Annotated in this window: 95 protein-coding genes (1 of these 95 cut by a window edge); 77 read left to right on the top strand and 18 right to left on the bottom strand. The window is 46.3% G+C overall.

Translation table 11 applies throughout. The features are described 5' to 3' along the window. From MHH63_RS22740 to MHH63_RS22705, 8 genes are all read left to right on the top strand, one after another. A protein-coding gene (locus tag MHH63_RS22740) for an ABC transporter permease (protein WP_076127007.1) crosses the window boundary here: on the top strand, positions 1–767 show its 3' portion. Its footprint begins 184 nt before the window's first position; the window shows 767 of its 951 coding nt (coding positions 185–951); its start codon lies off the left edge, out of view; its stop codon occupies positions 765–767. A gap of 4 nt (positions 768–771) precedes the next feature. Next, positions 772–1,617 (top strand): ABC transporter permease, encoded by an 846-nt coding sequence (locus MHH63_RS22735; protein WP_036687295.1) that lies wholly within the window; start codon positions 772–774, stop codon positions 1,615–1,617. 15 nt (positions 1,618–1,632) lie between these two features. Continuing rightward, positions 1,633–2,652: an ABC transporter ATP-binding protein gene (locus MHH63_RS22730; protein WP_076127008.1), complete on the top strand. Its 1,020-nt coding sequence runs from the start codon at positions 1,633–1,635 to the stop codon at positions 2,650–2,652. After that, on the top strand, positions 2,645–3,562 hold the full coding sequence (locus tag MHH63_RS22725) for an ABC transporter ATP-binding protein (protein WP_280753353.1): 918 nt from the start codon (positions 2,645–2,647) through the stop codon (positions 3,560–3,562). The genes MHH63_RS22730 and MHH63_RS22725 overlap by 8 nt, the downstream gene beginning before the upstream one ends. Positions 3,563–3,595: 33 nt before the next feature. Beyond that, a complete protein-coding gene (locus tag MHH63_RS22720; RefSeq protein ID WP_339189166.1) occupies positions 3,596–4,045 on the top strand; it encodes a hypothetical protein in 450 nt (149 codons plus the stop codon). Positions 4,046–4,544: 499 nt separating this feature from the next. Continuing rightward, positions 4,545–5,102 (top strand): GbsR/MarR family transcriptional regulator, encoded by a 558-nt coding sequence (locus tag MHH63_RS22715; protein WP_076101159.1) that lies wholly within the window; start codon positions 4,545–4,547, stop codon positions 5,100–5,102. 210 nt (positions 5,103–5,312) lie between these two features. Further along, the gene (locus MHH63_RS22710; protein ID WP_248549159.1) at positions 5,313–6,497 is read left to right on the top strand and encodes a polysaccharide deacetylase family protein; all 1,185 of its coding nucleotides are present in this window, start codon (positions 5,313–5,315) and stop codon (positions 6,495–6,497) included. Between the two features lie 140 nt (positions 6,498–6,637). After that, complete coding sequence (locus MHH63_RS22705; RefSeq protein ID WP_076101160.1) at positions 6,638–7,654, top strand: AI-2E family transporter; 1,017 nt, start codon at positions 6,638–6,640, stop codon at positions 7,652–7,654. 107 nt (positions 7,655–7,761) lie between these two features. On the opposite strand, the gene MHH63_RS22700 is transcribed toward MHH63_RS22705, so the two are convergent. Beyond that, positions 7,762–8,148, bottom strand: a complete 387-nt coding sequence (locus tag MHH63_RS22700; RefSeq protein WP_038568262.1) for a hypothetical protein — start codon at positions 8,146–8,148, stop codon at positions 7,762–7,764. Positions 8,149–8,404: 256 nt separating this feature from the next. Here MHH63_RS22700 and MHH63_RS22695 point away from each other — a divergent pair, with 256 nt between their 5' ends. The 6 genes from MHH63_RS22695 to MHH63_RS22670 all read left to right on the top strand — a co-directional run bounded on the left by MHH63_RS22695 (position 8,405) and on the right by MHH63_RS22670 (position 19,530). Continuing rightward, entirely contained in the window at positions 8,405–14,284 is a 5,880-nt protein-coding gene (locus MHH63_RS22695; RefSeq protein WP_341172134.1) for an S-layer homology domain-containing protein, read from the top strand. Positions 14,285–14,863: 579 nt separating this feature from the next. Then, positions 14,864–15,403: a MarR family winged helix-turn-helix transcriptional regulator gene (locus MHH63_RS22690; protein ID WP_036687318.1), complete on the top strand. Its 540-nt coding sequence runs from the start codon at positions 14,864–14,866 to the stop codon at positions 15,401–15,403. A gap of 25 nt (positions 15,404–15,428) precedes the next feature. Beyond that, positions 15,429–16,883: an aryl-sulfate sulfotransferase gene (locus tag MHH63_RS22685; RefSeq protein ID WP_076186164.1), complete on the top strand. Its 1,455-nt coding sequence runs from the start codon at positions 15,429–15,431 to the stop codon at positions 16,881–16,883. Positions 16,884–16,905: 22 nt separating this feature from the next. Beyond that, positions 16,906–17,946, top strand: a complete 1,041-nt coding sequence (locus MHH63_RS22680; protein ID WP_076192516.1) for an ABC transporter substrate-binding protein — start codon at positions 16,906–16,908, stop codon at positions 17,944–17,946. 12 nt (positions 17,947–17,958) lie between these two features. Continuing rightward, a complete protein-coding gene (locus MHH63_RS22675) occupies positions 17,959–18,735 on the top strand; it encodes an ABC transporter ATP-binding protein (RefSeq protein WP_076186160.1) in 777 nt (258 codons plus the stop codon). Positions 18,736–18,750: 15 nt separating this feature from the next. After that, complete coding sequence (locus tag MHH63_RS22670) at positions 18,751–19,530, top strand: ABC transporter permease (RefSeq protein ID WP_036687327.1); 780 nt, start codon at positions 18,751–18,753, stop codon at positions 19,528–19,530. A gap of 45 nt (positions 19,531–19,575) precedes the next feature. Here the strand turns inward: MHH63_RS22670 and MHH63_RS22665 are convergent, their stop codons facing one another. Further along, the gene (locus MHH63_RS22665) at positions 19,576–20,343 is read right to left on the bottom strand and encodes a hypothetical protein (RefSeq protein ID WP_076127037.1); all 768 of its coding nucleotides are present in this window, start codon (positions 20,341–20,343) and stop codon (positions 19,576–19,578) included. 279 nt (positions 20,344–20,622) lie between these two features. Here MHH63_RS22665 and MHH63_RS22660 point away from each other — a divergent pair, with 279 nt between their 5' ends. From MHH63_RS22660 to MHH63_RS22630, 7 genes are all read left to right on the top strand, one after another. Next, complete coding sequence (locus MHH63_RS22660) at positions 20,623–21,735, top strand: ABC transporter substrate-binding protein (protein ID WP_339824156.1); 1,113 nt, start codon at positions 20,623–20,625, stop codon at positions 21,733–21,735. Positions 21,736–21,826: 91 nt separating this feature from the next. Continuing rightward, the gene (locus tag MHH63_RS22655; protein ID WP_248549155.1) at positions 21,827–22,747 is read left to right on the top strand and encodes an ABC transporter permease; all 921 of its coding nucleotides are present in this window, start codon (positions 21,827–21,829) and stop codon (positions 22,745–22,747) included. After that, positions 22,744–23,547, top strand: a complete 804-nt coding sequence (locus MHH63_RS22650; RefSeq protein WP_076186152.1) for an ABC transporter permease — start codon at positions 22,744–22,746, stop codon at positions 23,545–23,547. The genes MHH63_RS22655 and MHH63_RS22650 overlap by 4 nt, the downstream gene beginning before the upstream one ends. After that, a complete protein-coding gene (locus MHH63_RS22645; RefSeq protein WP_076307967.1) occupies positions 23,544–24,587 on the top strand; it encodes an ABC transporter ATP-binding protein in 1,044 nt (347 codons plus the stop codon). The genes MHH63_RS22650 and MHH63_RS22645 overlap by 4 nt, the downstream gene beginning before the upstream one ends. Positions 24,588–24,591: 4 nt before the next feature. Then, entirely contained in the window at positions 24,592–25,467 is an 876-nt protein-coding gene (locus MHH63_RS22640; protein ID WP_280753345.1) for an alkaline phosphatase family protein, read from the top strand. A gap of 57 nt (positions 25,468–25,524) precedes the next feature. Continuing rightward, on the top strand, positions 25,525–25,842 hold the full coding sequence (locus MHH63_RS22635) for a hypothetical protein (RefSeq protein WP_036687337.1): 318 nt from the start codon (positions 25,525–25,527) through the stop codon (positions 25,840–25,842). A 110-nt stretch (positions 25,843–25,952) separates the two neighbouring features. Beyond that, positions 25,953–26,189 (top strand): DUF6953 family protein, encoded by a 237-nt coding sequence (locus MHH63_RS22630; protein WP_036687339.1) that lies wholly within the window; start codon positions 25,953–25,955, stop codon positions 26,187–26,189. A gap of 104 nt (positions 26,190–26,293) precedes the next feature. Here MHH63_RS22630 and MHH63_RS22625 read toward each other — a convergent pair whose 3' ends face one another. The 3 genes from MHH63_RS22625 to MHH63_RS22615 are packed head-to-tail and all read right to left on the bottom strand — an operon-like array spanning position 26,294 to position 29,653. After that, positions 26,294–27,373 carry a mannose-1-phosphate guanylyltransferase gene (locus MHH63_RS22625; protein ID WP_036687341.1) on the bottom strand — a complete coding sequence of 360 codons (1,080 nt, stop codon included), beginning with the start codon at positions 27,371–27,373 and terminating at the stop codon, positions 26,294–26,296. Beyond that, a complete protein-coding gene (locus tag MHH63_RS22620; protein WP_341172133.1) occupies positions 27,366–28,472 on the bottom strand; it encodes a glycosyltransferase in 1,107 nt (368 codons plus the stop codon). Before MHH63_RS22620 ends, MHH63_RS22625 begins: the two co-directional genes overlap by 8 nt. Beyond that, positions 28,472–29,653, bottom strand: a complete 1,182-nt coding sequence (locus MHH63_RS22615; RefSeq protein ID WP_036687342.1) for a glycosyltransferase family 4 protein — start codon at positions 29,651–29,653, stop codon at positions 28,472–28,474. The genes MHH63_RS22620 and MHH63_RS22615 overlap by 1 nt, the downstream gene beginning before the upstream one ends. Positions 29,654–29,869: 216 nt before the next feature. On the opposite strand from MHH63_RS22615, the gene MHH63_RS22610 reads away from it, so the two are divergent. From MHH63_RS22610 to MHH63_RS22600, 3 genes are all read left to right on the top strand, one after another. Next, complete coding sequence (locus MHH63_RS22610) at positions 29,870–30,166, top strand: helix-turn-helix domain-containing protein (protein ID WP_051491502.1); 297 nt, start codon at positions 29,870–29,872, stop codon at positions 30,164–30,166. Then, positions 30,132–31,076 carry a DUF1861 family protein gene (locus MHH63_RS22605; RefSeq protein WP_076186146.1) on the top strand — a complete coding sequence of 315 codons (945 nt, stop codon included), beginning with the start codon at positions 30,132–30,134 and terminating at the stop codon, positions 31,074–31,076. The genes MHH63_RS22610 and MHH63_RS22605 overlap by 35 nt, the downstream gene beginning before the upstream one ends. 87 nt (positions 31,077–31,163) lie before the next feature. Next, the gene (locus MHH63_RS22600; protein WP_076101172.1) at positions 31,164–31,748 is read left to right on the top strand and encodes a 50S ribosomal protein L25; all 585 of its coding nucleotides are present in this window, start codon (positions 31,164–31,166) and stop codon (positions 31,746–31,748) included. A gap of 64 nt (positions 31,749–31,812) precedes the next feature. On the opposite strand, the gene MHH63_RS22595 is transcribed toward MHH63_RS22600, so the two are convergent. Next, on the bottom strand, positions 31,813–34,110 hold the full coding sequence (locus tag MHH63_RS22595; protein ID WP_076278950.1) for a UvrD-helicase domain-containing protein: 2,298 nt from the start codon (positions 34,108–34,110) through the stop codon (positions 31,813–31,815). Between the two features lie 343 nt (positions 34,111–34,453). Between MHH63_RS22595 and MHH63_RS22590 the strand changes: the two genes are divergently transcribed. The 4 genes from MHH63_RS22590 to MHH63_RS22575 all read left to right on the top strand — a co-directional run bounded on the left by MHH63_RS22590 (position 34,454) and on the right by MHH63_RS22575 (position 37,890). Next, the gene (locus MHH63_RS22590) at positions 34,454–34,633 is read left to right on the top strand and encodes a hypothetical protein (protein ID WP_341172132.1); all 180 of its coding nucleotides are present in this window, start codon (positions 34,454–34,456) and stop codon (positions 34,631–34,633) included. Positions 34,634–34,912: 279 nt separating this feature from the next. Further along, positions 34,913–35,422: a hypothetical protein gene (locus tag MHH63_RS22585; RefSeq protein WP_341172131.1), complete on the top strand. Its 510-nt coding sequence runs from the start codon at positions 34,913–34,915 to the stop codon at positions 35,420–35,422. A gap of 249 nt (positions 35,423–35,671) precedes the next feature. After that, positions 35,672–36,508, top strand: coding sequence for a DUF6492 family protein (locus MHH63_RS22580; RefSeq protein WP_248549146.1), 837 nt, complete (start codon positions 35,672–35,674; stop codon positions 36,506–36,508). Positions 36,509–36,510: 2 nt separating this feature from the next. Continuing rightward, on the top strand, positions 36,511–37,890 hold the full coding sequence (locus MHH63_RS22575; protein ID WP_341143746.1) for a sugar phosphate nucleotidyltransferase: 1,380 nt from the start codon (positions 36,511–36,513) through the stop codon (positions 37,888–37,890). 513 nt (positions 37,891–38,403) lie between these two features. On the opposite strand, the gene MHH63_RS22570 is transcribed toward MHH63_RS22575, so the two are convergent. Next, complete coding sequence (locus tag MHH63_RS22570; RefSeq protein ID WP_076124725.1) at positions 38,404–39,276, bottom strand: Cof-type HAD-IIB family hydrolase; 873 nt, start codon at positions 39,274–39,276, stop codon at positions 38,404–38,406. A 306-nt stretch (positions 39,277–39,582) separates the two neighbouring features. On the opposite strand from MHH63_RS22570, the gene MHH63_RS22565 reads away from it, so the two are divergent. After that, a complete protein-coding gene (locus tag MHH63_RS22565; RefSeq protein ID WP_341172130.1) occupies positions 39,583–40,824 on the top strand; it encodes a DUF445 domain-containing protein in 1,242 nt (413 codons plus the stop codon). Positions 40,825–41,261: 437 nt separating this feature from the next. Here MHH63_RS22565 and MHH63_RS22560 read toward each other — a convergent pair whose 3' ends face one another. After that, complete coding sequence (locus tag MHH63_RS22560; RefSeq protein WP_341172129.1) at positions 41,262–42,401, bottom strand: glycosyltransferase family 4 protein; 1,140 nt, start codon at positions 42,399–42,401, stop codon at positions 41,262–41,264. 181 nt (positions 42,402–42,582) lie between these two features. On the opposite strand from MHH63_RS22560, the gene MHH63_RS22555 reads away from it, so the two are divergent. Then, on the top strand, positions 42,583–43,359 hold the full coding sequence (locus MHH63_RS22555; RefSeq protein WP_232061115.1) for a YheC/YheD family protein: 777 nt from the start codon (positions 42,583–42,585) through the stop codon (positions 43,357–43,359). Here the strand turns inward: MHH63_RS22555 and MHH63_RS22550 are convergent. After that, positions 43,352–44,167: a hypothetical protein gene (locus MHH63_RS22550; protein WP_076220534.1), complete on the bottom strand. Its 816-nt coding sequence runs from the start codon at positions 44,165–44,167 to the stop codon at positions 43,352–43,354. The two genes, MHH63_RS22555 and MHH63_RS22550, sit on opposite strands and share 8 nt — an antisense overlap. Before the next feature lie 280 nt (positions 44,168–44,447). Between MHH63_RS22550 and MHH63_RS22545 the strand changes: the two genes are divergently transcribed. The 5 genes from MHH63_RS22545 (at position 44,448) to yfcE (ending at position 52,043) form a co-directional block, all read left to right on the top strand. Then, positions 44,448–46,952 carry a PAS domain S-box protein gene (locus tag MHH63_RS22545; RefSeq protein ID WP_341172128.1) on the top strand — a complete coding sequence of 835 codons (2,505 nt, stop codon included), beginning with the start codon at positions 44,448–44,450 and terminating at the stop codon, positions 46,950–46,952. Next, entirely contained in the window at positions 46,949–47,572 is a 624-nt protein-coding gene (locus tag MHH63_RS22540; RefSeq protein ID WP_076185575.1) for a C39 family peptidase, read from the top strand. The genes MHH63_RS22545 and MHH63_RS22540 overlap by 4 nt, the downstream gene beginning before the upstream one ends. Positions 47,573–47,679: 107 nt before the next feature. Then, positions 47,680–49,635 carry a type I pullulanase gene (gene pulA / locus MHH63_RS22535; RefSeq protein WP_341172127.1) on the top strand — a complete coding sequence of 652 codons (1,956 nt, stop codon included), beginning with the start codon at positions 47,680–47,682 and terminating at the stop codon, positions 49,633–49,635. Between the two features lie 249 nt (positions 49,636–49,884). Next, positions 49,885–51,369, top strand: a complete 1,485-nt coding sequence (locus tag MHH63_RS22530) for a glutamate synthase subunit beta (protein WP_340887821.1) — start codon at positions 49,885–49,887, stop codon at positions 51,367–51,369. Positions 51,370–51,494: 125 nt separating this feature from the next. Next, positions 51,495–52,043, top strand: a complete 549-nt coding sequence (yfcE, locus tag MHH63_RS22525; RefSeq protein ID WP_076185584.1) for a phosphodiesterase — start codon at positions 51,495–51,497, stop codon at positions 52,041–52,043. A gap of 13 nt (positions 52,044–52,056) precedes the next feature. Here yfcE and MHH63_RS22520 read toward each other — a convergent pair whose 3' ends face one another. Both MHH63_RS22520 and MHH63_RS22515 read right to left on the bottom strand, forming a co-directional pair. Next, a complete protein-coding gene (locus MHH63_RS22520) occupies positions 52,057–52,695 on the bottom strand; it encodes a LysE family translocator (RefSeq protein WP_076302296.1) in 639 nt (212 codons plus the stop codon). Positions 52,696–52,714: 19 nt separating this feature from the next. Next, positions 52,715–53,146, bottom strand: coding sequence for an Lrp/AsnC family transcriptional regulator (locus MHH63_RS22515; RefSeq protein WP_076124705.1), 432 nt, complete (start codon positions 53,144–53,146; stop codon positions 52,715–52,717). A 300-nt stretch (positions 53,147–53,446) separates the two neighbouring features. On the opposite strand from MHH63_RS22515, the gene MHH63_RS22510 reads away from it, so the two are divergent. From MHH63_RS22510 to MHH63_RS22415, 20 genes are all read left to right on the top strand, one after another. Beyond that, on the top strand, positions 53,447–54,475 hold the full coding sequence (locus MHH63_RS22510) for an agmatine deiminase family protein (RefSeq protein WP_076302297.1): 1,029 nt from the start codon (positions 53,447–53,449) through the stop codon (positions 54,473–54,475). 53 nt (positions 54,476–54,528) lie between these two features. Then, positions 54,529–55,404, top strand: a complete 876-nt coding sequence (aguB, locus tag MHH63_RS22505; RefSeq protein ID WP_076124702.1) for an N-carbamoylputrescine amidase — start codon at positions 54,529–54,531, stop codon at positions 55,402–55,404. A gap of 227 nt (positions 55,405–55,631) precedes the next feature. Next, entirely contained in the window at positions 55,632–56,447 is an 816-nt protein-coding gene (locus MHH63_RS22500) for a transporter substrate-binding domain-containing protein (RefSeq protein WP_076185591.1), read from the top strand. Between the two features lie 93 nt (positions 56,448–56,540). Continuing rightward, on the top strand, positions 56,541–57,191 hold the full coding sequence (locus MHH63_RS22495; RefSeq protein ID WP_076185593.1) for an amino acid ABC transporter permease: 651 nt from the start codon (positions 56,541–56,543) through the stop codon (positions 57,189–57,191). Between the two features lie 10 nt (positions 57,192–57,201). Continuing rightward, on the top strand, positions 57,202–57,924 hold the full coding sequence (locus MHH63_RS22490; RefSeq protein ID WP_076307988.1) for an amino acid ABC transporter ATP-binding protein: 723 nt from the start codon (positions 57,202–57,204) through the stop codon (positions 57,922–57,924). A gap of 155 nt (positions 57,925–58,079) precedes the next feature. Continuing rightward, positions 58,080–58,526, top strand: a complete 447-nt coding sequence (locus MHH63_RS22485) for a tellurite resistance TerB family protein (protein WP_076124697.1) — start codon at positions 58,080–58,082, stop codon at positions 58,524–58,526. 124 nt (positions 58,527–58,650) lie between these two features. Continuing rightward, the gene (locus tag MHH63_RS22480) at positions 58,651–59,247 is read left to right on the top strand and encodes a TerD family protein (RefSeq protein ID WP_076124695.1); all 597 of its coding nucleotides are present in this window, start codon (positions 58,651–58,653) and stop codon (positions 59,245–59,247) included. Between the two features lie 29 nt (positions 59,248–59,276). After that, positions 59,277–59,852: a TerD family protein gene (locus MHH63_RS22475; RefSeq protein WP_036687420.1), complete on the top strand. Its 576-nt coding sequence runs from the start codon at positions 59,277–59,279 to the stop codon at positions 59,850–59,852. Between the two features lie 57 nt (positions 59,853–59,909). Next, entirely contained in the window at positions 59,910–60,491 is a 582-nt protein-coding gene (locus tag MHH63_RS22470; RefSeq protein ID WP_036687422.1) for a TerD family protein, read from the top strand. A gap of 133 nt (positions 60,492–60,624) precedes the next feature. Next, on the top strand, positions 60,625–61,905 hold the full coding sequence (locus tag MHH63_RS22465) for a TerD family protein (RefSeq protein ID WP_248549139.1): 1,281 nt from the start codon (positions 60,625–60,627) through the stop codon (positions 61,903–61,905). 27 nt (positions 61,906–61,932) lie between these two features. Beyond that, entirely contained in the window at positions 61,933–62,673 is a 741-nt protein-coding gene (locus MHH63_RS22460; RefSeq protein ID WP_036687425.1) for a TerC family protein, read from the top strand. Between the two features lie 225 nt (positions 62,674–62,898). Further along, entirely contained in the window at positions 62,899–64,107 is a 1,209-nt protein-coding gene (locus MHH63_RS22455) for an HpcH/HpaI aldolase/citrate lyase family protein (protein ID WP_232061116.1), read from the top strand. Beyond that, entirely contained in the window at positions 64,052–65,494 is a 1,443-nt protein-coding gene (locus MHH63_RS22450; RefSeq protein WP_081386325.1) for a phosphoribosyltransferase family protein, read from the top strand. Before MHH63_RS22455 ends, MHH63_RS22450 begins: the two co-directional genes overlap by 56 nt. Then, positions 65,475–66,626 carry a cysteine protease StiP family protein gene (locus tag MHH63_RS22445; protein WP_076302299.1) on the top strand — a complete coding sequence of 384 codons (1,152 nt, stop codon included), beginning with the start codon at positions 65,475–65,477 and terminating at the stop codon, positions 66,624–66,626. The genes MHH63_RS22450 and MHH63_RS22445 overlap by 20 nt, the downstream gene beginning before the upstream one ends. Then, positions 66,623–67,456 carry an HAD family hydrolase gene (locus tag MHH63_RS22440; RefSeq protein ID WP_036687429.1) on the top strand — a complete coding sequence of 278 codons (834 nt, stop codon included), beginning with the start codon at positions 66,623–66,625 and terminating at the stop codon, positions 67,454–67,456. Before MHH63_RS22445 ends, MHH63_RS22440 begins: the two co-directional genes overlap by 4 nt. Next, positions 67,453–68,508 carry an ATP-grasp domain-containing protein gene (locus MHH63_RS22435; protein ID WP_076185601.1) on the top strand — a complete coding sequence of 352 codons (1,056 nt, stop codon included), beginning with the start codon at positions 67,453–67,455 and terminating at the stop codon, positions 68,506–68,508. The genes MHH63_RS22440 and MHH63_RS22435 overlap by 4 nt, the downstream gene beginning before the upstream one ends. 34 nt (positions 68,509–68,542) lie before the next feature. After that, positions 68,543–69,250 (top strand): hypothetical protein, encoded by a 708-nt coding sequence (locus MHH63_RS22430; RefSeq protein WP_076185690.1) that lies wholly within the window; start codon positions 68,543–68,545, stop codon positions 69,248–69,250. 11 nt (positions 69,251–69,261) lie between these two features. Then, the gene (locus MHH63_RS22425; protein WP_036687432.1) at positions 69,262–70,362 is read left to right on the top strand and encodes a toxic anion resistance protein; all 1,101 of its coding nucleotides are present in this window, start codon (positions 69,262–69,264) and stop codon (positions 70,360–70,362) included. A gap of 462 nt (positions 70,363–70,824) precedes the next feature. Continuing rightward, entirely contained in the window at positions 70,825–71,613 is a 789-nt protein-coding gene (locus MHH63_RS22420; RefSeq protein ID WP_076124688.1) for a formate/nitrite transporter family protein, read from the top strand. A gap of 192 nt (positions 71,614–71,805) precedes the next feature. Further along, positions 71,806–73,422 carry an ATP-binding protein gene (locus tag MHH63_RS22415; RefSeq protein ID WP_076185603.1) on the top strand — a complete coding sequence of 539 codons (1,617 nt, stop codon included), beginning with the start codon at positions 71,806–71,808 and terminating at the stop codon, positions 73,420–73,422. A 93-nt stretch (positions 73,423–73,515) separates the two neighbouring features. Here MHH63_RS22415 and MHH63_RS22410 read toward each other — a convergent pair whose 3' ends face one another. Beyond that, complete coding sequence (locus MHH63_RS22410; protein ID WP_341172126.1) at positions 73,516–75,798, bottom strand: TPM domain-containing protein; 2,283 nt, start codon at positions 75,796–75,798, stop codon at positions 73,516–73,518. Between the two features lie 175 nt (positions 75,799–75,973). Further along, positions 75,974–76,117 carry a hypothetical protein gene (locus tag MHH63_RS22405; RefSeq protein WP_167348483.1) on the bottom strand — a complete coding sequence of 48 codons (144 nt, stop codon included), beginning with the start codon at positions 76,115–76,117 and terminating at the stop codon, positions 75,974–75,976. Positions 76,118–76,422: 305 nt separating this feature from the next. Between MHH63_RS22405 and MHH63_RS22400 the strand changes: the two genes are divergently transcribed. After that, a complete protein-coding gene (locus MHH63_RS22400; protein ID WP_341172125.1) occupies positions 76,423–79,545 on the top strand; it encodes an EAL domain-containing protein in 3,123 nt (1,040 codons plus the stop codon). 119 nt (positions 79,546–79,664) lie between these two features. Here the strand turns inward: MHH63_RS22400 and MHH63_RS22395 are convergent, their stop codons facing one another. Next, positions 79,665–80,759 carry a GGDEF domain-containing protein gene (locus MHH63_RS22395; protein ID WP_076124680.1) on the bottom strand — a complete coding sequence of 365 codons (1,095 nt, stop codon included), beginning with the start codon at positions 80,757–80,759 and terminating at the stop codon, positions 79,665–79,667. 234 nt (positions 80,760–80,993) lie between these two features. Here MHH63_RS22395 and MHH63_RS22390 point away from each other — a divergent pair, with 234 nt between their 5' ends. Beyond that, positions 80,994–82,508, top strand: coding sequence for a methyl-accepting chemotaxis protein (locus tag MHH63_RS22390; protein ID WP_341172124.1), 1,515 nt, complete (start codon positions 80,994–80,996; stop codon positions 82,506–82,508). 74 nt (positions 82,509–82,582) lie between these two features. Here MHH63_RS22390 and MHH63_RS22385 read toward each other — a convergent pair whose 3' ends face one another. Further along, on the bottom strand, positions 82,583–83,098 hold the full coding sequence (locus MHH63_RS22385) for a nucleotidyltransferase family protein (protein WP_280753391.1): 516 nt from the start codon (positions 83,096–83,098) through the stop codon (positions 82,583–82,585). A 261-nt stretch (positions 83,099–83,359) separates the two neighbouring features. On the opposite strand from MHH63_RS22385, the gene MHH63_RS22380 reads away from it, so the two are divergent. From MHH63_RS22380 to MHH63_RS22370, 3 genes are all read left to right on the top strand, one after another. Continuing rightward, positions 83,360–84,964 carry a sensor histidine kinase gene (locus MHH63_RS22380; protein WP_280513476.1) on the top strand — a complete coding sequence of 535 codons (1,605 nt, stop codon included), beginning with the start codon at positions 83,360–83,362 and terminating at the stop codon, positions 84,962–84,964. Next, positions 84,961–85,689, top strand: coding sequence for a LytR/AlgR family response regulator transcription factor (locus MHH63_RS22375; protein ID WP_076101193.1), 729 nt, complete (start codon positions 84,961–84,963; stop codon positions 85,687–85,689). Before MHH63_RS22380 ends, MHH63_RS22375 begins: the two co-directional genes overlap by 4 nt. Positions 85,690–85,827: 138 nt before the next feature. After that, entirely contained in the window at positions 85,828–87,072 is a 1,245-nt protein-coding gene (locus tag MHH63_RS22370; RefSeq protein WP_076185694.1) for an L-lactate MFS transporter, read from the top strand. Positions 87,073–87,684: 612 nt separating this feature from the next. Here MHH63_RS22370 and MHH63_RS22365 read toward each other — a convergent pair. Beyond that, on the bottom strand, positions 87,685–88,596 hold the full coding sequence (locus MHH63_RS22365) for a helix-turn-helix transcriptional regulator (protein ID WP_076124676.1): 912 nt from the start codon (positions 88,594–88,596) through the stop codon (positions 87,685–87,687). 190 nt (positions 88,597–88,786) lie between these two features. On the opposite strand from MHH63_RS22365, the gene MHH63_RS22360 reads away from it, so the two are divergent. The 17 genes from MHH63_RS22360 (at position 88,787) to MHH63_RS22280 (ending at position 110,623) form a co-directional block, all read left to right on the top strand. Beyond that, a complete protein-coding gene (locus MHH63_RS22360) occupies positions 88,787–89,902 on the top strand; it encodes a glycoside hydrolase family 88/105 protein (RefSeq protein ID WP_341172123.1) in 1,116 nt (371 codons plus the stop codon). A gap of 127 nt (positions 89,903–90,029) precedes the next feature. Continuing rightward, the gene (iolG, locus tag MHH63_RS22355) at positions 90,030–91,076 is read left to right on the top strand and encodes an inositol 2-dehydrogenase (RefSeq protein ID WP_076275972.1); all 1,047 of its coding nucleotides are present in this window, start codon (positions 90,030–90,032) and stop codon (positions 91,074–91,076) included. Positions 91,077–91,118: 42 nt separating this feature from the next. Beyond that, positions 91,119–91,949 carry a 5-deoxy-glucuronate isomerase gene (gene iolB / locus MHH63_RS22350; protein ID WP_076185620.1) on the top strand — a complete coding sequence of 277 codons (831 nt, stop codon included), beginning with the start codon at positions 91,119–91,121 and terminating at the stop codon, positions 91,947–91,949. Positions 91,950–92,130: 181 nt separating this feature from the next. After that, positions 92,131–93,141 carry a LacI family DNA-binding transcriptional regulator gene (locus MHH63_RS22345; RefSeq protein WP_076185622.1) on the top strand — a complete coding sequence of 337 codons (1,011 nt, stop codon included), beginning with the start codon at positions 92,131–92,133 and terminating at the stop codon, positions 93,139–93,141. Positions 93,142–93,404: 263 nt separating this feature from the next. Beyond that, a complete protein-coding gene (gene iolC, locus MHH63_RS22340; RefSeq protein WP_076306531.1) occupies positions 93,405–94,415 on the top strand; it encodes a 5-dehydro-2-deoxygluconokinase in 1,011 nt (336 codons plus the stop codon). 120 nt (positions 94,416–94,535) lie between these two features. After that, positions 94,536–95,996: a CoA-acylating methylmalonate-semialdehyde dehydrogenase gene (locus tag MHH63_RS22335; protein ID WP_339189239.1), complete on the top strand. Its 1,461-nt coding sequence runs from the start codon at positions 94,536–94,538 to the stop codon at positions 95,994–95,996. 26 nt (positions 95,997–96,022) lie between these two features. Further along, positions 96,023–97,987 carry a 3D-(3,5/4)-trihydroxycyclohexane-1,2-dione acylhydrolase (decyclizing) gene (gene iolD / locus MHH63_RS22330; protein WP_341172122.1) on the top strand — a complete coding sequence of 655 codons (1,965 nt, stop codon included), beginning with the start codon at positions 96,023–96,025 and terminating at the stop codon, positions 97,985–97,987. A gap of 39 nt (positions 97,988–98,026) precedes the next feature. Continuing rightward, positions 98,027–98,923, top strand: coding sequence for a myo-inosose-2 dehydratase (gene iolE / locus MHH63_RS22325; RefSeq protein ID WP_076185696.1), 897 nt, complete (start codon positions 98,027–98,029; stop codon positions 98,921–98,923). A gap of 281 nt (positions 98,924–99,204) precedes the next feature. Then, positions 99,205–101,454, top strand: a complete 2,250-nt coding sequence (locus tag MHH63_RS22320; RefSeq protein ID WP_248549132.1) for a helix-turn-helix domain-containing protein — start codon at positions 99,205–99,207, stop codon at positions 101,452–101,454. Positions 101,455–101,831: 377 nt separating this feature from the next. Beyond that, positions 101,832–103,442 carry an extracellular solute-binding protein gene (locus MHH63_RS22315; protein ID WP_341172121.1) on the top strand — a complete coding sequence of 537 codons (1,611 nt, stop codon included), beginning with the start codon at positions 101,832–101,834 and terminating at the stop codon, positions 103,440–103,442. 74 nt (positions 103,443–103,516) lie between these two features. Next, the gene (locus tag MHH63_RS22310; RefSeq protein ID WP_038568353.1) at positions 103,517–104,419 is read left to right on the top strand and encodes an ABC transporter permease; all 903 of its coding nucleotides are present in this window, start codon (positions 103,517–103,519) and stop codon (positions 104,417–104,419) included. 25 nt (positions 104,420–104,444) lie between these two features. Continuing rightward, positions 104,445–105,317 carry a carbohydrate ABC transporter permease gene (locus tag MHH63_RS22305; protein ID WP_038568356.1) on the top strand — a complete coding sequence of 291 codons (873 nt, stop codon included), beginning with the start codon at positions 104,445–104,447 and terminating at the stop codon, positions 105,315–105,317. A 34-nt stretch (positions 105,318–105,351) separates the two neighbouring features. Next, a complete protein-coding gene (locus MHH63_RS22300; RefSeq protein WP_076304306.1) occupies positions 105,352–106,302 on the top strand; it encodes a sugar phosphate isomerase/epimerase family protein in 951 nt (316 codons plus the stop codon). Continuing rightward, positions 106,302–106,988: a hypothetical protein gene (locus MHH63_RS22295; protein WP_076304307.1), complete on the top strand. Its 687-nt coding sequence runs from the start codon at positions 106,302–106,304 to the stop codon at positions 106,986–106,988. The genes MHH63_RS22300 and MHH63_RS22295 overlap by 1 nt, the downstream gene beginning before the upstream one ends. A 28-nt stretch (positions 106,989–107,016) precedes the next feature. Then, positions 107,017–108,765 carry a hypothetical protein gene (locus MHH63_RS22290; RefSeq protein WP_076306525.1) on the top strand — a complete coding sequence of 583 codons (1,749 nt, stop codon included), beginning with the start codon at positions 107,017–107,019 and terminating at the stop codon, positions 108,763–108,765. A 326-nt stretch (positions 108,766–109,091) separates the two neighbouring features. Beyond that, positions 109,092–109,700, top strand: a complete 609-nt coding sequence (locus MHH63_RS22285; RefSeq protein ID WP_076282348.1) for an RNA polymerase sigma factor — start codon at positions 109,092–109,094, stop codon at positions 109,698–109,700. Continuing rightward, entirely contained in the window at positions 109,661–110,623 is a 963-nt protein-coding gene (locus MHH63_RS22280) for a hypothetical protein (protein ID WP_341172120.1), read from the top strand. The genes MHH63_RS22285 and MHH63_RS22280 overlap by 40 nt, the downstream gene beginning before the upstream one ends. A gap of 480 nt (positions 110,624–111,103) precedes the next feature. Here the strand turns inward: MHH63_RS22280 and odhB are convergent, their stop codons facing one another. Both odhB and MHH63_RS22270 read right to left on the bottom strand, forming a co-directional pair. Next, positions 111,104–112,390, bottom strand: a complete 1,287-nt coding sequence (gene odhB, locus MHH63_RS22275) for a 2-oxoglutarate dehydrogenase complex dihydrolipoyllysine-residue succinyltransferase (protein WP_076192707.1) — start codon at positions 112,388–112,390, stop codon at positions 111,104–111,106. A 52-nt stretch (positions 112,391–112,442) separates the two neighbouring features. After that, positions 112,443–115,310 (bottom strand): 2-oxoglutarate dehydrogenase E1 component, encoded by a 2,868-nt coding sequence (locus tag MHH63_RS22270; RefSeq protein WP_076185640.1) that lies wholly within the window; start codon positions 115,308–115,310, stop codon positions 112,443–112,445. Positions 115,311–115,343: the final 33 nt, after the last annotated feature.

Raw genomic sequence — 115,343 nt, 5'->3', positions numbered from 1 at the left:
ACATTCAATATTTTATATGGATCAAAGAAGTACTGCAGGGCAACTTCGGTTATTCCCTTGTGAATCATCAGCCTGTATTGGAGCAAATTCTAGAACGTTTACCTGCAACAGCAGGTTTGATGGGCAGTGCAATCGGCTTAGCCGTTCTGTTGGCGATCCCGATGGGTCTGCTTGCTGGAGCTAACCGGAACCGCTGGGTGGATAAAGTAATTAATTTTTTATCCTATATCGGAATTTCAGTGCCTTTATTTTGGCTGGCCATCTTACTTATGTACTTATTCGCAATTAAGCTGCACCTGCTGCCTATAATGGGGATGCGAACCATTGGTGTGGAATCAGCGGTTGATGTATTGAAGCATGGTATTTTGCCTTGCGCCGTATTGGCGTTTGGATTTCTGGCCGGTTACGTACGATACATCCGCTCTAGTACGATTGGACAGCTAAAAGAAGAATATGTGCAGATTCAATATGCTTTTGGATCCAGCAAGACAACGATTCTGTTCCGTCACGTGCTTAAGCATGTACTGTTGCCAGTAATTACATTGCTCGGGATGTCGATGGGTGATCTGGTGGCGGGTGCAATTGTAACGGAGACGGTATTTTCATGGCCGGGTATTGGCTCTTTAGGGATGACTGCGGTTAAAGGGATGGATTATCCCGTAATTATGGGAATAACTTTGTTCTCTTCTTTAATGCTGATCATCGGCAATCTGGTCGCGGATATTCTATATAGCTTCGTGGACCCACGAATTAAATTAACGAGGTGACCTCATGAATCGCAGTAAATGGAAAAGTGTTGGAGATGAGCTATTTACGAATAAATTGGGTGTCGCAGCCCTCATTACTTTAATCGTCTTCACACTAGGCTCTATATTTGCTTTTTTATCCGGACATGATCCGAATGCAATGGATGTTTTGGCACGTTTGAAGGCACCCGGGGCGGATCATTGGTTTGGTACGGATGATTACGGCCGGGATTATTTTGCCCGAGCTTTGTATGGTGGCCGGGTATCTTTGCTAGTTGGTTTTGCTTCAATGATCATTGCCACGGGTATAGGTGTGACGGTGGGCGTAATCAGTGGATATTTTGGCGGATGGATTGATAATCTATTGATGCGGATGCTTGATGTAGTGATGTCCATTCCATCTTTCCTTGTGCTGCTGCTGCTCAGCGTATTTTTGAAGCCGAGTGTAGGAAACATCATTTTAATCATTGCTCTATTAATGTGGATGAACATTGCCCGTGTGATTCGTGCGGAGACGATGACGATTAAAGAACGGGAATATGTACTATATGCAAAAGCTTCCGGCCAGAGCAACTTCGGAATTATTTGGCGTCATATTCTTCCGGGGCTAGTACCTGTTGTGATTGTAGGTGCGACGAATAATATCGCTTCCGCGATTATGATGGAGTCGTCCCTAAGCTTCCTTGGGTTCGGGGTACAACCTCCGAATGCCACTTGGGGCAGTATGCTTAACAATGCGCAGGGATATATCGCTCAGGCACCTTATTTGGCATTGTTCCCGGGGTTATTGATACTATTAACGGTTCTGAGCTTTAATGTTCTGGGCGATATTTTGCGGGTTGGCTTTGAACCGAAGCTGATCCGAAGATAGGAGTGTGAAGACATCATGACGGAACGGCTATTGTCTGTTGAGAATTTGAAGGTTTCCTTCCAAACTCGGGATGGAGAGAATCAGGCAGTTCGTGGCGTTAGCTTTCATATAGATGCTGGAGAAACGGTAGGGATTGTTGGTGAATCCGGAAGCGGGAAAAGTGTAACTGCGAAGGCGATTATGTCGTTGATTACACCTCCGGGTAAAATTATCGCTGGAAATATTAATTTTCGTGGTGACAATTTATCTAACCTTTCGGAAAAAGAGTGGAGAAAACTGCGCGGTAACCGCATAGCGATGGTGTTTCAGGACCCCATGACTTCTCTTAATCCTGTGAAAAAAATCGGCCAGCAGCTTACGGAGGTCATCCGGCGGCATCGCGGCTTAAATAAGGAAGCAGCGTTTAAAGAGGCAGCAAGTATCCTGCGGCAGGTGGGCATTAATAATCCTGAGCAGCGGCTGCAGCAGTATCCGCATGAATTCAGCGGCGGGATGCGGCAGCGGGTCATGATCGCTATGGCTCTTTCCTGCCAGCCAGAGCTATTGATTGCGGATGAGCCGACAACTGCGCTTGATGTAACAATACAGGCCCAAATTCTTGATCTTTTTAAAGAGCTAAAAAATAATACCAGTACAGCTATAGCGCTGATCACTCATGATTTGGGTGTGGTGGCTCAGGTATGTACACGGGTTATCGTAATGTATGGTGGACTAGTGATGGAGGAAGGTACGGTGGAGGATATTTTTTATCGCCCACAGCATCCTTACACGAAAGGTCTGCTTCGCTCCATTCCGAAACGTGACGGCAAATCGCGTGAACGTCTAATTCCAATCGAAGGCACACCTCCGGATTTGTTGAATCCTCCTTCTGGCTGTCCCTTTATGGAACGTTGCCCTAATGCTTTTGCCCGTTGCAGCGAACGTCCTCCGGTAATCGAATTATCGCCCGGTCACCGTTCGATGTGCTGGTTAGCAGATGGTGTGCAGGAGACTCCAGCCGTAGCTGGCGTTGAAGGGAGCGGTTCGGTTGAGTGACAATAAGATTCTAGTGGACGTAAATAATCTCAAAAAACATTTCTCCAAAGGCAAGGATATGTGGGGACGCGATACATCGGTGCTTAAGGCAGTAGATGGCGTAAGCTTTCAGATACGACAGGGAGAGACCTTTGGGCTGGTTGGAGAGTCGGGAAGCGGCAAGTCCACGGTTGGACGCTGCTTGCTGCGCTTATATGACTACACAGACGGTGAAGTGTCTTTTGACGGGCAGCCGCTGAGCAAGCTTGGAGAGAAGCAGCTAAAACCTTTTCGCAGACGCATTCAGTCGATCTTCCAAGATCCCTATTCATCACTTAATCCAAGCTTAAGTGTGCTTGATCTGATCAGTGAGCCGATGAAAATCCACGGTATCCACGAAGGTGAAGAACGCAAAGAAGCTGTTGCGGCATTGCTGGAAAAGGTAGGTTTAAAAAGAGAACATCTCTACCGCTTCCCGCATGAATTCAGCGGTGGCCAACGCCAGCGGATTTCGATTGCCAGAGCATTGTCCGTAAGACCTGAATTTGTTGTGTGTGATGAACCGATCTCAGCGCTGGACGTGTCTGTCCAGGCTCAGGTAGTGAACATGCTGGAGGATTTGCAGTCCGAATTCGGCTTGACCTATCTCTTTGTCGCACATGATCTGTCGATGGTACGGCATATTTCTGACCGGATCGGCGTGATGTATGGCGGTCGTCTAGTGGAGGTAGCCGAAAGTGATGAGCTGTACGAGAATCCTATTCATCCTTATACAAAGGCGCTGCTGTCTTCCATCTTGGAGACGGATCCCCGGCGGGCCAATCAGAGAATTATTTTAGACGGATATTCGCAAGAGTATGGCAGAGCTGAGACTTCCACACTACAGGAAGTAAGTCCGGGCCATTATGTTGCTTATGATTTTACGGTATGATTAGACTCTATATATAGATTGGGAGGGATCAGAATGTCAGAGAACTTAAACCGGGTAAAGTTATCCCAGTGGGATGCGTTATTGGTGGAATCACTCCGCTCCTTGGGGTGGTCTGATGAGGATATTCTTCGTAAAGTGGCAGAGGGCGATTTGCCCGTTGACGAGAGCGAATACCAATTTGATTATAAGCAGCTGACTACGTTGCAGTCAGAGCAGCCGGAGTTGTTCGGGCAAGCGGTGAAGACAGGCTATCAGATTAAATACAACACGATTCGTGGGATTCGCAGCTGGATATGGGTAGCTCTGGGCAAAGAAGCGGCTCTGGAGCTTGAGGAAGGTAAGGAAGCCGCTGAGGTGGCTTTAACCTTGGCCGAGAAGGAACGTTTGGCTTCTGTGTTATCCTTCGGTTGGCAGATCGAGAGCGATACGAAGGCAGCGTTTGGAGATACAGCTGTCTACCGGATTGCACCGATTGGACGTTAAGCTGAATAGCTACAGTAAAAAACGATTGTTGCGGGGAAGGACTCCCTGTGCACAATCGTTTTTTTGTTATATTTCTCGCTTAAATGCTTATCTTTAATATACGCTTACCGCTGGGTAAAATACCTCATAGTGTGCAGCCTCAATCCAGCTTCCTGTCTTAAAATCTCTGCCCCGGACAAGCACTTTATCGCTATACACTTCTACATAGAAGCAATGGAATCATTGCCGGCAAGGTGAAGAGCACCGGTTTCAACTCCCCTATAAATCTCGAACGTTTCATTATTCTGTCGATACCCCATTCCATCTTCTGTTTTTTGCGGTATAATTCTGAGGAAAGCTCTTCCGTTCAAAAAAAATTGTACACTCATCGAGCGGCTGCGTGGTCAAGTGGACGTAAAGATCGATGCGAGATTATGTAAAAAATTAAGAGATTAGCGCAGGTAGTTGCTATTTTGTGTAAAATAGAAGGGTAGATTCTAAGTGGAATGAAGGTGCAGCTATGAAACAGGTAGCCTTTGGTGAAGAGAATAAAGACTTATCTCCACGCGAGCAGCTGCTGCGTCCGATGATCGATGCGATTGCTCAGACGATGGACCTATATGGTGCGAATTATTCATTCGGGCAGCTGTATGGAATTATGTTCTTTGAAGACCGTCCGATGACGCTTGAAGAGATGAAGAATGTGATGAATATGAGCAAGAGTAATATGAGCTATGGAGTCCGTTCTTTGATGGCCTCCAAGATGGTCACTAAGCTGGAGGAGAAGCGGGACCGAAAGGATCTGTATGCAGTGGAAACAGATTTCTTTCAGACCTTTAAGAACTTTTTTGGGATGAAGCTGCAGCGGGAGATTGATGTCATGAAGCACGCTTTAGACGTTGTCATTCCTGAGCTGGAGGGATTGGTTCAAGCCGTGGATACGTCTGAGGAGGAGCGGCAATTCTGCCTGAAGGATCTGGAGAAGCTGGAGCATGCCGTTCAATATTATCATTGGCTGCAGCAGTTCGTGGACGAGCTTGGGGAAGAGAATTACTTCGCAGATAAGAGAAGGTCCTAGACCGTCTACAATCACATATAGATGTACATAATTGTATATAGATCTCCATTTTTGCGGGGTGTTCCTTAAGCCGGTTCAGGCTTGAGGTTCGCCCTCTTTTTTATGATAAAGAAACAAAAATAAGAAGAAAATGTAACCAATAGCAGGTGGAACTTCCATAAAATATATAGTTACATAGGGACAAGAAATGTTGTTAAGGAGATTCTGAGATTGAAAACAAAAAAATATATGCTGCTTGTTGTCATAGTTCTACTGCTGAGCCTTGCTGCTATTTTGAATACACAACGTGAACCTTCAACAATAACTATTAACGTAAATGGTCAAATGATAAAGACGATAGCTGCCAATCCAGCCTCGCCTGATGATCTTATGATCCCGAAGGCGGTAGCTGAACAGGCACTAAATACACAAATCGGCTGGCAGAAATCCGGACCTCTTCCAAAAGGTATTTACTACAGAGATCAGGTGGCTGTGCTGATGTATCATCATCTTTCTGAGAAGCCCATGCCACAGTTTCCTTGGGTGTTATCGGTTGATCGGTTTGATGATCAAATGAATCTGCTGAAGCAGGAAGGTTTTCATGTGATCACCATGGCGGAATACCGTGAATTTATGCTGAATAACGGCGCAGTTCCGGACAATGCAGTGCTGCTGACCTTTGATGATGGATATGAGAGTTTCTATAAATTGGCGTTCCCCGTTTTGCAAAAATACGGATATACAGCCGTCAATTTTGTTATCGTATCTACAATAGATCACCCAGATCCGAATAGCGTACCGAAGCTCACTTGGGAGCAAATGCGGGAAATGAAGCATGCTGGGATGGGATTTTATAGTCATACCTATGATTTGCACCATTATGGGATTGTCGATGCCGAGGGCGGGCAGCGGCCAGCTGCAAGTGCCTTGTTATATGTTGATGATGAGAACAGGAATGAGATGAATGTCGAATACTACAGCAGAGTTACACGTGATCTGGCTAAGGCGGAGCAAAGGCTGAAGGAAGAATTGGGCAATACGGATTCGGCGATTGCTTTTCCTTATGGGTCCTACAATGACAGATTGCTGGCTGTTTGTGATTCGCTGGGGATTTCACTGACCTTCAAAATTGAGGATGGGATTAACACCAGAGCGGATCGGAATGCCGCACGAATTAACGGGGGAAGTGAGACACTTACCGCTGCGTTGACGCTTGATCAGATGAAGCATATCGATTTGCCTATGGAATTGACCTTGAACAACCAAAAGGTGAATATGGTAAGGAATTCTCCTGAAATGAGGAAGGGAACCTTGATGGTTCCATTTCATCAATTATGCAAAGATCTGCATATAGATATGAAATATGATCCGAAACGCCGAATCGTTGAATTGACTCATATGGATGCAGGAGCATAAAAAGTGTCACTTTTATTGATGATGAGATTACAAAAAGTGAGTAAATTCGTCATTTTAGGCGAATCACTAGTTGCTATAAGTGAATTCCTTACTGTAGACTATAAACAGAGTACTAATTGGTAGGCGAATGGAGAGAACTGATGGAATTGTTTAAGCGTTATTACGCAAATTTAACGGTCCGGCGTTTTTTGATTTTAGGATTGGTTGCTCTGCTGCTATTCAGCATTAGAGATATGCTTAATTTGGTACTGTTGACGTTTTTGATTGCGTATGTAATGAATAGCTTTCAAGTGCTGCTCACGAAGCGCATTAACAAATATGTAGCAGTTAACAGCAAAGTGATTATTGTTATTCTATACCTTGCCTTAATCGCTGTAGTTGTCATAACCCTCGTTAATTATCTGCCTAAGGTTTTTATACAGATTAAACAGTTAACGAATTTTTTGACCAATTTGACCCCTGAGAACATCCCGCAGAATGATATAGTGCAGTATATATTCGCCCAGCTTAAGGATTTGAACTATCAGTCGTACATGAAAGACGGTATTGAATATGTCTTGAAAATAAGCAATTGGGGCACCAGCTTTGTTTTATCAACCATTTTGAGCTTTGTATTTATACTTGAGAAGAACAGGATCGTTAGTTTCACTTCCCGCCTTAAAGAGAGCAAAATCTCTTGGTTCTATGTAGAGCTTGAGTATTTTGGCAGAAAATTTATCTCCTCTTTCGGAAAAGTGATCGAAGCACAAATTCTGATCGCGTTGTTTAATACATGCTTTACGGTGATCGGACTCTGGATTTTAGGTTTTCCTTACCTTTTCGCATTATCCATTATGATCTTCTTGCTCAGTTTAATTCCGGTAGTAGGTTTTGTTATCTCGCTAATCCCACTTTGTATTATTGGTTACAATATTGGTGGCCTAGTCATGACGATATACGTACTGGCAATGATTGCCGTACTGCATTTTGTAGAAGGCTACTTCCTAAATCCTAAACTGATGTCATCCAAAATGAATTTGCCTATGTTCTATACGTTTATCGTGTTGTTATTCTCTGAGCATTATCTCGGGGTATGGGGTCTGATTCTGGGGATTCCGATCTTTGTATTCTTCCTTGATATTCTGGAGATTAACAGAGAGAACAAGATAGGAACTTAGGGATTCTGTTATAAAATAAGTGTTAAATATACAAAAACCGGCTAAATGGAAGATCCATTTAGCCGGTTTTTTTGTGTGTATGTTACAGCGTCGCTGTATGTATTCCCTTAACCGAAGGAAGTATGGACACTATCTGAAACGATGTCCCTCAGCTCCGCTTTATATGCCGCATACTGCTCGGTTGTTATGCTTCCAGCGGCTAACCGTGAATCCAATTGATCCGTTAGCTGGGCAACCTGTAGATCGATTACAGCTTCAATATCTTGGCCTTGTTCTGATGCAATATCTTGAAGTGACTTACCGTCATATATGGCCTCGTATAGATCCTCGTCCGTTGGCTGGTTAAGTACCTCCAATAATTCGTCTTGATCCGCGACCTCTGCGGTGGACCATTTAACAGGCGAACTTGCATTAGCGGTAAGACTAGTCCAAGCATTTCCGAAAGACATCACTACAACTACCGTTCCGACTATGATCACTCTTTTTATATCCATTAGAGTCCTCTTTTCTTGTTCTGCAATAACTTATCTTGCTTAAGCATCCGTCTAAAGTATCGTTTAAAATGGGTTCTAACTAGTTATATTGTAACCCGCGAAGCTGAACTGAAGCTTAAGCAATATTAAAAATAACCTAAAGATTTAACACGGCTATGATATAGCGATAATACACCGCAGGTATACTTTCCAGATGAGCTTCATTGCATATTTATGCATTGAATCACAATCAAACAAATGGGGAGTGTTCGGAGTTTTGAGAATAACAGCAAAAGCTAAACGTTTATTTTCCAGCATAATTGCCAGCAGTCTGATGTTGGGAATAATGGCTCCAGCAGGGTATGCCGAAGAGCAGCAGCTGGAGACAGAGCAGACATCTTCCGAATTAGAGGCGCATTTTGATGAACAGGTTGAGCTCAACACGCTTTTAAGTCAACCGACTGTAATGGCAGATGTGTACGCGGTACCTAATAATCCAGGAGCGCTACTGATTACAGAAGTTGTTCCGGATACTAAAAATGTAAAAGGGACAGATGGAACCTCTGTAGATGGTTACGAGTTTGTTGAGGTCTACAATAATACGGACAAGCCGGTTAATTTTAAGGATTATTATTTCTTTTATAATGACAAAGATACATGGGCACCTAATGGTGATGCTGTAATACCGGCGCATGGAAATATTGTTTTCTGGATTATGAACGGCAATAATCTGAATGTTCCTACGGAGGATTTCATCAAAAACTTTAATCCTTCTGCAGCTTTGCAGGAAGGAGTGAATCTGTTCCGGATCAACGGTGGCGGGGGGATGGCTAACACTTCTGCGCGTAATTTACAAATTAAAAGCAAAGCAGGAGATACGCTAATTGTTTCTGCTTCCTATGGAAAAGAACAGGTGAAGGAGAATAACGGGATCTTCTATCAATACTTGCAAGCAGATAGCTCCGTTATGAACCTCATGGTGAATTCGGGAACGGTTGTGGCTACGCCTGGAACCGTAGAGGCAGAACAAGTGCCTGAGCTAGTTCCTGGGAACAAGCAGCCAGTGATTGAACATATTGCACAGAGTAGTGTCGATCCAGCCGATCTCCCTATCAGTGCGAAGATTACTAATCTGGAAAGCGGGGCAGATGGATCACTGCCTGTAGTGAAGCTACAGTATGGCTCTCCTTCTCAGGCGAAAGATACGGTAATCACCATGACTTCAAAAGGTGGGGATGAATATGCGGCAATGATTCCTGCAGCTGCGCTGGAAGAGCCGGAGCTGCATTACAGCATCCGCGTTAATAATGTGACAGAGAGTTATTCTGTTCATGTGAACCTGCCGGCGTTCGATCCGAATAATGTGCCGCCGTTGTTAATCACAGAGCTGCTGCCGAATTCGACGAATGTAAAAGGAACGAGCAGCGACGCTTTTGAATTCATTGAGATCTATAACAATACTGATGCACCTGTTAATTTCAAGGACTACAAGGTTTATTATCGTTATCCTGATAAAGGTAACGCTTCCGATGTGAAGTGGCCTTCGACGCCAGAGAACTTTCTGATTCCTGCACAGCAGTCCGTGGTGTTCTGGGTTATTAATAGTGCCAATAGTACTTACACTGCTAATGATTTCAATACAGAATTCAACACAAACTTAATTGAAGGCACCAATCTCTTTTTGATCAAAAGCGATGGTATGGCGAACTCTGGCCGCCGGGCAGTCGTAATCAAGAGCAATACGGAGAAGGAGATTTCCTCTGCGTATTATGATGCTGACCTCACCTACGATGGTGGAGCTAAAGGTGATGACACCAAAGAGAATAAAGCCCTTCTATATAAGTATCCTGTGAATGGGCTGAGCAAAATGCTCAAGATCAGTACGGGGTCAGCCGTTCCGTCACCAGGCCAGACGGATGTAACACAACTTCCAAACACACCGATCCATGTGGAGCCGGATACAGAGAAACCAACAGTAGAAGATCTGACCGGCGTAACGGAGATTGATCAGTCGCTGGGTCTCGATTTGAAGGCTTTTGCTGATGACAATAAAGCTGTTACTTCTGTGGAAGTTAGAGTGTCTTCGGACAAGCAGCCGGAAGCTGTTAGCCACAATCTATCCCAAGACTTCAACGACAGCTTGTATCACTTTAATTTGACCTCTGCGGATTTGATTGGCAGAAATGAGATCCAGTATTACTTTGTTGTTTCTGATGGAACGAATGAAACACAATCTCCAGTAATGAAAGTAAAAGTTACAGGAGGACAGGATCAATCACCCCTTCGTTTGAATGTGAAGGAAGGGCAGTTGATCAATGGCTCCGTGACCGTAAAGGGAACCTCTGCCACCGCTAAGGCTGATGTCTTAGGCTTGAGCATTGACAGTAAGTTACTGGGCAATAACGAGGCATATAATGCACTGGAGAATGATGCCTACTTTGTATTTGAAGCTAAAAATGTGGACTATTATTTTAAAAATGCGATCACGATGGGACCGGAAGAACTAGGAGATGCCAGTATTCTGTATACCTTTATGGACCCGATTACTACGTATACTGCATTGACTTTTCCTATTTCTTCTGCCGCTTTAAAAAAGGGTACGGATAATGTGATTTACATTCGGGCGGGCTCTAAATCGTCTCCATTTGATCCTCGTCCTGAGGAGAATAAGGATGATTTTGAAGTAAAAAATGTTCGTCTCCTGCTGGCAGATGGTACCGAAATTTGGGACCCGGCTTATGCAGAACGTGATAAGGAAATCAAGATGGGGGACAGCGCAGGTAAGCATGAATCCCTCGGCTTCCAGTTTGATCTAAAAGCGGATTTGTTCCGTTCAAAGGCGTACAACTGGAATACTAAGGAAGCAACTGACGGAGAACATAAAGTAACGCTTACCGAAGGTGGAACGAAAGTATCATCAAACGTAATTGTCGACAACACGCCACCATCCATCAAAGCATCCATAGAAGAAGGACAAACTTACCGTGGCAATTTTGAAATTGCTGCTGAAGTTAAGGATACTTATGCGGGTGTAGATAAGGTCAGCGTGAAGCTGGATGGTAATGTTATTGAACTGCCCTATGCTACTTCATCCGGGAAGTTGTCGGCTGGGGATCATACGCTTTCTATCACAGCCTTAGATAGGATTGGCAATCAGGCAGAAAAGGTCATTACATTCCATGTACCGAATGAGAATCCATTTGCGCCACTGCTTATTTCTCCTACAAACTGGGAGACCGCTGTAGGTACTAATCCGACTTTAAAGGTTAAGGTTGAAGATCCTAATCAGGATAAGATAAACGTTACCTTCTTTAGAGGATTTAAGTACGATGCTAACCATCCGGAGCAAGGCTTTGCTGGGTTTATAAATGCATCCGATACAGAGCCGCCGAAACAATCCGTACCTGCGGGCGAACAAGCGCTTAGCAGTGATGACTACAGTAAAATAAGTGCGGTGGACGGACAATATTTAATTAATGATGCTGTCGATCAATTCCCTTATCAGCGTTATGAAATTAAGCTGGATGAGTCGGTTAAGGCGTCAGATCGTGTAGATATTGAATGGAAAGGGAATTCGTTGCCGGGACGTAAAGTAAGTCTCTACGCATGGAGTCCAACTCAACAAAAATGGGTACAGCTGGATCATTTAATCGCTGGAACAGAGGATTTTGAGCTGAAATCCACGGTTACAGCTGGAGAATATGCTAATGGAAATAGCATTGCAGTAATGGTTCAGGACGAAATTGCTTCGGTGGCTAAGACAGCACCAACAGTAACACAAGATACGTATGACTTTTCTTTTGTATGGATGTCTGATACACAATATTATTCACAGAGCTACCCTTACATTTACCGTAAAAATGTAGAATGGATAGCTGACAACAAAGAGAGCTTGAACCTGAAGTATGTTATTCATACAGGAGATATCGTGGATAAATCCTATCAGGAGTATGAGTGGAAGGAAGCTGACCGGGACATGAAGGTTCTGGAGGAAGCTAACATTCCTTATGGTGTTCTTGCGGGTAATCATGACGTAGGCCATCAAACCGGGGATTACACGAAATTCTGGGAGTATTTTGGAGAGTGGAGATTCAAGAATATGCCGACCTTCGGTGGCTCTTATGACAACAACAGGGGCCATTACGATTTAGTGTCTGCGAACGGAAATGATTTTGTTATTGTATACATGGGCTGGGGATTGGCTGAGGAAGAAATCGAATGGATGAATGAGATCGTTGCCCGTTATCCAGAGCGTAAAGCGATTCTTTGTCTCCATGAATACTTGCTGGTTTCTAATAACCGGGCACCTATTGCGGAAAAGATTTTTGAGATGGTTGTGAAACCTAATAAAAACGTAATCGCAGCACTGTCCGGCCATTATCATGATGCTGAGCTTAAAGTAGACGAGCTGGATGATAACGGTGACGGTATTCCAGACCGCAGTGTCTATCAAATGCTGGCAGATTATCAAGGCGCTGAAGAAGGGGGTCTCGGCTATATCCGACTGCTTCAGTTCGATGTTGCTAATAACAAACTTCGCGTGAAGACTTATTCGCCTTATTTGGATGATTATAACTACTATGATGAAGACGAATATCCAGGCAAAGATGAGTTCGTTCTGGATCTGGATTTACAGCCTGTGACTAAACGTGTGGCTACCGACTATATCGGAGTCAAGGTTTACAGCGATCAGGAAATTGCGGCCAATCCACAAGTAGAGAGTGGCGCGGAGACTCAGGTCACTTGGAGTAAGCTGAATCCGGATAGCTACTACCAATGGTATACAAAGGTTGAGGATGATCACTCCGGTAGTGTGCTTTCAGATATCTGGGGCTTTTACACTGGAAAAGAGGATGTGATGCCGACACCAGAGGTGACACCAACACCAACACCGACACCAGAGGTATCGCCATCGCCAGAAGTGACGCCGACACCAGCACCAGAGGTGACAACGGCACCTCCGGTAGTTTCACCAGTGCCAACAGTGACTCCAACGCCTACAGCCACACCTGGAGCGGGAAAGGGAAACATTGAACTGGCATTAGGAAGTAATGGGACGTATACAGCTGATCCGTCAGCCTTGAAGAAACTGATAGAGGAAGCTGCTACAGGGGGAAGCCTAAAGATTAGCGCAGGCGGAGCAACCCCGGCTCAAGATCAGATTAGAATTGCTCTTGATGCAGCCGCTGTTCAACAGGCTGTCGATAAGAAGTTGAATTTGAATATTGTTTCATCTAACGTTACCTTGAGCGTACCAACAAGCTCCTTACCAGCCATTCCGGCAGGCAGTGATATGCTGCTACTAAGCATTGATACGAGTATGATATCTGTACAGGCCAATGACGCTGGAATGAGTCCATTCAGAGCTAACGTTACGCTGAACCTCAGTACATCTGCAGGAGGCAAAGAAACGGCTATCCACCAGCTTAAAGGTGCTGTTACGATTACCTTGACGCTGACTAAGGAACAGCTTGCTAAGCTTGATACAGATTTTGCGGGTGTCTATTATGTAAATGGCAGCACGTTGGAATATTTGGGTGGAGTGTTTAAGGATAATACCGTTACCTTCACAACAAATCACTTTTCCTCCTTTGCGGTACTGGAATACCATAAGCAATTTAGGGATACTGCTGGTCACTGGGCAGAGTCGTATATTTCCAAGCTGACGGCTAAGCATGTGATTAAAGGGATCGACGATACGCATTATGGACCACAGGCGAATGTAACCCGTGCAGACTTTGTTACACTGGCCGTTCGTTCTCTCGGATTGGATGAAGCAAGTGGGGCAATCGTACAGAGTGCTTTTGCAGATGTATCTAAAGATGCTTATTATGCACAATCGATAGACAAAGCTGTCCAGCTTGGATTGATCCAAGGCAGTGATGACAAGTTCCGACCTAAAGATGCGATTACTCGTGAGGAGGCGGCAGTTGTCCTGCAGAAACTGATGCAGTATAAAGCTGGATTGCAAGCTTCCGTTGCTGCTGCTGCAAGCTTCAAGGATATGAATAGCGTATCTGAGTGGGCGAAGCAAGCAGTCATTGATTTACAGGCTAAGGGAATCCTTGACGGCAAGGGCAACAATAACTTTGACCCTCGTGGTAAAATAACCCGCGCTGAAATCGCAAAACTGTTATATGGAATAATCAAATTATAAGATAGGTTGGCAAAGGCAGGCAGAGGTGACTCTGGCCTGCTTTTTGTCTTTTTTGCGTGTAGTCTCCTTTTTCTTCTATGTAAAAAGGGAATTTCCACTATTCATATGATTTTTCATATATAATATTTTTGAATTAATTTTTAATTTTCAGAATCTTTCAAAATAAAAGGTAGATTGCAAGGAGTGCAAGTGAAATTAAATATCTCCAATCTGCCACTTCAGGAGTCGGGTAAAATATATTTACCAGTTAGAGCGTTATTTACCGGCCGTATCATCTTTTATGCAGGTTTATGATGAAGACAGCCATGCGCTTGTACTGGAAAGTGGTCTATAAGCTTCCAAGTTGGAGGGCACCTTTGAGGGTGTTCTTTTTTTGAATATATAAAATACTTACTTGACAGGTAGGAATAAAGGGGTATATGATATCACCAATACTTAAACAGTAATTAAATGAACAGTGAAATAATTCAACTGAGCTGATTGGACCACCAAAGGCTCCCGTACTTTTCCCTTGTCAGGGGTAGGTGCTGGGAGTCTTTTTTTATGGGCTGATTGGGAGAAAGCAGAGGTAAGTAAGCCATGAGCGAACAATATTGGAGACAGCTGGAGGAGACAGATTGGGCATTTCGCAAGGCGGTTCGCAGATTCGTGAAAGAGCGGGATAAGGTCGCCGTAGCAGGCATCTCCTTACCAGGCATGCTGATTCTGCACAAAATCATTCGTGATGGTGAACAAAGGCTAGGAGACTTAGCGGATGAACTAGACTTCACCTCAGGTGCGATTACCGCATTGAGCGATAAGCTTGAGGCGGGTGGATATACCGTGCGCAGACGTAAAGAAGGCGACCGTAGAACGGTAATGCTGGATATTACGGATAAAGGCCGCAAGCTGGCGGAGCAGAACAGCAACATCGGAGAACGATGTATTTCGCTTTTGTTTGAGGGGTTTACGGAGGAGGAATTGGCGCAGCAAAATGACTTTTATCAGCGGATCATTAGCAATTTGGAAGGATTCTCGGATATCCTGCTGAAGCTCGCCAAGGAGAATGCAGAGACCTCTCCAACCCTTGAACAGAAGCCACGAACAACCACCAAAAAAAGTAATTATCTTAGCTACTAAAAATTGAACGTAGGAGAGATGAACGATGGGACATTCAACCATTTATCCAACTGGAGCAACCGTATATAACCCTAACAAAGCCTGGAGTGGCTATACCGTATTTCAAGCTGGTGAAGAAGGTGTTGTACTGATTGATATGAACGGTAAAGAGGTGCATTTGTGGAAGGGGCTGCTTGGATTTCCGGCTAAAATCTTCCCGGGTGGTTATGTGCTGGGCAGCACAGGAAGAAGAGATCCTAAATTCGGAATACAGGATAATGTAGATCTGGTACAGGTGGACTGGGATGGGAACATCGTGTGGAAATATAACAGCTATGAACATATAGAAGATCCGGGTTATGAACCCCTCTGGTATGCCCGCCAACATCATGACTATCAGCGCGAAGGCAATCCGGTCGGATATTTTGCACCGGGGCTTGAACCCAAGGTAGACAGTGGAAAAACGCTAATTCTTGCTCATAAAAACATCTACAATCCTCAAATCTCCGACAAACAATTGCTTGATGACACGATCCTTGAGGTGGACTGGGAGGGGAATATCGTCTGGGAGTGGGCTCCAAATGAACATTTTGATGAGCTAGGCTTTGATGAAGCGGCCAAAAATGTACTATTTCGTGATCCTAACTCACGCTCTTTCGGAAATCTAGGTGGTGGTGTTGGAGACTGGCTGCATATCAATTCGGCTTCTTATGTAGGACCCAATAAGTTTTACGATGCAGGGGATGAGCGTTTCCATCCGGATAACGTGATCTGGGATGCGCGTGAAGCAAATATTATTGCGATCACGGATAAGCGTACCGGAGCCATCGTTTGGAGAATCGGTCCGGATTACTCGCTGCCAGAAGTGAAGCATATCGACTGGATCATTGGCCAGCATCATGCGCACATCATTCCGAAAGGTTTGCCGGGAGAAGGCAACTTACTTGTATTCGATAACGGGGGCTGGGGCGGTTATGGTCTTCCAAATCCATCTTCTCCTTTTGGGCAAAAAAATGCACTCCGCGACCACTCACGAATTCTGGAGATTAATCCCGTAACCCTTGAGATTGAGTGGCAATATACAGCGGCAGAAGCAGGTTTCTCTGTCCCAACCGATTCTTATAAATTCTACAGTCCATATATCAGCTCAGCTCAACGGCTTCCGAATGGCAACACCTTAATTACAGAAGGTTCTAACGGCAGACTCTTTGAGGTTACGCCAGAACATGAACTGGTATGGGAATATATTTCGCCATTTACGGACTCCAGAAATACCAACATGGTCTATCGTTCCTACCGTGTGCCTTATGCATGGGTACCACAGCTGGAAACGCCAGTTGAACAAGCGATTGAGCCAATAGACGTAACGCAGTTCAGAGTCCCGGGGTCTGCACCTAAAGGATCGGATTCTGTGGTAAGTGTGGCGACAACCCTGCCATTTGTTGAAGGAGCTGCTTGTGTGGCGACGACGGATGAAGGCAGCAGCCGCAAGGTAAATTAACAAATTTGAGGAGATGTGTCGGTTGAAAAAATCATGGATCAGCTCAAGCTTTCTGCTCTTATCTTTATCAGTGGTTATCCTTTTATCGGGCTGCAGCTCCAAGGGCGACGCGGCTGCCTCTAATGCCGCTAAAGAGGGAGCGGCGAACAGCAAAGCAGAGACATTAAAGATAAAAATTGCTGACATCAATACGAATCCCACTTTTCGGGTGGCACTAGATAAAGGCATCTTTGCCAAACACGGGATTGACGCTGAACTGGTCAACTTTGGTTCCCCTGCGGAAGGTGTAAATGCCCTTTTTATTAAACAGGTGGATGTGGCTTTTGGGGCAGACTTCCCCTTGCTGAACGCAGTGGCGAAGGGCGATTATGCTATTATCGCCTCGGCGGGATTAGCGACTGATGAAGCGTCCACTGAATGGAAATTGTTCGTACAGGACGATATTCAGAAGGCTGAAGACTTGAAGGGGAAGAAGCTGAGTTTCATACGCGGTACTTTCATTCCGTACCTTTGGGATGAATATTTGAAAGAGCATAATGCTGCTCTCAGTGATGTGGAGTTGATAGGACAGGGTGCCTTTGATGAAGCTTATATCGCTTTGAAGCAAGGTGCTGTGGATGGAGCATGGTTTTATGGTTCGGTTCTGAATGATAAGCTCTACGCGCTTAAAGGTGTTCATGAACTGACAGATATGTCTAAAACCACGGTTCGATTGGGGATGGGGATTGTAACGGGAAATGATTTTGCGACTAAGAATCCGCAAGGTATAGCGAATTTCCTAGCAGCGGTGAATGAAGCCGGAGCCTATGCTCAGGCTCACCCAGATGAGGTTGCTGATCTGATGTATAAGGAAGTGAAGCAGCCTAAGGAATCAACGATAAAAGATCTGCCGAATAATCCGTGGGCACTAGGATTTACTCAAGCAGCGTATGACAGTTTGACCAAGCAAAAGAAATATATGGTCGACAACGGAATCATTGAGAAGGATTTTGATCTGGATAGCAAACTGAATCTCGAGCCGCTGGCGAAGGCATTGCCAGAAGAGGTTACGTACAAGAAATAGGGGGAGTTCAGCATGTCATTATCTGCTAAGCAGCATACCATTCATATTGAGCAGCTCCGTAAAAGCTACAGTGAACCGACTGCTGGGGACGTTCACTACATTATAAAAGATGTAGATCTCGTAATTAAAGGTGGCGAATTCTTCGTTCTGCTCGGGCCGAGTGGTTGCGGGAAATCAACACTGCTGAATATGATCGCCGGCTTTGTCTCCAAATCCGGTGGGCATCTACGGGTGGATAATGTAGAGGTGAATAAGCCCGGCAGAGATCGGGCGGTTGTGTTCCAGCAGGCTGATTCCTCCTTATTCCCTTGGTTAACCGTTCGTCAGAATGTGGAGTTCGGATTGCGGATGAAGAAAATCGCAAAGGTGGAACGGCATACAATATCGGATAGGTTCATCGGGCTTGTTGGGCTGAACGGGCATGAGGAGAAGTTCCCGAAGGAGCTGTCTGGGGGTATGAAGCAGCGTGTTCAGCTGGCTCGGGTGCTGGCGAATGATCCAGCGATTCTGCTGATGGATGAGCCATTTGGTGCACTGGATGCGATGACGCGCCGAACGATGCAGAAGGAATTGGTCAATATTTGGCGCCAGACACATAAGACGGTGATTTTTGTAACTCATGATATTCAGGAGGCGTTATTGCTGGGAGAACGAATTGGTATTATGTCAGTAGGACCGTCCTCTAATATTACGGATATTTATGACAATACACTTCCGTATCCGCGGGACGTAACCTCACCGGAATTCTACTCGTTATACAATCAAATTCAAGGTCATTTCGAAGAATAGGATAGGGTGAGACAGATGAGGAAATGGGTGGAGAAGAAGTGGGTTTCCGTAACCCTTCTATGGATTACCGCGCTCTGCGTCTGGCAGCTTGGAGCTGTAATCTATGGCCCCGATGTGATCCCCGGACCATGGAGTACACTTAAAGGCGGACGGGAGCTGCTGGAAGACGGAACCTTGCTGCAATATATCGGAATTAGCTTTTACCGGGTGCTCATTGGTTGGGTACTCGGCAGTTTACTGGCGATTCCCGTAGGACTAATCATTGGGAAGGTGAACTTGATCCGTATTTTTGCGGAGCCTTTCCTGAACTTTATCCGTTTTATCCCGCCGATTGCATTCATTACTTTGTTCCTAGTATGGTTTGGTATTGGGGAGCAGTCGAAGATTGCGTTAATTATGTACGCTACCTTTTTTATCGTGGTGCTGAATACTTTAACCGGTGTGATGTCCGTGGAAGAGGACAAAATCCGCTCAGCCCGCAGTATGGGCGCCAGTGAGTGGCAAATTCTGATTCATGTGGTCGTTCCGGCGACGATCCCTTATATTTTTACGGGTATCCGGTTAGCGATGGGCACCTCATATATGGCGATTATCGGCGCGGAAATGATTGCTTCGAACGAAGGTGTAGGTTATCTGATCTGGAATTCCCGGTTGTTTTTCCGTACGGATTGGATCTTTGTCGGGTTATTCTGCCTTGGCTTTATGGGCTTCTTTACGGATCGGCTTTTTGGCTGGTTCGGTAAGAAGGTGCTTTACAGATACGGTGTTGTCAGTGTGGCAGCGCGTAGGCGGTAGTTATATTCATACATGTAAAACTGCCTGGAAATGTCGGGCAGTTTTTTACTTGGACTGAAGTTTATACGAATATTTTTTGTCATTGTAATTAAATTGGATGGAATCCAGTGATGAGGGATTAAGAGAATAATCATTTATTTTTTCTTTGTTGCCAGTCAGAAGATTATAAATATAAACTTCGTAACTATAGCTACCATCTGCATTTCCAGGAAGTATGGAAACCGATAGATAAAGTTTTTCTTTTTCATCAACTGCATAACTATAAAATTTACCTCCAGATGAATGGAATTGAGCAATTTCTTTATTAGATGTTGGATCGTCTACTTTCATCACCCAAGCTTGTTCTCGTATCGGCTGAGCTCCATCAGTGAAAATGGAAAAGGTATGATAGAGGATATAATCATCTAATCCAAAAACGCCGCTAACCACCAGAACAGCATCGCCATCATTTAAAGGTAACGTCAATAGCTTCTTGGACTTTTCTACAGCTAGTGATTTTTCATTAGGAGAACTTAAATAGAAAGTGAATGGCTCTGTTGGAAAATAAAATGGATTTGCTTCTGTTCCAGGGGCAATGTTCATTTTTGGGGCTGGCAACCATACGATACCGGCAGAGGTTTTGACAGCGTAGTTGTATTGTTCTGTATTCTGATCACGTAATGGGAGGGTGTAAAGATCACTGTTTATTTGAATGATTTTATTACTTGTATCTGGCGTGTTATTTTTAGGAGGAGTAGCTGCATTGTTGCAAGCTGAGATAAGCAAAGTACATAGAAATAAACCTGTTACCATCTGAATTTTTGTAAACAGCATTTTTCAAGCTCCTCTGAGGGTCATTTCTTATTATGAATAAATACTACTATACATCAGTAAAGTTCTATTTTAGTGTAATTAATGTAATTATTTTCATAAAAACATTTCTAAGGGAAACGGCGGTCATCTAAAAAAGACGACAGGTCGTTTCTTTTTATTTACAAATATTCCTATTCTCCTTAATGCCGCGAAAATAGTACACGCCTATACTGCAATTGGGTGCCTAACAGTTGGAGCATAAAGAGCCCGCAAATAAGAAATAGGAGTGAAGGGGAAATCATGAAAAAAGGGATCAACAATCAATTATCGATGGGTCTAATGTTATCCTTGCTCGTCCTGTTGCTTGCTGCTTGTGGAAATTCGGCCAAGGCTGAAGAAACAACGAATGGAAAGGCTGGCACCAAAGAATTAAGTCTGACTGAGATCGAGAGTAAAGCTAAAGAAGAGGGCAGTATCATCAGTGTAGGAATGCCGGATTCCTGGGCGAACTGGAAAGATACATGGAGTGATATGAACAGTAAGTATGGTCTTACACATTCGGATACCGATATGTCGAGCGCGGAGGAAATTGCCAAGTTTGATGCGGAAAAAGACAAACCAACGGCCGACATCGGAGATGTGGGGATTGCGTTTGGATCGGTTGCTGTGGATAAAGGGGTAACCCAGCCTTATAAAACATCCTACTGGGATGAAATCCCCGATTGGGCTAAGGATAAGGACGGGAATTGGATCGTCGGCTATCAAGGCACCATTTCTTTTCTGACTAACACTAAGCTCGTGGCGAATCCACCGAAGAGCTGGGAAGATCTGAAGAACGGTAACTACAAAATCATCGTTGGTGATGTAACCAAGGCTGCTCAAGCACAGATGGCTGTATTGGCCGCAGCGATGGCCTTTGGTGGCGACGAGTCGAACATTGAACCGGGGATTGCTTTTTTCGAGGATTTAGCTAAAAAAGGACGTCTCTCCAATGCAGAAGCTTCCCTTGCCAACATCGAAAAAGGGGAAGTAGAAGTTACCCTGCTGTGGGATTTCAACGCTTTGAACTATAGAGACCAGATCAACAAAGATGGCTTCGCGGTAGCCATTCCGAAGGAAGGCAGTGTCGTGAGCGGGTATGCCACGATCATCAACAAATATGCGCCGCATCCTAATGCGGCGAAGCTTACCCGCCAATACATTCTTAGCGATGAAGGACAGATTAATCTTGCCAAAGGTTACGCTCGTCCGATCCGTGACAGTGTAACGTTGCCGGATGATGTTGCAGCTAAGCTGCTGCCAAAAGAAGAATATGTTAACGCTAAGCCTGTTGGTGATTACAAGGTATGGGAAGAGACGGCAAAAACCATTCCTCAATTGTGGCAGGAACGTGTGCTTGTACATTTGAATTAGTATTCATTTCTCCCCAAAAAAGAAGCAGGGCGCCTTCGTCATGATGCCGTAAGGCGCCTTTGTTCTATTCCCGCGACAAGGAGCGAGTAAGATGAAACAAAGAAGCCGCGGTGTGATCCTGGCACTTATTCCATTTGCACTAATGGTGTTAGCCTTTCAACTGGTACCTATACTATCCATGCTGACGGGAAGCTTTCGCACAGCGGACGGAACGGGATTTACGTTAGGCAATTATCTGCATGCGTTGCAAAGTGCCTATTACATGCAGGCGATTAAGAACAGTCTGCTAATCTCCATAATCTCAAGTCTGATAGGGATCATTGTCGGGCTTTTTTGTGCTTATTGCATTACCCGGTTTACCCCGAGAGTACGCGATAGACTTCTGATGCTGTCGAATATGACCTCTAACTTCGCAGGTGTTCCGCTGGCTTTTGCTTATATCATTTTGCTCGGAAATAATGGGGTGTTTACACTCTTATTTAAACAGTGGGGCTGGAGTGTTTTTGCCGATTTTGATCTATATAGCTGGTCAGGTCTAATACTGGTGTATGTATACTTTCAGGTTCCGTTAGCCTTACTGCTTTTGTACCCGTCCTTTTACGGAATTCGTGAGCAGTGGAGAGAGGCAGCGTCCTTACTGGGGGCTGGGCCTTGGCAGTTCTGGAAAACGATAGGCCTGCCTATTCTAACTCCAGCGATCTTCGGCACACTTGGAATTCTTTTTGCTAATGCAATGGGGGCTTATGCCACGGCTTACGCATTGGTTGGCGGAAATTACAATCTGTTGGCGGTACGTATCGGTTCACTGGTTGCCGGAGATGTGGTTACACAGCCACAAATGGGGAGTACGCTTGCTGTTCTGCTTGGTCTGACTACGATTTTGGCGGTTTATCTGAACCATTTAATGGTGCGGCGTGCGGAGAGGTTCGGAACGAAAGCACTCAGTAAACCGGATGTGAAAATCAAAGCTTCCCGGCGTTTATGGACAGCTCGTGAGGAGGCAGGGCAATGAATATACGTAAAGCAGGCTTTGCTCCACGCACCTTCATGCTGCTGCTCATGGTGTATTTGCTGCTTCCTCTTTTGGCAACGGGTATTTATGCTTTTGCACAAGATTGGCAGAATACCTTGCTGCCCCGAGCTTGGACGCTGAATTGGTTTGGGGAAATGTTTGAGGATATTCGCTTTCTGGAGGCGCTTTGGACCTCGCTTTATTTATGCCTGATCAGCGTGGTGCTGAGTCTAGCCGTGATGCTGCCAGCTGTTTTTGTCATCACCCTCTATTTTCCGCGTTGGGAGAGCTTTATGAAAGGTATTGTTGTTTTGCCTTATGCGGTGCCTGGTGTTGTGGCTGCGGTAGGTCTTATTCGTACCTATTCCTCTGGTCCTTTTGATATCGCTGGAACAGCGTATTTATTAGTGGGGGCATATTTTGTGGTCATCCTTCCCTATATGTATCAGGGCATTCGCAATAGTCTGTTAACGGTTAATGCCGTTGAACTGCTGCATGCTGCGGAGCTGCTTGGTGCCCGCCGAAGAACGGCCTTCGTGAATGTGATTTTGCCTAATATATGGCCTGGGGTTATCGTCTCTACACTGTTATCATTTTCAGTTCTATTCGGCGAATTTGTCCTTACGAACATGTTAGTTGGCGGACATATTCAGACGATTCAGGTATATCTATATCAAAGGGTTGGTGAAAGTGGACATTTAGCCAGCGCGATTGCGATCTCTTATTTTCTGTTTATTCTAATTCTTTCGATGGTACTCATGAAGCTCGGTAAAAAGATGGGAGGGGGCGTTAAGGGATGAATGATTATCTAAAGCTGCAGGGTGTATGCAAAATGTTTGGGAATACCTGTGTGTTAGACAATGTTGATTTGGAGATCCGTGAAGGTGAACTTGTAACACTGCTAGGCCCCTCCGGTTGTGGAAAAAGCACATTGCTACGCTGCATAGCCGGTCTTTCAGAGCTGGATGGCGGCAGAATTCTTTTGGAAAATAAAGATCTGGGAAGTTTGCCGCCCCGTAAGCGCGAGGTAGGAATGGTGTTTCAGTCTTATGCCTTGTTCCCCAATCTGACGGTGAGCCAAAATATCGAGTATGGAATGAAAATGCGGGGATTATCGAAATCAGCCCGCCATCATCGCTGCGCGGAATTGCTGGCATTGGTCGATCTGGAAGATAAACGGGATGTATATCCGCAGTCCCTCTCCGGTGGACAGCAGCAGCGGGTAGCGCTGGCTCGTTCTCTAGCGGTGCAGCCCAAAGTATTGCTGCTGGATGAACCCTTAAGCGCACTAGATGCTAAGATACGCAAGAATTTACGTGCAGAAATTCGTGATATCCAAAAAAGGTTTAACATGACGACACTATTCGTGACACATGATCAGGAGGAAGCGCTGATTCTTTCTGACCGCATCTGTATTATGAACGGTGGCCGGATTGTGCAGGATGGCACACCTGAGGGGTTGTACTCCGCACCACGAACAGAGTTCGTTGCCCGGTTTATGGGCAGTTACAATGTATTGACCCGATCAGAAGTGATGACGTTGTTCCGGGGGATAGATAGCACGCAGGACCGCTTTGCTATTCGGCCTGAGGCGGTTACGCTGCTGCATGAGGGTGCGGGACTTCACGAGGTTGCTGCCGGAGTGCAACTGGTGGATGGCATCATTAAATCTGTCTCCGTGTTGGGCAATATTATTAGGTGTACGGTAGAGGTAGAAGACATTTGCTTAACGGTTGATCTTTTAAATGACGGACGCTGGCTGAGGCTGGTGGAAGGGGCTAACGTCACCTTGGCTCTGAACCCTTCTGAGCTGCTGCATCTGGAACGAGAGGGAGCGTAATAAGATGACTGAAATGAACAATAAACTTATTGTGGTAGTGTTGGACGGACTTAGATATGAGGCCGCACGTGAATATATGGGGTATATGGAGCATCTGGTGGAGCAGGGGAAAATATCATGTCACCGAGTGAAGTCGGAATTGCCCAGTCTGTCACGCCCGCTTTATGAAGTACTCTTGACGGGGACACCTGTGACCAAAAATGGAATTACGGCTAACCATATTGTGAGACCAAGCCATGAAGAGAGCGTATTCCATCTGGCAGTGGCCGCTAATTTGCGCACAGCTGCTGTCGCCTATCATTGGGTCAGTGAGCTTTATAATTCGGCCCCTTTTGATCCGCTGGCTGATCGCCATCAGCACAATGTGATGAAGCCCATTCAGCATGGCAGCTTTTATTTCGAGGATCACTATCCCGACAGTCATGTGTTTGCCGACGCGGTGTATTTACGGAGTGCCTATGATCCGCATTTCCTATACATTCACTCCATGAATATAGATGACGCCGGGCATCGTTATGGCGGCGAGAGTAAAGAATATGAGCTTTCAGTGCGTAATGCCGACGGTCTGCTGGCCACTGTTTTGCCTATTTGGATGGAACAGGGCTATAAGATTATGATTACGGCAGATCACGGAATGAACGCAAATGGGTACCACGGCGGGATAACCCCTTCCGAGCGAAATGTGCCATTATATACGTTTGGGGTAGATGTATTATCTTCAGAAAAAGAGGAAGAAATGCTGCCACAGCTGCGAATGGCTCCTTTAATGTGCCGCTGTTTGGGGCTGGCCCCTTCGGCAGCAATGAGTAAGGAGGGCTTGCCTCCACTTGTGCAGAAGCAATCTCATGACAAAGTGGAAGAACCTTTGCCGTTGGTATGAAATAAAATAATTAGCACTAGAAAAATCATATATTTTACCCAATTAGGAGGTTGTCTATTGAGCGCTTCTAAAGCTATGAAATGGATTACGGGTTCCTGTGAAATTATTTTGGCAATTCCAATTCTGGGTGCTGCTATTGTTATTGGCACGGGGTATTCCGTTCTGGGGTTGATGTTTATTCTACATGTGATTACATTGATTTTATCTTCAAGAGACCGTGAGTCTATCTACGGTTCAGTGCTAGGAATTATAACTTCTTTATTGGCATGGATTCCTTTTGTGGGCTGGTTCTTGCACTTAATTACTGGGATTCTGTTGATGGTGAGTGGAGGACAGAAGTCCCGTTATCCGTCGAACCATATCTATCCACAATGATGTAAAATGACTTCAATACAGCCCAATTCGGACGTTTGTCCGGTTGGGCTGTATTCATGTTATAATGAGGGCACATTTTAGCAGTAAGCACAGAGAGGAGGCGCATCCATATGGAAATAACCGCACAAGAAGTAGCAGAATGGATGGTGAAGGAGATTCGTTTTACGGGTACCTTGCATCAGACGGCGGCGATTGAATATGTGAAAGAGAATTTTGGAGAACAATTTGTATTTGTGAATGAGAACGGCAATGCCTCACTCTCCAAAGAAGTGAAGAAAGCTTTCCGGAAACTCCATGGCGGGAGAATTGCTTGGGATCGAGACGGGTTCTTGTGGGCTTGGACCTAGGTTTGGCGTTTAAAAAAATTTATAAACTGTTCAACTTATATAATGAGATAAAAAACGGACCATGCATGTACTGCAATGGCCCGTCTTTTTACATTCTTTGTTAGTTAGATATATTCGGTCATTCCCTGTTCCTTTAGAAGCTCCACGATATCTTTGACTGACTGCGCTTTATCCTTGGGACAGATTAATAGTGCATCCCCAGTATCCGCAATGATGAACCCGTCTACACCAATGGTCGTGATCAGTCTGCCATTTCCATAGATGATTGAATTATGGGTATCTATCCCCACATGATTTGCTTTTATAATGTTGCCTGCATCATCCGGAGGGAAGATTGAACCCAGTGCATCCCAGCTGCCAATATCATTCCAGCCAAACTGCCCGGAAAGCACGACAACTTCATCAGAGCGTTCTAAAATGCCGTAATCAATCGAAATATTCTGAAGCGTTGGATAGATGGCATTAATAACTTCCTCTTCCTGATCTGTACCCAAACAATCACTGATGGGCAGCATGGTTTTGTAGAGTCGAGGTAGATAACGTTTGAAATTATCAATAATGACAGAGGTCTGCCAAATAAAAATCCCACTATTCCATAGATAATTACCGGATGCCAGATAACTCTGTGCATTCTGAAAGTTTGGTTTCTCTACAAATTCATCTACATCATATACAGCCACTGGGCTTGTCGCAATCGGCGTCTTATCAAAGGCAATATAGCCGTAGCCAGTAGATGGGAAAGTAGGCTTGATTCCGATGGTTACTATTTTGTCTGACTCCATGGCAACAGTACAGGCTTCGTCTAGTGTAAGACGGAATTGTTCCTCATCCGTTATATAGTGATCGGAAGGCAGGACGACCATTAAGGAATTGCCATGAGATTTCTCTATAGATAATGCTGCAAAAAGAATGCTAGCGGCTGTATTTCGCGCCACAGGTTCAATTAGAATATTAGCTTTGAGAACGCTGCTGTGCATAATACTCTCCAACAATACTGCTTGGGTACGATTAGTAACGATAACTGTATTCTCCTGAGGAATAATCCCTTTGAAGCGTTCAATCGTATCGTTTAGCATAATGTCGTTGCCACTAATATTCAGCAGCTGCTTTGGGATTTCTTGTCTGGACAGGGGCCAAAACCGTGTTCCGCCCCCGCCGGCTAGGATCGTAGCATATTTATTCATGATGCATCACCAACCGGGCAATTGTGAAGGATATAATGCTCTCCGAGCCTTGGTTCAGGTTGAGCCCCGCGGCATGGATGCCGTCATAACAAGCACCAGTCTGCGGATCGATCAGAGGGATTCCCAAGGAATTATGCCCTAGATACCAGTTGTAGCATAATTCTGCTTGCGTAAGATAGGCGGGGTCCTCAAGAACAACAGCTGCTTCCCGGCAGGCCAGCAGCATCTCGCAGGCTTCAATGGGCTGTTCATCATAGGGTGCAGCCAGCCCATCACGCAGCAGCCAGCCATGGCTGCCGATCGGTTTATAGTAACCTTTGCTGGAGAAGGTGGTGGAAGCTAGGAAATCCAGGCTTTCCTTGGCGGTCTCCCGCAGGTCTTTATTCCCGGAGATCAGGAAGGCCCGAAGCAGAGCCCAGGGCAGCATGGAATTGCCATAAGTGATGCTGTCCTCGAACCAATTCCAGCCGTGCCCCTTATAGCGGGTATATTGATTATGCAGCCGAACCGCAATATTTTCGATCAGACTCTCAATGGTTGCCCTTGGCAGAAAGGCGGCTTCTTCGGTCGTGTTTTCAGTATGCGGGTATGGAAAAGCATAACCTAATGAGCCCGGTGCTTCGGTAAGATAACTTAGGCCGATGATGGCATAGGCTCCGGCCCGAGGTGAGCCCAAGGCTTCCAGATGCGGCAGTGCCTGATTGATCAAATACCGGCAGGTATTCATCAGGTTATCGGGCAGGGAAGCAGCATGCGACAAGGTGAACCCGAGTGCCCACAAGGTACGTCCCTGGCAATCTTCAGAACCTTTATCCTCTATAAAGGAGCGGTTATAATCCATGAAATTGCGAAAATTGCCGTCCGCTGTCTGGGAATGATAGATAAAAGAGATATACGTATGAATGAGATCGAGTGCCACGGCATCCCGGGAATTCTCGTACATTAAGACCGCAGCAATCAGAGCGCGGGCGTTATCATCGGTAGTGTAGCCCTTGGAACGGTCCGGAACCCCAAACTTGGTATGCTGAAAGATTCCTGTATCGTCCGTGATTCTGCGCATATAGCCTGGTTTAGACTGTACTGTGGTGGAGGTTTCCATTAAATCACGCTCCGATCAGCTGACGCCGAGCTCTGGATATGGCTGTGGAACAAGGCGGCATAGATTTTGGCGATTTCGTTCCAGCGCATAGTGAGCCCGAGCTTCAACGTGCGGTCTTCCATCGTTTGCACCAGAGCAGGGCTGTTCAGCAAGCGCAAAATGCAGGCTTCCAAGGAAGCAGAATCATGAAAATCAGCCAGTAGACCGCGGCCTTCTGCCAGCATTTCCTGGGCGTAGCGGTAAGGGGTAGACACGATAACCCGGCCATAACCGACTCCGTAGGCCAGGGTGCCGCTGACGGCCTGATCCTTACCCAGATAAGGAGTCACATAGATATCTGACATGACCAAGGACTCTATTACTTCTTCTTGGGTCAGCAACTTATCGACGAATTGGACATTGTCCTGCAGGTCAAACATTTCTACGAGGTCCGTCAGTTTCTGGCGGTAAACTTCCCCGGATTCCAGCTTGACGACCGGATGGGTCTTGCCCCAAACAATGTAAAGTGCTTCGGGATGGCGCTTGACCACGCCGCGCATGGCTTCGATGCTGTATTCAATCCCTTTGCCGGGACTGAGGAAGCCGAAGGTGGAGAGGATTTTGCGGTCTGGATAACCGTATTGTGCTTTAAGGCTGGTGCGTGAGGCTGTGCTAACTTGAGGGACGCCGTGATGGATGAATGTGATTTTGGAAACTGGGATCTCATAAATAGTAGATAAATCGGTAAGGGTTGATTCCGCCATCGTCACGACCTGCACGCTACGCTCGGCCAGACATCGGATGATCTGATGCTGCTTAGGGGAGGGCTTGGTCAACACTGTGTGAAAAACAACAACATACGGAATGTTCAAACGTTCGACAAAGGGCAGCAGGTATTCACCGCTTTCTCCGCCGTAGATGCCAAATTCATGTTGGATGACCAACAAATCGGTATCGGAATTGTTGAGGAAATCGGCCGTATCTATATAATCTGCGTAATTATGCTGGTCGATCTGCCGTATTACCTGCTGATCGTAAGCGTAGGTTTCATTGTTGTTTATGGCAATAATCCGGGGCGGGTTGAAGCCGGGAAGGTGGATAAGTTCATCTAGCAGATCCTGTGTGAACGTGGCGATACCGCACTCTCGCGGCAGACTGGTTCCCAGGAACACGATGTTGTGATTACGGACTGTATTTTTCATTCAAAGAGCCTCCCTAATGGTCTTGCGATTGGTCTGGATACAAAAAAAGAAAATAAAGAAGACTCTATTTTCTGAATAGGGAAAGGTATTTGGTTTTCTGAAATTAGAAATGTTGCAAATTATTTCCTAATCCCACTGTAACATGACCGTTTTATCTTGTCAATTCGATTGACGCCTTGGGGTTAGTGCGGATATATTATTGGAGGAGGTGTAGGAATGCCAGTCATACGCAGTAAACTGAGTGAGGTCATGGAGAGGCATGATCCGAAATTATCGATCCGCAAGCTTGCTAAAGAGATCAATTACCATTTTGATTCGGTACGCCGAATGTATAAGAATGAGATGGTGCAGTATCCAAGGGATCTGTTGCTAAAATTATGTGTATACTTTAATGTCCAGCCCGGCGAGCTGATTGCCATGGATGCGGAAGACAACGATTGGGTGATCGATCGTTCAAATGATTACGAGGAGGACGGCGATGACAAGGAACCCGGCACGGACAGCCACCTGTAAGCAGCTTCTGGATACATATCATGCCGGACGCGGTACAACCACTGTAAATAAAATGACGTTCACGGGTGTTGGGCACCGGGATGTCTATAATATAACCGCCCCGTTTATGTATAACGGGGAAGAGGTACTAATGGGAAGAGTTGAGGAACGGGACAGTGAGTTCTCTCAAGTCTTCTTTTTTACATGCCATGATGGGGTTTGGAGACCTCGTGCGCATACGCATACGTACAATTTACAGGACCCGTGCTGGACCCGGATCAGGGGGGAACTTATTGTGGGCGGGGTGGAAGTGATTACGGCAGCGGATGATCCGCACCGGATTGTCTCCTGGGTGACCCAGTTCTACCGGGGATATCACATCGATTCTTTGACCCACTTTTCTTCAGGTCCCGGCACGATGAAGGATATCCGGCTTATCGAGCTTGATAATGGCAGTGTAGGCGTATTTACCCGGCCGCAGGGCGAACGGGGTGGGCGGGGGCAGATTGGGTTCACAGTGATTCCTTCGCTGGACGAACTAAATGAGCAGACCTTCATTGATGCCGAGGTTTTACAGGATCAATTCGTGCCCGAAGAGTGGGGGGGAGCCAATGAAGCTCATCTGCTGCGGGGTGGAATGGTGGGCGTATTGGGCCACATTGCTTGCTTCGATAGTGCCGGAAACAAACACTATTATGCCATGGCTTTTTCGCTGAATCCTGAGACTTATAAAGCAACTCCGGTCAAAATAATTGCAGTCCGCAGTGATTTTCCGGCGGGCCCGGGCAAGCGCAAAGAACTGGAGGATGTCATCTTCAGTGGTGGCTTGAAACGTCTTGGAGGAGGCCGGGCGGTATTGTCTGTAGGGGTGAGTGACGCAGAAGCATATCAGATTGAAATCGCAGACCCATTTGACGAATATGAATCCTAGCGTTCTTCCAGTTGGTTTGACTAGATTATATGGTCATGTTACACTTAGCGTGACAAGAATTTATGGTCAAAGAGAGCGGGAAACCCAATGAATAAGTTTATTCAATTCAACACACGTAAGACTGACACCAAGTCCAACATCAATCAGGCGCGTAAGCAAGGACGTATTCCGGCTGTATTATATGGTATTGGTAAAGAGACTCTGACGTTGGAAGTGAATGAAAAAGAACTTCTGGACATTCTCAAAAAGAATCCGCGCGCAATTCTGCAAGGTAAGGTGTCGGAAGAGCTAGAGGTTCCGGTCGTGGTTCAGAACATTCAGAAGGATACCCTGTCCGGCAAAATTCTGCATATTGATTTTCAACATGTAAATATGAAAAAGAGCATGGACAGCAAGGTGACTATTCATTTTGCAGGTGAAGCCGTAGGGATTAAAGCAGGCGGCACACTTCAGGTAGAAATCTATGAAGTGGAAGTTCGTTGTATGCCTGAGGATCTGCCTACCTCCATGGAAGTCGATATCAGCGGACTGGATATTGGCGACCAGTTGCTCGTCTCTGATCTGATCTTCAAGGACGGTATTGAAGTGTTGACCGAACCGTCAACCGTAATGATCCAGATCAAGACCGTGCATGAAGAAGAGGAAGAAGAAGCGGTAGTAACTCCAGCTTAAACATATATTTTTATAAAAAAGGCAAGTTTCCAGGGAAGAGGAAACTTGCTTTTTTTGCGTTGAATCATACAGGAACTTCTCGTTGGTCCTTTGCCATAGGGGAACTACATAACGGGCAGGGCTTTGAGGTTAAATGATCCTCAGCTCCGCCCGCTTTCATGCGTGTCCAGCCAGGACAGGTACTGCTGGTACAATTCCATACCGCAACGACATGGGTTCTTGTCGCAGTTGTCCGGCTGGTAGGTAAGGATCTTGTTGTCACTGTTCTGCTCACCGTAGTCGTTGCTGTGGAAGAAACGGCAGAGCGGAAGGCTGATAACATGAAGCGGGAGACCTCTGCTTTTTTGCCCCGATGCCTCGCAGGTGAACTGATAAATAGCTCTTCCCGGGCTCTAGTAACAGCTACGTAAGCCAGTCTTCGCTCCTCTTCCAGGGCAGCCAAGCTTGAACTCCCACTATTTGCAGCGGCCAGCTTGCGGTCCTTGAGCCGGTCGCCCTCCAGGGCGGAGCTATGCGGGAGAATTCCTTCAGAGGCTCCAATCAAAAAGACCACAGGAAACTCTAATCCTTTGGATTTGTGAATGGTCATAAGCGCGATCCGATTCCCTTGTTCTTTGGTGCTTGGCTGACGATTATGTTCATTACGTTCCGTAACATTATCTATGAAATCCAGAAAGGCAGGAATACTATCAAATCGCTCTGCAGACGATTCTAGTTCATCTAGCATTTCTTTTAACGTTTCGCGATGCAAGGTTGCTTGATGCCGCTCATTCGCTTCGATGAAATAATCATAGAATTGCGTGCGGACCTGGCGAATCGCTTGGACTGGGGTTAACTCGCGCATATTGCGAATTAGATCCAGCCGCTCTCTAAGCTTAGTGCCCTTGAAATCCTCCATGCCGGGCATGGACAACAGATGGATTAGTGGGCCTTGCTTTGGTTGTCTGGCTTCCATCTGCCGGATGTGATTCATACCTTTTTCACGGTTCATATAAAGAGTAGGCAGGATGTTCTCCATAGCCGCAAAATTCCGCCGATTCACGGAGAGACGCATATGATCCACGACCGGGGAAATTAGCCAGTGTTCGTACAGTAATTGCCCTTCTCCATAATCAATATAGGGAATATCGCGTAAAAGAAGTAATTCCAGAACGGCCCGGTTGCTGCTGGACGCTCTATATAACATGGCGAAGTCGCTATATTCTCTTTTGCCGCTCGAAACCTCGTTTAAAATATGCTCAACCATCTGCTCGGCTTCCTCGTCTGCTGTCTGGGGACGCATATACCGGGGCTGACTCCCGCTGCCTTTGGCAGCTTGCAGGGTTTTGGAACGCCGGCGCGTATTGTGCCGGATAATACCGTTGCCGAGTCCGACTATAGCTGGACCAGAACGGTAATTAATATCAAGTGTAATAACCCTTGCTCCCGGGTACAGCTTCTCGAATTCCAGAATGAATTCACTGCGTGCCCCGTTGAAGGAATAAATCGTCTGGTCATCGTCGCCAACCACCATCAGATTATGCTGCGGGTGAGCAATCATTTTGACTAACTCGTACTGCAGGGCATTGGTATCCTGAAACTCATCCACCATCACGTATAGATATCTCATCTGCAATTCCTGTAAAAGCGTAGGACGCTCCTTTAGCATCCGATAGGCGATTAAGAGGACATCGTCGAAGTCGATTTTAAAATTGTCTAGTTTCCATTGTTCGTAGATTTCCAGAATGGATTTCATTTCTTTTTCAGCGGTGGTTCCTTCAGGCAAGCCTTCTACGGTACCCATGTTCATCTTGCAGGAAGAGAGCAGGGAGAGTAGCGTTTCCGGTGGATAGGCATCTTTAGGTAGCCCTAGCTCACGCATGATTTGTTTCAACAGGATGTGCTGGCGCCGCGTCTCACTGAAAATCTCTTGCTGCAATCCTTGTCTGCGCAAGAAAAATAAGAAAAAGGAATGAAACGTGCGGGCCTGCAGCCGCGCGACGTCCGCTGGGCCTACTCCCGGTAAAAGGGCGATCCGTTCGCGCATTTCAGCCGCAGCTTTACTCGAAAAAGTCAGCAATAGCAGCTGACTTGGCGAGACACCGCGCACGGACAACAAATAACCGGTTCGGCAGATCAGAACCGAGGTTTTGCCGGAGCCTGCGCCGGCCAGTGTTAGAAGCGGCCCTTTATGATGCCGTACCGCGGAAATCTGCGGACGGTTGAGCAGGATGCCGCCTTCTTCCAGCCTGCGAAAAAAAGCGGAGTCCTCATCCTCCCGCTTCACCAGCTCTTGGCTTGTCTGCGCTGAGGCCACTGCCGCTTGCGGGATCCGCTCACCAGTAGCTCCCAGTGGGATATTATGAAATAAAAGCTTATTCAATAGATTCACCTTCATTATTTCTGTATAGAGTGGTCTCAACAAATCTAGTTCTATGATGTTTGAGTTCATCTTAAAATGTGCCGAAAATTTAGCCAATCTACAATATACCATCCCAGGCTTTTTACTGCACAGGAAAAGTGTTGGATATTGAGCCAGTAAAAATATGGGGATTGGTGTGGGAGTGGGACACAACGGTGGTATAAATCCCGTAGATAGGCTGGAATGTGACTGCGTGGGCGGAATGTACGGTATAAATCCCACAGATAGGCTGGAATGTGGCTGCGTGGACTGAATGTACGGTATAAATCCCACAGATAGGCTGGAATGTGGCTGCGTGGACTGAATGTACGGTATAAATCCCGTAGATTGGATGGAAAGTGGCTGCGTGGGCGGGATGTACGGTATAAATCCCGTAGATAAGCTGGGATGTGGCTGCGTGGGCGAAATGTACGGTATAAATCCCGTAGATAAGCTGGGATGTGGCTGCGTGGGCGAAATGTACGGTATAAATCCCGTAGATTAGCTGGGATGTGGCTGCGTGGGCGAAATGTACGGTATAAATCCCGTAGATTAGCTGGAATGTGGCTGCGTGAGCGGAATGTACGGTAAAAATCCCGTAGATTAGCTGGAATATGGCTGCGTGGGCGGAATGTGCGGTAAAAATCCCGTAGATTAGCTGGAATGTGGCTGCGTGGGCGGAATGTACGGTATAAATCCCGTAGATAGGCTGGAATGTGGCTACGTGGACGGAATGTACGGTATAAATCCCGTAGATTAGCTGGATTGTGGCTGCGTGGGCGGAATGTACGGTATAAATCCCACAGATAGGCTGGAATGTGGCTGCGTGGACGGAATGTACGGTATAAATCCCGTAGATTGGATGGAAAGTGGCTGCGTGGGCGGAATGAGAGGCAAAAATGCCCTAAATAAGGGCAAATCCGCCTCTGTAAGCGAAAAGAGAGGCATATATGCCCCAGAAAGAAGCAGAAGAGGAGCAGCGACGTGGAAGAGAGGCAAAAATGCCCTAAATAAGGGCAAATCCACCCCCATAAGCGAAAAGAGAAGCATATATGCCCTAGAAATGAGCAGAAGAGGAGCTGCGACGTGGAAGAGAGGCAAAAATGCCCTAGAAAAGGGTGAATCCGCCCCCATAAGCGAAAAGAGGGGCATATTTGCCCTAAAAAGAAGCAGAAGAGGAGCAGCGACGTGGAAGAGAGGCAAAAATGCCCTAAATAAGGGCAAATCCGCCTCCGTAAGCGAAAAGAGAGGCATATATGCCCTAGAAATGAGCAGAAGAGGAGCTGCGACGTAGAAGAGAGGCAAAAATGCCCTAGAAAAGGGCAAATCCGCCTCCATAAGCGAAAAGAGAGGCATATTTGCCCCAGTAAAGGGCGCCGGGTGCAGGTCTGCTTCTATTTTTATAATATAAAAATTTCTGCCTCGCGCATCGCAGGCTTGCCCAGCGTACATTTGCCACTCTCCTGAACAATTCTGTGATGCCCATTCCCTTTTCCTATCATGCTCATATCCTAAAGCAAAAACATGATATGGAGATGACCCTATGCCCTCGCCCAGTAAGGCCCGCATCAGACATGCCGTTACTATAGATGTACTGATTCCCGCGATTGAAAAAGATTTACAGACCCTTCCCCATGTGATTGACGCTGTTAGAAAGCAGGTTAAGCATCCCATCGGCCGGATATTAATTGTTGCCCCCAAAAAGAAACGGATGATTGAGTTCTGCCGCACAAAAGGCTGTACCTTTATTGACGAGAATACGGTGCTGCCGATTACGAAAAAAGACATTCATTACCGCTCACGCACCTGGGAACGTTCCGGCTGGCTATTCCAACAGCTGCTGAAGCTGAATGGCGACAAGCTCTGCACGGCGGATTATTTTTTGGTCATTGATGCCGATACCGTTCTGATCACCCCCCACCATTTTCGGGCCAATGGCAAGACACTCTTTTACAGCCGGAACTGGAGCCAACCACAGTATTTTGTAACCTATAGGAAACTCATGGGCCGCAAGGTGACCGCAAAATCATCATTTGTGACCCATTACATGCTGTTTGAACGCAGTCAATTGGCTCAAATGAAAAGAGAGATAGAAGCAAAACACCAAATGCCTTGGTATCGAGCTATTTTACACAGTATGAACCGCTCCAAGCAATTTGCCTTTTCTGAATTCGAAACCTATGCCAATTACCTGTATTCGAAGAATCGCGAGGGAATGAAGATTCAAAAAGCGCGTAATAAAGGTCTCCATATGAATGCAGGACAGCTATCCAAGCAGAAAGTGAATCAGCTGGCTGAGAAGTATAGATCATTGTCTTTTCATAAACGAAAGGGGTATGTGAGAATACCGGGGGCTAAATCCAGCGCAGGGGGGCGATAGGGTTGCAGATCGTACTCCTTTCAGGGGGATCGGGGAAGCGGTTGTGGCCGCTATCAAATGAGATCAGGTCAAAAGCTTTTTTAAGGCTGCTTCCAACAGAAGCTGGCGGTGTGGAGTCGATGATCGAACGGGTATGCAGAGGGCTGGAAGAAGTAGGTTTGTTGGATTCAAGCTGCATTGTGACTCATCGCAGTCAGGTGGAGATTACTCGCAAATCCGTTGGTGCTCAAGTCCCTTTATTAGCAGAGCCGCAGAAACGGGGGACTTTTACTGCAGTAGCTCTGGCGGCGAGTTATCTGCATTCTGTGAAGGGTATGGACTCAAAAGAGATCGTAGTGGTCATTCCGGTGGATTCGTATGTGGAGGCTTCTTTTTTTAAGCAGCTTCATCAATTTCCGAGTGTGCTTGCCGAATCACAAGCGGACATTGCTTTGATTGGTGTTTTACCTGAATTTCCTTCTACACAGTTCGGTTATATTCTGCCGGGTGAAGGGTCTGGGGTAGGGGGGACGTCTTTTTTAAATGTTAAGCAGTTTGCAGAGAAACCGAACGAATCGACAGCCGTCGAGTTCATTTCTCAGGGAGGACTGTGGAATTGCGGCGTGTTTTCCTGCTCATTAGGGTACTTGCTCTCAAGTATGGTGGAACGGGATCTTCCAGTAGATTACATGGAATTTATGGAGCATTATGATCAATTGCCAGAACGAAGCTTTGACTATGAGGTGCTAGAACACACGCGGCGAGCGGTAGTCATCCCCTATATTGGGGTGTGGGCGGATATTGGCAGCTGGGATGCACTTGTTCCCCATTTGCAAGGAAGAGTAATTGGCAGTGGGAGTATTTCTGAGGATTCAAAAGGTACCCATTTGATCAACGAACTCTCTTGTCCTGTGCATATCATCGGCGCTCCTGGTTTAATCGTGGCGTCGGGGCCAGATGGCATTTTGGTTGCTGGGATAGAGCAGGCAAAACGAATTAAGCAGAAGCTGGAGGGCCATGCGGCGAAGCCGATGATTGAAGAAAAACGCTGGGGCACATCACGCATTTTGGACTTCTCTCGTACGGCGGCAGGTATTGAGGTTACGACCTCTAAAATAACCATTTTGGCAGGCGAGCACACCAGCTACCATTTTCATCGGCATACTAAAGAAGTTTGGTCTTTTCTTTCTGGAAATGGAGAATACCGGATGAATGGCCATCTTCATGCGGTTGCCGCCGGGGACACGGTCACGGTACCTGCTGGTACGAAGCATGGACTGCGGGCCATTACAGCGCTCGAATTGATTATTATTGAACTGTTGGAATTTCCTGAGGTGGATGACTACGTACGAGTGTCTGCCGAATGGGAGGGGGAGGACAGCTTCCTTGATGATTTGGGATGAATGGAAAGGTAGTTCGCTTTAACCCGGAGGCAGTTGTAGACATGGGGAGATTGACCGGCTGAAGTGAAATAGATGTATTCAGTGCAACTATTTCGTGGAGTAGCGAATGTCTTGCGATTTAGATGTAGTTTGTACAGTTAAAAATCGCGAATTTTTGCGTTTTGAATAGATTTGTTGAATATAAGTGTACAGAGTGCAATTAAATCCGAATTAGCGCCTAAAAGAGGGCATTTAACTGTACGAAGTACAACTAATTATTAAGAGGACGGAGATGCAATAGGCAAGCCACAGTAAACTACAGGAAAGCGATAAGTAAGCTATAGGCAAGCCACAGTAAGCTACAGGAAAGCGATAAGTAAGCTATAGGTAAGCCACAAGTAAGCTATAGGCACGCCATAACCTAAACCTAAAGTGTGATGGAAGACCCCTACCCAGCAAAAATAAACCCACAAATAGCACCGTGAGCAGAACTGCCCACGGTGCTATTTGTGCATCCGCTGCTTTATGCAGAAATTATTCTTTAGAATTTCTTTTCAAAAGATGCTCAATTCCTGCCGCGACTCCGTCTTCCTCATTACTGGTGGTGATGAATTCAGCCATTTCCTTAAGAATTGGCGCTGCGTTAGCCATAGCAATCCGGTAGCCGGCCTTCTCGAACATTGGCTGATCGTTATAACTGTCGCCCATGACAGCTACATCCGCTAGCGGGATACCATAATGGTCAGCAAGCATGGTTACACCGGAGCCTTTGTTGGCCTCTTCATGGTTAATCTCGATATTATTTACATGGGAGGCGGTAATAATTAAGCCCGGAATAGCTGCGAAGCGGGTGGAAGCTTCCTTGAGCAGCTCTCGGTTTAGAGAAAAAGCCAATGTTTTATAAATAACATTTTCCTCCTTGCTCCACACCTCTTCCATACTCTCCACATAGGTTACCGCTGCTTGTTGAAACTGTTGATCTATCATTGCTTTCAGCAACCAACTGACTTCTTCAGGAACTTCTTCATCGCTTAGTGCAGATAATTTCTCTAACCGTACACGTTTGTTCAGCTCTACATAAACGTTATCCTCAGTGTATACCTCGTAATACAAGTCCGGAATTTCGTTCATCCAGCGCAGAGCGGGAATGATGTCTGCTTTATTCAGCGGCGTGCTTGCCGCGAGGGTGCGATCAGATAATGTGACGACTGCGCCATTTAGACTGACTACAGGACATTCCAGATCCGCTAGCCGAAGCTGACGTTCTGCATCCATAAAAGAGCGGCCTGTGGCAATGATAACAATGTGACCTAGTTTCTGAGCTTTTATAATAGCTTCGCGGTTTTTTGGACTGATGTTTCCTTCTTCGTTCAGTAATGTTCCATCCATATCTAAAGCAATCAGCATATTGTATGAGCTCCTTTTCCAGGTAAAGTGGTACTTTTTAAGGGGGATTGAAACGTTACTTGTATCTTATCATTAATATTCTGAAAACCAAAAACCATTTTCATGCAACTGTACAATAATGAACGTCCAACAAGAGATAAGAGGTTTTTACAGTATATTTTTAGATAATAGTTCAGTCGTGGTACAATAGTTATCAAACTAACCGACTAGCCGAATCTATCGTCAGCTTATGTTCGTGGAACGTGACCCGACGGTATTTTTCCTGTGTAAGGACATCGGCAGCTGCTTATGTAAAGGGGACTATTTATGAGATCCAAAAACTTAGCCACCATGTCACTCGCCTTTATGGCATGTGGGTTTCTGATTACACTGTTTCTACCTGAAAATCTAGCCGTGATTCTACTGAGAGGTGGTTTCGAGGCCGGTTTGGTGGGGGGGATTGCCGACTGGTTCGCGGTAACGGCGCTGTTCCGCCATCCGATGGGGCTACGTATTCCACACACCTCACTACTGCTCAAGAATCGCGATAAGATCATCCAATCACTAATCACCGCGATGGAGACTGAGCTTCTTAACAAGGAAAGCATTGAGAACAAGCTGCGTAAGTTTGGCTTTATATCAATGGGCTCCAAGCTACTGACAAAGTTCTTTAGTAAAAAGAAGGCAAGAGTACAAATATTGGAGCAGCTTGGCGAATTCGTGTCTCGTCTTCCGGTAGAGAAGGCAGTACCGTTTCTGCAAAAGGCAGCCTCCGAATATGTTCGTGAAGCTGAGCTTGGCGTTGCGGCTGATAAAATAGTTACTAAGTTAATGAATGACGGTAAAGATGTAGCTGCTCTGGACTATGCGCTGGAAGGGGTGTCTACTTGGAGCGGACGTCCTGAAACGAAGGCTATGCTGGGCAAGATTGCCAGCGAGAAATTGGCTGAAGTGAAGCTTGGCGGACTTAAAGGTATGGCTTTTCAGGCTTTTGTCGGGTTTATGGATGCAGATATGCTTGGTGAAATGCTGCAAGGTATGTTGCAGTCCGGTATCCGCGATTTTCGGGAAGAGGATAGCCCATACCGTGAAGAGATTATCCGCGAGATTCGAGTGGCCCTGTTCCAGATTGTTAATGACGAGGCTAGACTGGCTTCATTAAAAGAATGGGCACTGAATGAGATTGAAGGCGAAGCAGCAACCGAATTCCTGCATGCGCAATTGGAGAACATTCGCAGCAAAGCAATTTCCCTATTGGAGGAAGATCGGGCGGCTGGCGGACGCAAGCTGTTCACGTTATATACCCTGCTTGTACGTCGTATTGGCAAGGAACAAGAATGGATCAGCAGCTGGGAAGAGCGGATTCGCGCTTCGCTAATTGCCTTTGTAGAGGCTAACCACTACAGAATAGGTCTTTTGGTAAAAGAGAATCTGGACAGCATGGATGACGCTAGTCTAGTGAATATGCTGGAAGATAAAGTGGGTAAAGACCTGCAATGGATTCGTGTGAACGGAGCTTTATGCGGGTTTGTCGTAGGGCTTGTGCTTACAGTTATTCAATTGATTTGAATGAAACTTACTATTTATTGTAAAATAAGGAAAAAAGAAAAGCAGCGATTCTCCCGTGAGGGAGGATCGCTGCTTTTTGTTGTTGCTCATGGCCTGTCTGCATCGTGGAGTAATAATCCTCCTCTGAGGCTTATGGACCGATATGACGTTATTTGTTAGTTCTTGGCTCTTGGAACATGCTTGCGGACTCCACTGGCGTTATTCCTATGGATGACGTTCATATGGGGCATTTTTCATGCCAATAGGGGTTATAGGGTCCTTAGCATTGCAAATGAGGGATAAAGCTGCGTTTGGGGTCAGCTGTGTCCGATAGCTACCTTGTATGCGCATATGTTACCTAATTCATTCGGAGATTGGTGTTTAGCTCAAGCAAGCTCCAAAAAGAAAGGGACCCAGCAGCCAGTTGATGGCTTAGGAGGCCCCTACTTTGGGTGAGTCTACAATTGCATTCCATCTGCAAGAGTTCTGTACCCTTGCTGTGGTGTTGCAGAAGCTTGATACAACTGTTCTAAATGGTTTGCGGTTCGCTGCCAATTGAAGGCTTCAAGCGCATCTGCTCTCCCTTGTGATCCGATGGTAACTGCCAATTGTGGATGGCGGGCTATCCGCAGCAAATGCCGGGCAAAGGGTAAAGACTCGCGATATCGTTCTACCAGATAACCGTTATGGCCAGAGGCGACAATCTCTCGGATGCCCCCATTATTAGAAGCGATAACAGGTAGACCGGAGGCCATAGCTTCTACATTAACAAGGCCGAAGGATTCATGATTCTGGGAAGGGCATACAAAGCAGTCTGCCGCCTGATAAAGGGTGTGAATATTCTCATGAGCCACATTTCCTAGAAAAGTAACAGACACTCTCAGCCGCCGTGCAAGGAGCTTCAACTGCCGTATGTACGACGGTTTGCCTTTGCCGGCGATGACCAGATGAGCGGGGAGGTGTTTGTTTAAATGCGACATAGCACGGATTAATATAGGCACTCCTTTGCGGGGTATAACCCGACCCACGAACAAAACTGTGAAGGTCTGCGGGAGTTTGTAGAAACTACGAAGCTGTTGTTTTTCAGATATCTGCACAGGGGTAAACCGGTCAAGATCAGCTCCCAATAAGACAATATGAATCCCTGTGGTCAGTTTCGGGAAGCGGCGATCTAATCTTCGCTGTAAGGAGTGGCTGTTGGCAATGATCAGATCCGCTTTTGCCAAGGCATTGGCCACTTTATCTGTACCCGGTGTGAAGGTAAGCGAGTGCAGGAACAGAAATACCGGGATATGAGGAAGCTGCTTCTTTACAGCAGACATAAGATGGGGGCGATTATCAACCTGAATGATGTCAAAGGATTCTTTCTGAATGTATTCTAATACCGAAGTAAGATAATGGGCTGGGGTGCTTGCAGGCAATCGGATAATTCTGACCTGCTCCAATATAATGGCAGCAGGTAGTCCAGGTACCTTCCGACTAACAATGGTTACCTTATGTCTCTCCGCCAGTCTTCTGGCAATGGCCCAAATGCAGATTTCTACAGAACCGTCTCCCGGAACTGGGAACTGCTCCGGTGCAATGATACAAATGTGCATGGTTCACGCCTCCTTTTATCCGCTAATGGATATCCTCTTCCACCATATGCAACACAGTAAACAGTAGATACATCCGAAAGCGGAGAGGGCGTTTCACTCATGCCATTTGTACAGTTGCAGCATAAAATACTAAGGCTTACTAAGGCCGTGATTATTTTTTGAGGGACAGGGGAGAGGACAGTTGGGAAAGAAGTTAAAGTCTGCATTGACCAGCAAATGGATTAAAACCAAGGTGCTCATGCGAAGCGCTGAAATTTCACCGTTGATTCCCGAAACGATAAAATTCAGTAAAGTCAATCTGAAAGCTATGCTGCTGAAATATGGAATGGTTTATGTTAAACCGGAATACGGTACCTATGGCAATGGTGTGATGAAGGTTGAGCAGAGTAGAGAGGCTCATGGAACAGAATATAAGTACCAAAGTGGAACAAGACTCAAAACCTTTAGAACCTTCGACGCCTTCCATTTATCTTTAAAGAAAGCAACGCGTGGACGTAGTTACCTGATCCAGAGAGGAATAGTTTTGCTAAAGCACGGGAAACACCGCTTTGATATCCGTGTGATGGTCCAGCTCAGCCCGCAGGGCAAATGGGAAACTACCGGTCTGATCGGTCGGGTAGCTGAGAAAGGTAAGATTGTTACCAACTATCATAGCGGCGGCAAACTAACTGCTATGGAAAAGCTGCTGTCTCCTTATCTGAACGAAGCTCAGCAAGCGCAAATGCTTAAGATCCTGAGAAAGCTAGGAGAAGATACCGGACGTTTCTACCATAAGAAATATCCTGGGTTTAGACAGATTGGTGTCGATGTAGGATTGGATAGATCCATGACGCCTTGGATTATTGAAGTGAATACTAGTCCGGACCCGTATATTTTTAAACATCTTTCTGATAAAAGCATGTACCGCAAAGTAATGGCTTACCGCAGAGCGAATGAGAAGAAAAAGTCCGTTAAATGATCTGTTTCCTCGTATTTGCAATGACAGCAGAAATCTTTTGTTCTAATTCTATGATTTTTTGCTTGTGTGTTGCGATTTGGCGGTAACCGGAGACGAGTGAGGACAGAGACTGAGTGGTTAATGTAAGGTTTTGCTTGCGAATCGCTGCTTTGAAGTCACTCCAATCTGCGGAAATCCGTTTATTCAATGAGGTGACTACGCTTTTGTTTGATTTAATTGAGACCTGTGGACTATCAATGCCAGACAAGGTTTTGCGGGCATAGGTTATCTTTCGGGTACGTGTCTGTTTCGCTGCATTCAACTGATTCTGTCTGTCGCTAATTTCTTTGCGTGCCAACTGAACCAGGATCTTCATAGCATCACCTTGGGCTTGTAATACGGTATTCAACGTCTTGTTTTTAAGACCCTTGGCGATCTTGATACGCTTATTAAGCGCATTGTACTGGTCGAATAAGGGCTGATAGTGCTGTTTGCAGCTCTTAACGGTAGCCTCCAGTTGAGCTACGGTTTCTAAATCAATCTCTTTAATTTGCTTACGTACTGCAATCAGTGTTTGCTCATTATTATAGTGAAGGGTTCGGATCTGCTCCTCACGATTATTGTATTGCATCTTTAAAGTAGATAAATCATTGTACAGATTAGTCATCTTTATCCTTGTAGGACCGTCGGCAGTCGCAGCTGTTAGATCAAAAGCCGCTTGAATAGAGGGTGTTAATTCAGTCGTTGCTGCAGCAAAAGCTTCTGTTGATGTGCTTAACGATAGCAGGATCACCAGTAGTAGTAAGGGGAATGACTTTAGTGCGTTCATTAATTCGCTCCTCCTTTTGTCCGTATCCCTGAAGACAACAAAAAAGCACCCGTAGCAAAGGCAAAAGCCTTTATTACGGGTGCTTCCATCGTAATAGGTCACGAACGATATATTTATTCTTAAATATAAGTTGTTTATTTGCTAGCGTCAATAATTTAAATTTAAATATTTCCAATTTAAAATAATGCGCTAGACATTTCTTTCCCCAGTTCTCTTATCGTATACTGACATAAGAAGGTATGAGAGCTTTAGCACTAGCAACAAAGGAGGTCTGGCTTAAATGGGCAGCTCGGTAGAATTTAACGCAATTCTGGATCATGCATTTATGAGGTCTCCAGAAGGAATGGCCGTACTGTTTTCGAATAACGGCGATTTCAACTGGATAAAAGTCAATCCGGCTTTTTGCAATCTACTTGGCTTTACGGAGGCCGAGTTTCTTGCCGGGGCTCTTTTTACAGAATCGGAAAATAGAGAGGCACATTCAAAAGAGCTCTCCTATAGATTAGTAATGGACGAGCTTCAGAAATCGCCAGCGGGCAGCTGGAAGAAGGAACATTGTTTTTTAAACAAAGAAGGTCAACCCGTTTGCCTGTCTCTCATGTTCTCTGGATTAGGAGCAGAAGCAGGACAAGCCCCTTCGTATATTATAGTATACGCCGAGGATATTACGGAACTAAAGATCGCAGCTCAGGAAACGGTGGATCATCGGGATCAGCAGCAGCAAATGGAAGAACAAATTCGCCAAAGTGAACGCAATTATAGATTGATGTCTGAGAATTCGCTGGATTTAATCTCGCGTCATGCGGTCAAAGACAGTGTTTTCTTATATTGTTCTTCAGCTAGCCGTACCTTGCTTGGTTATGAACCTGAAGAGATGGTTGGGACAAGCGCCTATAATTATCTTCACCCCGATGATCTAGTTATGATGCAAGGTTTAATGGAGCAGAGTCGCAGCTCTGGCGTTATTCCGGCTGTAGCTTACCGCTACCGCCATAAGAATGGCACCTATGTCTGGTTCGAGTCGAGCAGTCGTTATACCTATGATGATGAGGGAAATGTCATGGAGATTATAGCGATTGGGCGGGAAATTACGGAGCGCAAGCAGTTCGAGTTCAAGCTTAAGGAGAGCGAGCAACGGTATAAATCATTGTTTGAATACAATCCATCTGCTGTGTACTCTATGAATTTGCATGGAGACTATTTGACTGCCAATGCGAATTTGGAGAAGTTGACCGGGTATTCTCTGGAGGAACTGATCGGAATGTACTTTGGCCCCATTGTGCATGAGAAGGACATAGAGAAGACGTTGTATCATTTTAACTTAGCCGCCCAGGGTTATCCTCAAAGCTATGATCTAACGCTTATTCATAAAGACGGACACTTTGTAGAAATTAATACTACCAATATTCCGATCATTGTAGATGACCAAGTAGTGGGTGTGTATGGGATTTCCCGTGATATTACAGAGCGCATCCGTTATACAGAACAAATTGAGAAGCTTAGCAATGAGTATACCCTTATTTTAAATGCGGTTTCAGAAGGCATCTTTGGACTCGATATGGAGGAGAAGGTGACGTTCATTAACCCTGCAGGTTTGCAAATGCTGGACTATGAACATGATGAAATTATGGGCCATCCTTATTTGGATCATATTCAGCAAATAGCGCTTGATGGGAGCCATTATCGGCCGCAGGAATCTCCACTGATGAAGGCTATTAAGTCAGGTGTATCTTATCAGAGTAAAGATGCGGTCTTGTGGCGTAAGGACGGTTCTAGCTTTCTTGCGGAATACCAGGTAACCCCTCTGTTTGATAAAGGGGAGCCGAAGGGTGTTGTTGTAGTGTTTCGGGACATCACGGATGAGAAGGAAATCATTCGGGCGAAGGAATCCGCAGAAAAAGCAGACCAGGCTAAGTCTGAGTTCTTAGCTATTATGAGCCATGAAATCCGTACGCCGATGAACGGAATTGTAGGGATGACGGATCTCCTGGCGGAGACGGAGCTTGATGAAGAACAGCTTGGATATACTGACATTATTAAGGAGAGCAGCAGCTCGCTCCTATCTATTTTGAATGAAATACTGGATTACAGCAAAATTGAAGCCGGAAAAATGATGATTGTAAATGAGCCCGTGCAGCTTCAAGCCGTATTGGACAGCGTAATCGATCTATTTACAGCTAAGGCTTTGGAGAAAAATATTCAGTTATCATGCAGCATGGCACCTGGAGTCCCGCCACTGATTATGGGCGATGCCGGGCGGTTGCGTCAGATATTGGTCAATCTGGTCAGCAATGCAATCAAGTTTACAGATCGGGGCAGTATCAGTATTTACGTAGAGCAGAAGCTGTCCGCAGATCAAAAGAAATTAACTTTGAAATTTAATGTTAGGGATACGGGGATCGGCATTCCTCTAGAGAAGCAGCATCGGCTGTTTCAGTCCTTTTATCAGCTGCATTCCTCGTTTAATCGCAAATATGGCGGGACCGGATTGGGGCTGGCAATTTGTAAAAAGCTCGTTGAGCTGATGGGCGGAGCTATCGCTGTAGAGAGCAGTGAAGGAGAGGGCTCTAATTTCTATTTCACGCTGCAGATTAATCCTGATAGTAGTAAATCTGAGATAAATGTGGAAGATACAGTGCAAACAGAAGAACGGGAGACAACAATGGAAGGGGCAGCAGCTGCAGAAGGAGAATTGGATGCCGGTGCAAATGTAATTCTACTTCCGGAGGCAACTCCACATTGTACTCCTAAGTCTAGCCCTTTAAGAGGGGATCTATCCGAATGAAGCATGGACAGCCTCGGATTAGCAAGAAACTGCCTGCGGAGCCATATACACAGTGGGAGGTTGGGGTCGAATCCCCGTCCTCTGCATGTGGCCCAGCTACGATGGCCGCGTTAGCGGAGTATTGGAACACCCATTTAGGAGCGGACTTTATTCGGGGCAAAGGTCATTTTCCTTCCAAAGCCGCTCATATTAATTACATATACAGCCATCACGGTGGAAGACCTTGGGGGATGAGTGTGCGCCGTTTTACCAAAGGACTGAAGAACTATATCCATTCAGTGATTTTACCTAAGGATCAGCAAAAGTTACTTATTACTACGTTTAATGATTTTGAAGTATATAAAACAGAAATTGATGCCGGCCGGCCTGTGGCTGTTAAATTTGATAAGTGGTTTCGTCTGCGGTGGAGAGGTGAGTTTACTTACGACTACCATTGGGTACTAGGTATAGGATATGAGGGATTTGAGGACGGAGAGCGTGCTAACCTGATTGTTCACGATAATGGTGTGCGGTACAAGGACGGTAGAGTCACTCTAGGGAAAGAACGGCGTATTCCGTATTTTGCGAATAAAGACATTATTACGATGGTTGGGCTAGATATTGACGATGCATCGAGGTAGAGGGATTGTCCTGACAAAATAGCTTGAAAAATTTGAGTCCAAACGTTTGCACTACTTAGACGATCATACTATAATCCAGTTAATAACTGGAAAAGGGGATAGGTGCTTTGTCCGTACAAAGGGAAATGAAGGAACCCATTTATTATGGGGATCCTGCGGCTACTAGAGGGATTTCCGTGTTTGCTCAGGAGTTTGATCAGTTATTCAGCTATGATGGGGACGATCTTGGCCTAACGTACTCACCGGGGAGTTCAGCTTTTTGTTTATGGGCGCCCACCGCTCAAGAAGCGGAGCTGGTACTCTATAATTCATGGCAGGGAGCAGCAGAGTGTAAGTATTCTATGATCCGTGATGTCCGGGGAACGTGGAGAATTACAGTTGACGGTGATTTAGATGGCAAGTTCTATACCTACCGAGTACGTCTTGGAGAACAGTGGAATGAGGCGGTTGATCCTTATGCACGTGCTGTAGGAGTGAACGGTGATAGGGGAGCTATTTTAGATTTACGTAAAACAGATCCGGAACGGTGGACGGAAGATAAGCCACCCTTGGATGATCCTGTGGATGCCATCATTTATGAGCTTCATTTGCGAGACTTATCCATTCATCCAGCAAGCGGTATGACCCATAAAGGACAATATCTTGCTTTGGCGGAAGAAGGAACCCGCGGACCGGAGGGTATTCTCACTGGACTCGATCATATCGCGATCCTCGGTGTAACCCATGTGCAGCTATTGCCTGTCTATGATTATTCTACAGAGAGTGTAGATGAGACGAGGCTGGATGAACCGCATTATAACTGGGGTTATGATCCGAAGAATTATAATGTGCCAGAAGGCTCCTATGCTACAGATCCATATGTGCCTGGACTGCGTATCCGGGAACTAAAAACAATGATTCAAGCACTTCATGATCGCGGTCTCCGCGTCATTATGGATGTGGTTTACAACCATGTGTACGATGGCTATCGTGTGAATTTCACCAAGCTGGTTCCCGGCTATTATTTGCGTTACAAGCAAGACGGAAGCCTGTCGGATGGCTCTGGCTGCGGGAATGACGTGGCTTCAGAACGCTTGATGATGTCCAGCTTCATCGTGGAATCCGTAGTTTATTGGGCCAAAGAATACCATATCGATGGTTTTCGTTTTGACCTGATGGGCTTGATTGATCTCGACACGATGGAGGAAATCCGGCGTCGTCTGGATGGGATTGACCCGTCCATCATGACGATTGGTGAAGGTTGGATGATGGGGACAGAGTTGCCGATGGAGCGGCTCGCTCATCAGAAGAATGCTGCGCTTCTGCCGGGAATCGGACATTTTAATGATGATTTCCGGGATGCCATTAAAGGGAATATTTTTCTGCATGATCAACCGGGTTTCATCAGCGGAATGATGGGATTGGAGCTTGCGATAAAGGCAGGGGTCGCGGGAGGCATTGCTTATGCCCCAGGCATTGGACAATTTGCCGTGGAGCCTCAGCAAACCGTCAATTATGTGGAATGTCATGATAATCATACGTTATGGGATAAAATATTACTGTCCACACAAGGGCAGACGGACAAACAGCGCCAATCTATGCATAGGTTAGCTTCTGCGATAGTGTTCATGAGTCAGGGAATCCCCTTTGTCCATGCGGGTCAGGAATTTATGCGCACGAAAAACGGGGTAGAGAACAGCTATAAATCCTCGGTGAAGATCAACCAATTGGATTGGGAACTGTGCGCTGCTCATCAAGATGATGTGGTTTATCTGAAGCAGCTAATTGCCTTGCGTAAAGCACATCCGGCTTTCCGTATGCGAACGGCAGATGACATTCGGAATCATCTAGTATTTGAAAAAGCACCGGTAAGTTCGGTAGCGTATACATTGCGTGGCCATGCTGGAGGCGATGCGGCGAAGCATATCTATGTGCTTTTTAATGCTAATGTAGAACAGACGGCTTTGCTTCTGCCACAGCTTGGTGCATGGAAAACAGTTTTTGGAGCCGATCTTGCGCAGAATCTGACGGGTAATAAGCTAACTGTAAGCGGGATTGGAATGGTAGTGCTGACGGTGGACTAGATGTTTTTTTACAGATAATTCTTCAAAAGCATGCAGTGTATTGTGCTCAATGAGTGCAGTACTCCGCGTGCTTTTTTGTGTGGAACTTTCTTTTGAATGGATGCTCTTATTTTACATAAAAAGGTGACATTACTCATTTTCGTTAAAGATCTAGGATGCTAATATTAAGGCATTTACTTTGGCGCTTTAGAGTGGCATAACAGCAGAAAGTGACAGAGAGTACTTTTCTTTGGTGAGAGGATGAAAGAGATGGGGAAAGCAACCGGATTTTTAGAGTTTGAACGACAGACACCCTCCGAGTGTGAGGCATTGGAGCGAATTAAGAATTGGAATGAATTCTCGATACCTATGGATGAAGAAAAGCTGCGCGAGCAAGGGGCGCGTTGTATGGATTGCGGTACGCCATTTTGTCATGTAGGACGTCTGTTGTCTGGTATGGCTTCCGGCTGCCCTTTGCACAACTTGATTCCTGAATGGAACGATATGGTCTATCGTGGAAATTGGGAGATAGCACTGAAACGTCTGCATAAGACTAACAACTTTCCTGAATTTACAGGCCGTGTCTGTCCCGCTCCTTGCGAAGGCTCTTGTACGGTAGGGATGAATGGCAAACCTGTCACCATTAAATCTATTGAGAAGTCGATTGTAGATAGAGGTTTTGCAGAAGGCTGGATTGTGCCTGAGCCGCCGCTTCATCGCACGGGTAAAAAGGTAGCTGTAGTGGGTTCAGGTCCGGCGGGGCTTGCCTGTGCGGCACAGCTTAATAAGGCAGGACATACGGTGACTGTGTATGAACGGGCGGACCGGATTGGCGGTCTGCTTACCTATGGTATTCCCAACATGAAGCTGGATAAAAAGACTGTACAGCGCCGGGTGGATCTGCTTGCAGCTGAGGGCATTACCTTCGTAACTCGAACAGAGATCGGCCGAGATCTCCCTGCATCACAGCTCAAGGCAGAGCATGACGCTGTAGTACTGTGTGGTGGATCTACACAGGCACGTGATCTGCCGATAGAAGGACGCGATCTGCGTGGGATTCATCAAGCTATGGAGTTTTTAACGCTGAATACAAAGAGCCTACTGGATTCAGGGCTTGCCGATGGGGAATATTTATCAGCAGCAGGTAAGGATGTAGTTGTAATCGGCGGTGGGGATACTGGAACAGACTGTGTAGCCACTTCGATCCGTCACGGCTGCCGCAGTGTGACTCAGCTTGAAATTATGCCACAGGCGCCGCTGACACGTCAGTCTAACAATCCTTGGCCGGAATGGCCAAAGGTGCTTAAAGTGGACTATGGTCAGCAGGAGGCCGCTTCACTGTATCAAGAAGATCCACGCCGTTATCTGGTTTCGACGAAACGGTTTGTCGGCGATGAGGGCGGGCAAGTGCAGGAGCTGCGTACAGTGCGCATTGAATGGACTCGTAATGAACAAGGACGAATGGTACCGGTCGAAGTGCCGGGCAGTGAGGAGACCCTGCAAGCGCAGCTGGTATTACTGGCTTTGGGATTCACAGGGCCTGAAGAAGCTGTACTGGGCGAGCTTGGGGTGAAACGCGATGAGCGGGGGAACGCCAAAGCAGAGTTCGGAGCACAAGCAACCAATGTAGAAGGTGTGTTCACAGCAGGCGATATGCGGCGCGGGCAAAGCCTTGTAGTCTGGGCTATTGACGAAGGGCGTCAGACTGCGCGCGAAGTAGACCGCTTTTTGATGGGATCCTCGAATTTGCCGTGAGTGTTAAGATATAGCGGGCAGGGCGTTCCTTTGGGAACGTCCGCTTTGCGTTGTGGTATGTTCAAGGTTAAGATTATTGTCTAAGCGCATATTTACTTAAGTTAAGTTGAAAAGGAGAATACATGATGAAGTTAATGTTTATTTCCGACATTCACGGATCTTTATTTTGGCTGGAACGGGCTTTGGAAAAGGTAGAAGAAGAGCAGCCGGACAGTCTTATTATTCTAGGAGACTTTTTATATCATGGTCCAAGAAATCCGCTGCCGAAGGAATATAACCCACAAGAGGTTGCTAATAAGCTTAATGCATATAACAAAAACAAGCCTATAACCGCAGTACGTGGAAACTGTGACGCCGAGGTAGACCAAATGCTGCTGGAATTCCCGATGATGGGCGATTATATAATGCTTTTGCACGAAGGCAGACGGATTTACGCTACACATGGTCATGGCTTTAGCATTGAGCATTTGCCGGCGCTTTCCGAGAAGGATATTTTTATTCAGGGACATACCCATATACCAGTTGCCGATGTAAAAGAGGGAGTGTATGTGCTGAATCCCGGCTCCATATCGCTGCCTAAAGAGAATAATCCGAATTCCTATGCTGTTCTAGAGGGCGGGGAATTTATCGTTAAGGATTTTGAAGGCAATGTGGTAAAAAAGATTACCGTATAGTGAGAGGGATCGTTTAAAGGAACTCCTGAAGATTGAGAGATTGAATAAGGGAGACAATGCCAAAGGACAACATTACCAATCCGGATAGTTTGTTGAACATGAGCTGTTTCGACCGTCCTAACATTATGTTGGTTCTGAACAAAGCAGTGCTCCCTGTCAAACCCATCCACCATAATGCGGAACCCAGAAAGACGCCACTAACTAGAAACGGCATATTGGAGCTGCTATGAGACAGAAGGACGCCAGATGCGCTGAATATGCCAAGGAAAAAAATAATCGTCATGGGATTGGACAGCGTCAGCAACAGCGTTACTATGTATGAATTCAGTGAGCTTTTTGGGGAATTGGGTGCTGTGCTGTCTGTGTCTGGGGGTTCTAACAGCGACTTCATGCCAAGATAACAAATAAACAACCCGCCCAAGGCTTGCAGTACCGTTTTATAATCAACCAAAAAAGCGGTGAGGGCGGATAAGCCGAATCCGGCGATACTACCATAAACTGCGTCAGCTGTGGCCGCTCCCAAGCCGCAGCATAGGCCAGTTTTGAAACCTGAGCTTAAGGTTTTCTTGATGCATAAGATGCTGATAGGACCTAAAGGAGCCGCAATAGAAAGCCCCAGCAGCATTCCTTTTGCCATCCACTCCCAAGGCATAAGGCTTCACTCCTTTTATCTATTCTTCTTTTAACGTGGACAAAATAAATACGGTATTTGATCTTACAATGTCATGATTGGCCTTGAGTGTATGCGTTATAAAACCCTCCAATTCGGATAAGTCCGGTAGACCCACCTTCAAGAGATAGTCGTATTCCCCCGAGATATGATGACATTCCAGTACTAGCGGCGATTGAATAATGGTTGTGCGGAAGTGTTGGGTTTCAACTGAGCCGTGCAGCTGCACGAAAATATATACCAATAGGGTTTGTCCTATTGCCTTACGGTTTAACTTGACCGTGAATTGATCAATCACTCCGTTATTCTCCAGTTTACGAATTCTTTCAGTGATGGAAGGCACGGATAAATGAACGATTTTACTAATTTCGGAACTGGTCATGCGGCCGTTGCTTTTCAGTAATTCCAAGATTTGAAGATCGATGTCATCCATTGCAACTCACTCCTTTAAGCTAATTATATAAAATCCATTAGAAATGAAAATAGAATCACTAAAATAAGTAAAATTATTAAATGATATCCTGATTTATATTAAAATAATTAAATTTAGCTTCGTTGTAACGGATGAAACTTAAATTTTTTAACTGCAAAATGGGGGCTGCGCACAAAAAAAATTCCTTCCAACATTATTAATGTCCCAGGGAATTGAGCACTAGAACATATTATTGTATGATGAGGAAGGAGTTTTAGGGGTAGAACTGGCTCCAAATATATTAGTAAAGGTAGTTAACACATGAATCCTAAAGATTTGAACTATACAATGCCACCGGAATGGGGCAAGCATGAACGTACTTTTATCTCCTGGCCGGTGCAGGAATCTATGTGTTTCCCGGACAACCACGAGTCAGTGTGCCAAGGTTATGCTGACATTATCACAGCCATCGCCGAGTTTGAACCGATCACGGTTATTGTGAACCCGGAGGATGTGGAGCGGGTAGAACATTTGGTCGGCGGACCGAATGTAACGCTGCTGCCTATTGCGCATAGCGATGCTTGGCTGCGTGATAACGGACCTACCTTTATTGTTAATAAAGAAGGACAAATGGCAGGTGTGAACTGGAAGTTTAATGCTTGGGGCGGTAAATATTCACCTTGGGATTTGGATGACAAAGTGGCTCCGCAGATTCTGGAGCATGCGCAGATCACCCGTTTTGATGCACCGCTTGTGATGGAGGGTGGCTCGATTCATACGGATGGAGAAGGCACTTTGCTTACTACAGAAGAGTGTCTGCTTAACCTAAACCGCAACCCGGAGCTGAAGCGCGAAGAGATCGAAGAGTACGTGCGGAACTATACAGGTACAGAAGCTATTATCTGGCTGAGACGTGGCCTTAGTGGCGATGAAACCGATGGTCATGTCGATAATATTGCTTGTTTTGCTGCACCAGGCAAAGTTATTATCCAGGTCTGTGAGGACCCGCAGGATGAGAACTATGAGATTACGCAAGAGAATCTGCGTATTCTGGAGAACACTACAGATGCCAAAGGGCGTAAGCTGGAGATTATCAAGATTCAGCAGCCACCACGGGTCGATCATGACGGCAGTCGTCTGACGCTCAGTTATTTGAACTTTTATTTCGTGAACGGCGGAATTATCTTGCCTGTGTTTGGCGGCACCGCGACAGAAACGGATACACTTGCTGAGAAAGTGCTGGCTGGTTTGTTCCCGGATCGCAAGATTCGTACAGTTAACGGAATGGCCGTTATCACCGAAGGCGGAAATGTCCACTGCACTACGCAGCAAATGCCTGCACAGCTATAATTGAAGGAAACTAGACGTCCAAAGGGACATTTATATACAAGGAGGACAGATACTTGAGAAATGTAAAAGTAGCTGCGACACAAATGAGTTGTTCCAGCAATATTGAGGAGAATATCAGCAAAGCCGAGACATTGGTCAGAGAAGCGGCAGCACAGGGTGCGCAAATTATTTTGCTCCAGGAGCTGTTTGAGACCCCGTATTTCTGTCAAAAAGAGAAAGCTGATTATTACGCATACGCAACAGAGCTTGAGCATAACAAGGCGATTAATCATTTCAAAGCAGTAGCCAAGGAGCTGCAAGTGGTACTGCCGATTAGTTTTTATGAGAAAAAGAATTACGCGCGTTACAACTCACTTGCTGTAATTGATGCTGATGGAACGGTGCTGGGCAAATACCGCAAGAGTCATATTCCAGATGGCCCAGGTTATGAAGAGAAGTTCTACTTTAATCCGGGAGATACTGGCTTTAAGGTATGGAACACTCGTTATGCCAAGATTGGTGTAGGCATCTGCTGGGATCAATGGTATCCAGAAGCGGCTAGAGTAATGAGCCTGATGGGAGCAGAAATTCTGTTCTATCCAACGGCTATTGGGTCTGAACCGCAGGATGGATCGATCGATTCCAAGGATCATTGGCAGACCTGTATGCTTGGACATGCAGCTGCGAATCTTATTCCAGTCGTGGCTTCCAACCGTATTGGTGAGGAAATTGATGAGGATTCGAGCATTAATTTCTACGGCTCATCGTTCATTGCAGGTCCTCAGGGCAATAAAATCGTTGAGGCTGGACGTGAGGAGCAAACTGTGCTGGTAAGCGAATTCGATCTGGATGCTTTGGAAGTTGGCCGGATCGAGTGGGGAATCTTCCGTGACCGCCGGCCGGATCTGTATAAATTGATCGGTTCTTATGATGGAGATATCACACTTTAATAGGTTTAAAGTTAAATATGCTAAAGGCATTGCTAGAGAGAATACAATCTCTGGCAGTGCCTTTTTGTGTTTGATGAATTTTTTTGAGAGTGATGTACGCATAAAACGTATAAAATAATAATATTGTGTTATATAACATTACATAATTAAGAAAAGTTAATTGTCATGAATCCTTTAATCTGTTAAAATCTCTTTAAGTTATTTCCGAAAATAGGGGGAATGGGGATATGAAAATAAAAAGTCGTGTTTTAATGTCAGTTTTTATATCATTTGTGGTGGTTGCATTGGTAGGTTGTGGAGCAAATAACAGTAAAGCTGGTAACGAATCCTCAGCGGAGAAAATTAAGTTTGCCAGTGATGCCAGCTACGCTCCTATGGAGTATATGGACACGGATAAAATCAAAGGATTCGACATCGATTTCATTAAGGCAGTTATGGAAGAAGCGGGAATAGACTATGACGTAACGAACACAGGCTGGGAAACGATGCTGCAAAGTGTGAAGCAGGGAACGGAGTATCAAGCAGGGCTATCTTCAGTATCGATTACGGATGAACGTAAAGAAACCTATGACTATTCCATCCCTTATTTCGAATCTACCAATATGATTATGGTTAAAGAAGGCAGCGACATCAAAAACGCACTTGATCTTAAAGATAAAGTAGTTGCAATACAAGGGGCCACAACTGCAGATGACCTGATGAGCGGAATAATGGGTGTCGACAACCCTAACTTGAAACGTTTTGACAGCAATGCGGTGGCATTGATGGAACTGAATGGCGGAGGAGCCGATGCGGTTGTAGCGGATATTGCCATTGTACGTGAGTACATGAAAAACAATCCTAAGCAGAAGCTGGTGGGGATTGTAGACACGGAGAACTTCGGAGCGGAATATTACGGCATTCTTTACCCTAAGGGCAGTGAGTTAAAAGCGAAACTGGATCCGGCTATTAAGAAGGTATTGGAAAACGGAAAGTACGCGGAAATCTACAAAACTTGGTTCGGCGAAGAACCTAACCTGGATAGCTTATTGAAGGCAAAATAAGGAAAAAACCTAATAAGCATGCGTAATGATAGCTATTGCGCATGCTTATTTTTTTAAAGAGAGATGACATAAAGAAGAGAAGGGGAGAGTCCTATGGATTTTAGAATGGACATTATTATTCATTATTTACCCGTCCTTTTAAAAGGGACACTGCTGACTATCGGTATTTCTGTAGTTTCTATTTTATTTGGCTCTATTTTGGGACTGGGGATCGGATTCGGCAAAATGGCCCCAAAATGGTATTTGCGCTGGCCTTTTCATTCATATATCAATTTTTTTCGAGGAACACCACTGTATGTGCAGATTCTGATTGTTCACTTTGGATTGATTCCCCCGCTTTACGGCAAAACCAATGCTCTAATTACTGCGTTTGTTGCTCTGTCGCTTAATTCGGCTGCTTATTCGGCTGAGATTTTTCGGGCAGGCATTCAGTCGGTTGATCGTGGACAACGGGAAGCGGCTATTTCACTGGGGATGACTAGTCGGCAAGCGATGAGATTTATTATTTTACCGCAAGCGATCAAACGGATGGTTCCGGCTTTTGGTAACGAGTTTATTGTACTTGTGAAAGACTCCTCTCTTCTGGCTTTGGTGGCTGCACCGGAAATAATGTACTGGACCAACACGATGAAAGGGCAATATTTGCGGATATGGGAGCCTTATTTGACAGCGGCACTTATTTATTTCATTCTTACCTATTCTCTTAGCAAGCTGCTGAATTACGTTGAACGGAGGCTGAAATAGGATGGAGCCTATGATTTCAGTACGGAACTTACATAAATCATTTGGAACAAATACGGTGCTGGCCGACATAAGTATCGATATTTTCAGTCAGGAGGTAGTGGTGGTTATTGGGCCGTCCGGATCGGGTAAATCCACCTTTTTGCGTTGCCTTAATTTACTGGAGCAGCCGCAGGCCGGCGAGATTGTAATTGAAGGCACTTCTTTGATGGCGGCGAGTACGAAGATTAACGATATCCGTACAGAGCTTGGGATGGTGTTTCAGCAGTTTAATCTATTTCCTCATATGAAGGTTATAGAAAACATTATGCTGGCGCCGGTTCAGGTGCGTAAATGGTCTCCGGATAAAGCGCGGCAAAAAGCGCTTGAGCTGCTGCAAAAAGTAGGTCTAAGTGAAAAAGCAGAGATGTATCCAGCCTCATTGTCTGGGGGGCAGGCTCAGCGGGTAGCAATTGCAAGGGCGCTGGCTATGGAGCCCCAAATTATGCTCTTTGACGAACCAACCTCAGCGCTTGACCCGGAGATGGTGGGGGAAGTGCTGGCGGTGATGAAGGAACTGGCCCGTGAGGGGATGACGATGGTCGTGGTGACACATGAAATGGGCTTTGCGCGTGAGGTGGGGGATCGGGTGCTGTTCATGGAACAAGGTGAGATTGTGGAAGAAGGAAGTCCGGAGCAGCTGTTCGGAAATCCTAAGCAAGAACGGACACGATCCTTTCTATCGAAGGTGCTGTAATTTTGTGGAAAGTAGAATCTTGTTATTTTATCAGGTATATTAGAAGAGTAACGGTTATTTCAGGGATTTATATGCAAAATCTGTCGGAACGTGGAGAGGAGGCTCTTGGGATATCTTTTGTTATCATAATCTAGCAGTGATAGAGGGAGAATACGATGAGCACATTTAAAAACTGGTTGAATACAGCCAAAAGCGGACTTACAGATCAAGTGAAGAAATTCAAAAATAAAGATTTCATGAATGCGGTAGTTGCAGGCTGCGCTTTGGTCGCTGCGGCGGACGGTAAAATAGAAGAAGCAGAGAAAAACAAAATGGCCGGCTATATGAATATGAGTAATGAATTGAAGGTATTTGACATGAGAGATGTCATTGCTCAATTCAACTATTACGTAAGTAACTTCGAATTTTCACCAGAAATAGGAAAACAAGAAGCTTTGAAAGCGATCGCTAAGTTTAGCGGCAAACCAGAAGCGGGCCGTCTGATCGTGGGTGTATGCTCGGCAATTGGATCAGCTGATGGTGATTTTGATGATTACGAAAAAGCAGTTGTGCGGAATATTTGTGGCGTCTTAGGATTAAACCCTAGCGAATTCAGTTTATAAATTAGGTGAAGTCATAGATAAAAGTTCGTTGAAACGTAATTTATTCTTTATCGTATCACTGATATAACACCTAAAAGCTAGACTAACAGATAATGATTTTTATCGGAAACGGAGGTACGTTGATTTGGCTGGAATTAATCTGGTAAAAGGTCAAAAGATTGATTTGACTAAAGGTAATGCGGGCTTGTCCAATGTAATTGTGGGCTTAGGCTGGGATCCAATTGAAGCCTCGCGGGGATTCTTTGGAGTCAAGAAACAGGCGAATGTCGACTGTGATGCCTCAGCACTGCTGTTAAATGAGGATGGTAAGCTAACTAAGAAGGGTAACCTGATCTGCTTCCACAACAAGCAAAGTCCTTGCAACTCGGTCATTCATTCCGGAGATAATCTGACGGGTGAAGGCGACGGAGATGACGAGCAAATCATGGTTAATTTGAAAGCCATTCCTGCCGATGTTCACAAGGTTCTGGTTGTCGTTAACATTTACGATGCGGTGAATCGCAAACAGGATTTTGGAATGATCAAATCAGCGTATATTCGGGTAATAAATGCTGCCGGGAATAGTGAGTTGATTAAATTCAACTTGTCTGACAACTACACAGGTTTTACGGCACTTATTTGTGGAGAGCTTTACCGCCAAGGTGGAGAATGGAAGTTCGCTGCAATTGGTGAAGGCAGCCACGCCGCTCATATCAATCAACTTGCAGAACGCTACGTATAATCCAAATATAAGAAAAGAGGTATGTAATCATGGCAATTAATCTATCCAAAGGTCAAAAAATCGATTTAACGAAAACAAACCCAGGTCTATCCAAAATCACAGTAGGTCTTGGTTGGGACACTAATAAATATGACGGCGGAAAAGATTTCGATTTGGACGTATCCGTCTTTTTGACCAATGCTAGTGGTAAAGTTGATAAAGAAACCAACTTCATTTTCTTCAATAACAAGCAAAATGAGAATGCTTCTGTTGTTCATACCGGAGATAACCGTACAGGTGAAGGCGATGGTGATGATGAGCAGGTTCAAGTGGATCTTCAGAACATCCCTGCTGATGTAGACAAAGTAGCTTTTACTATTACAATTTATGATGCTGAAGCAAGAAGCCAAAACTTTGGACAAGTCTCCCGTTCCTACGTACGTATCGTAAACGATCTGAACAATGAAGAATTGATTCGTTTCGACCTAGGTGAGGATTTCTCTATTGAAACTGGTGTTGTTGTAGGCGAATTGTATCGTAACGGTGCAGAATGGAAGTTCAATGCTATCGGCAGTGGCTACAAAGACGGCTTGAGCGGTTTGACTCGCGACTACGGCCTGCAATAAATTTCATTCTGCATGCTAAAGATGAATTGAATTCATAAATGAAAGAAGGTTTTGTCAGTGACGATCAGTCTCTCTAAAGGACAACGGATTGATCTTACCAAGACTAATCCGGGTTTGACGAAGGTAGTAGTAGGATTGGGCTGGGATACTAATAAGTATAGCGGCGGCCAAGATTTTGACCTTGATGCCTCAGCCTTTTTACTGCATGAAGATGGTAAGGCCAAGGGCTCCGATGATTTTGTATTCTACAACAATCCTTCGGGTGGCGCAGGTTCCTTGACTCATACGGGGGATAACCGTACAGGTGAGGGTGACGGAGATGACGAGCAGATTGTTGTTGATTTCAGCAAAATCCCTGCTCATATTCAGCGCATCGGAATAACGGTAACGATCTATGATTATGAAACTCGGGCACAAAACTTTGGACAGGTTTCCAATGCTTTTGTACGTGTAGTAGATGCTTCTAATGATCGTGAAGTGCTTCGCTTCGATTTAGGTGAAGACTTTTCAACTGAAACAGCTGTTGTATTCTGTGAGTTCTACCGCAATGGTGCGGATTGGAAGTTCCAGGCGATTGGAAGTGGCTTTGCCGGCGGTCTAAGCGCTTTATGCAGAAACTATGGACTGGACGCGCAATAACATCCAAGTGGGCGGGGTCATTACCGATCCTGCCCTTTTTCTAAATATTTAGAGCAGTACAGACTCCACTTTGTGGGGTTCTTTTTTACAAAATTATTAGTTGGTTTACTCCATTTATAAAGGTGGCGTAAGAATGAGTGTTAACGTAGTCAAAGGGCAAAAAGCTGATCTGACCAAAGGCAATGCTGGACTTCATTCTATAATCGTAGAGATTGGCTGGAATGCTCCGGCTGCTCTGGAGATTGATAGCTCTGCTTTCCTGCTTGGATCAGAGGGTAAAGTAAGTAAAGACGAGGATTTAATATTTTATAATAATCCAGCCACATCTTATATTAGGTATAAGGATGTGCCAGGATTCAATGACCGCAAGCAATTCGAAGTTCAATTGGATAAGATTCCTTCCGATGTGATGAAGATTGCCTTTACACTTACCATTTATGATGGGGAGAAAAGGGGTCAAAGTTTTGGGCAAGTTAGTCAGGCTTATTTTCGGATTCTCAATCAAGTGACAGGTGCGGAACTGCTCCGATGTGATCTCGACAATCTTTTCTCCGTGGAAACGGCCATTGTGGTAGGGGAATTATATAGATATAACAGTGAATGGAAGTTCAGTGCCATTGCAGCGGGGTTTGCCGGAGGTTTGAAAGAGATATGCAGCAACTTCGGTATTGAAGCGAATGAGGAGCCTGCTCCTGCTGCTCCACAGCCGGAGGTTAAGCCGCAGATTCCACCACAAATCTTCGCAACGCCGCCTGCGCAGCCAGTGAAACGTGAAGAGAGCTCTCCAGCCACACCCCCGCCTTCGCCAATGAATCTCAACTTGAAGAAAATCGAGCTGAAGAAAAAAGGCGATTCCATCAATTTGAAAAAATCAGCCAGTGGTGATTTAGGGGAAGTGTTGATTAATCTCAACTGGAACCAGAAGCAGGGCGGACTCTTTAGTCGTAAAAATGGCGTAGATCTAGATCTTGCTTGTCTGTATGAACTGAAGAATGGCAGTAAAGGAGTGGTACAAGCGTTGGGCAATGCCTTTGGCTCATTGAATCAACCTCCTTATGTCATGCTTGATGGGGATGATCGGACAGGCTCCGTAACTACTGGTGAGAATTTGCGTATAAATGGTATCAAAATTTCCGAGATTGAACGCATTCTAGTGTTTTCCTTTATTTATAAAGGGGTAACCAACTGGTCGGAGGCCGATGGGGTTGTCACCATCAAACAAGGCGGAGGACCTGATATCATTGTAAATTTGGACGAGCATAACAACCGAAAAGGGATGTGTGCCATTGCGTTATTCCGGAATGTAAGCAATGAAACATTTAGTGTTGAACGGCTGGTGCAATATTACAGTGGTCATCGTGAGATGGATGAAGCCTATGGCTGGGGGCTGCGCTGGGTTGCGGGCAGCAAATAATCGATTTTACCGGAGGCGCAAAGTGTAATGGATTGGTTCGCAGATTTTTTTAGAAATATTAGTGAGAATTACGGGCATTTTTTCTCATGGAGTGATGTAGTAGGTACACTCTCTGATCCTGTGAGCTGGGGGATTATCGGGAGCTTAATTCTACTAGAAGGTTTGCTCTCTGCAGATAATGCGCTTGTGCTTGCCGTTATGGTTAAGCATCTACCTAAGGAGCAGCAGAAAAAGGCGCTTTTCTACGGTATCTTAGGGGCTTATTTGTTCAGATTCCTGGCCATTGGACTAGGGACATTTCTTATTAAGTTTACTTTGGTTAAGGTTCTTGGTGCACTGTATCTCTTTTATATCGCATATAAAGGTTTATTTAAGGGCAGTGGCGAAGAGCATACGGAGAATAAAGGCACTTCTTTTTGGAAGACAGTTCTCCTTGTTGAATTAATGGATATTGCTTTCAGTATTGACAGTGTTATTGCAGCATTTGGACTTAGCGATCAGGTTTGGGTTCTCTTTATGGGTGGTATCTTAGGGGTTCTGATGATGCGCGGAGTGGCGCAGGTATTCTTGAAGCTTATTGATAAATTCCCTGAATTGGAACAGGCAGCGTTCCTGCTTATCGCCATTATTGCGGGTAAGATGCTAGCAGGTGCTTTTGGTTTTGAATTGCCGCATGTCGTATTCTTTACAATCCTTATAGCGGTATTCGTGGGTACGATCCTCTATAGTGCTAGACGTAAGAAAAAAGATGCCCATAAAAGTGCATGATTAAAAAAGTAATTGCACCATAGAGAAGTCGGAGCCGATCATGCAAGAATAGAAACGCCTGCTTCTTTCAGGTAATCGTATATGTTATAGCGTAGGCCTTCACTTATATTTGAGAGAGCCAAGATGCCATCCCCAAGGGAGAGTATTGCCGGTTCTGACACTCTCTATGAGGAGAGGTCTACGCTTGTTTTGCTTGGCTTCGCAAAACTATAAGGGGGAACCGATTTGAGATACTTCGATTACCTGACGAAAGAACAAGAAATCTCTTTGTTTTACACTCCGCCTATCTCATTTGATCATACCACGAACAAGGAACTGCTAGCCTACGCTGTCGGCGCTGCCCTCTATATGCCGGCTACCCGTGCAAGTGTTGCAGAAGACATCATTAAGCTCAAAAATGCAGGTCTAGTGACGGTTATTATAGATCTGGAGGACGCAATCGGAGATGACCAGGTTGACAATGCAGAGGAGTCTATTATCCAGCATCTTATTTACCTAGCTGCTTACGCAGAAAATGAGCTGGATTCATCGAACAGCCTCCCGCTTCTTTTTATACGAGTACGTAACCCGGACCAACTCCGGCAAATGATTTTCCGCTTGGGATCCTTGGTAACGATGTTAACAGGGTTTGTATTTCCTAAGTTCTCTGTGGACAATGGAATTCAATATTTTGAAACGTTAGCTGAGTACAACAATACGCGTGGTTATAATGATCCTGTGCTTTACGGGATGCCAATCTTGGAAACTGCACCTATTATTTATCGGGAAAGTCGAGTGGACAGTCTGCTATCTATCCGTGATTTACTCCGTAATTACCGTGAGCTTGTCCTAAACGTCAGAATTGGGGCAACGGATTTCTCCAGCCTGTTCGGACTGCGTCGCAGTCCTGATGTTAGTATTTATGATCTTACTCCTATCCGTGACTGTATCTCGGACATTATCAATGTGTTTGGGCGGGTTGAAGAGGGATATGTGATCTCAGGACCTGTCTGGGAGTATTTTGCGAATAAAGGTCATCGAGTTCTCCGGCCGCAGCTGCGGCAGACGCCATTTGAGGATACTTACGGCAAAAACGGCCGTGATATGCGGAATAGCTATATCTCGAGCAGTGTGGACGGGCTAATTCGTGAGGTTATTTTGGATAAAGAGAATGGAATTGTGGGTAAGACGATTATCCATCCTTCTCATCTCAGACCTGTTCAGGCGATGTATACGGTGATGCATGAGGAATACGTCGACGCTTTAAGCATTGTAGAAAGTAATGATGGCAGTCTGGGCGTATTTAAGAGTCAATATTTTAATAAAATGAACGAAATTAAGCCCCATCTGAATTGGGCAAGACGAATTTTACTACGATCTCAAATATACGGGGTGTTACATGAACAACAGCATTTTGTCGGATTATTACCCGAAAACGAATTTACGCACGTATAACATAGTCGAGAACCTGCAAGTGAATGTAACCGAAACCTTTAACCCCTTTCATATGCCTCTGGATTCTTTATTTTCGATGGCGGCGCGAATTAATAAAAAACGAACTTTTCTGTTTGTCAGTAAGGTGCTTGGCAAGCATATCCCCGTCGATCCGTATACTTCACTTCTAAGCGGAGCAGCGTTGGCGCTGCTGTTATATCAGGAGATGAACGGTGATTCCGTGGATAGTGATCGTATGACAAAGTTATTGGATATGGCGGTTCATGGGCTGATTCATCCTGAATTTGCTAAGGAAGCCTATCAGCATTTACTAGCGGCCCGGCTGGTTTTGCCCAAGCCTGTGGTTTTTATTGGATTCGCAGAAACGGCAACTGCACTGGGTCACAGTGTGTACAACATCTTTGCTGAGCAGGCATCCTATATTCATACTACGCGTGAGCATATTCCTGATTTGGAGTCTGTTGTAAGTTTTGTAGAAGAGCATTCCCATGCAGTTGATCATCTATGTTATGCCTTGGATACCGAACTCTTATCTGGGACAGAGCCCATTATATTGGTAGATGACGAGATTACGACCGGGAAAACCGCGATCAATACAATTCGAGATATTCAGTCAAAATTCCCGCGGGAGGAATATGTGGTAGTCTCTCTTCTGGATTGGAGAAGCGGCAGCAATCTTCAACACTATAGTGAGCTTGAGCAGGAGCTGGGGATTCGCATTAAGTCGTTATGTCTGCTGCAAGGGAATATTGAAGTGATAGGTTCACCGGTGTTTAATAAGGATACTGAGCAGCTGGATAGAGAGGCCATTTTTGAGTGTGAGGTTGTAACTACTTATGCTCAAGATGGAATGGAACGACTGGAGGTGTCCTCTATCGATTCCTATGGTGAGATCAACACAGCGCCGTATATGAAATATAGTGGACGGTTCGGAATGGAGTCACAGGATAATCTGGAGCTTGATCAGGGTGTGAAACGAATAGCTGAGCAGCTGCGGCAATTGCGTAGAGGACCGAAAGCCTTGGTAATGGGTGTAGGAGAATTTATGTATCTTCCGATGAGAGTGGCGGCGGAAATGGGGGAAGGGATTGCTTACCAGTCTTCCACTAGAAGTCCAATCCACCCTGAGCGTCGGCCGGATTATGGGGTACATAGTGCTGCTGCGTATCCTTCAGCTGGTGATCCGGAAATCACAAACTTTATTTATAATATAGCTCCTGGTCAATACGATGATATATTTGTGCTGATTGAGCGTGATGTACCGCATGAGCGTATGAAACCTATGCTTGATATACTGAAGAAACTGGCCCGCCATAAAGTGCATCTTATTGTACTGACCTCGGAAAGAAGAAGTGGAGGCCCTACCTATGAAGGGAACAGTAACTGAAGAAATTCTAAACAGAAGTATAGCCGAACCGGTTCCGCTAGGCAGCTATTCTCCGTCAGATGTTATATTTTTGCTTAAGGATCTGAGCGATGTTTCACTGGAGCGGGCGACTGACGAAAGAGAGGCCGCCATTCAATCAGGCGTACACTACTCTGAGATGCTGCCCGTGGAATATCAGCCTACTGAGCAGTATATTGAGTTATTTCACGAGACGCTGGAGCAATCTGCGGAGAAGGTCGCTCTAGCAGTAGCGGTAGTCTCTGAGATGATTGTCGCTCAAAGGGGACTTGATACGGTGTTAGTCTCTTTGGCAAGAGCGGGAACACCAATTGGTGTACTGATTAAGCGTTATATCCAAGAGCGATATGGTGCTGATCTGCCGCATTATAGTATCTCTATCATTCGGGGCAAGGGGATTGATGAGAACGCAATCCTTTATATTCTGCAAAAGCACGGGCTTGACGCTGATTTGCAGTTTGTCGACGGATGGACGGGGAAAGGGGCTATTCGCCAGGTATTGATTGAAGCGTGCAACAGCCTGTATGAGAAATATGGCATTCGGCTAAATGATGACCTGGCCGTATTGGCTGATCCCGGGAACTGTTCAGGCACGTTCGGGACTAGAGAGGATTATCTTATTCCTAGTGCATGCCTCAATTCTACGGTGTCAGGATTGATGAGCCGGACAGTGCTGCGCGATGATTTAATCGGTCCGGAAGAATTCCATGGGGCTAAATTCTACAAGGAATGGCTCGATACGGATGTATCTAATGTATTCATTGCGGCGATCTGCCCGTATTTCTCCTCCGTTGCGGAAGAAGCACAAGCGATTGCTGAACAGATGCAGCAATCCCCGCCAGAAATTACATGGCAGGGCCTGCGTGATATTCAGAGTATTCAAGAAGTGTTCGGCATAGATAACATCAATTTGGTCAAGCCCGGAGTCGGAGAAACTACCCGAGTGCTGCTGCGCAGAGTACCGTGGAAGATTCTTGTCGATACTATGGATAATCCAAATCTTCGTCATATTATTCTCTTAGCAGAGGATAGAGGGGTTCCAGTAGAAGTATTCCCTGGACTCACCTACTCCTGTTGCGGGATTATTAAGCCGCTGAGAGGTGAGACGGAATGATCTATGCCAGTGATTTGGACCGAACGTTAATCTATTCCTTAAATGCAATCGGTGTCCCGGAGAATACTCCGGGCCTGGTTCCTGCGGAGGTTGTGGATGGTAAGACGGTTTCATACATTTCGCAAAAAGCATTGGCTGATCTGATGGAGCTTACTTCCCGTATTATCTTTATGCCCGTTACAACACGTACCATAGCGCAGTATAAGCGTATTAATCTGTTTCAAGACACGATTATTCCAGACTACGCGATTACTAGTAATGGCGGAAATATTCTGATTGGTGGCGAAGTAGATAAGAGCTGGAGAGCTTCGGTGGGCAGGCTTGTTCAAAACGAATCGGCTGCGGCAGAAGAAGTTAGAATGCACGTTAGGTCTGTAGTGCACGAGGAATGGATCATTAGTGAGCGGTATTGTGATGATTTATTTTATACTTTTGTGGTAGTGCGTGATTTATTACCTATGGATGAGATCACGAATCTGGCAGAGCGATTATACGATTTGGGCTGGCGGGTATCCTTACAAGGACGCAAGCTATATGTCGTTCCTGCCGCTGTGAATAAAAGTGATGCGATTGTTCATGTGCGCCGGACGGTTCGTTCAGAACCGATGGTAGCATCGGGAGATTCCTTGTTGGATAAGAGTTTACTAGAAAGTGCGGACTATGCGATTGCTCCTTGTCATGGAGAAATATTTGCAGAGCAGCAGAGTGGTCTTGTAAAATCAAGGTATCCCTTTACGAAGCAAGCGGGTGTTTTTGCTGGTGATGAAATTCTACAGTATGTAAACATGATCTATAATAACTTAACCGTATTGGGAGTTGGGCCACTATGAAAAAGGTAAACATTTATTTCAATCGCTGGTTTTCCGTCGCTTACCATTATATGAATCTCATCCGCAATAATGAGGATGGCGTTCCTGTACAAATCTTCGCCACGCATCCTGATATTCACCATATGTCCCTTCAAGGTGCTGATGTTGCTGGGACTGAACCAGCACTGACTGGAATAGAATATGTTCAATTCTGCGTGGATTTCTGTCGCCGCAATGAGATCGATATCTTCATTCCACGGTTACATATGCTGGATATAGCTTTGCATGCTGCGATGTTTGATGCGATTGGCACCAAGGTTCTGGTCTGTAGAGATTTGGACTTATTGGAGACCATCATGGATAAGGGGAAGTTCTACGAAAGTGTTAAGGAAACAGGGATTATGACAATTCCTGATTATCATGTGGTGAGTACAGCAGAGCAGTTCAAAGAGGCTTATCATGATCTTGTAGCCAAAGGACACCACGTATGCTTTAAACCCACGGAGACAGAGGGAGGCCTTGGCTTCCGTATCATTGATAACACACGTAGTCCTTTACAGGAGCTGTTTGGTCATGTAACTCCGCTGATATCCTTCGATGAGGCCTATCGTATTCTGGGAAGTGAACCTACATTCCCTGAACTTATGGTGATGGAATTGCTGGAAGGTTATGAATACAGTATAGATTGCTTGTCAGATGAGAATGGCAGGCTGTTAGCGGCTGTACCCCGTCGTAAAGCTGGCGGTCGTCTGCGGCTGATGGAGCATATTCCGGAGCTGGAGGAGATCGCTTCCCGGGTAGCAGAGGTATATAAAATACCTTTCAATTTCAATATTCAAATGAAGTATAGTGGTGGAATTCCTAAACTGCTGGAGATTAACCCCCGGATGTCTGGAGGTCTTCATATTTCTTGTCTGTCTGGAATTAACTTTCCATACCTGGCTGTCAAAAGTGCACTCGGCGGAGAGGTCCAGCCTGCGGAGTTCGGCGATAATGTGCTTGCCAGCCATGTAGAGCAGCCGCTAATTATGAAAATAAACGGCGAATCCGTAATTCCGGATCCCGTGAATTGAGCGTTCGCAATCTCGCTCACAAGAGGTGAGAAAAATTAAATTTAAATCGAAAGTGTTGCTGTATGCCGGTATTGGCTATGTTGTCGCTGTATTGACGAGTTCTTTTTTGCCTGAGTTACTCTCCTTGCTGTTGCCTGTAGCGGGTGCAGCGGTAGGGGTTCTTGCAACGAGAAGTCCAAGAACCAACCTTCCGGCTGAGGTGCTGCCAGCAGGTCCAGAGACGTTGCCTGTTGCTCCAGCTCCCTCTGCAAATGCTCCGCAATTACCTAGTGCGGCAAATAATGCTGCACCAGGTAATCCGGGCAATAGTGGTAGAACTGAGGCCGAACCAACGAAGATTGGACCGGAATTTGCTCCAGTAGTTGAGTACCTTAGCATTCTGGAAGATATGATTATCTCCGAGGGGCAGAAGGATACTCTGGACAATGAAATTGTCGAGAAATCACTGGCGCTTTTTGCGAGACTTCAACGTGTAATTCCGCTGCTGCAGGAGCTCAATAATGGCGATATTAATCATACGGTCCGCAGATTGATTCTGAAGGATTTGAATGGTGTGATTAACCCATTTTTGCGCCTAAGTGGTGAAGCAAAGACGAAGAATCGGAGAACGCTGCTGAACGGTCTAAGAGATGTTGATTCCAAAATATCGGATATTGCTTCGACGATCGAACATAAAGACCTGATGGAACTTCAGACGAAGGCGGAACTGATTCATCAGCGGTATAGCAGTTCCGAATTATAGGAGGGAAACCCATGTCCACGCAGTTGATCCAATTAAAAAAAGAAGATGAACAAAAGGTAGTCGAAGAAGCCGCACAATTGATCGAGAAGGTATCTCAGACAGATACAGTCACGTTGGATTCTTTAATGGATGATATTGGGAAGCTTGGGGTGAAGACGCAGGAAAAAGCAGGCCAAACGCTCAAGCTGCTGGATCGTCCGGTAAATGACCTGATGTCCGGTAAGCGTGTTGAAGTGCCTAACATGATTATGAAGCTGCGGAATGAGTGTGAAAATCTGCAACAGAGTAAGAATGTTAGCTTTTTCGGCAAAATGCTGCGGAAGAGTCCGATGAAGAACTATGTGTACAAATATCAGTCTGTCCGCACGAATATTGATGCGATTGTTACTGGTCTACGCGACGGCAGAGATACCCTCGAAGAGAGTATTGTAAATATGCGCCAGCTGAAACGTACCTCTATGGAGGAGATCTATAACCTTCAAACCAAAATTGCCTTCGGCAATAAGCTAAAAGAGCTGTTCGAGGTGGAGATTGCAAAGCCTGAGAATGAGTTCCGTAAAGCTTATCTGGAGCGTGGTCTGCGTAAAGTGATGGTTCGTATTCAGTCCATGACAGAGATGATTCTGCTCTACAATCAAGCGATTGCTGCTACAGATATCATCAATGACAATAATGATAAACTGATCGATTCCGTAAATAATGCGATTGATAAAACTTCTAATCTGATTACAGTGTCGGCAATGATTGCGATGTCGCTGGCCGATCAGGAGAATGTTATCAACGCTGTAGAAGCAACAAATAAGACGATTGAAGATCAGTTTAAAGAAAATGCACGCTTGCTGCGTACGACTACAGAAAAAACCACCGAGCTTCTATCCAAACCTTCCATGTCTATGGAAGCCGTGAATCAAGCGATCGGGGATCTGCTTAGCGCATTGGATACTTCGGAACAGTCAAACCGTCGTATTATCGAAAGCTGCCAGGATTATACATCCAAAATGACGACGATCAATACCCAACTGGGCAATCGTCTAGGACTCAATGAAGCGGACAAGCCTGAGGCGCTGAAACAAGGTGAAGCAGAGAGCCAACTGAGCAGCTTCTTGAACTAATTATTTTAAAAAAAGTCCGTAAAAATATAGCAGCGCAGTGAGCCTTCATTTCTGGGGGTTCGCTGCTCTGCTTTTTTTTGGGATATGGGGTAGCTCGCTTCAACTGCTGCATAGGCGTAAACGTGATCTAATCAAATGAAGTTTACTGTAGCCAAACATAAAGCCCTATCCAAATACATAAGTTGTCACAAGACTACATGTGGAGGAAGTGGGGATAGGCTATGGTTTTAGGCTGTTTGATACTCGTGCTTATCATCGTCGCCAGCAGTGAAAAAGCAGAAGCCATTGCTAAAATGAATGAAGACAATTAGCAAGAGGTAGCTTCGCTTCCCCGTAAGTATTCAGGGATTTTTTGCCGCGAGTTGGTTCAAGTAATTTCCAGCGGGTTATTGGGTATAATAACGTAAGGCTGTCGATTAGCCCATAATCAGCTGGAAATACCAAAATCCCTAAGGAGGTCACATGGAGAACGAGGCACTGCTTCAGGTTGAACAATTAGCACTTAAGAAACAGAAGATATTCCGGCAAAGCGTAATGCGCTATATTGCCAGAGCCATGCTGGCCAGTATGTTTATCGGATTCGGTGTAATTGTAGCATTTAAGACAGGCAACTATTTCTTTATGGAGCAATCTCCCTTTGCATATCCAATGGCTGCGATTACTTTCGGAGCGGCTATTATTCTAATTTCTTTTGGTGGTGGGGATTTATTCACCGGAGATACTTTTTATTACACATACACGGCACTAAGACGGAAAATGAAATGGTCTGAGGTTGTCCGCATGTGGATCATGAGTTATATCGGTAATATTCTTGGGGCTGCCGTTTTTGCCTTGCTGATTTTTTTGACAGGACTGTTCTATAGCTCAGATGTAAACGGTTTTTTGCTATATGTAGTGGAGCATAAGATGGAAGCCCCGGCAGGTCAGCTTTTCTTTCGGGCTATTCTTTGTAACTGGCTCGTTTGTATGGCTTTTTTTATACCGATGAATATGAAAGGCGATGGGGCCAAAATGTTCGCCATGGTCTTATTCGTATTCTGTTTTTTCATCTCCGGCTATGAACATAGTATTGCCAATATGTGTACCTTTGCGATTGCGCTTGTACTTGATCATCCCGGAACGGTATCGTGGTATGGCGTGGTGCATAACCTTGTCCCCGTTACGATCGGCAATTTAATTGGCGGTGGCGTACTGATGGGGGTAATGTATTATTATGTGAATAAACCTTTTTTGGATGACACTAAGCATTAACTGAAAAATAGAAAATAATAATTCTCCAAAACTTCGCTCTTGTATAGGGGTGGAGTTTTTTTGTGCAGAAAGTTATTTTTTAACATTGGGATTATTTGATTTTTAAGGATTGAAAAGGATTAGAGGGAGAGAGGTAGAATACATAATTATGCAATGCAAAATTGAAGATTCATACAGAATGGGGTAAGGGCTTTGGATGAGACAACAGGGATACTGACGGATGAGACCATTATTAAGGCTTCCAATCAGCATTGTATTGACCAAGGAATTGATCCTGAGCAACCGCCTGTCTTTGCAAAGGGATATTCTACTGATGAATTGGGGGCACAGCTTAGCGCATATAGTGAAGTGATTGAGGTTATCGAATTTTTTGTCAAAAAATTTCTTTCCTCAGTCAAAGGGAACCCGATCCTAGTTACGATTTCGGATGATGCAGGTTATCTATTGGCGTTCCAAGGAGATGCGACGATTATAGATCTCGTAGGACAGGTAGGCATCAAAGAAGGCGTGCAGATGAATAAAGAGGTGGGTACCAATTCAATCGCTTTAGCCCTTGAATATCAGAGGCCATTCCAGCTGACAGGACGAGACCATTTCCATCATATTTTGCATCATTTAGTATGCTGTACAGCTCCATTTTATAAAGAAAATGGGCAAGAAATTTTAGGTACAATTTCATTTATGGCAGATATAGATGTAGCCCATCCCCATTTGCTGCCTCTGCTCTGTACGATGGCTGACTCGATTGAACGTGAGATTTTGTTGCGGAGAGGGAATTCTCAGCTGCAATTATTAAATCGGATTTTGCTAGAGACCAATTACTTAGGGGTAATCATAACAGATCAATTCGGAACAGTCGTGAATATAAATGAGAACGGTTTAGCTATGCTTCATTTGGGTGGTGAGCATCAAGAGTCTGTTGTTGGAACTAGTGTCTTTGAAATTAGGAATGTGGGTGCATACTTTCAACATGTCATCATACATCATGTCGCATGTGCCGGGTTAGAAGTGATTCAGGAGAAAAACGGGTTGTTCGAGCATTATATGTTAGATGTACTACCCGTTTACGATGGGAATGGTTACTTAGCGCGTGTGATTGGAAGTTTGCGCAACATCACGGAGATGAAAAGAACGGAAGAAGTGCTGCGCAATACAGAAAAGCTAGTGGTCGCAGGACAACTGGCTATGAGCATTGCACATGAGATCCGCAATCCTCTGACTACTGTGAAAGGGATGCTTCAACTGGCTAATAAAGATTCACGTCTGTTGCATTATGATCTCATTATGTCAGAAGTGGAAAGAATGAATCTTATTGTGAGCGAGTTTCTTATTCTGGGTAAACCGCAGGCTGCGCATTATATGACTGAACAATGTAGTACGATCCTGCTGGAAGTATTGAATATCTTCGCGATTCAGGTGGAGATGAATAATATAGCGTTAAATACAAAGATCCATTATGATGCTGAGATCGAATGTGACCGCAATCAGATTAAGCAGATTTTCCTCAATATCCTAAGAAATTCAATGGAAGCTTTGCCTTTTGGTGGGAGCATTACAGTGACTCTTGATGTGAAGGATGAATTTCAGGTGATTACCTTCACCGATAATGGAGAGGGTATGAACAAGGAAGTTCTGGAGAAATTAGGAGAGCCTTTTCACACGACTAGAGGCGATGGGAATGGACTTGGCTTCATGATTGTCAAAAAAATCGTGACTGCCCACAGAGGATATGTGGCAATAGCTAGTGAAGAGGGAGTGGGCACGGCCGTTACAATTTATCTTCCGATGGCACATTCATACCACAAATGAAACAGCAATAATAATTCATAATTAAAAAGACTCTTCCGCCCATATAAGCGAAAGAGTCTTTTTGTATATCCATTTGCATCTAATGGTGAGGAATTACCACTTAGAGCCACCCGATGAATTTCCACCGGATTTGCCGCCGCCACCGCCCCAAGAAGAGCCGCCGGAGGATTTGCCGCCACTGCCGCCACCACCCCAGGAAGAGCCGCCGGAGGAACGTCCCCCACCGAATCCGCCTGAAGAAGGAGGACCAGAGGACATCCGTTTACGGGCTTGCGCACGCCGCTGTTGCTCTCTCATCATGGCTAGCTGGGCAAGCCGTTCTTCCTCTTCTTTTTGGCGAATGATTCGGTTCGCTTCATTCACAAAGGAAGTGATCTGAGCGTCATAAGCGCGGCCAATCGATTCCAGTTCCTCCAGGTTGTAAGGCCGGGATGACAACCGTTGCTCCAACTGGCTATATTCCGGCAGTAAGGATAACTCAAAGCGGATTCTGGAAGACAAGCCTCTGCTGTGCAGCATTCGCTGGGTCGTCTCTACCCGACTTTGTCCTTCGGAGAAGAGACGTTGTACTTTATCCAGTCTTTCATTTAATGCATTTAGACTTTCAGAGACGCCGTCATATTGCCGGCCAGCTTCATCCTGCAAGGACAGCAAGCGCTCCAGCGCATCGTGGGCCTTGTCATATTCGCCCCGTTCATCACTGGTCCAGTTCTCAATTTGCGCCACTTCACCTGCGCCTTCCCGAAGACGTGTGCTCCACTCCGTCAGAATGTTCTCTACGCTAACTATATGCTGTTCTTCGAAATGTACACGTGCTTCTGTAATTCGGGCCTGCAGCTCGTCTCGCCGCTGCTTCAAGTGGCTCCATGTGGTGCGGAATGTCTCTAGATCTCTGCGGTTATTCTGCCGCAGCAGTGCTTGCTGCTCTGTCATAGCAACAGCTTCATCCAGAAGCAGATCTAGACTGGCGCCGATTCTGCGCACCTCATCCATATCTCCTATACGCAGCGGCGCTTCAAGTGTCAACGATTCTACGCGGGCCTGCTCTAGGTGGTCAAATGGCTTAACCTTCATATTGTGCAGTGAATTCTGTTCAATGATCCCGGTGATTTTGGCACGTGCCGCAGCTAATACCGTAGGAAATTTGTTTAGCTTATCATCATAGAGATCAACATCCTTCAGATCCTGTTCGATTTTTTCCTGACGTTCCTGTGCATCCTCGGTAACCTCTTGTGCAGCAATGGGATCAAAAAGCTCCAATTGGTCTGCCTTAGCAGTTTCCTCCGCAAGCTCCTTAAGTTCCTCTACAATTTCTTGAAGCTCATATCCGGTTTCTTTAACTGCACCTTGCAGCTGTTCTTCAAGCTCTGGCGTATCCTCTTTCAGCTCTGTAATACGCTGTTTGACATTGCGGTCAGCTTCGCTAATGACAGCTATGTGTTTCTCTTCCTCTTCAAGCGCTGTGCGGAAGGCAGCTTCGGTCTGCTGCAATTGTTTCACGGCTGTCTTGAGGGCAGCCAAACGATAAAATGCTGGCTGAACGCCTTGACCTTCGCTTTGTAGTGCGGAGATTTCAACGAGCTTGGCGGACAGCCGCTTGGAAATACCTTCGACTAGCTCTCCCGTCTTCCCTTGAACGATCCCTTGAAAAGGGTTTAGCGATTCCAGTGCCCGATTTGCCTGGACCATTAAATTAGATAACTGTTTCTGTTGCTCGCTAAGCTGCTTGCGTCGACGCAGACCTGTAACCATTACAAAGAGTAGAAGGAGGATTAGAAGGGCTCCGATAAGAATCGCTGCAATCATAAACATGGAGCTGCTGGAGCGGTTTACATCATTCCCGACCCCGGCTGCGCTCCCGCTTCCTGCGGTTCCTCCAGTATTGCCGGCACGATCTCCGATGGAATGGATGGCATTAATCAAAGCCTTTGTCCCGCCAGCGAAGTCCCCTTTTTGGGCATAAGGAATGAAATAGGTGTCGAGCAGTTTTTGGATGGCTGAACTTCCCGAGGACCCTCCCTGATTCTTAGACCAAGTATTTAACGAGCTTTGAAAGCCTGGATTTAAGAAATTTAGCTCAATGGACTGGTCACCAGCGGAGATCAGCAGTAGAAGATCCCGCGTGGACAGTTTCCACGAGTCGTAAACCTTGTCTGCATACTTATCAGCTGGAGTACCGTCTGTGGAATCTACAGTGAGTACATGGATGGTCATGAGTTCTCCAGTAGCGGTAGCAGAAATAGACGCGGCTTCTGCGGAACTGAACATTTCAGCGTTATCGGTAACGAATCCCTGCTGTGCAGGAATTCCAGCGGCGTATGCACCAGGTACCCATAACAGGCTGAGCATTAAGAATAAAGCTATATACTTTTTCAAGCTGACACGCTCCGATCTGAAGGACTTTTTATTCAATATATTATGCTGATAATTATACTATATCATTAACCATCAGGTGACCTGGAGATACTCCAATTATTATATAGTTATGTCTGCATACCAACAAAAAAAGCCATGCCCCCAAATAAGGGAACACGGCGTATACTCGGAAGCATTATCTTGTCGGCAGACAGAGAATGTATTGCAATCTGGATTTAATTTCTTTTTGCCATTTCAAATCTCCAACTTTAACGGCAAGATTGAGCAGATCCAGATAATCGTCAACCTGTAATGTTGTTCGGGTAGAGGTAACGTTCATGGGTGATCAGTCTCCTTTTAACTTAAATATAGTAAATTGAAATTATTAACGCTTATAATAATGATAATCATTATCATCGTTTATCGTTATTGCTATTATCCACATTTTCTATGTAAAAAGCAATATAAAAATCAAGACTTCGTAACTTTTATCATTTACAAATAAAAGAGTCCATCGAAAGATGGGGATTTGCGTATAATATGTGGTTTTAGGAAAGAATTAGCAGGAATCTTACCATATTTTGTCGAATACTTTTTAGAATAATGCTTTAAATTCTAAATTTTAGCAAAAAGGGGAATTGGGCAATGAAGCGGTGCACAATGTTGCTTCTGATTATTTTTCTGCTTTTGCTCGTACCTCCTACAGCCGCTCACGCCGAAAGAGAGGATATAAGGTACCAAGTAGAACTGGAATATCCACCTTATAAATATGTAGAAAATGGGTATTTGACCGGGTTTGATATTAATTTGAGCACGATGATTTTTGAGAAGCAGGATTACCTTATTCACTACAGTACTGGGCAATGGGATGAAGTATACAGTCGGCTGATTCAAGGAGATATTGAGATAGCAGGTCTTATGGCAATTACGGAGTCGCGTAACCAAGAGGTGTTATTTTCAGATCCAGTTATTAAGAATTATATTTCCATCTATGCAAGGCGAGAGCTTGAGGATGAGATCGATTTAAAGACGTTGGGAAGTTATAAGATTGGGTTAGGGAATGGGCAGTATTCTGCAACCGTGCTGAACAGCAAGGTGGGGATTACAAATTACATAGAATATGCAACGACTCCTGAAGCTTTGAAGGCTTTAGAAAATGGGGAAATCGACCTTCTATTTGAGAATCAGGAAGTGATTGATTATCTGATTGCAGAGCAGAAATTGAAGGGGAGTATTATCAAAAAAATGAGCAATCTCTACCCTAGGGATGTCGCTTTTGCAATAAGTAAATCCTCTCCGGAGCTAGTGACTTATGTTAACGAGAGATTGGATCGCCTGCATCGTTCAGGTGCTTTTGAAGAGCTGTATCAGCACTATTTCTTCGTTCATTCGGATTATTATAAAGTTATGATGCGCAATAGATTTATTGTGGGAGCCATTATTCTGCTCGGCCTTCTGATCATTAGTGCGGTTTTGCTAAAAATGTATATTAATCACTTACGGCGGGCGGTTTATTCGGAACAGCAATTTTTTGAGGATGTAATAGAGCATAGCGGTATGGTAGTTTGGGCTGTGCAGGCGGATAAAAAGGTAGTTCGGTTTAACAATTACGCTGAGCGAATGACGGGCCTATGCGAGAATGAAGTAGTGGGCAAAAACATTGAGGATATAGAGGGGCTGACAGGCAGTACGGCGGCTATTCGGAATCTGCTGGAAAGGGCCGTACAGCTTGACTATGTTGATAATATCGAGCATAAACTTCCTTACAATTCGCCAGCAGCGCGGTATTTTTCATTTCGGACCACCTTGTTGAAAGGATTGGATAAGCAGGCAGCTGATATTTTTGTGCTTGTAGGAGTGGATATCGATGAGCGCAAACAAAATGAGCTAAGGCTTCAGCAAAGTTATGAGGAACTGGAAGCTACTTACGAAGAGCTGTCAGCGACAGAGGTCGAGCTACAGGAGCAATTTGCTAAGCTGCAAGTAGGTGAACGACGGTTCAGTCTCGCGACAGAGGGGTCTGGTGCATACATGTGGGAGCTTGATTGGGAGACAGGACTGTATAATCTATCGGATCGCTGGTACAAGCTCATGGGCTATACGGAGGATGAAATCAATTCTTTCGAAAATGGGGTGCTTAGTATTATTCATCCCGATGACCAGCCATCATCCCAAAAGGCAAGACATGATCATCTGGCAGGTTTAACACCTATCTACGAGACGGAATACCGCATGCGGACAAAAGATAATCAGTTCGTCTGGTTTGAGGTAAGTGGTAAAGCTATCGTTGATCCAAAGAATGAAGTTGTGTTATTTATCGGTTCGCTGATTGATATTAGTAAGCGGAAGCAGGTAGAGCTAAAGCTGAGCAACAGTTATCAGGAGCTTGAGGCAACCTATGAACAGCTTACAGCCACACAGCAGGAGCTTGTAGAGCAATACGATATGCTGGTGGAGAATCAAAAACACATGCATCGTCTAGCTTATGTGGATGAGCTTAGTAATCTACCCAACCGTGTATGTCTACTGGAATCTATGGAGAAATATCTGCAATGTTCAGGAGGCAAGGCGGCGCTGTTGTTCGTAGATACCGATAATTTTAAATACATCAATGATACCTTAGGGCATAAATCCGGTGATGTTCTTATTCAGAAGGCTAGCAAAAGGCTGCAGTCGGTGGTGCGGGAAGGAGATATGCTCTCTCGGCTCGGCGGGGATGAATTCGTGATTTTTATTAAGGATATAGAAAACCACGAGGATGTGCTAGACCTGGCGGAGCGTATCATGAGAGCGTTCAGGCAGTCCTTTTTAATCGGAGAGAGTTATTTGTACGTTTCCGTAAGCATCGGAATTTCCTTTTATCCGGAAGATGGGGAGACCACCGAGCAAATCTTAAAAAATGCGGATGTCGCTATGTACCGGGCAAAAGAGGATGGTAAGGGGACTTATGTGGTATATGACAAATCTATGCATACTGCGTTTAATGAACGGATGAATATAGAGAAACATTTGCGCAGTGCCATGAATAATAATGAGTTTGAGTTATATTATCAACCGCAGGTGGATATCCAGTCTGGATTAATCTCTGGTTTTGAGGCTTTAATTCGCTGGAATAGTCCAACGCTGGGCGTTGTATCTCCACTTTCCTTTATCAAAATCGCCGAGGATTCCAGGCTGATTATTTATATTGGAGAATGGGTGCTTAGGGAATCGTGCATCTTTATGAAGGGCATTCAAGATCGTATGGGCATTCCTTACAAGATATCAGTTAACATTTCCATTATTCAACTATTGCAGGATGATTTCGTCGAGATGGTGCAGGAAAGTCTGGCTGAAAGTGGGCTAAAGCCTAGTTGTCTTGAACTGGAAATCACCGAGTCTATTTTTATGGAATCGTTTGAGAGTATCGTGAATAAGCTTCAATTCCTCAAATCCCAAGGCATTCGTATTGCGCTGGATGATTTCGGAACGGGATACTCATCTCTTAGTTATTTGCAGCAATTGCCGATTTCTACGCTTAAAATGGATAAAACCTTTATCGATTCGCTTTCGGAAAAAGCTTACAGCCAGTCTTTTGTGCAGACCATTATACAGCTGGGCCACAATATGGGGCTGGAGGTCGTTGCGGAGGGAGTGGAAGAGATCAGCCAGCTGGATTTCCTCAGAAAATCGGGCTGCGATAAGGTACAGGGATATCTGGTTAGCAGACCTGTTCCGAAGCAGGAAGTGGTGGAGCTTTTGGAACCGCAGAAGCGTTACGGAATATAGCAGTGGATACACAGCCCTCATCACAAGGTGGGGGTTTTTGGTATGAAATGCTTCTGAAATTAAGGCTTTGCAAAAGAAAACAAGCTCCGACAGATAAACAGTGTCTGTGGAGCTTGTCACTAGCTGATGACAATTTTGTTCTTCCCGGTGTTTTTAGCTTCGTAAAGTGCATCATCAGCCTGCTGAAAAGTAGAATTTTTGGAGTCTGCACCTGTGTAATCATGCATCCCGATACTGACGGTTATGCTTTTCCCTTCCATTTCGGCAAAAGGGGTATCGGCGACTTTGGCTAGAATTTGTTGCATGATTTCATAGGATTGTTCAAAGGTTTTGGTTGTCAGAATGACAATGAATTCCTCGCCCCCGTACCGCGCGGCGAAATCATCAGGACCGATATACTCGAGCAGGATCGCTGCGACTTTTTGTAATACGATATCTCCAACAGAGTGTCCATAGCAATCATTTACTTTTTTGAAATTATCGATATCCATAACGGCAAGCTGCATGGAGAATGGATTACTCTGCTGATGCTCGATTAGCCAACCCAAATATTCGTGAAAAGTCTTGTGATTATACAGATCAGTCAGGGGATCTATCTTAGATAGACGATCCATGATTATATTCTGAATGCGTAATTCCTGTTCTGACTTGACGGAGTTCTGCAGGGATTGCATCAAATCACGTCCACGAACGATTACTGCAAAACCTGCCAAAGCAGTGCCTGCAAAAATAAGAGCGATAATGATTGTTTGGGTGATTGGGAAGTACTCGTGAATGGATGTCTTGGTGAATAAAATGATCGTGTACAGTAGAGAAATAGCAGAAGTGGCTATCATATAACTGCTCTTCAGATAGATCATCGAGACTAGTAGCGGGAACAGCATAATTAATGATTTAACATGCAACTCATCGCTGAGATTGACGATAATCAAAACCGCAAATAGATGGCTTGCAACCGTAATGGCGAGTTGGGCCCACAGAGGCCTCCATCTATAGATTACTTCTAGAATAATGATCAAACTCACTATGATGGAATCAGAAATCAACGAGTGCTCAATATAATCGTTCCTGGTTGGGGTTTCCGGACGCTGGCTCCATAAGGATAGAGAAACAATGAACTGAATACTTAAATACACAATCAGGATGATCCAGAATGAATTGAGAAGCACACGATTCCAATAGGTCTGACGAGGAGTTTGAGGTGTGGCGCGCATAATGTGATCCTCTTTTCCAGTGGCAATATGCTTATATATTCGACAATAAGCTCAGGTTTCCTCTTGATGGCTTTCTTGGAAGCGGGAGTTAAACAAGCATCTTTATGAGGGGAGATTGCCTGGCCCGGGGAATGATTGATCGAAAAGGAATACTATAGAAAGTATTTCCTTTAATTAACTCTGCTGATATAATGTTAGAATACATAACATCAATCGAGTGGAGTGGAAGTAAAGATGCAGATCCGTCGAAACCAGATTTTCGTAGTCGTCCTGTTGCTTCTTGTCAGTGTGTACAGCTTATTGATTGACATGCTCTGGATTCATAAGCTGGTGATTATTCTGCTTATGGGTTCTCTAGGATGGTTCTCGCTGAATACATCCCGCTACGGTTATCGCAAAGAAGCGCTGCTGAAGGAGTCACAGAACAAAGTGGAGCTTCTTGGCAATGAGATTGTAGTTACCTCGGATCGGCTGCATGGTGCGCTTGAAGAAATCAGCCGCCATACAGAGCAGCTGCAGCAGACAGCAGATTATTCACACGCGTATGAAACGGATTTAAGGATTCGCAGCAACGAAGCTAAAGCCAATATTGAAGGGGCCTATCAGACGATGGGCGGTGTAGCCTCAGTTACAGCACATATCGAAGAATTGACGGAAAAACTAGGCTCGAATATGCAATATGCTCGGCAAGGAATGACAGCAATGGTAGATTCCCTGAGCATTGCAGATGTGGTGATGAAGGATCTGCAAACACAGAGTGGGGACATGTTAGCTAAGTTTACTACCCTGAGTAATCATATTGCGATGGTAGAGGAGATCAATACATTGATTAACTCCATAGTGAATGAGACCTCGTTGCTCGCGCTGAATGCTTCTATTGAAGCGGCCCGGGCCGGTGAACAGGGCCGCGGATTTGCAGTAGTGGCCAGCCGGATTCGGCAGCTGGCTGATCAAAGCAAGAGCTCGGTAGACCGCTCCTCAGGCATCTTGCTTGACATTAATAATGGAGTACAGCAGGTGCTGGAATCCGTTACGAAAGAGCAAGTCTCAGTGGAGCGTGGGGTGAACGAGGTCGGCACGGTTAAGCTTCGACTCGATGATATCGCGTCGAGAGTAGATGAAGTAGGCAGCGCCGTGACGGAAACAATCGATGCTGCCGCGAAGCAGGGCAAGCTGATTGTAGAAGTGACAACGGAGCTGAGCGGTGCGGTGGCTATCGTGAATGAGACGATTGCCAATGTAGACCTTACGCTGGAGCAGGTGACACGGCAGCGGAACCAAATTGGGCAGCTGAACGAAGTCAGCGCCAATCTGTTAGCGGAGTCGCAATCCTTGCAGCAATCGGTTACTAGCATTGCGGGCAGAGCGGAAATTGAGATGAGCCAATATGCAGCCCGGCTTCAGGAAATGCAGAGTCTCTTGGAGACGATTTCCGCCAAGGAAGAACTTTACGCTCCAGATACTGAAGTTCATCAAGGTATTTTGAACGCTTACATTAAGAAAATTCCAGATGTACAAGCCATTTGGTCCAATCGGACGGATGGAACCTTTATCTACTCCGAGCCAGCGGCTGGCCTGTTGAATGCTAAGCGACGTGATTGGTGGAATGGGGCCATGAATGAAGGTGAATATGTCTCTAAACCTTATGTATCCGCGATTACGAAACGTTCTTGTATTACATTATCTAGAGCAATCCGGAATCGTCAGGGAGATGTAGTAGGCGTGGTTGGTATTGATTTAGCGGTGTGATAAAGCAACAGCAGCAAGCCCTTCTGTAGCAGAGGCTTGCTGTTTTTTTATTCCGATGCTAACACAACTTATCTTTAGGTAGCGCTGACCTGCAATTGCTTCCACGTTGCCTGCCAGTTTTTTTGTGCAATTCGTTTTTCATAAATAGGTAGTAAGTTCGGATTATTGTTGAAATGAGGGGTAGCCCGTAACACTACATTAATAACATCTGCAATCCCATGCGGAGCGGTTAGGATAACCTTACCGTATTCATCTAAGGAAAGCCCAAGCGCTGTAGCTGTTTCCGGAAACTTGGAGATGGCATCTACAGATGACGTATAGGGCGCAAGGTTGTTAATGGTATGCATTCTTGCTTCATTCTTAACGGACCATGGCACATGGGGATCTAAATTTCTTAGTTTTGCCTCCCATTGCTTTTCCACTTCCTCATGTAGATTGCTGCCGTCATAATAAATAACATCAATATCTGGCAAAGGGGTCCGCTCTTCAAAGCCATGTAAGGTATCCCAGATTTTTGAACGTACAAACCCAGCACAAACCCACCAGTCAGGTAACTGTAGCAATCTGGCATTTTCTAAAATATCCATCATCCAGGGATCATTATGTACAAGCTGAATGATATCTGCCTCGTGTTCTATCTTGCGCAAACTGCCACCTCCAAATATTCATGCTTCCAATCTGTTAATATCATACAACAAGAGTTTCAATAGAGGTATAAAGGGACAGGCTGAATGGACAGAGGCATGAACTATCTTTATAATGAATCGACATCGAGACCTTTGGAGGCGGTGACCGTGCAATATACGTTTACTATATTACTGCAATTGTTGGAAAGAGCTGCGTTATTGCTGATGTGTCTGTTTGTATTGACTCGTCTGCCGCGGTTTAAAGAGGTTTTTCAAAAAGGGAGTTACGCTCCGCAAGAGCTTGCTATTGCGACGATGATCTTCAGCTTATTTGCCATTTTCGGCACTTATAGCGGGATTAATGTGGAAGGTTCGCTTGTGAATGTGCGAATTATCGCCATCGTATCTGGCGGGATTTTGTTCGGACCATGGGTTGGACTTATAACAGGCATCATCTCAGGGGTTCACCGTTTTCTGATTGATATCGGAGGGGTAACCTCTCTTCCTTGTCTGATTACGAGTATCACCGCAGGCATAGTGTCTGGGATAATCTATCGCCGCACCTCTGGTGAACGTCGCTGGATAGCAGGGATTTTGGCGGGAATGGCCTGTGAGGCACTGACGATGCTGCTCATTCTAGCGATGGCTCAGCCGATGTCGCTGGGTGTGGATATCGTGTCCAAGATCGCTTTTCCGATGATTATGAGCCAGATTAGTGTCGGCCTGATTGTTGTGCTAGTGCAGAGCGTGGAAGGTGAGAAGGAACGGATCGCGGCTAAGCAGTCCAAGCTGGCGCTTGATATTGCCAATAAGACCTTGCCGTATTTTCGCAATATTAATCAGGAGTCGCTGCACACCATCTGCCAGATCATCAAAGAGGATATCGGTGCAGACGCTGTAGCGATTACGGATACTCGGTTTATTCGTGCCTATGTTGGCGTGGGTGAGGAGGATTATGAGACAACTAACGATATTATCAGTGAGGAAACTAAAGTAACGTTGTCCAGTGGTGAAATTACCATCCGTAACGATGATAGTGATTACGTGAATCCGCAGATCAAGTCGCTGATCATTATTCCTTTGAAGGAAAAGGGTGAGGTGACGGGAGCGCTCAAAATCTATTACACCAAAGCCCACAAGATTACCTATTCGCTTCAAGCTATGGCCGTGGGTCTGTCACAAATGATCTCTACCTTGATGGAAGTGTCGCGGGTGGAAGGCATTAAGGAAATGGCGAACAAAGCGGAGCTGAAGGCACTGCAGACCAGCATTAACCCGCATTTTTTGTTCAATGCACTGAATGCGATTGCGTCCTCGATTCGAATTAATCCGGATAAGGCACGCGAGCTGATTGTGAATCTGTCCGGTTATATGAGATACAATCTGGAGCTTACCGATGAATTCATTGATATCAAACGAGAGCTACAGCAGGTCCAGCAATACGTAGAGATCGAAAAGGCGCGTTTTGGAAGCCGGCTTAACGTGCTTTATGATATTGATGAGGTTCAGGTTCGGATTCCGAGTTTGATCATTCAGCCGCTTGTAGAAAATGCGATTATACATGGCATACTGAAGGTAAGAGGGACAGGAACAGTAACGATTTCTGTAAAAGACCACGGGGATACCGTACGGGTGGGCATTCGCGATACCGGAGCTGGCATCAGCGAGGAAACGATAGAGAAGGTCTATACTGGCGATATGCCGGAGAATAAAATCGGGCTGTTTAATGTACACCAACGGGTAAAGCTGATCTATGGGACTGGACTTACCATTCAGAGATTGGATAAAGGGACGAACATCTTTTTTGATGTTAAAAAGGAGGACCAATGAGAGCGATCATTGTAGAGGATGAAGAGCTGGCAAGACAGGAGCTGGCTTATTTAATAGAGACGCACAGCGGGATCGATATAACGGCACAGTTTGAAGATGGGCTGGACGCGCTTAAATTTTTGCAGAGTGATACGGTAGATGTGATTTTTCTGGATATTAATATTCCTTCCATCGATGGGGTGCTGTTGGCACAGAATATCAGTAGATTCTCGGTAAAACCCTACATAGTGTTCATCACTGCGTATAAGGAGCATGCCGCTGAGGCGTTTGAGATTGAAGCTTTTGACTATATTCTTAAGCCTTATAGCGAGGTACGCATCAAAGCCATGCTGCACAAGCTGGAAAATGCGTTTGCCAGCCGTGGACGACAGGGGGAAGAAGAGCGTAATCCGGTCAGTGACAAGGTTAATCTGTGGAAAAATGAAAAGATTATCGTAGTGAATGCCGACGATATTTATTACGCCTCCGCGCAGGAAAAAAGTACAAGTGTGATGACTAAAGGTGAGGAATACAGCATGGCACTTAGTATTAGCGATTTCTTTCAGCGGCTGCCGCAGGATCGTTTTTTTCGCTGCCATCGTTCCTATATTGTTAACCTGTCCAAGATCAAGGAAATCATCCCGTGGTTCAACAACACGTATTTGCTGCGCCTGCATGATTTAGATTTTGAAGTGCCGGTAAGTCGTAGTAAGGTAAAAGAATTCAGGCAGATTATGCGCTTATAAATGCAATTCATTCTTCATTTCCGTCATCTCATGCCGGATTTCTCTCAACATTGGCTGGTTTAGCTACAATAAAGAGGCGATAGAAGCTCTTGTAGCAGACAACGAGAGAGAAAGAAGGAAAAGACCATGACTACGACAATGGACAGCAAAAGCACCAAACGGTGGCTAATCGTATTAGGTACAGTAATTATGCAAATGGGCCTAGGTACCATCTATACATGGAGTTTATTTAATGCGCATCTGGTAACAAAATTTGGTTGGGAGCTTAACTCTGTTTCGATTACTTTTTCTATAACGAGCTTTGCACTCGCTTTCGCGACCTTGTTCGCAGGGAAGCTGCAGGATCGTTTCGGGCTTCGCCGTTTGACTGCTACTGCTGGGATTGTGCTCGGACTAGGATTGATTCTTAGCTCCCAAGCCAATTCACTCTTCATGTTCTATTTATTGGTTGGGGTGATCGTTGGTTTTGCGGATGGGACAGCTTATATCACTTCATTATCTAATTTAATTAAATGGTTTCCGAATAATAAAGGTTTAATCTCCGGCGTGTCCGTTGGTGCTTATGGAACGGGGAGTTTGATCTTTAAATATATTAACGGCGGGTTGATTGACTCAGTGGGTGTGTCTAATACATTTATGTATTGGGGTTTGATTGTTATGGGCATGATTGTAATCGGTTCCTTGCTCGTAAGAGAAGCCCCGGTTCAAGCAGCCCCAGCACCAGCGGGTTCAACGACAGCTACAGTAATGAGTTCACCGAAAGACTATACGGTCAAAGAAATGCTGCGGACAAAAGAAGCTTATCTGCTATTTATCATCTTTTTCACCGCTTGTATGTGTGGTCTGTATTTGATCGGTATTGTAAAAGATATCGGCGTGCAGCTGGCTGGACTTGATGTACAGACAGCAGCTAGTGCGGTGGCTATGATTGCGATCTTTAATACAGCGGGACGTTTAATTCTGGGTGCTTTATCTGACAAAATGAGTCGCTTGAAGCTGGTAGGCGCATCGCTTGCTGTAACTGCGGCAGCTATGCTGACCCTCAGCTACGCGACCCTGAATTTCGGACTTTTCTTCACTTGTGTAGCAGCCATTGCGTTCTGCTTTGGCGGGAATATCACGGTGTTCCCCGCCATTGTCAGCGACTTCTTCGGACTGAAAAATCACAGTAAGAACTACGGAATCGTTTACCAAGGTTTTGGTATTGGTGCCCTTTCCGGTTCGTTTATCGCCGTCTTCCTAGGCGGATTTAAACCAACCTTTGTTATCTTTGGCCTCTTGTGCCTGCTGGCCTGCATCATCGCGGTTTCCCTGAAACCGCCAGTGGCGAAGTCGAAAGAGAAAAAAGCGCTGCGTCTCAAAGCAACGGAACGTACGGCTTAAGATGTAATTGAAGCTAGAACCAGGCAGTGATTCTCCCGTTAGTGGAGAATCGCTGCCTGGTTTTTTTGATTTGTGGTGGCTTGCTGAGCTGTGACTTGTTTGGGCGGATTATCTTCAATTGGGAGAAGGAGTTTTGCTGGGATCTGAGAAGTAACTGCATTCTGTGCAACTATTCCGTATGAAATAGTGAATCTTCGGATTTTAGTTGTATTCTGTACAACTAAAAACTCGAGATGTAGCTTATAGGCGAAAAAACCAAGGAAATAGTTGCACCAAATACAGCTATATCTAATGGTGGCGTGATGCGTGAAAAAATAGTTGTATGAAATACAGTTAAATGTGATTACCCTTGCCCCAGCCCCAGCCCCAGCCCCAGCACCAGCACCAACATCAGTACCTACATCAGCACCTACATCACTACGAGCACCTATACCAGTACCTGCATCTATACCAACATGTGTGTGCCTGCACCATCGCTTTTGCTATCCCTTTCCCTTCGTCTCTCTTTTGCGTCTAAACATTGCCTCTGTTACTGCTCAATATAGTTACTTAGAGGGTAGATAGATTTGTCGGACGTACAGCGGATTTTTTGTAACTAGGTAAGCAAGTACATCAATAGGAAAATGTGGTCGAAGCAGTGTTGGATATGACCTGATTCTTGCGGAACTCGGATGGGGACATCCCGCTAAGTTTATTGAATATGCGGTTGAACTGGGAGAAGCTGTTGAATCCGCATTGCCCGGCGATCTCGGAAATCTTCAGGCGGGTGTAGATCAGCAATTGCTGGGCATTACGGACCCGGGTCATCTGAATATATTCTGTCAGCGTGGAGCCGGTAATTAACTTAAATTGGTGTGATAAGTAATAGGAGCTGATAAAGAACTCTTTAGCGAGGAAATCAAGGGACAACTCGCTGTTGTAATGGCTATGGATGTATGCGGTGATCGAGTAGATTTTTTGCATAATGGCATTTCCGATCTCCTCTGGGACATAGCTGTTCTGGTCTCTACGCTGGTATAAAGCACAGAGGAACTGTTGGAAAAGGCTGTGAATCAGTACTGGATTTAACGGTGAAGTGCTGTGTGATAAGGTGAAGATAGCGTTAAGAGGATCAAATACGGCTTTGCGCAACTCTTTTGGCAAACGGTAGATCGGTATTTCTTCCCAAAATGAGAGAAACATACTTTTGTAAGCGTTCTCTAAACCGGGTATATCCTTGGGCATGGCGAAGTTTATGATCAGCCGCTTAAACGGCGGCCCTTCCGGATATTGTGTCTTATGCAACCGATAAGGACGCAGAAGCACGATGTCATACTGCTGGAGGGCGCAGACATTACCATCGATAATATGAGTGGCTCGGGAATCCATTAAGATATGAATCTCGTAAAAATCATGAAAATGCTGAAACTCCATATTGATATCATGAGAACGCTGGTCATAATCAAAATAATAAAAAAGGGGGTCAACGGGCGTGTTGATACGTACGCTATACCCTTGTTCGTACAGTAAGTCGCTTTCAAGCAAATGCTCTCACCGCCTTATTCTGTAATATGCACTTATTATAGGTTCAGAAAAGCAAGATTTGCAATATATGAGGGTTATTACAGCAAATATAAAGTAGTTTTTGTATGGAATGGTTTGATATATTACGGGTGAATGGAACTACCCAACATGAGGGAAGACCCAAAATAGCAGGCGAAGGGGCGGGAAACAGATGAACAACAGCCGGATTAGTAAAGTTGAGATCATTGAAAAGCTGAACCGCGTGACGGATAAGCTGCTGAAGCTGGAGCGGCCGGAAAACGAAGCCGAACTGCAAAATTTAGGGGAGAATGCGGGACGACGGGGGTATTTTGCTCGTGATTTTGGCATGGAGGAATGGGATTGGCCGCAGGGAGTGGGGCTTTACGGACTTCAAAAGCTTGAGCAGCATTTCAAGGATGAGCGTTATCAAGAATATGCCAAGCTTTGGATGAGCAAGCAACTGGGCAAGGGACTGCCGAGCCGGAATATCAATACAACAGCGCCGTTGCTGTCATTAATGGAACTGAAGGAAGCGGAGGAATTAAGCCTGGAATGGGTGCAGTGGTTGATGCATGGCCTGCCGCGGACGGAGGAGTCTGGTTATCAGCATGTCACAACAGGAGCGAGCAAGGATGAAGTTACGCTCAATGATAATGAAATCTGGATTGATACGTTATTTATGGCTATTTTGTTCACGGCAAAAATGGGTGTGAAATACGATAATTCCGCATGGCGGCAAGCGTCGCTTTACCAACTGTTGCTGCATATCAAATACCTTTATGATAAGAAGAAGGGGCTTTTTTTTCATGGCTGGCATTTTGGCGGCCGGCATAATTTCAGTGAAGCCTTCTGGTGCCGGGGCAATAGCTGGTTTACACTCGGTCTGCCTGAATACCTGGAGTTGATGGGGCCGTATCTGGACAGTGGAGTGTTTGAATATCTTCAACAGATCCTGAACGCACAGGCAACAGCTTTATTAGCCTGCCAGAGCGGAGGCGGATTATGGCATACGCTGCTAGACGACTCTAGCAGTTATACTGAAACGTCAGGCTCAGCAGCTATCGCAGCGGGTATTTTGCATAGCGTACGCAGGGGGTTGTTGCCGGAATCGTATGCAAATCATGCCCTGAAAGCGATCCGGGCGGTGCTGGACAGAATTGACGATGAAGGCACGGTGCTTGGTGTATCCGGCGGCACTCCGATTGGTGCTGCAAAAGAAGATTATAAGGAAATCATTATTGCCCCTATGGCCTACGGACAGGCCATGGTTTTAGTCGCACTAGGTGAAGCGTTACATTACTGTTGAGGAGGAGTAGATAGCTAAGGAGAGAGTTAAAAAAGCTGGAGAAATATTTGCTTGTAACTTCACTTGTGCTTGGAGTATACTATTTTCGGGATGGTTAAGCGCTTACCTCGAGGGAGGATAAGCAAACATGGTAAATCCGATCGTAGTTGGCATTATTGGGGCAGGCAGAATTGGTCGGCTTCATGCAGATAATCTGCGTGTGATGCCGTCGTTTAAGTTGAAATCCATTGCGGAGGCTGTGGTAAGTGAGGAATTGCTGGTCTGGGCAGAGAGCCGGAATCTTGGCTCTGCATTTGTGAATGGGCAAGACATTCTTAATGACCCTGAGATCGAGGCTGTGTTTATCTGCACACCTACGGATACCCACGCCTCTTGGATTGAGCTAGCAGCCCGGGCTGGAAAACATATTTTCTGTGAAAAGCCGATCAGCCTGTCGTCAGAGTTTACCCACCAGGCACTGAAGATAGTGGAGGATGAGGGTGTATTGCTACAGGTCGGCTTCAACCGGCGAATGGACCCTAGCTTCCGCAAACTTAAGCAACTGGTTCAATCAGGAGAGCTAGGCAGTCCACATATTGTGAAGATTACATCACGTGATCCGCAGCCTCCGGGTGAGGCTTATGTGCGGTCTTCCGGCGGGATGTTTATGGATATGACGATTCACGATTTTGATATGGCCCGTTATCTGATGGGTGAGGAAGTAACAGAAGTTTATACCCGAGGTGCCAATCTCGTTGATCCGATGTTTGGGCGCTGCGATGATGTGGATACAGCTGTCATCACGCTGACCTTTGCCAGTGGCGCAATCTGCGTCATTGATAACAGCCGTAAGGCTGTATATGGTTATGATCAACGCGTGGAGGTGTTCGGTTCCTGCGGCTCAGCCACCGCCGACAACTGCCGTCCAACAACTGTAGAGGTTTCAACCGCTGCTTCGGTCACACGCGATCAGCCGCTTCATTTCTTTCTCGAGCGGTATAACCAGGCTTTCGTAGAAGAGGTTGCCGCGTTTGCCCGGGCACTCCGCCTGCAGGAGCCTATCATTTGCAGCGGGCTTGACGGGCAACAGGCGGAACGGATTGCCGAAGCCGCTAAGGAATCCTATCTTACCGGGCTTCCGGTCAAGTTGTCTTCTTGTGCCGGAGAGGGAATATCGGCAACACAAGCTTTGTAAGCGGATGCAGATGCTGAAGGAAGATGGGGGAGGTCTGTGAAGATGTCCAATCTAATCATAAAAGCCGGAGCACCCGGCAAAGATGGACTTGTAGCGGCAGTTAGCAAGGAGAGCGCTGGATGGGAGTATGTAGGTTTTGAAGTGTACCAGCTGCAGGTTGGGGATACGCTGAGCCGCAGCGCGGAAGGGAATGAAATCTGTCTGGTGCTGCTGGCGGGCAAGGCGGATGTGAGAGCAGGCGCCCAGTTGTTCGCCGGGATCGGTGAACGTATGTCTGTATTTGAGGATTTGCCGCCGTATGCGGTGTATATTCCGGCGGGAGGGCATTATGAAGTTACGGCCTTGACGGAGCTGGAACTTGCGGTTTGCCTTGCACCAGGAACGGGCAAATATGCGCCGCGTTTGATCGCTCCGTGCGATACTGTGGCCGAAGCCCGCGGTTGTGGCAGTATGTCACGGCGAGTGGTCAACATTTTGCCTGAGCAGAGTGAAGCCGAGAGCCTGCTGGTCGTGGAAGTACGTACGGGTGGCGGCAATTGGTCCAGCTATCCTCCGCACAAGCATGACTGTGACAATCTACCTGCTGAGTCTTACCTGGAAGAGACATACTACCACCGGGTTAACCCGGCTCATGGTTTTGTAGTGCAGCGGGTGTATAATGACGATCGCAGCCTTGATGAGACGATGGCCGTGTCTGACCGCAGTATTGTATTGGTTCCGGAGGGCTATCATCCTGTATCGGCACCGCCGGGTTATGATTCTTATTATCTCAATGTGATGGCAGGTCCGGTCCGCACATGGGTTTTTCATAATGATCCGGAACATGAATGGCTGTTCGAGATGCAGCAACACCAGAAGGATAAGAAGAAATAGTGTAGCAGCACGCACGAAAAGGGGGCTTCCGCAAGGCGGAGGCTCCTTCTTTGTGTCGATGTATTGACCAAATGATCGCCACAGTAACAGAGTCTCTTGCACCGCTGAATAGACACTGTCAGAAGAGTTCCTTATAATCTAGGTATAGGATTGTACGAACGTAAAGGCGGGCTCACTAACGATGAAACCTACGATATATGATGTGGCACGGGAAGCGGGAGTCTCCATCGCTACGGTGTCCAAGGTGTTGAACAAGAACGGGAGAATTAGCGATAAGACACGGGAGAAGGTTCATCGGATCATGGAGGAGCTGAATTACCAGCCGAGTCTGGTGGCCTCTGCGCTGACGAGTCGTCGAACGGGAACAATCGGGCTGATGATTCCCGATATTTCCAACCCTTTTTTTGCTGAGGCGGCCCGAGGTATTGAGGATTATGCTCAGGAGCAGGGAAGCGACTTGATTGTATGCAGTACTGACCGGGATGATGAGAAGGCGGCCCGGTATATCTCACTGCTCCTGCGTAAACGGGTGGACGGTATAATCATTGCTTCTCATACAGGGAATCCAGATATGGTCCGCCGCCTGCTGGCTGATCACGTACCGCTTGTGTTATTTTCGGCTGATATCCGGATGATGGAGAGCAACAGCGTCACGGTGGATGACTATAAGGGAGGATATCAGGCGACAGAATATCTGTTGTCCTTGGGCCATCGCAGGCTCGGCATTATCTCTGACAATTTACCGGGGAGTAAGCTGCGCGTGGAAGGCTTTATGGATGCGCTCAAGGCAGCAGGTGTTGGTTTTGACAATCCGGCTAATCTCACGCATACCTCAGCCACACTGGAGAACGGCCGCAAAGCGGCTGCCGCGATGCTGGCTCAGGCGCAGGAAGACCGGCCGACCGCCATATTCGCCTGTAACGATCTGCTCGCGATTGGGATATTGAAGGAGGCGCGCAGCGCAGGCTTGTCAATTCCCCGTGATCTGTCCGTAGTGGGTTTTGACAATACAATGCTGGCTGAAATTTGCCATCCCACCTTGACCAGCATTGCTCAGCCTCTGCGTGAGATGACGGAACAGGCTATGATTCTGCTGAACGAATCTATCGACAATCCCGATAGTCCTAAGCGCAAGATCATGCTGATGCCGGAACTGATAGTCCGCCATTCCACCGGACCGGCACCGCATTAGGAAGACACAAACTCTACAAACGGAGTAAGAACGCCGACTCCTATCTGGAGACCTGTACCTCGCTTAGCGGCGAGGAACAGGTCTTTTCTTTGTTTTTTTCTGATACATGGGTTCAGATCCCAACTTCGTTTAAGTTCAGGATTGCCAAACTCCAATTTCTAAACTATACTAATGGAAATTAGGTTAAGCGCTTAACCCATCCCCCGATGATTGTTGTATCTCATTAATCCATTTTACTGAAGTTTTCTCAAGGAGGCCTCATAATGAACGGTTTACAGTTCGATCCTGCACGACCGCTGGATTTAATCGCTGTCGGTCGGCTCTGTATTGACTTGAACGCTAATGAAACCGGAAGACCAATGGAAGAGACACTGACCTTTACCAAATATGTCGGCGGCTCTCCCGCCAATATCGTAATTGGAGCAGCGCGGCTAGGGATGCGCACTGGCTTTATCGGTAAGATTTCCGATGATCAGATGGGCCGTTTTATCCGAACTTATCTGCAAAGGAATGGCATTGACGATAGCCAGGTGAGTGTTGACCAGACTGGTGCAGTGACTGGGCTTGCTTTTACTGAAATAAAGAGTCCTCAGGAGTGCAGCATTCTGATGTACCGGGATCATGTGGCTGATTTGCTGCTGAGTACGGAGGAGATCTCGGAAGAGTATATTCGGAAGTCCAAGGCACTGCTGATCTCAGGTACTGCACTGGCACAAAGTCCGTCCCGTGAGGCTGTGTTTGTCGCTTTGGAGTTCGCCCGCAAGCACAATGTCACTGTATTTTTTGATCTGGATTATCGCCCCTATACTTGGAAGTCAGCCGCAGAAACAGCGGTCTATTATAATCTGGCAGCTGAGAAATGCGATTGTATCATTGGTACCCGTGAGGAATTTAATATGATGGAGAGCCTGTACAATGTGACAGATGCAGATGACGAAGCAACAGTTAACCGCTGGTTCTCGCACCAAGCAAAGCTGGTCGTTATCAAGCGTGGCGGGAGTGGTTCAATCTCCTACACGGCGGATGGGCAGAAGCATCGGAGTGGTATTTTTCCCGCTAAAGTATTGAAGACATTTGGAGCCGGAGATTCTTACGCCTCAGCCTTCATTCACAGTCTAATGCGGGGAGAAAGCGTCGGTGAGGCCATGCGCCGCGGCAGCGCGTCGGCATCCATTGTCATCTCCCGCCACAGCTGTTCGGATGCCATGCCAACCTTGGATGAATTGGAAGCGTTTTTATTGTCTAACGAGGAAATCACTTCAGGTGCAGAGTAAGTAGGCAGAGGTTGGAGAGGACACAACTCAAACAACCCCAGATCGAATAGCTATGCAAGATTAGATTAGATTAGATTAGATTCGCGGGATCGCATTAATAGAGATGAAGGAGTGAGTAGAATGGCACAGCAAACCGTGCAAGTGCTGAACAACTATATTGACGGGCAGTGGGTTGAGGCGGCTGCGGAGAAGACAGAAACGGTATACAATCCAGCGTCTGGTGAGGAGATGGCAAGGGTTCCGCTGTCCAGCAGAGTCGATGTTGATCGGGCAGTGGCGGCGGCAAAGGCGGCTTTTGCAGGCTGGTCCAAGACACCGGTGCCGCGCAGAGCGCGGATCTTGTTCAAATATCAGCAGCTGCTGGTGGACCATTGGGATGAACTGGCGAAGACGATCACGCTGGAGAATGGAAAAAGCTTCAAAGAGGCCTACGGAGAGGTGCAGCGCGGCATTGAGTGTGTGGAATTTGCGGCAGGTGCGCCGACGCTGATGATGGGCCGGCAGTTGCCCGACATCGCGACAGGCATCGAGTCTGGGATGTATCGCTATCCCATCGGTGTAGTCGGCGGGATCACACCGTTTAATTTTCCAATGATGGTGCCTTGCTGGATGTTCCCGTTGGCCATCGCCTGTGGGAATACCTTTGTGCTGAAGCCCTCCGAACGCACACCGCTGCTGGCAGCACGTTTGGTCGAATTGTTAGAGGAAGCCGGGCTTCCGAAAGGTGTGCTCAATCTGGTTAACGGTGCGCATGAGGTGGTAAACGGCCTGCTGGAGCATCCTGATGTGAAGGCGATTTCCTTCGTTGGCTCACAGCCGGTGGCCGAATATGTCTACAAGAAGGGAACGGCGTGTTTGAAGCGGGTTCAGGCATTGGCAGGGGCGAAAAATCATTCTATTGTGTTGGCAGACGCGAACCTTGAGGCTTCAGCAACACAGATTGTCAACGCAGCCTTCGGCTCGGCGGGAGAGCGCTGTATGGCTTGCTCCGTGGTAACGGTGCAGGAAGAGGTTGCTGATGAGCTGATCTCCATCCTCCTGCGTGAATGTGAGCAGATGAACATCGGCGATGGTTTGGACGACGACACGTTTCTTGGGCCGGTTATCCGCCAAAGTCATAAAGACAAAACGGTCGCTTATATTGAACAAGGCATGGCCGAGGGCGCTAAGTTGCTAAGAGACGGCCGGGCGGATGCTGCGGTGCAGGGACAGGGTTATTTTATCGGCCCAACGTTGTTTGATGGAGTGACCCGGGAAATGAAAATATGGCAGGAGGAAATTTTCGCGCCTGTCCTGGCAGTGATCCGTGTCAAGGATGTAGAAGAGGCGATTGAAATTGCCAATACCTCTCGTTTTGCCAACGGGGCTTGTATTTTTACGAATGACGGCGGGAAAGTGCGCTATTTCCGGGAAAATATCGAGTCAGGCATGTTGGGTGTCAATGTCGGAGTGCCAGCCCCGATGGCCTTTTTCCCTTTCTCCGGCTGGAAGGATTCCTTCTATGGCGATCTGCATGCGAATGGAAGCGACGGGGTTGAATTTTATACACGCAAAAAAGTCGTCACTGCCCGCTGGCAGTAACAAAAACGGCGAAAGGGAGGTTTCACGTGGATACGATTAGATTAACGACGGCGCAGGCGCTGGTGAAATTTCTGAACCAGCAATATGTGAACTTTGGCAATAGACCGGAGCGTTTTGTACACGGTATATTCACCGTTTTCGGCCATGGCAATGTACTTGGACTGGGGCAGGCACTTCAGGAAGCGCCGGGTGAGATGACGGTCTATCAGGGGAGGAATGAGCAAGGAATGGTGCATGCGGCGACTGCCTTTGCCAAGCAGAGCCGCAGACGGCGAATCATGGCCTGCACCGCTTCGGTAGGACCGGGTTCAGCTAATATGCTGACAGCCGCTGCCACTGCGACGGCGAATCAGATTCCCGTGCTGCTGCTCCCCGGCGATACCTTTGCCACCCGTCAACCGGATCCGGTACTTCAGCAAATGGAGCATACCTACAATCTGTCGATAACGGTCAACGATGCCTTCAAAGCGGTGAGCAAATATTGGGACCGGATTTATCGGCCAGAGCAGCTGATGACAGCATTGCTGAACGCGATGCGTGTGCTGACTGATCAGGCAGATACCGGGGCAGTCACGATTGCGCTGCCGCAGGATGTGCAAGGGGAGGCCTGGGACTATCCACTTGAGTTCTTCCGCAAGCGCATCCATCGGATCGTTTCCCGTACTCCGCATCCGGATGAGCTTGCTGCAGCAGCTGATCTTATTGCCAGCAAACAGCGACCTCTGCTGGTCTGTGGGGGTGGAGTCCGGTATGCGGATGCAGGAATGGAATTACGTGCGTTTGCGGAGAAGTTCGCCATCCCATTCGGTGAGACACAAGCCGGAAAAAGTGCCGTGGCAAGCGACTGTGCCTACAATCTCGGTGGCATAGGAGTTACCGGGAATGGCTGTGCTAATACGTTGGCCGCAGAAGCGGATCTGGTGATCGGTGTGGGTACCCGGTTTACGGACTTCACGACAGGTTCGAAGAGTTTGTTCGCCCATCCCGAGGTGGAGTTCCTGACAATTAACGCTTCCCTTTACCATGCCTCCAAGCTGGATGCACTGGCTGTGGTCTGTGATGCTGCCGAAGGTCTTAGAGCGCTGTCTGCTACGTTGGAGGAGCGCGGTTACCGCACCGCTTATACAGATGAAATTGTAGTGGCAAAAAAGGCATGGGAAGTGGAAAGAAAGCGTCTATCTGACGTGGAGTATACGGTGAATCAGGAGGCAGATCGTCCAGATCTTTCTTCAGTTTCCTTCATGCCGGAAGTTGCCGGACATCTTGACGAGAAGCTATCTGAATATGCGGCGAAGTTGAACACTTCGCTGGCGCAAACACAGGTACTCGGGATCCTCAATGAATATCTTCCGAAAGACGCCATTGTGATAGGAGCCGCAGGCAGCTTACCGGGCGACATGCAGCGGATGTGGAATTCCACTGTGCCGGATACTTACCATATGGAATATGGCTTTTCGTGTATGGGGTATGAAATCTCCGGTGCACTCGGTGTGAAATTGGCGGAGCCGGACCGGGAGGTATATGCATTGGTGGGCGATGGCAGCTATCAAATGCTGCATTCGGAACTAGTGACGAGCCTTCAGGAGAACAAGAAGATCAACGTCATTCTGCTGGATAACATGGGGTTCGGCTGCATCAACAACCTGCAGATGGAGCAAGGACTGGATAGCATGGCGACTGAATTCCGCTACCGGGGCCCGGAAGGTCAGCTGAGCGGCGAACTGATAGGCATAGATTATGCAGCAAGTGCCGCGGGATATGGAGTGAAGACCTTTCGTGCGTCAACGGTTGAGCAGCTGCGTGACGCTTTGAGGGAGGCTCAGCTGCAGGATCGTTCCACCCTAATTGACATTAAGGTGCTGCCCAAGACAATGACACATGGTTACGGAGCATGGTGGAATGTTGGTGTTCCAGAAGTATCCGGCAGTGAAGCCGTTCGGGCTGCCCACGAGCAGAAGCTTGAACAGCTTGGAAAGGCCCGCAGTTATTAGTATTAGTAATACTGTGAAACGGAAGGGGTAGAATCGATGATGTTCAAAGAACATGCGGTCAAGCTGGCGATTGCTCCTATCGCTTGGACTAATGATGATATGCCTGAACTGGGAAAAGACAATACCTTTGAACAGTGCATTAGCGAAATGGCGCTTGCCGGGTTTCAGGGAAGCGAGGTGGGCAACAAGTATCCACGCTCTCCGGAACGGCTGCACCGGGCACTGGAGCTTCGTGGACTTGAGATTGCCAGCGCTTGGTTCAGCGCATATCTGACTGTGCGGCCATATGAGGAGACAGTGGAGGCTTTTTGCGCGCATCGTGATTTTTTATATGAGATGGGTGCGAAGGTGATTGTCGTCTCAGAGCAAGGGCGGAGTATTCAGGGACAAATGGATACGCCGCTGTTTGCTAATAAACCTGTATTCACAGAAGCGGAGTGGGCCGCACTTGCCGATGGACTGGGTGGGCTTGGCCGGCTGGCAGCTGAAAAAGGTATGGCGCTTGTATACCATCATCATATGGGGACAGGGGTGCAGACTGGGGCCGAAATTGCTAAGCTAATGGAGCTCACGGAACCGGAAGAGGTGTCTCTGCTGTTCGATACCGGTCATCTAGCTTTTGCCGGTGAGAATCCCTTAGAGGTGTTGCGCATCCACTTACCTCGGATTAAACATGTCCATTTAAAGGATATACGTCCGGAGGTTGTTCAGCGTGTGCTGCGGGATCAGCTCAGTTTTCTCCAGGCTGTAAAAGCGGGCGCATTCACCGTACCTGGCGATGGATGTATATCCTTTGCGGAGATTTTCAGCGAATTGGCAAGTTACTCTTATACGGGATGGTTTGTAGTGGAAGCGGAGCAGGATCCGGCACTTGCCGATCCGCTGGAATATGCGATCAAGGCGCGCCGTTATATCAGAGATCTGAGTGGTTTATAGGCCGAGGAGGGCTACCACTTGGTGCTTGGCGGCTGCTCGGACAGATTTATATGCGGGGGTTCACGGCTATGGCTGTGCGCACCTCGCCTTTTTAATGAGCAGGTGTAAAATACGAATGGCTTCGTTGGTCGGGTTCATGTTGTATGTGTTATAATGGCAGCAAATTAGGCGGAAGAGTTTCCATTTCCATGATGGTGCAGCCAAATATCTATGAACTACTCGTGCATTAACGGCTGAACCGTGGCCGGGTATCCTAACGGTTGTACAGAGGGGGTTATCTATTGTTCCGTTCCTGGTATCGCCGATTGCTGCTGTCCTACTTTCCTATTTTTTTGCTTACTGTGACGATACTGATTTTTGCCTCTTTTGTATTTATTAATGATATTTCACGAATGGAAACTAAAAAAGCGGACCGTATCACCGCCAGTTATCTTATGGATAATGTGGACCGAACGATCAAGGAAGCTGAACTGTCAGTGCTGGAGGCTGCTGAACGCAGCGATGCTTATAAACGTTATTTTAACAATCAAGGCCAGATTGATATGGCGACCGTCTACGCTGTTGCCCAGAATCTACGCAACCTGACGCGTGAATCGCCCTATATTCAGTCCATTTATCTTTATGACAAGAGAAATGAAAGCGTTTTAACAGAAACTGGATTAAAGGACCTTTCAGGATTTGTAGACGAGGATTGGATTGGCCGCATCACCTCCGGCTCTTTATCGGAAGGCTGGCAGCCTGTTAGGGAATACAAAGATGAATTTCAGCGCACGTCTATACGTGTGCTTACCATAAATAAAGGTATGCCGCTGCCCTTCGGTTCGGAGGGAGTGCTCGTAATTAATCTCAAAATGAGCGGAATGGAACAGATCGTCGACGGTATGGTCAATGAACAGTTGTCCTTTCTGACCATATTTGGCGCAGATGGACAGGTGGTCTATCAGGCTCATTCGGACAGTGAAGGTGCCAAGAATGGGAAGCAGTTGAACACTTTATATATGGAAAGGCTTGGCTGGACGTTTTCCAGCGGGATCAAAACGGGCAGTCTATTCAGCTGGGTGTCAGTGATTTCTTACCTTTGGGTAGCTATTGCCTTAGGTACGGTTGTGTGCGCGATTTTTTACCTTATCTATGTTACGCGGCGGAACTATAAGCCAATTCAGGTGATTATGAACCGGATTGAAGGCCATCAAATTCGCAAGCTGGACCAATCCAGCGACAGACCGGACGAAATGATGCTCATTGACGGGGTGCTGGAAGATCTAATCAACCATATGACGGATTATGATAAGAAAAGCAGAGAGAATTTGCTGTTACAGCGCAGCAAGCTTTTCAACGATCTCTTGCAAAGCGAGCGGTTGGACAATGTCGTCCAGCGGATGGAAGAGCTGTCGCCGCTCTCCGGAGCTCATTCCACATCCCGCTTTATGGTTGTGCTAAGCGAAATCAACCGCTACGACAAGGTTTTTCAAGATCGTTATACAAGGGGCGATCAGAACACGCTTAAATTTGCCCTGATGAATGTCTTTCAAGAATTGGCGCGGAGTGCGGAATTGCAAGCTTGGGCGGAGTGGATTGGGACTGACCGGGCGGCAATTCTCTTCCTGACCACAGGAAGTGATGAAGAGATGGCAGAGAAAATCCGTGTGTTCGCTGAGGACTGCCGCACCTGGGTGGAGCAGAACTTACGCCTCTCCTTAAGCTTCGCTATCGGGCCAGTGGCGGCTGGGCCAGGGGAGATCCGGGATTCCTATGCGGCAGCGGAGAATGTGATGCAGCACAAGCTTTTAATGCACGAAGACATCGCTTTAACGGAATTTGGAGAAACGCGCCAGCCGCTTCTTGAGACATTCAAGTATCTACAAATGATTGCCGAGTTTGTTAAGCAGTTCCGGATGTCGAGCGGCCAATGGCGGGAACTGCTGGAAGGTGTTTTTGATGGTTTTAAACAGGATTATTTACAAGATGATGATATTCGCTCTCTAATTCAGGCCATGCTACAGATGCTGAGCCGGGAAGTGGCTGTCATGTCTGAGCAGCTGCAGGATGAGCTGTCAGCAGAAAATGCGGAGAAGCAGCTGAAGCGGCTGGAAGAGGCAGAATCCATAGATGAAATGAAGGGGATTTTGTTTGAGTATTTGACTGATTTATTCCGCACTTATGTTTCTGTCAGTGAAACTAAAAGCTACCGGGCGATGGTAACCGAGATGAAGAATTATATTGAAGAGAATTTTACAAATCCCGATCTTTCCCTAAAGCATTTGAGCGACCGGTTTCAGGTATCCGGCAAATATGCCAGCTATCTATTTAAAACAGAATTTAAAATGAAATTTGTTGATTTTCTTACAGAGCTACGCATGAAGGAAGCCGAAAAGCTTTTAGTGGAAACGGAATGTTCGCTGCAGGATATCGCACTTCAGGTGGGGTATGCGAATGCAATTACATTCGGCAGGGTATTCAAACGAGTATTAGGAATCACGCCGGGTGACTACCGTTCTTTAAAGCGCGGGCGCGGGACCTCCAGACTATAGGCTGCCGACTTTATTAATCCAATAGCACGTGAACAATAGTTTTTATAACCGCATCTGTGCACGCCAACCTCTATGATGAGGGCGCGAACACCGATGCGGTCTTTATTTTCACACTTTTGAAAGCGGTTTATTCTACGAAAATGGTTGTATGGATAAACCGGAAGTCCGATTTTGCTGGGATATGAGCATCCGAAAGAGGTTTATTGTCAGACTGCCGAAATTCATGAAATACTGTGGGCATCCAGAACAACAAGCGACCCAGTAGCACGGCAGTAAAAAGCATCACGTGATATGGATTCCGCTGGGGATGGATAGAGTTAAGGCTAGGGGATCATAAATACACCATTAAAGCCTGCAAGGGCGAAGGGGATGGAAAAATGACAGTGAACGTACATCAAGGAGTTCTGAAGAAAGCAATCGGGATCGGATTAACCGCAATAATGGGCGTTTCTCTGCTAGCAGGCTGTTCCAATGATTCTAAAAACAACACAGCATCCGAGGGTGCCCCAGCCGGCGAAAGTGCCAAGCGCGTTACATTAAAGGTGGAAGTGTTTGACCGCGGCAACAGCCCAGCCCCTCATACCATTACCAATAACTACTTAACTAAACTAGTGCAGGAAAAGTTCGGAGATCCGAATAACATTGATGTAGAATTTGTACCTATCCAGCGTTCTGAGGAAGTTACCAAGCTGAATGTTTTGATGGCGAGCAATACGGATGTGCCCGATATCGTATTTACGTATGATTCCAGTGTGTTTTATCGGTATGCCCAGCAAGGTGGCTTGACTGATGTCGGAGAAATTCTCGATGAATATGGCCCGAATCTGAAAAAGTTTATTGGCGAGGATACGCTGGCGTTCGGCCAGCTTGAAGGTCAGCAGTATGCGATCCCTGGTAAACGGGCGATCACAGGCCGTTATAGCTCCTACATCCGTCAGGATTGGTTAGATAAATTAGGACTGCCTGTGCCAACGACGACCGATGAGCTGTACACTACTTTGAAAGCGTTTAAAGAAAAGGATCCGGGCAATCTCGGCAGCAAAAACATCCCGATGGGCATGGCACTGGCACCAGCCCAATTCGAGACGTTGATTTTCTCTTTCATGAAGCCGATCAGCGGCGATCTGACCTACAGCCAACGTTATGAGCTGCCGCTGCATGAGGGCTTTAAGGATGCCCTGCAATTTCTTAATAAGCTCTACAATGAAGGGATGATCAGTAAGGACTTCAGTCTGGACGAGGATAAAACACAGTTGGCCAAGGATATCCAGAACGGCAATGTAGGCTACTGGTCGGAGGATGTGGATGTCTTGTTCTATGCCGATGGTACCCTGGATAATCTCTACAAAAATGTAGAGGGAAGCAAGGTGCTGCCGGTAGACGTCTTAACCAACGCCAACGTTGATAACAAGCACATTAAATCCCGGTATGCCTCCAACGGCATGTACATCATGATTCCGAAGAGTAGTAAACGCGCCGTGGAAGCCGTTAAGTATCTCGATTGGATGGCTTCGGATAATAATCTGATTGATATCCAAAATGGCGTTGAAGGTGAAAACTACGACCTGGTAGACGGTATTCCAGTGGCCAAAACAGATGTTTCCCAGGAGTTCGCCGATCGTCTATTTAATGCTGGCGACATGGCCATTATCTCCAACGGCAAAAACATCGGTGATCAGGCCACTAATGAAAAAGCATGGGCGCTGGGCTTTCCGGAACGTAACCGGGAGATGCTGACTCAATCTATCGCTATCGCCAACGCTGACACGGTGGGGCCGCTCGTCTTCGGCAAGCCGATAGAAGCGGAATCGCAATATGGCACAACGCTCAAAGATAAGCTCAACGTAATTATTGTAAAGACGGTAATGGCCAAACCAGAGCAGTTTGAAGCGGTTTACGAGCAGGAAATGAAAGATTACATGACTTTGGGCGGAACCAAGCTGAAAGAGGAACTGGAGAAGTCGTTTAAGGAACTTTCGGCTCAATAAACAAATATATAGTGAAAACCGGGGGGAGATGGTGCTGCGCTCCACCCGGTTTTTCTCCTTAGGAGGAAAACGACTTGAGCAAAGCGACATACTTTAGACGGTATTGGCAATTGTACGCGCTGCTTTCGCTGCCTATTATTTATTTCCTGATCTTCCGCTATGGTCCGATGTATGGTGTGCAGATTGCTTTTAAGGATTTCAATTTGTTTCAGGGGATTGGAGGCAGCGAGTGGATTGGCTTTGATGCGTTCCGCGAGGTTTTTGGAATGAGAGAGTTCTACACCACCTTGCGCAATACCTTTATGCTGAATTTTCTGGATTTACTTGTCTCTTTTCCGGCTCCGATTATCCTGGCGATTATGCTGTTCGAAATTCGTTCGGTGTGGTTCAAGAAAATATCGCAGACGATTTTGTATATCCCCCACTTTATTTCCTGGGTGATCATCGGGGGGATCGTATATCAATTGTTCGGCAACCAGTCCGGTATGGTGAACGGTGTGCTGGAGAGCTTAGGCCTTACTCCCATCCCGTTTCTGACTGAAAAAAATCCGTGGCTGATCACTTATTTATTCACAGGCGTCTGGCAAAGTGCCGGTTGGGGGACTATCCTTTATCTGGCGGCGTTAACCGGTGTCAACCGAGAGCTGTTTGAAGCTGCTGAAGTGGATGGAGCGACAAGGCTGAAGAAAATCCGCTACATTACGCTTCCTAGCATAAAACCAACCATTGTGACGCTGCTTATCCTCAATCTGGGAAAGATGGTCAGCATCGGCTTTGACCGCCCTTACATTATCGGTAACACTGCTGTGCGTGAGTATTCTGATGTGCTCAGTACCTTTGTGTACCGGGTGGGTCTAGAATCCGGACAATATACGTTGGCTACTGTAGTCGGATTGTTCCAGGCCGTGGTGGGACTGGTGTTTATTTTTGGCTCCAACTATATTTCGAAAAAAGTGACCGGAGACGGTATTTTATGATAAAGAAAGAAGGAGGCGGAGTGCTATGAGTGAACGTACCTCAAACCGGATATTCGATATCGTCAATATAACGTTTGTTGCCTTGTTCGTTTTGTTCTGCTTGGCTCCGTTTTTGCATGTGATTGCCGTGTCGCTTAGTTCCAACCGGGCAATTACTTCTGGAGAAGTAACGATTTTCCCCATTGAATTGAACTGGAATGCATACATTAATGTTTTTTCCAATAATGCGATGATCCGCTCTCTTGTCTTTACGGTTATTCTGACGTTTGCCACAACGGTGCTGTGTATGCTTTTCACTGTCGCAGCAGCTTATCCGCTGACCAAAAGAAAATTGAAGGGCCGTAAATTTTTTATGTATCTGATCGTTATCACTATGTTTTTCAGCGGCGGTATTATTCCTGAATATTTGTTGATCCGTGATTTGCATTTGATTAATTCGGTCTGGTCGCTTATCCTGCCAGGTCTGGTCAGCCCCTTTAACCTGATTATCCTGATCTCCTTTTTCAATAACATCCCTGCCAGCCTGGAGGAATCGGCCGAAATCGATGGCAGTTCCCATCTTCGTACCCTGATGAGTATTATATTGCCGCTATCCATGCCGGTTATGGCCACATTGGCGCTTTTCTACGCAGTGGGAAGGTGGAACGGCTTTCAGGATTCTTTGATGTATATCAATAATCCGGATTTGTATCCGCTCCAGCTCAAGCTGTTCCAGATGGTGCAGAACAACATGGTATCCGAACTGACACAAATGGAAGGTGCCAACCGGACCCCACTGACACCAGAGAGCCTAAAAGCGGCCACCGTTATCTTTGCAACAGTACCGATCCTTGCCGTATATCCATGGCTGCAGAAATATTTTGTCAGCGGTGTAATGCTTGGTGCCGTAAAAGGTTGAACCGTAAGCTGTAACAAGGGAGGAGAACATAATTATGGAGGACAAAGGCATATTTTCGTTCTCAACTTGCTGGAACATTAAGCGTCATTCCATCGGCAGTGAAATGCTGCGGGAAATCCGCGATCTGGGCTTTCAGCGAGTGGAGCTGAACTATAATGTGACTAAGGAAATGCTGGAAACGATCGAGCCGATGCTTGAGCGGGGGGAGATGGGGATCTCCAGTGTCCACAACACCTTCCCGCATGTGCAGGACTCCGATTATGGCACAGATTCCGTGCTGCTAGGTTTTGAGGATGAGGAGAAGCGGCAGCGGGCGATTGAGCTGCTGATTGGCTCGGCTAAGTACGCTCAGCGTTACGGAGGAGAAGCTGTTGTTGTGCATCCCGGTGAGGTACCCTTTCCAAATGATATCAGCAAAGAGCTGGAGCAGATTTATAACGGAGAGGGTAGAGATTCTAACGCTTATCGCAGCAAATGGGCGGAACTGATGGAGCGGCGGGAAGCCTATAGCGCCGGCTATGTGCAGAAAATTATTGAAAGCCTAGATGAAGTATGTAACCGGGCAGTTTCTGAGGGGCTAAACGTACGCTTTGGTATCGAAACACGTTCCAAACCGCAGCAGATTCCGACGCTTGCGGAAGCCAAAACGATTATTAAGGCGCTAAAAGGAGCACCTGTGGGCATATGGTATGACACCGGGCATGCCATTATGATGGACCGTTTGGGTTTGTACGACAGTGTGGCGGAAATGGAAGGTCTGATGGATGATATTGTAGGTGTTCACATTCATGAGACCATCGGTCTGTCTGATCACTGGTGCCCTTATGTAAACAGCGGGAATATGGAATTCTATGATGCTTATCTGCCGATGATTGAACGGGCGCGGGTCAAGGTGTATGAGCTGAAGGCAGCTTGCCAGCCGGAAGAAATTGCTGAAAGTCATCGGCTGCTTATGGCCAAGTTAGCGCGTAGAGGGCAGGTCTGATGTTGAACGATGAAGACCGTAGGTTAGCTATGAAGTATGCTCCGCGCTTATTATTCGATCAGAACGAGCCATTTTTTCCGGTACGTCTCGGTATAACGGTGATGCGGCAGGAGGAGGAGTCTCCTTCCTTCCGGCGCCGTCTAGCTGTGAACCATCCGGATGTGCTGGCCGTTGTGGAATACGCGATTTATTACGATTATGATATTCAGCATTTATATGATCTGGAGCATGTGTGGGTTTATATCGGTAGAGACGGGGAAGTGGTGGATGCCGAAGCGAGCTTTCACGGGAAATTCCTTAAAGCACTGCTGCGCGGGGGCAGCAATCTAAGCGGGACACGGGTAGATCTATATGTCCAACCCGGCAAGCATGCTCTCGCCCCGTTCCCTGGAGTCTTTGAGCTGTTACCGGGATTCCCATCCTGTACACAGGATGGGGCAGGTGCGGAGGGTCTGATTTATGGCGACTTTTTTCACGGCATTCTGGCGTCCGATGGAGAAACTGACCGTCTTGTCCACCGTTATCTGCAAACCTGCCGGTTCACGCCTTCCCTGTCCTATTCGTGCTGGGAATATGCGGACCGGGAGGAATTGTTCGTTTCTTGGAATCAACTGTTCACGGAAATTCCTGACCGTATCCGACAAGAGCTGGCACGGCTTCAGCTCCTGTTACCACCCAGACATTGAGCAGATTGTTAACATGGAGGGAAGTATAATGTACAAGCAACTGGTAGCCAGTAATGATAGAGCGGCAGTGGAGGGATTATCCCGGCAGGTGCTTGATCCGACGAGCCGCTATTATGGAGGGACAATAGATCCGGGTACTGGCGTTGCCTGGGTTAATCATACGACCGGCACACCAACCGATATGTGTTATTGGGGAGCGGCTCTGGTTAACCCGGATTCCGCATTCTACCGTGATGAGCTGCTGCTGGCCCGCCTGCTGCTGGCGACGGAGTTCGTGCTGCGTGCACAACATGAGGATGGCTCGATCTCTCCGGGCTGGACGAACTATCATTCTCCCCCGGATACAGCCTTTGTCATCGTCGGCTATGCTCAGCTATACCAACTGTTGGCGTCGCAGGATTGGGCGCCACTGCAACAGGTGCTTGATAATATGCTCTTGTTTCTTAAGCGAACTATTCCCGTCATGCTTACAGGGGGCTGTCACACGCCGAACCACCGTTGGGTATTGTGTGCAGCACTGGGATTTCTGCATGAACTGTTCGGACTGGAGGAGGCTGTCCAACGGGCGGAACAGTGGTTGGCGGAAGGGATGGATATTACACCTGATGGAGAATGGACGGAGCGCAGCAACGGTATTTATAGTGCGGTCAGCGACATCATGCTGATTCATGCCGCTCGTCTGCTGGATCGGCCGCAGTTGCTGGAGCCAGTTCGTCTGAATTTACACATGATGGTCTATTTGGTGCATCCTAAGGGCGAAGTTGTGACCGATTATTCTGGACGCCAGGATCTGGGGAGCTTTCACGACCTGTCTCCATATTATTTACCGTACGCTATTCTGGCCCGTTCCGATAAGGAGCCATTGTTTGCGGGGATGGCCGAATGGGCAGGCAGAGCACTGGAAAATCCGGGGGTCTGCTCTGTCAACGTACTTGTACGTATGCTGCTGGAGCCGGAGCTTCAGCAACCTTTTGAAGATTCGGCAGCTCTGCCTGTAAAATATGAGAAAATACTGAACGGCGATTTTCCGCGACACGGCTATCTGCAGGATATGGAGAAGTCCGGCCATCAAGGGCGAATTTACCACAGCCGGCTGCATACTGATTTCGGAGCACCGGTTGCGCGCTACAGGGACGGGAACACTAGCGTGACCTTAATCACGGAGACGCCGTCTTTTTTTGCACTCCGTCACGGTGCCGTCAGGCTGCTTGCAGTGCAACTGGCTTCTTACTTTAATCCGGGATATGTCCCGATGCAGAAAATGATCAAACTACCTGACGGATACCACCTGTCAGGAGAACAAAAGAAGGGTTATTACGGTCCTGTAGAAGGTGAACTGCTTCCGCAAACATCTGGGGAGCCGGTAAGCCCTTGGTATCTGCTACCGCATCAGAGCCGCGCACTTACGCATGAACAGACATTCCGCGTGGAGACGGAGGTTCAACGCACGGACAGAGGGTGGACCCTCCGGTTGCATGCTGAGGAACCTACAGAGGTTATGACACAGCTGTCTTTTATTTTTGGACGGGAAGGATGTTTCACATCGGGTGAATTGCAGGCTGTCGGAGAGGACCATTATCTCTGGAACGGCGGTAACCTCCGCTATAGTTGTGAAGAGGACTGGATTGAACTGACAGGGGGCGAGCTTGGCCATCTGGCGGCTACGGTGCGTGAGGCGAAGCTACAGGATAACTGCAAGGCGGTGTTGGTCAATTTTATGACCCCGTTCGATAAGACGATTACGATCACTCTATCTCCTTCCATGATAAGAGAGTAACCTTTGCAACAATTTACAATTTAGCAGACGTTGACGTTACACCTCAGTCTTAGAATAATAAGCCTTATTAAAAAACCTTCCATTAGAAGCAAACCTGGAGTTATCAGGTCTAATGGGAGGTTTTGTTATGCATCTGCTAAGCATAGACTCACCAGATTTTAACCGTGCATAATGGTATAAGTAAGAAATCCGGGGGCACCAGCCGTCAGAAATTCAAACATTCTCCGAAGCCGTGACTGTCAGCTTTTATAAAATTTCCTTTAGTTTGGTTTACATAGGCACTTTTTTCGGTGGTCAAGTGTTATAGAGATATAAAGGTTAAGGAGGTGCTTACATCGCCACAGGATTCGCTAGACTCGACAGAGTTGGAAGAGCTAATCGTTAGGATTCAAAAGGGAGATTCCGAGCAGTATGCTTTAATTGTCAGGTCATTCCAAAAGCCGATCTATCGATATTGCTATCGTTTGTTAGAAAACAAGCAGGATGCGGAGGACGCGGTTCAGGATATTTTGGTAAAGGGTTATCAATCTATCCGGCAATACAAATCGCAAATGCATTTCTCGGCATGGCTCTATCGTATCGCATATCATCATTGCTTAAATCTGCTGCGCAGGCGTCGTCTGCATAAGCAAGTCATGCGTATTTTTCGTCCGGAAGTACTGTCTGCAAGTCCTGAACAGGAGCTGGATGCTCGGTTGTACAGTCCTTCATTGTCTGCAGCTTTAGCGCGATTGTCGCTTGAGGAGAGAAACATACTTATTCTGCGGGTGTTTGAGGAACAAACTTATGCTGAGATAAGTGAGATTCTAGGGGTCAGTCCCAATGCGCTAACTAAAAGAATGAATCGGATCAAGCTAAAGGTTCAGGAAGCTATGAAGTCAGAGGAGGAGATCATATGGAAAGAAACAAAATCAGCAATGAATACCAAGATATAATTTATGCCTCGGCGGGCAATGAACTTTTGGATGAGGTAGATGTAGAAGATAAGGTCATGGGGCGTATTACTGGCATAACAGGTCGGAAGCGATCGTTCTCGCTGAGGGTGATGAATAAAACAACGGCAGTGGCCAGTATGTTAACGCTGTTTCTGCTGATTTCTGTGACTGCGTATGCTGCGTCTGAATATATCCAAATCCGCAATAGTGAAGGAGTAGTGAAGGTCCAACATGTTGCGCCGACTGAATCTGCAGAAAGGGCTTCTTATGATAAATATGCGCAGCAAGCAGAAGAGTTCGCTAAACCGGGTGAATTGATCGCTTATCTTGTGAAAAATAAAGCAGGTGCAGCAGGCTTGGCGACAGAATTGCAGTTTAAGTATAAAGAGCAGCGGATAGATGCGTATTCTGATTTTTTAAAAGAAATCAAAAGAACAGGGGCGCCAATGCTTCCCAAAACGGCAGCGGGGTACGCTTTTAAATATGGTGTAATCCATCCTAATTCTCCGACTACGGATACAGCTAAGCCAGGTTCTCTGTATAAGGAAACATTAAATGATCTTACCGCTCAGGCAAATAAGGACAAGGGGACCCGCAATTTGTTTATGAAGGCTATACCGTGGTCCGAGCCAGGGGGGCTAAGTGTAACTTATTCGAAGAACAATGCTTTTATAGGGATCTCAGCAACGCTCATGCATGGCGGCAAGGTTTTCGTGGAACAAACGCCTGAGAATCAAGCTAATAAGCTCAAAGTTGCAGGGACAGAAGTTATCTATAACAAGGTAGTAAGGGAAGAAGTCAGCTATGATTATCTAAATTGGTATAACGAGAAGCAGGATGCGTATTATACACTCACCAGCTATGGAGATACGATTTTGACCCAGGAGCAATTTTTACAGCTGGCTGAGGAGCTATTGAAGTAGAGTTTTGAAGTTTGAGGTTTGAGGTTTGAAGTTTGAGGTTTGAAGTTTGAAGTTTGAAGTTTGAAGTTTGAAGTTTGAGGTTTGAAGTTAGTAGTTAGTAGTTAGTAGTTAGTAGTTAGTAGTTAGTAGTTAGTAGTGCGTAGTGTGTAGTATGTAGTTTGAAGGTGCATGCGCTAAGTTAGTTGTATTATGTGCAATTAAAGTTCACCAATAGCTGTATATAGGCCCTTTAGTTGTATTTGATGCAGCTATTACTGGTTAGATTAGTGGAAATAGAAGTTTTTACGGATTTTAGTTGTAGAGAATGCAATTAGAGAAGAGGCTATGAGCGGATCAGAAATAAATAAGTGTATAAAATACAGTTAAATCGTATGCAAGGAAGGCAGCAATTGGATCCAGATATAAAAAAAGGTATCCCCAAAGCGAGAGCTGTAGGGATACCTTCTTTATATTCTTATGTCTTCGAAAATTCGAAGAGCGTTAGCCTTCTAGCAGTAGTGCTTCCGGATCTTCCAGCAATTCCTTCACTTTGACCAGGAAGCTTACCGCTTCAGAGCCGTCAACGATCCGGTGATCATAGGAAAGGGCGATGTACATCATTGGACGGTTTACGGTTCTTTCTTCGTCTAGCGCGATCGGACGCAGTTGGATCTTATGCATCCCTAGAATACCCACCTGTGGTGTATTCAGAATCGGTGTGGATAACAAGGAGCCGAATACGCCACCGTTGGTGATGGTGAATGTTCCGCCTTGCAGCTCGGAGAGGCTGAGCGTATTGGCACGTGCTTTGGAAGCGAGCTCGCCAATCTGGCGCTCGATTTCCGGGAAGCTGAGCCGATCCGCATCACGGACTACGGGAACTACAAGTCCTTCTTTCGCTGCAACAGCAATACCGATGTCGTAGAATTTCTTAACGACCAGATCTTCACCGTCGATTTCGGCGTTCAGCAGTGGATAGGTTTTAAGCGCACCGATCACGGCTTTGGTGAAGAAGGACATGAAGCCTAGTCCAACTTCATGTTTCTCTTTAAATGCATCCTTGCGGCGCTTGCGGATGTCGAGGATCGCTGTCATGTCCACCTCGTTGAAGGTGGTAAGCATGGCCGCGGTCTGCTGCGCTTCGACCAAGCGGCTGGCAATCGTGAGCCGTCTGCGTGACATGCGCTTGCGCTCCACGTTTTTGCCCTCGTCCGGCGTGGCTTTGCCCGCTGCCGGCTTCGCTGGCTCCGGCTTGCCTTGCGGCGCCGGAGCTACCGGTGCAGCGGCCTGCGGCGCTGCTGCACCATGACCGGACACATCGGCCTGACCAATCCGGCCGATAGGATCACGGGCGCTAACCTCGCCGAGGTCGATGCCGCGCTCCCGTGCCAGCTTGCGTGCGCCCGGCGATGCCAAGGCAGCATGGCTGTCGCCACCTGCTGCAGGCACTTCGGGCGCAGCTACAGGCGCGGCGGCTGCTACTGCGTTGCCGCCTGCCGGAGCCGCTTTAGGCGCTTCGGCTTCGCTTTCAGCACCCCGCGGCGTACTGCCGCTTGCGGCTCCAATGATGCCGATGGCTTCGCCAACGGCTACGTTCTCGCCCGCTTGACGCAGGATGGTGGAGATGACACCCTCCACCTCTGCACTAATTTCCAGATTGACTTTATCCGTTTCCAGCTCAGCGAGCACATCGCCTTGACCTACCGTGTCGCCTTCTTTAACCAGCCATTTGTAGATGGTTCCTTCGGATATGGATTCTCCCAGATCGGGTACTAAGATTTCTGACACAGGCCGTTTCCTCCCCAAACATAATGGTTTACGCTATTGTGATACCGTCCTCTTAAGAGGACGGTACAGCCGCTTGTACGTTCGAATTTGATTTTAGGGCTTCTGTTACAATTCTACGTTGTTCGAAGCTATGCACATCTGCATAACCACTGGCCGGGCTGGAACGTTCCGGACGGCCGATATATCTTACGCCGGCATTTTTCGGTGCGATGGCGCGTAACCGAGGCTCACTATAGCTCCAGCCGCCCATATTTTTCGGCTCTTCTTGCACCCAGACAATTTCCTGAAGGGAGCTGAAGGAGTTTAAATGTTCGCTTAGCTCCTGTTCCGGGAACGGATAAAGCTGCTCTAGGCGAAGAACATGCAGCCATGACCAATCCTTATCCGGTGCTGCTTCCAGTTCTGTTTGGATGTCGATAGCGACTTTACCGCTGCAGACTACGAGCCGTTTAACTTCACTTGGTTTCTGGCCAAGCAAAGATTCAGCTAATACAGGCTTGAATTGTCCTGAAGCCAGCTCGGTTCCGGCAGAAGTGCTGCGCGTATTCCGAATGAGACTTTTCGGCGTCATAATGACTAGCGGTCTAGCATCTTCCTGCCCGCATAACGCTGCTTGGCGCCGCAGCAGATGGAAATATTGCGAAGCGGTAGTCAGGTTAGCGACCGTCCAGTTCTCCTCAGCGGATAGCTGCAAGAACCGTTCCAGCCTACCGCTGGAGTGCTCAGGTCCCTGTCCTTCGTAGCCATGCGGCAGCATGATGACGAGATTGCTGCGCTGTGTCCATTTGGCGCGTCCAGCGGCAATGAACTGGTCAAAAATAACCTGACCCGCATTGGCGAAATCACCATACTGTGCTTCCCAGATTACGAAGGTTTCCGGTGCAAACACATTATAACCATATTCAAAGCCTAATACTGATGCCTCTGACAATGGACTGTTGTATACGCCAAAGGAGGCACGGGAATCGCTTAGCTGATGTAGCGGAGAGAATAAATCTCCTGTTTTACTGTCGTGCAGCACCAGATGGCGATGTGCGAAGGTTCCGCGCTGGGCATCTTGACCGCTCAGTCGGATGGGCGTTCCATTTTTCAGAATGGTAGCGAAGGCTAATGTTTCAGCCAGTGCCCAGTCGACCTTTTCACCCTCATTCAGTGCATCTTTACGACGTTGTAAAATGCGCTCCAGCTTCGGGTAAACCTGGAATCCAGCAGGAACCGTCAACAGTTCACGATTGATCTCCTGCAGGCTGGAGATGGATACCGCTGTAGTGTTTGCCGCTGCGCGGTCCGTTTGTAGAGGAATGAAGGCTTTGGGTTCTTTTTTCTTATGATTGCCTTCCTTCATAGTATCGTACGCACGCTGCAATACGCTTTCTGCTTCAGCATTCATCTTTTGTACGTCTTCGGCGGTAAGAACCTTTTCGTTTTTCAGTCTCTCTGCATAAACCTTGTAGACGGTTGGATGATTGCGAACCTTGCCGTAGACAATAGGTTGTGTGGTTTCAGGATCATCCATTTCGTTGTGACCATGACGGCGGTAGCCGATGAGATCAATTACGAAATCTTTTTTGAATTGATGGCGGTATGCGCTAGCTAAACGTACAGCTGCTACGCAGGCCTCTGGGTCATCAGCGTTGACATGGACTATTGGGATTTCATACCCTTTGGCGATGTCACTCGCATAATGCGTAGAACGGGAATCTTCACTTTCAGTCGTAAAACCAATTCGGTTATTAACAATGATATGGATCGTCCCACCATTTTGATAACCTTGAAGTTTGCCGATATTAAGCGTTTCTGCAACAATTCCTTCACCTGGAAAAGCAGCATCGCCATGCATCAGCACCGCCATAGCTTTACTGGTATCAATCTTCGGCAGTCCTGCAGTGCTCCGATCTTCTTGTGCGGCACGAGTGAAACCTTCCACGACAGGATTGACGAATTCCAAGTGACTTGGGTTATTCGCTAGTGTTATTCTTGTGCGTACGGTTTCTCCTTCACGGACAGCACGGTCTGCACCGAGATGGTATTTCACATCACCTGTCCAACCATAGTTAATGCCTGTGGAGCCTTCGGAAGGGAAAAGCTCCTTGTTCGGAGAATGATGAAACTCTGAAAATATGATATCATAAGGTTTGCCCAAAATATGTGCAAGAACGTTGAGGCGGCCGCGATGCGCCATGCCCATCAAAATATGCTCCGCACCGTCATGTGCAGCAGCACGTACGATTTCATCTAACATCGGCACAAGAGCATCATTGCCTTCAAGACTGAAACGCTTCTGACCTACAAAAGTCTTGTGGAGGAAGGTTTCAAATTGCTCTACCTGAATCAGGCGGTTCAGGAGCTCTTTGCGTTCTGTATTATTTAGGGGTGCTGGTGAGCTGGTGGATTCTGCCTGTCTATTTAGCCATTGCAGTTCTTTTTCTTCATGCACATGCCCGAATTCATAGGCGATAGTCTTGGTGTATGCCTGACGCATACGTTGCACGGCATCCCATCCGGTATGCACATCATTCGGCGCATTTTCCCATATAAGCGTGGCAGGCAGTGCGATCAGGTCTTCGCGGGTCAGCCCATAGGTTTCAAGCTCAAGATATTTTGCCATGGGATTCTGATCGCGTACCAGCGGATCAATTTCAGCGGCCATATGGCCATATATACGAATATTGGCGATTAGCTTGGAAGCTCTTACTGCTTTTCTAAGCCATTCGGTGTCTCCCGAGATGCGCGGCTGAGGAGCCGGTTCGCTATCCGGAGTTAGGGGAGGAGGTCCCGAATTTGTAAAAAGCTCGCGATAATTATTTTCTACGGTGGAGGGATCTTTCACAAACTGTTCATATCTTTCTTGAATGTAGCCTAAATTGGGTCCGTAATACTTACTCCAAATGGATTCGTTATAGGGCTCTTTGGCTGCCATGAATACATCCTCCTTAACGGATGAACTCCATAC

The sequence above is a fragment of the Paenibacillus sp. FSL H3-0310 genome (genome assembly GCF_038002785.1).
Taxonomy (GTDB): Bacteria; Bacillota; Bacilli; order Paenibacillales; family Paenibacillaceae; genus Paenibacillus_AQ; species Paenibacillus_AQ odorifer.
Note: the sequence above shows the minus strand (reverse complement) of the source record. Positions and strands in the feature narration are given on the sequence as shown.

Excerpts from the sequence above, each read along its gene's own strand:
- MHH63_RS22305 (WP_038568356.1), top strand. The coding sequence starts at position 104,445 with ATGAGTGAACGTACCTCAAACCGGATATTCGATATCGTCAATATAACG.
- MHH63_RS22585 (WP_341172131.1), top strand. The coding sequence starts at position 34,913 with ATGTACGGTATAAATCCCACAGATAGGCTGGAATGTGGCTGCGTGGAC.
- MHH63_RS22700 (WP_038568262.1), bottom strand. The coding sequence starts at position 8,148 with ATGGATATAAAAAGAGTGATCATAGTCGGAACGGTAGTTGTAGTGATG.
- MHH63_RS22450 (WP_081386325.1), top strand. The coding sequence starts at position 64,052 with ATGAACAACAGCATTTTGTCGGATTATTACCCGAAAACGAATTTACGC.
- MHH63_RS22580 (WP_248549146.1), top strand. The coding sequence starts at position 35,672 with ATGCCCTCGCCCAGTAAGGCCCGCATCAGACATGCCGTTACTATAGAT.
- MHH63_RS22640 (WP_280753345.1), top strand. The coding sequence starts at position 24,592 with ATGACTGAAATGAACAATAAACTTATTGTGGTAGTGTTGGACGGACTT.
- MHH63_RS22570 (WP_076124725.1), bottom strand. The coding sequence starts at position 39,276 with ATGCTGATTGCTTTAGATATGGATGGAACATTACTGAACGAAGAAGGA.
- MHH63_RS22565 (WP_341172130.1), top strand. The coding sequence starts at position 39,583 with ATGAGATCCAAAAACTTAGCCACCATGTCACTCGCCTTTATGGCATGT.
- iolC (WP_076306531.1), top strand. The coding sequence starts at position 93,405 with ATGAACGGTTTACAGTTCGATCCTGCACGACCGCTGGATTTAATCGCT.
- MHH63_RS22670 (WP_036687327.1), top strand. The coding sequence starts at position 18,751 with ATGAGGAAATGGGTGGAGAAGAAGTGGGTTTCCGTAACCCTTCTATGG.
- MHH63_RS22435 (WP_076185601.1), top strand. The coding sequence starts at position 67,453 with ATGAAAAAGGTAAACATTTATTTCAATCGCTGGTTTTCCGTCGCTTAC.
- MHH63_RS22550 (WP_076220534.1), bottom strand. The coding sequence starts at position 44,167 with ATGAACGCACTAAAGTCATTCCCCTTACTACTACTGGTGATCCTGCTA.
- MHH63_RS22295 (WP_076304307.1), top strand. The coding sequence starts at position 106,302 with ATGTTGAACGATGAAGACCGTAGGTTAGCTATGAAGTATGCTCCGCGC.
- MHH63_RS22300 (WP_076304306.1), top strand. The coding sequence starts at position 105,352 with ATGGAGGACAAAGGCATATTTTCGTTCTCAACTTGCTGGAACATTAAG.
- MHH63_RS22620 (WP_341172133.1), bottom strand. The coding sequence starts at position 28,472 with ATGGAAACCTCCACCACAGTACAGTCTAAACCAGGCTATATGCGCAGA.
- MHH63_RS22385 (WP_280753391.1), bottom strand. The coding sequence starts at position 83,098 with ATGATGGATATTTTAGAAAATGCCAGATTGCTACAGTTACCTGACTGG.
- MHH63_RS22600 (WP_076101172.1), top strand. The coding sequence starts at position 31,164 with ATGAATAAGTTTATTCAATTCAACACACGTAAGACTGACACCAAGTCC.
- MHH63_RS22735 (WP_036687295.1), top strand. The coding sequence starts at position 772 with ATGAATCGCAGTAAATGGAAAAGTGTTGGAGATGAGCTATTTACGAAT.
- MHH63_RS22605 (WP_076186146.1), top strand. The coding sequence starts at position 30,132 with ATGACAAGGAACCCGGCACGGACAGCCACCTGTAAGCAGCTTCTGGAT.
- MHH63_RS22400 (WP_341172125.1), top strand. The coding sequence starts at position 76,423 with ATGAAGCGGTGCACAATGTTGCTTCTGATTATTTTTCTGCTTTTGCTC.
- MHH63_RS22495 (WP_076185593.1), top strand. The coding sequence starts at position 56,541 with ATGGATTTTAGAATGGACATTATTATTCATTATTTACCCGTCCTTTTA.
- MHH63_RS22380 (WP_280513476.1), top strand. The coding sequence starts at position 83,360 with ATGTGTCTGTTTGTATTGACTCGTCTGCCGCGGTTTAAAGAGGTTTTT.
- MHH63_RS22590 (WP_341172132.1), top strand. The coding sequence starts at position 34,454 with ATGTACGGTATAAATCCCGTAGATTGGATGGAAAGTGGCTGCGTGGGC.
- MHH63_RS22685 (WP_076186164.1), top strand. The coding sequence starts at position 15,429 with ATGGGACATTCAACCATTTATCCAACTGGAGCAACCGTATATAACCCT.
- iolG (WP_076275972.1), top strand. The coding sequence starts at position 90,030 with ATGGTAAATCCGATCGTAGTTGGCATTATTGGGGCAGGCAGAATTGGT.
- MHH63_RS22405 (WP_167348483.1), bottom strand. The coding sequence starts at position 76,117 with ATGAACGTTACCTCTACCCGAACAACATTACAGGTTGACGATTATCTG.
- MHH63_RS22420 (WP_076124688.1), top strand. The coding sequence starts at position 70,825 with ATGGAGAACGAGGCACTGCTTCAGGTTGAACAATTAGCACTTAAGAAA.
- MHH63_RS22730 (WP_076127008.1), top strand. The coding sequence starts at position 1,633 with ATGACGGAACGGCTATTGTCTGTTGAGAATTTGAAGGTTTCCTTCCAA.
- MHH63_RS22650 (WP_076186152.1), top strand. The coding sequence starts at position 22,744 with ATGAATATACGTAAAGCAGGCTTTGCTCCACGCACCTTCATGCTGCTG.
- MHH63_RS22360 (WP_341172123.1), top strand. The coding sequence starts at position 88,787 with ATGAACAACAGCCGGATTAGTAAAGTTGAGATCATTGAAAAGCTGAAC.
- MHH63_RS22465 (WP_248549139.1), top strand. The coding sequence starts at position 60,625 with ATGAGTGTTAACGTAGTCAAAGGGCAAAAAGCTGATCTGACCAAAGGC.
- MHH63_RS22345 (WP_076185622.1), top strand. The coding sequence starts at position 92,131 with ATGAAACCTACGATATATGATGTGGCACGGGAAGCGGGAGTCTCCATC.
- iolE (WP_076185696.1), top strand. The coding sequence starts at position 98,027 with ATGTTCAAAGAACATGCGGTCAAGCTGGCGATTGCTCCTATCGCTTGG.
- MHH63_RS22395 (WP_076124680.1), bottom strand. The coding sequence starts at position 80,759 with ATGCGCGCCACACCTCAAACTCCTCGTCAGACCTATTGGAATCGTGTG.
- MHH63_RS22560 (WP_341172129.1), bottom strand. The coding sequence starts at position 42,401 with ATGCACATTTGTATCATTGCACCGGAGCAGTTCCCAGTTCCGGGAGAC.
- MHH63_RS22490 (WP_076307988.1), top strand. The coding sequence starts at position 57,202 with ATGATTTCAGTACGGAACTTACATAAATCATTTGGAACAAATACGGTG.
- MHH63_RS22510 (WP_076302297.1), top strand. The coding sequence starts at position 53,447 with ATGAATCCTAAAGATTTGAACTATACAATGCCACCGGAATGGGGCAAG.
- MHH63_RS22390 (WP_341172124.1), top strand. The coding sequence starts at position 80,994 with ATGCAGATCCGTCGAAACCAGATTTTCGTAGTCGTCCTGTTGCTTCTT.
- MHH63_RS22630 (WP_036687339.1), top strand. The coding sequence starts at position 25,953 with ATGGAAATAACCGCACAAGAAGTAGCAGAATGGATGGTGAAGGAGATT.
- MHH63_RS22540 (WP_076185575.1), top strand. The coding sequence starts at position 46,949 with ATGAAGCATGGACAGCCTCGGATTAGCAAGAAACTGCCTGCGGAGCCA.
- MHH63_RS22665 (WP_076127037.1), bottom strand. The coding sequence starts at position 20,343 with ATGCTGTTTACAAAAATTCAGATGGTAACAGGTTTATTTCTATGTACT.
- MHH63_RS22375 (WP_076101193.1), top strand. The coding sequence starts at position 84,961 with ATGAGAGCGATCATTGTAGAGGATGAAGAGCTGGCAAGACAGGAGCTG.
- MHH63_RS22690 (WP_036687318.1), top strand. The coding sequence starts at position 14,864 with ATGAGCGAACAATATTGGAGACAGCTGGAGGAGACAGATTGGGCATTT.
- MHH63_RS22625 (WP_036687341.1), bottom strand. The coding sequence starts at position 27,373 with ATGAATAAATATGCTACGATCCTAGCCGGCGGGGGCGGAACACGGTTT.
- MHH63_RS22615 (WP_036687342.1), bottom strand. The coding sequence starts at position 29,653 with ATGAAAAATACAGTCCGTAATCACAACATCGTGTTCCTGGGAACCAGT.
- iolB (WP_076185620.1), top strand. The coding sequence starts at position 91,119 with ATGTCCAATCTAATCATAAAAGCCGGAGCACCCGGCAAAGATGGACTT.
- MHH63_RS22485 (WP_076124697.1), top strand. The coding sequence starts at position 58,080 with ATGAGCACATTTAAAAACTGGTTGAATACAGCCAAAAGCGGACTTACA.
- MHH63_RS22460 (WP_036687425.1), top strand. The coding sequence starts at position 61,933 with ATGGATTGGTTCGCAGATTTTTTTAGAAATATTAGTGAGAATTACGGG.
- MHH63_RS22655 (WP_248549155.1), top strand. The coding sequence starts at position 21,827 with ATGAAACAAAGAAGCCGCGGTGTGATCCTGGCACTTATTCCATTTGCA.
- MHH63_RS22660 (WP_339824156.1), top strand. The coding sequence starts at position 20,623 with ATGAAAAAAGGGATCAACAATCAATTATCGATGGGTCTAATGTTATCC.
- MHH63_RS22440 (WP_036687429.1), top strand. The coding sequence starts at position 66,623 with ATGATCTATGCCAGTGATTTGGACCGAACGTTAATCTATTCCTTAAAT.
- MHH63_RS22370 (WP_076185694.1), top strand. The coding sequence starts at position 85,828 with ATGGACAGCAAAAGCACCAAACGGTGGCTAATCGTATTAGGTACAGTA.
- MHH63_RS22425 (WP_036687432.1), top strand. The coding sequence starts at position 69,262 with ATGTCCACGCAGTTGATCCAATTAAAAAAAGAAGATGAACAAAAGGTA.
- MHH63_RS22500 (WP_076185591.1), top strand. The coding sequence starts at position 55,632 with ATGAAAATAAAAAGTCGTGTTTTAATGTCAGTTTTTATATCATTTGTG.
- MHH63_RS22335 (WP_339189239.1), top strand. The coding sequence starts at position 94,536 with ATGGCACAGCAAACCGTGCAAGTGCTGAACAACTATATTGACGGGCAG.
- MHH63_RS22315 (WP_341172121.1), top strand. The coding sequence starts at position 101,832 with ATGACAGTGAACGTACATCAAGGAGTTCTGAAGAAAGCAATCGGGATC.
- MHH63_RS22280 (WP_341172120.1), top strand. The coding sequence starts at position 109,661 with ATGGAAAGAAACAAAATCAGCAATGAATACCAAGATATAATTTATGCC.
- MHH63_RS22270 (WP_076185640.1), bottom strand. The coding sequence starts at position 115,310 with ATGGCAGCCAAAGAGCCCTATAACGAATCCATTTGGAGTAAGTATTAC.
- yfcE (WP_076185584.1), top strand. The coding sequence starts at position 51,495 with ATGAAGTTAATGTTTATTTCCGACATTCACGGATCTTTATTTTGGCTG.
- MHH63_RS22520 (WP_076302296.1), bottom strand. The coding sequence starts at position 52,695 with ATGCCTTGGGAGTGGATGGCAAAAGGAATGCTGCTGGGGCTTTCTATT.
- MHH63_RS22675 (WP_076186160.1), top strand. The coding sequence starts at position 17,959 with ATGTCATTATCTGCTAAGCAGCATACCATTCATATTGAGCAGCTCCGT.
- MHH63_RS22705 (WP_076101160.1), top strand. The coding sequence starts at position 6,638 with ATGGAATTGTTTAAGCGTTATTACGCAAATTTAACGGTCCGGCGTTTT.
- MHH63_RS22545 (WP_341172128.1), top strand. The coding sequence starts at position 44,448 with ATGGGCAGCTCGGTAGAATTTAACGCAATTCTGGATCATGCATTTATG.
- MHH63_RS22715 (WP_076101159.1), top strand. The coding sequence starts at position 4,545 with ATGAAACAGGTAGCCTTTGGTGAAGAGAATAAAGACTTATCTCCACGC.
- MHH63_RS22610 (WP_051491502.1), top strand. The coding sequence starts at position 29,870 with ATGCCAGTCATACGCAGTAAACTGAGTGAGGTCATGGAGAGGCATGAT.
- MHH63_RS22290 (WP_076306525.1), top strand. The coding sequence starts at position 107,017 with ATGTACAAGCAACTGGTAGCCAGTAATGATAGAGCGGCAGTGGAGGGA.
- MHH63_RS22445 (WP_076302299.1), top strand. The coding sequence starts at position 65,475 with ATGAAGGGAACAGTAACTGAAGAAATTCTAAACAGAAGTATAGCCGAA.
- MHH63_RS22720 (WP_339189166.1), top strand. The coding sequence starts at position 3,596 with ATGTCAGAGAACTTAAACCGGGTAAAGTTATCCCAGTGGGATGCGTTA.
- MHH63_RS22645 (WP_076307967.1), top strand. The coding sequence starts at position 23,544 with ATGAATGATTATCTAAAGCTGCAGGGTGTATGCAAAATGTTTGGGAAT.
- MHH63_RS22475 (WP_036687420.1), top strand. The coding sequence starts at position 59,277 with ATGGCAATTAATCTATCCAAAGGTCAAAAAATCGATTTAACGAAAACA.
- MHH63_RS22530 (WP_340887821.1), top strand. The coding sequence starts at position 49,885 with ATGGGGAAAGCAACCGGATTTTTAGAGTTTGAACGACAGACACCCTCC.
- MHH63_RS22515 (WP_076124705.1), bottom strand. The coding sequence starts at position 53,146 with ATGGATGACATCGATCTTCAAATCTTGGAATTACTGAAAAGCAACGGC.